This window comes from Marinomonas sp. ef1 (genome assembly GCF_002806845.1).
GTDB classification, from domain to species: Bacteria; Pseudomonadota; Gammaproteobacteria; order Pseudomonadales; family Marinomonadaceae; genus Marinomonas; species Marinomonas polaris.
Genome location: NZ_NHTT01000010.1, coordinates 57,672 through 173,014 on the forward strand (window position 1 = coordinate 57,672; position 115,343 = coordinate 173,014).

At 43.1% G+C, this 115,343-nt stretch carries 106 protein-coding genes and 1 pseudogene (2 of these 107 cut by a window edge); 28 read left to right on the plus strand and 79 right to left on the minus strand.

Features of this window, described 5'->3' with window-relative positions; genetic code table 11:
* Positions 1-1,096: the 5' portion of a bifunctional diaminohydroxyphosphoribosylaminopyrimidine deaminase/5-amino-6-(5-phosphoribosylamino)uracil reductase RibD gene (gene ribD / locus CCS02_RS14875; protein WP_072840748.1), read on the minus strand. 59 nt of this gene lie to the left of the window's left edge; the window shows 1,096 of its 1,155 coding nt (coding positions 1-1,096); the start codon lies at positions 1,094-1,096; the stop codon falls past the left edge of the window.
* A complete protein-coding gene (nrdR, locus tag CCS02_RS14880) occupies positions 1,093-1,605 on the minus strand; it encodes a transcriptional regulator NrdR (protein ID WP_072840749.1) in 513 nt (170 codons plus the stop codon). The genes ribD and nrdR overlap by 4 nt, the downstream gene beginning before the upstream one ends.
* Positions 1,606-1,767: 162 nt before the next feature.
* Here nrdR and CCS02_RS14885 point away from each other — a divergent pair, with 162 nt between their 5' ends.
* Together CCS02_RS14885 and ettA are read left to right on the plus strand one after the other, a co-directional pair.
* Positions 1,768-2,673: a DMT family transporter gene (locus CCS02_RS14885; RefSeq protein ID WP_072840750.1), complete on the plus strand. Its 906-nt coding sequence runs from the start codon at positions 1,768-1,770 to the stop codon at positions 2,671-2,673.
* Positions 2,674-2,828: 155 nt separating this feature from the next.
* Positions 2,829-4,490 (plus strand): energy-dependent translational throttle protein EttA, encoded by a 1,662-nt coding sequence (gene ettA / locus CCS02_RS14890; protein WP_072840751.1) that lies wholly within the window; start codon positions 2,829-2,831, stop codon positions 4,488-4,490.
* A gap of 65 nt (positions 4,491-4,555) precedes the next feature.
* Here the strand turns inward: ettA and CCS02_RS14895 are convergent, their stop codons facing one another.
* The 5 genes from CCS02_RS14895 to CCS02_RS14915 form a co-directional block, all read right to left on the minus strand.
* Positions 4,556-5,122 carry a HEPN domain-containing protein gene (locus CCS02_RS14895; RefSeq protein ID WP_100186748.1) on the minus strand — a complete coding sequence of 189 codons (567 nt, stop codon included), beginning with the start codon at positions 5,120-5,122 and terminating at the stop codon, positions 4,556-4,558.
* 36 nt (positions 5,123-5,158) lie between these two features.
* On the minus strand, positions 5,159-6,280 hold the full coding sequence (locus tag CCS02_RS14900; RefSeq protein ID WP_100636995.1) for a Fic family protein: 1,122 nt from the start codon (positions 6,278-6,280) through the stop codon (positions 5,159-5,161).
* A 286-nt stretch (positions 6,281-6,566) separates the two neighbouring features.
* Positions 6,567-6,725, minus strand: coding sequence for a hypothetical protein (locus CCS02_RS14905; protein WP_198432061.1), 159 nt, complete (start codon positions 6,723-6,725; stop codon positions 6,567-6,569).
* Positions 6,726-6,757: 32 nt separating this feature from the next.
* Positions 6,758-7,162, minus strand: a complete 405-nt coding sequence (locus CCS02_RS14910; RefSeq protein ID WP_100186747.1) for a type II toxin-antitoxin system HicB family antitoxin — start codon at positions 7,160-7,162, stop codon at positions 6,758-6,760.
* Positions 7,163-7,374: 212 nt separating this feature from the next.
* The gene (locus CCS02_RS14915; protein ID WP_100636996.1) at positions 7,375-8,331 is read right to left on the minus strand and encodes a DMT family transporter; all 957 of its coding nucleotides are present in this window, start codon (positions 8,329-8,331) and stop codon (positions 7,375-7,377) included.
* 136 nt (positions 8,332-8,467) lie between these two features.
* Between CCS02_RS14915 and CCS02_RS14920 the strand changes: the two genes are divergently transcribed.
* The gene (locus CCS02_RS14920) at positions 8,468-8,929 is read left to right on the plus strand and encodes an Lrp/AsnC family transcriptional regulator (protein ID WP_072840755.1); all 462 of its coding nucleotides are present in this window, start codon (positions 8,468-8,470) and stop codon (positions 8,927-8,929) included.
* Positions 8,930-9,026: 97 nt separating this feature from the next.
* On the opposite strand, the gene CCS02_RS14925 is transcribed toward CCS02_RS14920, so the two are convergent.
* Positions 9,027-10,640 carry a methyl-accepting chemotaxis protein gene (locus tag CCS02_RS14925; protein ID WP_100636997.1) on the minus strand — a complete coding sequence of 538 codons (1,614 nt, stop codon included), beginning with the start codon at positions 10,638-10,640 and terminating at the stop codon, positions 9,027-9,029.
* A 426-nt stretch (positions 10,641-11,066) separates the two neighbouring features.
* On the opposite strand from CCS02_RS14925, the gene CCS02_RS14930 reads away from it, so the two are divergent.
* Together CCS02_RS14930 and CCS02_RS14935 are read left to right on the plus strand one after the other, a co-directional pair.
* On the plus strand, positions 11,067-12,392 hold the full coding sequence (locus tag CCS02_RS14930; protein WP_100636998.1) for a DUF2868 domain-containing protein: 1,326 nt from the start codon (positions 11,067-11,069) through the stop codon (positions 12,390-12,392).
* Between the two features lie 3 nt (positions 12,393-12,395).
* Complete coding sequence (locus CCS02_RS14935; protein ID WP_100636999.1) at positions 12,396-13,760, plus strand: DUF3482 domain-containing protein; 1,365 nt, start codon at positions 12,396-12,398, stop codon at positions 13,758-13,760.
* Here the strand turns inward: CCS02_RS14935 and CCS02_RS14940 are convergent.
* The 4 genes from CCS02_RS14940 to CCS02_RS14955 all read right to left on the minus strand — a co-directional run bounded on the left by CCS02_RS14940 (position 13,757) and on the right by CCS02_RS14955 (position 18,987).
* Complete coding sequence (locus CCS02_RS14940; RefSeq protein WP_100637000.1) at positions 13,757-14,485, minus strand: 1-acylglycerol-3-phosphate O-acyltransferase; 729 nt, start codon at positions 14,483-14,485, stop codon at positions 13,757-13,759. The genes CCS02_RS14935 and CCS02_RS14940 overlap by 4 nt on opposite strands.
* 63 nt (positions 14,486-14,548) lie before the next feature.
* Entirely contained in the window at positions 14,549-16,855 is a 2,307-nt protein-coding gene (locus CCS02_RS14945) for an EAL domain-containing protein (protein WP_100637001.1), read from the minus strand.
* 115 nt (positions 16,856-16,970) lie between these two features.
* Positions 16,971-17,954: a 23S rRNA (adenine(1618)-N(6))-methyltransferase RlmF gene (gene rlmF / locus CCS02_RS14950; protein WP_100637002.1), complete on the minus strand. Its 984-nt coding sequence runs from the start codon at positions 17,952-17,954 to the stop codon at positions 16,971-16,973.
* Between the two features lie 100 nt (positions 17,955-18,054).
* A complete protein-coding gene (locus CCS02_RS14955; protein WP_072840762.1) occupies positions 18,055-18,987 on the minus strand; it encodes a LysR family transcriptional regulator in 933 nt (310 codons plus the stop codon).
* A 112-nt stretch (positions 18,988-19,099) separates the two neighbouring features.
* Here CCS02_RS14955 and CCS02_RS14960 point away from each other — a divergent pair, with 112 nt between their 5' ends.
* Positions 19,100-20,065 carry a DMT family transporter gene (locus CCS02_RS14960; protein WP_100637003.1) on the plus strand — a complete coding sequence of 322 codons (966 nt, stop codon included), beginning with the start codon at positions 19,100-19,102 and terminating at the stop codon, positions 20,063-20,065.
* Between the two features lie 24 nt (positions 20,066-20,089).
* Here CCS02_RS14960 and CCS02_RS14965 read toward each other — a convergent pair whose 3' ends face one another.
* The 10 genes from CCS02_RS14965 to CCS02_RS15010 form a co-directional block, all read right to left on the minus strand.
* Positions 20,090-20,440: a DUF6164 family protein gene (locus CCS02_RS14965; RefSeq protein ID WP_100637004.1), complete on the minus strand. Its 351-nt coding sequence runs from the start codon at positions 20,438-20,440 to the stop codon at positions 20,090-20,092.
* 86 nt (positions 20,441-20,526) lie between these two features.
* On the minus strand, positions 20,527-22,080 hold the full coding sequence (locus tag CCS02_RS14970; protein WP_100186724.1) for an EAL domain-containing protein: 1,554 nt from the start codon (positions 22,078-22,080) through the stop codon (positions 20,527-20,529).
* 247 nt (positions 22,081-22,327) lie between these two features.
* Complete coding sequence (locus CCS02_RS14975; protein ID WP_084122490.1) at positions 22,328-22,879, minus strand: DUF3833 domain-containing protein; 552 nt, start codon at positions 22,877-22,879, stop codon at positions 22,328-22,330.
* Between the two features lie 58 nt (positions 22,880-22,937).
* Positions 22,938-23,666, minus strand: coding sequence for a hypothetical protein (locus tag CCS02_RS14980; RefSeq protein ID WP_100637005.1), 729 nt, complete (start codon positions 23,664-23,666; stop codon positions 22,938-22,940).
* A 32-nt stretch (positions 23,667-23,698) separates the two neighbouring features.
* Positions 23,699-24,208, minus strand: a complete 510-nt coding sequence (locus CCS02_RS14985) for a DUF2878 domain-containing protein (RefSeq protein ID WP_100637006.1) — start codon at positions 24,206-24,208, stop codon at positions 23,699-23,701.
* A gap of 14 nt (positions 24,209-24,222) precedes the next feature.
* Entirely contained in the window at positions 24,223-25,491 is a 1,269-nt protein-coding gene (locus CCS02_RS14990) for an SAM-dependent methyltransferase (RefSeq protein ID WP_072840768.1), read from the minus strand.
* 45 nt (positions 25,492-25,536) lie between these two features.
* The gene (locus CCS02_RS14995) at positions 25,537-26,328 is read right to left on the minus strand and encodes a DUF1365 domain-containing protein (RefSeq protein ID WP_100186721.1); all 792 of its coding nucleotides are present in this window, start codon (positions 26,326-26,328) and stop codon (positions 25,537-25,539) included.
* The gene (locus CCS02_RS15000; RefSeq protein WP_100637007.1) at positions 26,322-27,572 is read right to left on the minus strand and encodes an NAD(P)/FAD-dependent oxidoreductase; all 1,251 of its coding nucleotides are present in this window, start codon (positions 27,570-27,572) and stop codon (positions 26,322-26,324) included. Before CCS02_RS15000 ends, CCS02_RS14995 begins: the two co-directional genes overlap by 7 nt.
* A 66-nt stretch (positions 27,573-27,638) precedes the next feature.
* Positions 27,639-28,397: an SDR family NAD(P)-dependent oxidoreductase gene (locus tag CCS02_RS15005; RefSeq protein ID WP_100637008.1), complete on the minus strand. Its 759-nt coding sequence runs from the start codon at positions 28,395-28,397 to the stop codon at positions 27,639-27,641.
* A 10-nt stretch (positions 28,398-28,407) separates the two neighbouring features.
* Entirely contained in the window at positions 28,408-28,851 is a 444-nt protein-coding gene (locus CCS02_RS15010) for a nuclear transport factor 2 family protein (protein ID WP_100186794.1), read from the minus strand.
* 266 nt (positions 28,852-29,117) lie between these two features.
* Here CCS02_RS15010 and CCS02_RS15015 point away from each other — a divergent pair, with 266 nt between their 5' ends.
* From CCS02_RS15015 to CCS02_RS15035, 5 genes are all read left to right on the plus strand, one after another.
* Positions 29,118-29,693, plus strand: a complete 576-nt coding sequence (locus tag CCS02_RS15015; protein WP_072840772.1) for an RNA polymerase sigma factor — start codon at positions 29,118-29,120, stop codon at positions 29,691-29,693.
* Between the two features lie 5 nt (positions 29,694-29,698).
* Positions 29,699-30,394 carry a ChrR family anti-sigma-E factor gene (locus CCS02_RS15020; protein WP_100186718.1) on the plus strand — a complete coding sequence of 232 codons (696 nt, stop codon included), beginning with the start codon at positions 29,699-29,701 and terminating at the stop codon, positions 30,392-30,394.
* Between the two features lie 125 nt (positions 30,395-30,519).
* Entirely contained in the window at positions 30,520-30,702 is a 183-nt protein-coding gene (locus tag CCS02_RS15025; RefSeq protein ID WP_072840774.1) for a hypothetical protein, read from the plus strand.
* Positions 30,703-30,889: 187 nt separating this feature from the next.
* Entirely contained in the window at positions 30,890-31,099 is a 210-nt protein-coding gene (locus tag CCS02_RS15030; protein WP_100637009.1) for a hypothetical protein, read from the plus strand.
* 193 nt (positions 31,100-31,292) lie between these two features.
* Positions 31,293-33,023 (plus strand): GNAT family N-acyltransferase, encoded by a 1,731-nt coding sequence (locus CCS02_RS15035; protein WP_198515392.1) that lies wholly within the window; start codon positions 31,293-31,295, stop codon positions 33,021-33,023.
* Between the two features lie 6 nt (positions 33,024-33,029).
* Here the strand turns inward: CCS02_RS15035 and CCS02_RS15040 are convergent, their stop codons facing one another.
* Positions 33,030-33,209 carry a hypothetical protein gene (locus CCS02_RS15040; protein WP_100637010.1) on the minus strand — a complete coding sequence of 60 codons (180 nt, stop codon included), beginning with the start codon at positions 33,207-33,209 and terminating at the stop codon, positions 33,030-33,032.
* Positions 33,210-33,546: 337 nt separating this feature from the next.
* Between CCS02_RS15040 and CCS02_RS15045 the strand changes: the two genes are divergently transcribed.
* From CCS02_RS15045 to betA, 3 genes are all read left to right on the plus strand, one after another.
* Entirely contained in the window at positions 33,547-33,852 is a 306-nt protein-coding gene (locus CCS02_RS15045; RefSeq protein WP_072840777.1) for an isoamylase early set domain-containing protein, read from the plus strand.
* Positions 33,853-34,159: 307 nt separating this feature from the next.
* The gene (betB, locus tag CCS02_RS15050) at positions 34,160-35,617 is read left to right on the plus strand and encodes a betaine-aldehyde dehydrogenase (RefSeq protein WP_100637011.1); all 1,458 of its coding nucleotides are present in this window, start codon (positions 34,160-34,162) and stop codon (positions 35,615-35,617) included.
* Between the two features lie 35 nt (positions 35,618-35,652).
* Complete coding sequence (gene betA / locus CCS02_RS15055; protein WP_100637012.1) at positions 35,653-37,335, plus strand: choline dehydrogenase; 1,683 nt, start codon at positions 35,653-35,655, stop codon at positions 37,333-37,335.
* 118 nt (positions 37,336-37,453) lie between these two features.
* Here the strand turns inward: betA and CCS02_RS15060 are convergent, their stop codons facing one another.
* The 3 genes from CCS02_RS15060 to CCS02_RS15070 all read right to left on the minus strand — a co-directional run bounded on the left by CCS02_RS15060 (position 37,454) and on the right by CCS02_RS15070 (position 41,322).
* Entirely contained in the window at positions 37,454-39,388 is a 1,935-nt protein-coding gene (locus CCS02_RS15060) for a bifunctional 2',3'-cyclic-nucleotide 2'-phosphodiesterase/3'-nucleotidase (protein WP_100637013.1), read from the minus strand.
* 169 nt (positions 39,389-39,557) lie between these two features.
* A complete protein-coding gene (locus tag CCS02_RS15065) occupies positions 39,558-40,325 on the minus strand; it encodes a hypothetical protein (protein WP_100637014.1) in 768 nt (255 codons plus the stop codon).
* A gap of 319 nt (positions 40,326-40,644) precedes the next feature.
* Positions 40,645-41,322, minus strand: coding sequence for a zinc metallopeptidase (locus CCS02_RS15070; RefSeq protein ID WP_100637015.1), 678 nt, complete (start codon positions 41,320-41,322; stop codon positions 40,645-40,647).
* 110 nt (positions 41,323-41,432) lie between these two features.
* Between CCS02_RS15070 and CCS02_RS15075 the strand changes: the two genes are divergently transcribed.
* Positions 41,433-42,011, plus strand: a complete 579-nt coding sequence (locus CCS02_RS15075) for a DNA-J related domain-containing protein (protein WP_100186712.1) — start codon at positions 41,433-41,435, stop codon at positions 42,009-42,011.
* Positions 42,012-42,154: 143 nt separating this feature from the next.
* The gene (mltA, locus tag CCS02_RS15080) at positions 42,155-43,342 is read left to right on the plus strand and encodes a murein transglycosylase A (RefSeq protein ID WP_100186711.1); all 1,188 of its coding nucleotides are present in this window, start codon (positions 42,155-42,157) and stop codon (positions 43,340-43,342) included.
* A 114-nt stretch (positions 43,343-43,456) separates the two neighbouring features.
* Here the strand turns inward: mltA and CCS02_RS15085 are convergent, their stop codons facing one another.
* The 10 genes from CCS02_RS15085 to CCS02_RS15130 all read right to left on the minus strand — a co-directional run bounded on the left by CCS02_RS15085 (position 43,457) and on the right by CCS02_RS15130 (position 52,439).
* Complete coding sequence (locus tag CCS02_RS15085) at positions 43,457-44,392, minus strand: energy transducer TonB (protein WP_100637016.1); 936 nt, start codon at positions 44,390-44,392, stop codon at positions 43,457-43,459.
* On the minus strand, positions 44,389-44,820 hold the full coding sequence (locus tag CCS02_RS15090; RefSeq protein ID WP_072840787.1) for an ExbD/TolR family protein: 432 nt from the start codon (positions 44,818-44,820) through the stop codon (positions 44,389-44,391). Before CCS02_RS15090 ends, CCS02_RS15085 begins: the two co-directional genes overlap by 4 nt.
* On the minus strand, positions 44,817-45,239 hold the full coding sequence (locus tag CCS02_RS15095; RefSeq protein WP_072840788.1) for an ExbD/TolR family protein: 423 nt from the start codon (positions 45,237-45,239) through the stop codon (positions 44,817-44,819). The genes CCS02_RS15090 and CCS02_RS15095 overlap by 4 nt, the downstream gene beginning before the upstream one ends.
* Positions 45,229-45,909: a MotA/TolQ/ExbB proton channel family protein gene (locus CCS02_RS15100; protein WP_100637017.1), complete on the minus strand. Its 681-nt coding sequence runs from the start codon at positions 45,907-45,909 to the stop codon at positions 45,229-45,231. Before CCS02_RS15100 ends, CCS02_RS15095 begins: the two co-directional genes overlap by 11 nt.
* Positions 45,910-46,106: 197 nt before the next feature.
* Entirely contained in the window at positions 46,107-47,060 is a 954-nt protein-coding gene (gene corA, locus CCS02_RS15105) for a magnesium/cobalt transporter CorA (protein ID WP_100186708.1), read from the minus strand.
* Positions 47,061-47,369: 309 nt separating this feature from the next.
* Complete coding sequence (locus CCS02_RS15110) at positions 47,370-48,113, minus strand: amino acid ABC transporter ATP-binding protein (RefSeq protein WP_100186707.1); 744 nt, start codon at positions 48,111-48,113, stop codon at positions 47,370-47,372.
* Between the two features lie 12 nt (positions 48,114-48,125).
* A complete protein-coding gene (locus CCS02_RS15115) occupies positions 48,126-49,244 on the minus strand; it encodes an amino acid ABC transporter permease (protein ID WP_100637018.1) in 1,119 nt (372 codons plus the stop codon).
* A 1-nt stretch (position 49,245) separates the two neighbouring features.
* A complete protein-coding gene (locus CCS02_RS15120; protein ID WP_100637019.1) occupies positions 49,246-50,379 on the minus strand; it encodes an amino acid ABC transporter permease in 1,134 nt (377 codons plus the stop codon).
* 97 nt (positions 50,380-50,476) lie between these two features.
* Positions 50,477-51,496, minus strand: coding sequence for an amino acid ABC transporter substrate-binding protein (locus tag CCS02_RS15125; protein WP_100637020.1), 1,020 nt, complete (start codon positions 51,494-51,496; stop codon positions 50,477-50,479).
* 271 nt (positions 51,497-51,767) lie between these two features.
* Positions 51,768-52,439: a GntR family transcriptional regulator gene (locus tag CCS02_RS15130; protein WP_100637021.1), complete on the minus strand. Its 672-nt coding sequence runs from the start codon at positions 52,437-52,439 to the stop codon at positions 51,768-51,770.
* A 184-nt stretch (positions 52,440-52,623) separates the two neighbouring features.
* Between CCS02_RS15130 and iadA the strand changes: the two genes are divergently transcribed.
* The gene (gene iadA, locus CCS02_RS15135) at positions 52,624-53,793 is read left to right on the plus strand and encodes a beta-aspartyl-peptidase (RefSeq protein WP_232728888.1); all 1,170 of its coding nucleotides are present in this window, start codon (positions 52,624-52,626) and stop codon (positions 53,791-53,793) included.
* 76 nt (positions 53,794-53,869) lie between these two features.
* Here iadA and CCS02_RS15140 read toward each other — a convergent pair whose 3' ends face one another.
* The 8 genes from CCS02_RS15140 to CCS02_RS15175 form a co-directional block, all read right to left on the minus strand.
* Positions 53,870-54,505 (minus strand): DUF305 domain-containing protein, encoded by a 636-nt coding sequence (locus CCS02_RS15140; RefSeq protein ID WP_100637023.1) that lies wholly within the window; start codon positions 54,503-54,505, stop codon positions 53,870-53,872.
* A 105-nt stretch (positions 54,506-54,610) separates the two neighbouring features.
* On the minus strand, positions 54,611-55,012 hold the full coding sequence (locus CCS02_RS15145; protein WP_157808003.1) for a hypothetical protein: 402 nt from the start codon (positions 55,010-55,012) through the stop codon (positions 54,611-54,613).
* 74 nt (positions 55,013-55,086) lie between these two features.
* Positions 55,087-55,311: a hypothetical protein gene (locus tag CCS02_RS15150; protein WP_100186700.1), complete on the minus strand. Its 225-nt coding sequence runs from the start codon at positions 55,309-55,311 to the stop codon at positions 55,087-55,089.
* Positions 55,312-55,461: 150 nt separating this feature from the next.
* Entirely contained in the window at positions 55,462-56,046 is a 585-nt protein-coding gene (locus tag CCS02_RS15155) for a LysE family translocator (protein ID WP_100637025.1), read from the minus strand.
* A 74-nt stretch (positions 56,047-56,120) separates the two neighbouring features.
* A complete protein-coding gene (locus tag CCS02_RS15160; protein ID WP_100637026.1) occupies positions 56,121-56,963 on the minus strand; it encodes an AraC family transcriptional regulator in 843 nt (280 codons plus the stop codon).
* Between the two features lie 80 nt (positions 56,964-57,043).
* Entirely contained in the window at positions 57,044-58,378 is a 1,335-nt protein-coding gene (locus CCS02_RS15165) for an MATE family efflux transporter (RefSeq protein WP_100637027.1), read from the minus strand.
* A 99-nt stretch (positions 58,379-58,477) separates the two neighbouring features.
* Positions 58,478-59,722: a multidrug effflux MFS transporter gene (locus CCS02_RS15170; RefSeq protein ID WP_100637028.1), complete on the minus strand. Its 1,245-nt coding sequence runs from the start codon at positions 59,720-59,722 to the stop codon at positions 58,478-58,480.
* A 63-nt stretch (positions 59,723-59,785) separates the two neighbouring features.
* Positions 59,786-61,144, minus strand: coding sequence for an amidohydrolase family protein (locus CCS02_RS15175; RefSeq protein WP_100637029.1), 1,359 nt, complete (start codon positions 61,142-61,144; stop codon positions 59,786-59,788).
* Between the two features lie 568 nt (positions 61,145-61,712).
* Between CCS02_RS15175 and CCS02_RS15180 the strand changes: the two genes are divergently transcribed.
* Together CCS02_RS15180 and CCS02_RS15185 are read left to right on the plus strand one after the other, a co-directional pair.
* Positions 61,713-62,723, plus strand: a complete 1,011-nt coding sequence (locus CCS02_RS15180) for an ABC transporter substrate-binding protein (RefSeq protein ID WP_100637030.1) — start codon at positions 61,713-61,715, stop codon at positions 62,721-62,723.
* Positions 62,724-62,856: 133 nt separating this feature from the next.
* A complete protein-coding gene (locus CCS02_RS15185; protein ID WP_100186693.1) occupies positions 62,857-63,801 on the plus strand; it encodes a LysR family transcriptional regulator in 945 nt (314 codons plus the stop codon).
* 145 nt (positions 63,802-63,946) lie between these two features.
* On the opposite strand, the gene CCS02_RS15190 is transcribed toward CCS02_RS15185, so the two are convergent.
* From CCS02_RS15190 to chvE, 7 genes are all read right to left on the minus strand, one after another.
* Positions 63,947-65,455, minus strand: a complete 1,509-nt coding sequence (locus CCS02_RS15190; protein WP_100186692.1) for an aldehyde dehydrogenase (NADP(+)) — start codon at positions 65,453-65,455, stop codon at positions 63,947-63,949.
* A gap of 170 nt (positions 65,456-65,625) precedes the next feature.
* Complete coding sequence (gene araD, locus CCS02_RS15195; RefSeq protein WP_072840813.1) at positions 65,626-67,386, minus strand: L-arabinonate dehydratase; 1,761 nt, start codon at positions 67,384-67,386, stop codon at positions 65,626-65,628.
* Positions 67,383-68,153, minus strand: coding sequence for an SDR family NAD(P)-dependent oxidoreductase (locus CCS02_RS15200; RefSeq protein ID WP_100186691.1), 771 nt, complete (start codon positions 68,151-68,153; stop codon positions 67,383-67,385). Before CCS02_RS15200 ends, araD begins: the two co-directional genes overlap by 4 nt.
* Positions 68,150-69,118: an AraD1 family protein gene (gene araD1 / locus CCS02_RS15205; RefSeq protein WP_100186690.1), complete on the minus strand. Its 969-nt coding sequence runs from the start codon at positions 69,116-69,118 to the stop codon at positions 68,150-68,152. The genes CCS02_RS15200 and araD1 overlap by 4 nt, the downstream gene beginning before the upstream one ends.
* Positions 69,119-69,141: 23 nt before the next feature.
* On the minus strand, positions 69,142-70,344 hold the full coding sequence (gene mmsB, locus CCS02_RS15210) for a multiple monosaccharide ABC transporter permease (protein ID WP_100637031.1): 1,203 nt from the start codon (positions 70,342-70,344) through the stop codon (positions 69,142-69,144).
* Between the two features lie 47 nt (positions 70,345-70,391).
* Positions 70,392-71,930 carry a multiple monosaccharide ABC transporter ATP-binding protein gene (gene mmsA, locus CCS02_RS15215; protein WP_072840816.1) on the minus strand — a complete coding sequence of 513 codons (1,539 nt, stop codon included), beginning with the start codon at positions 71,928-71,930 and terminating at the stop codon, positions 70,392-70,394.
* Positions 71,931-72,064: 134 nt separating this feature from the next.
* Complete coding sequence (gene chvE, locus CCS02_RS15220; RefSeq protein WP_072840817.1) at positions 72,065-73,126, minus strand: multiple monosaccharide ABC transporter substrate-binding protein; 1,062 nt, start codon at positions 73,124-73,126, stop codon at positions 72,065-72,067.
* A gap of 290 nt (positions 73,127-73,416) precedes the next feature.
* Here chvE and CCS02_RS15225 point away from each other — a divergent pair, with 290 nt between their 5' ends.
* Entirely contained in the window at positions 73,417-75,003 is a 1,587-nt protein-coding gene (locus CCS02_RS15225; protein WP_100637032.1) for a cation:proton antiporter family protein, read from the plus strand.
* A gap of 92 nt (positions 75,004-75,095) precedes the next feature.
* Here CCS02_RS15225 and CCS02_RS22170 read toward each other — a convergent pair whose 3' ends face one another.
* The 9 genes from CCS02_RS22170 to CCS02_RS15265 all read right to left on the minus strand — a co-directional run bounded on the left by CCS02_RS22170 (position 75,096) and on the right by CCS02_RS15265 (position 88,038).
* Positions 75,096-75,266 (minus strand): DUF6435 family protein, encoded by a 171-nt coding sequence (locus CCS02_RS22170; protein ID WP_012071773.1) that lies wholly within the window; start codon positions 75,264-75,266, stop codon positions 75,096-75,098.
* 146 nt (positions 75,267-75,412) lie between these two features.
* The gene (locus tag CCS02_RS15230) at positions 75,413-76,834 is read right to left on the minus strand and encodes an FAD-dependent oxidoreductase (RefSeq protein WP_100637033.1); all 1,422 of its coding nucleotides are present in this window, start codon (positions 76,832-76,834) and stop codon (positions 75,413-75,415) included.
* Positions 76,835-76,952: 118 nt separating this feature from the next.
* Positions 76,953-81,404 carry a glutamate synthase large subunit gene (gene gltB, locus CCS02_RS15235; RefSeq protein ID WP_100186687.1) on the minus strand — a complete coding sequence of 1,484 codons (4,452 nt, stop codon included), beginning with the start codon at positions 81,402-81,404 and terminating at the stop codon, positions 76,953-76,955.
* A 517-nt stretch (positions 81,405-81,921) separates the two neighbouring features.
* Positions 81,922-83,481 carry an SPOR domain-containing protein gene (locus tag CCS02_RS15240; protein ID WP_100186686.1) on the minus strand — a complete coding sequence of 520 codons (1,560 nt, stop codon included), beginning with the start codon at positions 83,479-83,481 and terminating at the stop codon, positions 81,922-81,924.
* A 32-nt stretch (positions 83,482-83,513) separates the two neighbouring features.
* Complete coding sequence (gene aroB, locus CCS02_RS15245; RefSeq protein WP_100186685.1) at positions 83,514-84,620, minus strand: 3-dehydroquinate synthase; 1,107 nt, start codon at positions 84,618-84,620, stop codon at positions 83,514-83,516.
* A complete protein-coding gene (locus tag CCS02_RS15250; RefSeq protein ID WP_072840823.1) occupies positions 84,620-85,168 on the minus strand; it encodes a shikimate kinase in 549 nt (182 codons plus the stop codon). Before CCS02_RS15250 ends, aroB begins: the two co-directional genes overlap by 1 nt.
* A 42-nt stretch (positions 85,169-85,210) precedes the next feature.
* Entirely contained in the window at positions 85,211-86,392 is a 1,182-nt protein-coding gene (locus tag CCS02_RS15255; protein WP_100637034.1) for a type II and III secretion system protein, read from the minus strand.
* Positions 86,385-87,095 (minus strand): hypothetical protein, encoded by a 711-nt coding sequence (locus CCS02_RS15260; RefSeq protein ID WP_100637035.1) that lies wholly within the window; start codon positions 87,093-87,095, stop codon positions 86,385-86,387. The genes CCS02_RS15255 and CCS02_RS15260 overlap by 8 nt, the downstream gene beginning before the upstream one ends.
* Entirely contained in the window at positions 87,067-88,038 is a 972-nt protein-coding gene (locus tag CCS02_RS15265; RefSeq protein ID WP_100637036.1) for a hypothetical protein, read from the minus strand. The genes CCS02_RS15260 and CCS02_RS15265 overlap by 29 nt, the downstream gene beginning before the upstream one ends.
* A 160-nt stretch (positions 88,039-88,198) precedes the next feature.
* On the opposite strand from CCS02_RS15265, the gene CCS02_RS15270 reads away from it, so the two are divergent.
* Positions 88,199-90,643, plus strand: a complete 2,445-nt coding sequence (locus CCS02_RS15270; RefSeq protein ID WP_100637037.1) for a penicillin-binding protein 1A — start codon at positions 88,199-88,201, stop codon at positions 90,641-90,643.
* 91 nt (positions 90,644-90,734) lie between these two features.
* Here the strand turns inward: CCS02_RS15270 and CCS02_RS15275 are convergent, their stop codons facing one another.
* The 4 genes from CCS02_RS15275 to rpmE all read right to left on the minus strand — a co-directional run bounded on the left by CCS02_RS15275 (position 90,735) and on the right by rpmE (position 93,867).
* Positions 90,735-91,295 (minus strand): TIGR00730 family Rossman fold protein, encoded by a 561-nt coding sequence (locus CCS02_RS15275; RefSeq protein WP_100637038.1) that lies wholly within the window; start codon positions 91,293-91,295, stop codon positions 90,735-90,737.
* Positions 91,296-91,421: 126 nt separating this feature from the next.
* The gene (locus CCS02_RS15280; protein ID WP_072840829.1) at positions 91,422-92,690 is read right to left on the minus strand and encodes a malic enzyme-like NAD(P)-binding protein; all 1,269 of its coding nucleotides are present in this window, start codon (positions 92,688-92,690) and stop codon (positions 91,422-91,424) included.
* A gap of 170 nt (positions 92,691-92,860) precedes the next feature.
* Positions 92,861-93,643, minus strand: a complete 783-nt coding sequence (locus CCS02_RS15285; RefSeq protein ID WP_072840830.1) for a thermonuclease family protein — start codon at positions 93,641-93,643, stop codon at positions 92,861-92,863.
* 8 nt (positions 93,644-93,651) lie between these two features.
* The gene (gene rpmE, locus CCS02_RS15290) at positions 93,652-93,867 is read right to left on the minus strand and encodes a 50S ribosomal protein L31 (RefSeq protein ID WP_072840831.1); all 216 of its coding nucleotides are present in this window, start codon (positions 93,865-93,867) and stop codon (positions 93,652-93,654) included.
* Between the two features lie 266 nt (positions 93,868-94,133).
* On the opposite strand from rpmE, the gene CCS02_RS15295 reads away from it, so the two are divergent.
* The 6 genes from CCS02_RS15295 (at position 94,134) to CCS02_RS15320 (ending at position 100,269) form a co-directional block, all read left to right on the plus strand.
* Positions 94,134-96,365 (plus strand): primosomal protein N', encoded by a 2,232-nt coding sequence (locus tag CCS02_RS15295; protein ID WP_100637039.1) that lies wholly within the window; start codon positions 94,134-94,136, stop codon positions 96,363-96,365.
* 76 nt (positions 96,366-96,441) lie between these two features.
* Positions 96,442-97,062 carry an SPOR domain-containing protein gene (locus CCS02_RS15300; RefSeq protein ID WP_100186677.1) on the plus strand — a complete coding sequence of 207 codons (621 nt, stop codon included), beginning with the start codon at positions 96,442-96,444 and terminating at the stop codon, positions 97,060-97,062.
* A 122-nt stretch (positions 97,063-97,184) separates the two neighbouring features.
* Positions 97,185-97,736, plus strand: coding sequence for an ATP-dependent protease subunit HslV (gene hslV / locus CCS02_RS15305; protein ID WP_072840834.1), 552 nt, complete (start codon positions 97,185-97,187; stop codon positions 97,734-97,736).
* An 88-nt stretch (positions 97,737-97,824) separates the two neighbouring features.
* Positions 97,825-99,147, plus strand: a complete 1,323-nt coding sequence (gene hslU, locus CCS02_RS15310) for an ATP-dependent protease ATPase subunit HslU (protein WP_100637040.1) — start codon at positions 97,825-97,827, stop codon at positions 99,145-99,147.
* Between the two features lie 77 nt (positions 99,148-99,224).
* Positions 99,225-99,608: a gamma-butyrobetaine hydroxylase-like domain-containing protein gene (locus CCS02_RS15315; protein WP_072840836.1), complete on the plus strand. Its 384-nt coding sequence runs from the start codon at positions 99,225-99,227 to the stop codon at positions 99,606-99,608.
* A 37-nt stretch (positions 99,609-99,645) separates the two neighbouring features.
* A complete protein-coding gene (locus tag CCS02_RS15320) occupies positions 99,646-100,269 on the plus strand; it encodes a ubiquinone biosynthesis accessory factor UbiJ (RefSeq protein ID WP_100637041.1) in 624 nt (207 codons plus the stop codon).
* Between the two features lie 79 nt (positions 100,270-100,348).
* Here the strand turns inward: CCS02_RS15320 and CCS02_RS15325 are convergent, their stop codons facing one another.
* The 11 genes and pseudogenes from CCS02_RS15325 to CCS02_RS15370 all read right to left on the minus strand — a co-directional run bounded on the left by CCS02_RS15325 (position 100,349) and on the right by CCS02_RS15370 (position 111,628).
* Positions 100,349-102,973, minus strand: a complete 2,625-nt coding sequence (locus CCS02_RS15325; RefSeq protein WP_232728889.1) for a M16 family metallopeptidase — start codon at positions 102,971-102,973, stop codon at positions 100,349-100,351.
* Positions 102,974-103,107: 134 nt separating this feature from the next.
* On the minus strand, positions 103,108-105,192 hold the full coding sequence (locus CCS02_RS15330) for a peptidase domain-containing ABC transporter (protein ID WP_100637043.1): 2,085 nt from the start codon (positions 105,190-105,192) through the stop codon (positions 103,108-103,110).
* A 4-nt stretch (positions 105,193-105,196) separates the two neighbouring features.
* A complete protein-coding gene (locus CCS02_RS15335; RefSeq protein WP_198515394.1) occupies positions 105,197-106,393 on the minus strand; it encodes a JmjC domain-containing protein in 1,197 nt (398 codons plus the stop codon).
* Positions 106,394-106,975: 582 nt separating this feature from the next.
* Complete coding sequence (locus tag CCS02_RS15340) at positions 106,976-107,227, minus strand: hypothetical protein (protein WP_100186671.1); 252 nt, start codon at positions 107,225-107,227, stop codon at positions 106,976-106,978.
* A gap of 833 nt (positions 107,228-108,060) precedes the next feature.
* Positions 108,061-108,297 carry a hypothetical protein gene (locus CCS02_RS15350; RefSeq protein ID WP_072840843.1) on the minus strand — a complete coding sequence of 79 codons (237 nt, stop codon included), beginning with the start codon at positions 108,295-108,297 and terminating at the stop codon, positions 108,061-108,063.
* A gap of 428 nt (positions 108,298-108,725) precedes the next feature.
* The gene (locus tag CCS02_RS22490; RefSeq protein ID WP_269777504.1) at positions 108,726-108,854 is read right to left on the minus strand and encodes a hypothetical protein; all 129 of its coding nucleotides are present in this window, start codon (positions 108,852-108,854) and stop codon (positions 108,726-108,728) included.
* A 446-nt stretch (positions 108,855-109,300) separates the two neighbouring features.
* Positions 109,301-109,453 carry a hypothetical protein gene (locus CCS02_RS22400; RefSeq protein WP_232617094.1) on the minus strand — a complete coding sequence of 51 codons (153 nt, stop codon included), beginning with the start codon at positions 109,451-109,453 and terminating at the stop codon, positions 109,301-109,303.
* Positions 109,454-109,511: 58 nt separating this feature from the next.
* Positions 109,512-109,607: pseudogene (locus tag CCS02_RS22555) on the minus strand (bacteriocin); the annotation flags it as partial.
* Positions 109,604-110,011, minus strand: a complete 408-nt coding sequence (locus CCS02_RS15360) for a hypothetical protein (RefSeq protein WP_157808004.1) — start codon at positions 110,009-110,011, stop codon at positions 109,604-109,606. The gene CCS02_RS15360 and the pseudogene CCS02_RS22555, both read right to left, overlap by 4 nt.
* 107 nt (positions 110,012-110,118) lie before the next feature.
* On the minus strand, positions 110,119-110,310 hold the full coding sequence (locus tag CCS02_RS22560; RefSeq protein ID WP_100186668.1) for a response regulator transcription factor: 192 nt from the start codon (positions 110,308-110,310) through the stop codon (positions 110,119-110,121).
* 19 nt (positions 110,311-110,329) lie between these two features.
* Positions 110,330-111,628: an HlyD family secretion protein gene (locus CCS02_RS15370; RefSeq protein ID WP_100186667.1), complete on the minus strand. Its 1,299-nt coding sequence runs from the start codon at positions 111,626-111,628 to the stop codon at positions 110,330-110,332.
* 216 nt (positions 111,629-111,844) lie between these two features.
* Between CCS02_RS15370 and CCS02_RS22280 the strand changes: the two genes are divergently transcribed.
* Positions 111,845-112,036, plus strand: a complete 192-nt coding sequence (locus CCS02_RS22280) for a hypothetical protein (protein WP_198432057.1) — start codon at positions 111,845-111,847, stop codon at positions 112,034-112,036.
* Between the two features lie 71 nt (positions 112,037-112,107).
* Here the strand turns inward: CCS02_RS22280 and CCS02_RS15380 are convergent, their stop codons facing one another.
* The 4 genes in view from CCS02_RS15380 to CCS02_RS15395 are tightly spaced (at most 42 nt apart) and all read right to left on the minus strand, a layout consistent with a single transcriptional unit that may run on beyond the window.
* On the minus strand, positions 112,108-113,250 hold the full coding sequence (locus tag CCS02_RS15380) for a murein transglycosylase domain-containing protein (RefSeq protein ID WP_100637047.1): 1,143 nt from the start codon (positions 113,248-113,250) through the stop codon (positions 112,108-112,110).
* A gap of 42 nt (positions 113,251-113,292) precedes the next feature.
* On the minus strand, positions 113,293-113,883 hold the full coding sequence (locus tag CCS02_RS15385; RefSeq protein ID WP_072842457.1) for an LPP20 family lipoprotein: 591 nt from the start codon (positions 113,881-113,883) through the stop codon (positions 113,293-113,295).
* Positions 113,884-113,898: 15 nt separating this feature from the next.
* Complete coding sequence (locus CCS02_RS15390) at positions 113,899-114,945, minus strand: hypothetical protein (protein WP_100186665.1); 1,047 nt, start codon at positions 114,943-114,945, stop codon at positions 113,899-113,901.
* A gap of 14 nt (positions 114,946-114,959) precedes the next feature.
* A protein-coding gene (locus tag CCS02_RS15395) for an LPP20 family lipoprotein (RefSeq protein WP_100637048.1) crosses the window boundary here: on the minus strand, positions 114,960-115,343 show its end. Its footprint extends 564 nt past the window's final position; the window shows 384 of its 948 coding nt (coding positions 565-948); its start codon lies off the right edge, out of view; it ends in the stop codon at positions 114,960-114,962.

Genomic DNA, 115,343 nt, shown 5'->3' on the forward strand with positions numbered 1-115,343 from the left:
GCACATCTTGCCCAACTTGGCGTACCGATTTAAGCGTCAGCTCTACTGCTTCGTCCATCGCCTCTAAAGGCAATTTAAATAACGGACGTGCGCTGGAACCCAATAGTTTCGGTGCCATGTAAACCACTATTTCGTCGATCAGACCCGCTTCTAAAAAACCACCAGCCAATTCTGCGCCAGCTTCTAATAAAATTTCGTTAATGCCTGCATCAGCAAGTTGTTCCATCGCATCCAGCAAGTCGAGTCGACCATCTTCGCCACGTGGTGCAAAACGTACAGTTACGCCTTTTTTAGTGAGCACTTCTAAATGTTCTGCTTCGACCTCTTCTTCTACTGAAAATACCCAAGCTTGATTTGCTGGATAAAGAATTTTTGCTTCTGGAAGGATTGACAAAGCTGTGTCCATTACCACTCGAATCGGCTGACGCACACTTTTCGGATCGGCTTCTTGGTCATTGTTATCTATACGAACTGTCATGCTTGGGTTGTCTGCCAACACCGAGCCAATACCTGTGACAATGGCGTCGCTTTGCGCACGTAAACGTTGCACATCAAGACGCGCCGCAGAATCAGTAATCCATTGGCTTTCGCCAGATTCCATTGCCGTGCGGCCATCCATGCTCATGGCAAGTTTCACTCGCACATAAGGAAGACCTTCACGCATGCGTTTGATAAAACCAGGATTCAGCGCTTCGCAATCAGATTCCAACACAGGACCGATGATTTCAATGCCGGCTTTTTTGATTTTCACCAAACCATTACCTGACACTTCAGGATTTGGATCTTGCATACCGTAAACAACGCGCGCAACGCCCGCTTTAATCAAGGCATCTGCACAAGGCGGAGTTTTGCCTTGATGGCTGCAAGGTTCCAAGGTGACGTAAGCAGTTGCGCCAACCGCATCTTGTTTTGCATCCGCCAATGCATTGACTTCCGCGTGACCTTCTCCGGCTTTTACATGAAAGCCTTGGCCGATGATTTGCTGATCCTTAACCAATACGCAACCAACACGTGGGTTTGGATGAGTTGTGTAGCGGCCTTTTTTCGCTAGTTGAATGGCTTTCGCCATCCAGTATTCGTGGTTATAAACTGTCATACTTGGTCTTCTTTCTTCGATTCTGGGGCGGTTTTTTTCGATTCTGGGATGGTGACGCTGTGGCTTTCTAGGCGGTCTATCGCCTCGCGGAATTCACTGATGTCTTTAAAGCTTCGATAAACGGAAGCAAAGCGAACATAGGCCACTTGATCAAGGCGTTGCAGTTCCTCCATCACAGCTTCGCCAGTCCAACGAGAAGGCAATTCACGCTCACCAGTGGCTTGCATTTTTTCTTTGATTCGAGTGATTGCAGTTTCTACCGCTTCAATGCTGACCGGACGTTTCTCAATGGCTTTAATAATGCCATTGCGCAATTTGTCCTCATCGAATGCTTCTCGGCTACCATCACTTTTGATCAGCTTAGGCATTTGTAATTCAGCCACTTCAAAGGTGGTGAAGCGCTCTTGACAATGGATACAGGTACGACGACGGCGAACTTGTGCGCCTTCAGAAACCAATCGAGAATCCACTACTTTAGTATCTTGAGTTCCACAAAAAGGGCATCGCATGGTGCTTCCAATATCGCTAATTTGGTGTAAGAATGCCTGAGATTAGGCCATCGTTTGATGGGTGAAATCATACCAACCCCGCCATAATATAGCTACCAAGCTACTGTGTGCGCTTTTACCATTCTTCTACATTAGGGAATGGATGAGTTTATAAGGATTTATATGCCGTTCGCAGAATTATCAGGCTTGGTTGCTGCCTTATGTTGGACCATTTCAAGCCTGATGGCGCCAAACTTAATTCAACGTTTTGGCACCATGCGTTTTAATACCTTTCGTATTGTTATCGCTAGTTCCATTCTGTTAGCGATTTGCTTAATCACCCAGCGATTCAATGCAACTTTGTGGCAACATGCCGAGATAGTCATGCTGTCTGGTTTGCTAGGAATTTTCATTGGCGACACTATGCTGTTTACCGCAGTCCATCGCCTTGGCCCTCGACGCACAGGGGTGCTTTTTGCTACCAACGCGCCCATGTCGATTCTATTGGGTTGGTTGTTTTTAGGTGAAAACCTGTCCTTCAATCAACTTTTTGCCTGCGGTCTGGTATTAATTGGCGTGGTGATTGCCATTCTGTTTGGTCGCAAAAACAGTCTTCATGCTTGGGAACAAACTAAAGGCAAATTGAGTATCGGGATTTTGCTTGCTCTTGGCGCAGCGCTTGGTCAGGCCAGTGGTGCTTTGCTTAGCAAGCCAGCTTTAATTGATGGTGCCGATCCGATTGCCGTGTCTGCATTACGCGTTGGTACTGGCGCTTTAGCTCTCGTTCTGGCTTATGGCTTATTTTATCGACACAAACAACCTGCTGACGCGATTCCATTTGGTCAACTTACTCGTGCTGATTTCATGGGCATCGCTACCCTCGCCACCATTGGCATGGTTATCGGCATGAGCGTATTAGTCTGGGGGGTCGGCAATGCTAACGTCGGTATCGTCACCACTTTGTCAGCCGTTGTTCCAGTGCTAATTTTACCAGGTTTGTGGATTACCACAGGCCAACGCCCTGCATTTGGTGCGTGGATTGGTGCCATTTTCGTTGTGGCTGGCGCAGCTTTGATTATTCTGAAATAGCCTTGGCTGTGCTATCCTTTAATACACTCATTTTTCAATCGGCTCTCCATCGATTTGCCTACTTTGTATTTGGCGAACCATGGAGCGTTTTAACGAAACCCTTGCACGATGGCAGTCTTGCACGGGGCTTTAATCATAGGATAAGTTGACTATTTATGGCTCAGTTTGTATACAGCATGAACCGCGTTGGGAAAGTTGTTCCCCCAAAACGCGAGATTCTAAAAGACATTTCTCTTTCATTCTTCCCTGGCGCTAAGATCGGTGTATTGGGTCTTAACGGTTCTGGTAAATCGACACTTCTACGCATCATGGCGGGTGTTGATACCGAGCATAACGGTGAAGCACGTCCAATGCCGGGCCTCAAAATCGGTTACTTGGAGCAAGAACCTCATCTTGATCCAGAAAAGAACGTACGTGGTATTGTTGAAGAAGCCTTCACTGACGTTATCGAAGCGATGGCGCGTTTGGATGCGGTTTACGCTGAATACGCTGAACCTGATGCTGACTTTGATGCGCTAGCAAAAGAACAAGGTCAACTTGAAGCTTTGATCGAAGCCAAAGAAGGTCATAACCTAGAGCGCGCCCTTGAAGTAGCAGCCGATGCTCTACGTCTTCCACACTGGGATGCGAAAGTAGAACACCTTTCTGGTGGTGAGCGTCGCCGTGTTGCGCTATGTCGTCTATTGCTTAACAAACCAGACATGATCCTTCTAGACGAGCCAACAAACCATTTGGATGCTGAATCCGTTGCTTGGTTAGAGCGCTTCTTGAAAGATTACCCAGGTACTGTTGTGGCGATTACCCACGACCGTTACTTCCTAGATAACGCAGCTGGCTGGATTCTAGAGCTTGACCGTGGTCACGGTATTCCATACGAAGGTAACTACTCTTCTTGGTTAGAGCAAAAAGACGCTCGACTTGCTGGCGAAGCAAAACAACAAGCCTCGCATCAAAAAGCCATTAAATCGGAGCTTGAGTGGGTTCGCCAAAACGCCAAAGGTCGTCAGTCTAAATCCAAGGCGCGTTTGGCTCGATTCGAAGAGATGAACTCACAAGAGTTCCAAGATCGTAACGAAACCAACGAATTGTACATTCCACCAGGACCTCGTCTTGGTTCTAAAGTCATCGAAATCGAAGGCGTTAGCAAAAGCTTCGAGCACAAGGTGCTACTAGAAGACTTCAACATGGTGGTACCGCAAGGCGCTATCGTCGGTGTGGTTGGTGGTAACGGTGCAGGTAAATCTACCCTGTTCAAAATGATCGCTGGCACGGAAAAACCGGATACAGGTACAGTGACGTTGGGTGAAACCGTTCAGCTTGCTTACGTCGATCAGATGCGTGAACTCGACGGCGACAAAACCGTTTTCGAAGAAATCGCTGATGGCCAAGACATGATCACGGTAAACAATTACAAAGTTGTGTCTCGTGCTTACATCGGTCGCTTTAACTTCAAAGGGTCTGATCAACAAAAATTGGTTAAGCACTTGTCTGGTGGTGAGCGTAACCGTTTGCACCTTGCGAAATTGCTTAAAGAAGGCGGCAACGTATTGCTACTGGATGAGCCAACCAACGACCTTGACGTAGAAACCTTACGTGCACTGGAAGACGCGCTACTGGCCTTCCCAGGTGCCGCGATTGTTATTTCCCACGACCGTTGGTTCCTAGACCGTATCGCGACACACATCCTAGCGTACGAAGGCGATTCTAAAGCCGTCTTCTTCGAAGGTAACTACGCAGAATACGAAGCCGACTACAAACAACGTACCGGCAACGAAGCAACACCAACGCGTATCAAATACAAACGTATTGATGCTTAATTCTATTTAATAGGATTGGTTGGTAAAGAATAAAAAGCCGCTTTCAGAAATGGGAGCGGTTTTTTTTATTGAGATCTCTGTTTTAACGCTCGTAGGCCAAAATATACATCCGATAATTTTAACCATAAACTTTTCAGACTCTCATATTCAAAAACACCTGTTCGCGAAATCCCACCAATTTCCTTACCCTCCTCCCAAAGAGCATTTCGCGTAGCATCCCAGTGTTCTGTCATAAAGCGATGGTTTTTTGGTACTGGATATCGGCCTTCCCAGATTACATACTCTGACAGCAGTTTTAATAAGAGACTCTCATTTTCAATTAGAACTATTTTTGCCTGTTCAGCCAATTCTTGGATCTTATGACTTTTTTCAAAGTTGATACTTTTTTCTATACATATTGCTTTCAACATTACTTCATAAGACAAACCAAACATCATTAAATAATTATCTAAACAGCCAAGCTCTAATGAAAACTCACTTTTTAAACCTAACCCCTTTATAAATTCACGCTCTTTTGATGAGTTCATTCCATCCCTAATCAAACTTGCAGAAGCATACAATGAAACTGATTTCTGATACCAAAACGATGAACTTTCTTCTCTATATTTATAAGCAGCTTCTAAGGGGTTCATATATACGCACCTTGTTTCAATTTTTAACGAGCTTATCTACACCCGAACTAAGTTCATTAACGGTTCAAAAGAATACAAGGCAGGCCTTCTTCCTGAAGCTTCTTCAAGTGTATCGATTATGCCTTCCTCCAAAAGAGCTCTTGTAAATCTGGCAGCGCTCGCGGCAGGAATCCCACTATGCGTGGTGAATTTATTATTCCGAAAGACAGGATTGGTAAAGACAAAATCCAGTGCTGTGACGCTCCATTTTGAGGATAGAACATCCGAAAACTTCTGTTTCATTTCCCCGTACAATGCTCTTATGTTTTCAGCGATGGCGAGATTTTTTATGGCTTGCTGCTCAATCGCCTCCAGAAAGAATGAACACCATTCTTCCCAGTTTCCGGTTTCTGATACATGCCTCATAATATCAATGTATTGGTCTTTATTTTCTTCAAAATAACCACTTACATAAAAATGAGGCGCAGAGATTGTTTTTGACTGCCACAACATCAAGGTAATTAGCATGCGGCCAATTCGGCCGTTACCATCTTTAAAAGGATGTAGTGCTTCAAATTCGATATGCGCCATGGCGGCTTTTAGTAATGCAGGATCACGACTATTCGTTATATAGTCAAAAAGATTATCTAAACCGTCTTGTAGCTGTTCAGGCCGAATTGGGACAAAAAGGATTTGTCTTTTCCCCCTATCAGCAAGATAGTTTTGTTCAGTCTTAAATTCACCTGGGGATTTTTGTGCACCACGACCAAAAGACAAAAGGCGCTGATGAATTGCTTTAACCAAAGACTGTGAAATAGGATATCCGTCAGCCATTGCACCCTGAGCAGCTTTTAACGCCCGTTGATAAAGAATCGTTTCTATGACTTCCGAACGTACATTTGATGTGTCTGAGGCCTCACTTTCATGATCTGCCTCATACTTTAGAATTTCATCCATTGTACTAACGGTTCCTTCCATCCTAGAAGAGATCACAGCTTCTTGGTTTCTCAGAGGAGCAAGCAATATTTCACTATTGTGCATATTCTTAAGCATCTGATCATAACGAGCAATGGCATCCGTCGCTTTGATAATACCATCAATGAAAGTCACATAATTCAGCTCTGCAGGAGGAAACTTATCGTAGTGGTAATGGACAGCATTCTCTAAATTTAAATTCATATTCAAAACCTCTAACAAAGACACCATACAGTATAGACTCTCACTTTCACAAAAAAATGAGAGTCTATCGATTTTGACATGAATTAATGAAAGACAAAAGTCGTTGTCTCTCACTTTTATAAAAAAATGAGGAACTAATCGGTTTGATATACATAAGTGAGAGACAAGGAACGTATAGCCTCATTTATTACCAAAAGTGAGAGACAAAGCTTTCTACGAGTCCAGATTGACCTGGGTCAGACTAAGCAATCACCTCAACCCCTTTTCTCTCCACGAGACAGCATTTTCAGCGCAGCGCCTCTGGGTTTACTTTCGCCTTGCTTTGACCCTGACGTCTAGTTACAGAACATAAAGCATCAAACTGTCGCATGGTGGTTTTATCAATCGCACCCGCTTTTTTAAGGCCTTTGGCTGTCTTATGAACAGACTTTAAAATATCACTCATGGCTACAACTCCTTCGTTTAGCCAGAAAAAGATTAGGTTAACTGTAGCACTTTCTTAGATGCTTCTGCCAAGAACCCAGAGCGCGATTTGTATTTCGGATTTGCGGCCACCATTTTGTCGATTTTTGTGATCAGCAAATGCGGTAAGGTGACGTTGATTTTTTCACTTTTACCCAGCAATGGTGTGATGTCTATATTCACCACAGCCCATACACCATCGGCGTAGTCTGGGTTGTCTTTATGAGCGGCGATTGGGCTTGCGGTTGGAATGTCTTCACCGTCTTCTAATAAGAGTTCAAGGTGAGAAAAAATCGCTTCTTCGGCCATTTCTAGTGTCTCATCAAGTGTATCGCCAGCAGAGAAACAGCCGGGCACATCTGGCACAGTCACGCCATAACTAACGCCGTTATCGGTATGTAATACAATTGGATATTTCATTGATCGTACCTCTGCTAAAGCCACTAATGAACTTAGTTGAGCTGAGCTTGTTTTCAAAAACTCCAATAGGTTATTTTTTGAACCAAACAAACCATAACTCCAATAACCCTTAAAATAAATAGCTATGACTTCGAGGAAAATAAAAATATCTATAAAGAACAAAACCCCACTTACCATGGGCAAGCGGGGTATTGTGTTGCTAATTAGTGCTGCTACCGTTTCTTTAAAATCCCACTAGCAATAACGACGCCGATGCTGACGAAGATGAGTCCGGCGATGGAGTAGCCTTCTAGATGTTCGCCAAGTACGGGGATGGCGATGAGTGCGGCAAGTACTGGGGTAAAGGCGCCGATGGCGGCCATGTTTTCCGCACCGAGTTTTTGGATGGCGTAGCCGTAGGAAAACCCCGTCATGAGGCCGACAAGTAGACTTTGCACAAGAATTTGGCCAGCCAACATATCCCAAGAGGCATCCGCTAGTCCGCTAGAAGCTAGCCCAGTTGCCCATAAGAAAGCCAGCGCGATCAAGGACACCAAGCCCATCAATGCTGTTGATACCAAAGGCGGTAAGCCTGCAATTCGTAAACTGACGGTATACACAGCCCAAAAGAAGCTAGCGCAAAGCAATAATAAATCGCCTTTCCATGTATTTTCTGGCGCTGTGAGTAGTGACAGGCTGAGTAAAACAAGCACGCCAATACTGACTAAGCTCAAGCCAATCTTGCGTTCACGGCTGACTTTTTCTTGATAGAAAAGTACCGCCAACAAGGTCACAAAGAAAGGAAAGGCCCCAAGAATCAATAAACCTGCGTGAGACGCCGGAGCGTATTTCAAACCTGTCGCACTTAGGTAAAAAAACGGCAAGCCTGCACCACAGACGATACCTAACAAAAGTATCGGGGAAACGGCTTTCACTTGTGCTCTAGCGCGCCATAAGAAAGGAAACAGTAATAATGCTGGCGGAGAAAATCGCAGGATACCCAAATCGAAAGCGGTCAAAGTATTAGTCATGCCGGCTCGCATACTGACCAACCAAGATGCCCAAATCAAGATACTCACAAAAGCAGCTAATAAACCAAGGCGAAAGCCCCAGCCAGTAGCGTATTGTTTGTATTTTGGTGGCTCTTGAACGGACATTGATGATGTGTGTTGTGTGACTGTTTGGGGCATAACCACCTCGCGGGAAATCGATAGCTTTATTATCTGCTCTCATCCGCGAGCATGTCCTTGCTATTTACCCTCAAGAAAGGCTACTTTTTAGCATATAACACTCAATTCAATTCTATAAATTACTAAGTGTGCCAATATGAATAAAACAGACCTGGATATTCTCTCCCATTTGCAATCCGATGGACGTCTTACTAACGTGGCATTGGCGGAGGAAATCCACTTATCGCCCTCGCCTTGTTTACGCCGCGTTAAGCAATTAGAAGACTCTGGTGTGATCGAGGGTTATCACGCTCGCATTGATCGTCAAAAGGCAGGATTTTCCATGACAGTGTTTGTGGAAGTACGTTTGAAAAGCCATGCTGGCGATAAACATATTGTGTTTGAGAATGCGATTTTAGAGATGGAAGACATCATCAGCGCACATCTTGTCTCCGGCATTGCAGATTATCGTCTAGAAGTAGTAGCGGTGGATCTACAAGATTACGAGCGAATCCTAAAAGCCCTTCAGTCTTTGCCTCATGTAAAAGACATTCAAAGCCATTTTGCTATTCGTTCGGTCAAAACCGCCGCACCATTACCATTAAAAAGAATGTCTTAAGCGACTTACCTCAGACTATAAATGAAAAAACCGCTTATCTTTCGATAAACGGTTTAGATTTACGATACACGGTTTAGATTTACGATACACGGTAGAGCTAAACTTTAAAGCTACCGACTTGCTGATCCAGTGTTTCATACAACTTAGTAATGTCTTTGGACTGCTGTTGAATAAGGTCCGATACCGACTGAACAGAGTCCGTTTGGTCTTTCAAAGACACCATATTGCGGTTGATGTCATTGGAAACAATAGATTGCTCTTGAGTCGCCTGCGCTGTCTGGGCAGCCATGTCTTGAACTTTTGCAAATGATGCCTGTATACCATTAAATATTTTAGTTACTTCACCAAAGTTGGTAACCGTAGACTCTGCATTGTCACGACTGTTTTGAATCGCTTTAGAGGATTCCGTTACATTAATTTTTAACTGTTCAATCATGCCTTCAATTTCATTGGTGCTATCTTGAGTACGGGTAGCCAAGGTACGAACTTCATCCGCAACCACCGCAAAACCACGACCTTGCTCACCAGCACGGGCTGCTTCTATCGCTGCGTTCAATGCCAACAAGTTGGTTTGTTCAGCGATATTACGAATCACTTCCAAAACAGAAGCGATACTTTCTGAACTCTTTTGTAGCTCACCAGAACGGCCAAGGGCAACTTCTATATCAGCCACTAGCGTCGTAATAGCATGTTGGGATTTATTAACTGCAGCCATTCCATTTTGCGTCAAACTATTAGAATTCTTCGCTTCGTCTGCGGTATCACGAGCTACCGTCGCCATTTGTTGATTGGACATATCCATTTGATGGCCTGCACTAACTATGGAAGCCGAAGCATTCGCTAGTGCGGTCGTAATTCCAGACGTCTGTTTTGCAACATTATTAAGCTGACCAGTCATTTCACCTAGCGCATCGGATTGTTTATGAATACTACCAATAATACCTCTGAGACGATCGACAAAACCGTTAAATTCATTAGCAAGATCCCCCAATTCATCTTTAGTAGAAAATTCGATACGTTGAGTTAAATCGCCGTCGCCTTCAGAAATTTCACGAATACGCTGTCCTAAATAACGCACTTGGTGAGCCAAGGTTTTAGGTGTTTTATAACTGAACCAAGCGGCAATAAGCAAACCTACAACAACAATAACAATGGCAACTTTTTCAAACGCTTTTTCTTCTTCTATTATGGTTTTTTTAGACATTTCTGCATGCTTATTTACCGCTTCGCCCGCTTTATCGAGGATGCCTCTAAGAGCACTAAAGTCTGCATTAGCTTTTTGCTCAGCAGCTGTAAAAGTGGGAGCATTTTTATCTAATGCAACAAAGGCGTTGGAAGAGTTTAACCAAGTAGTAAAGGCTTTATCAAAGTCACCCAGTGACTTATAAATCTGAGGTTCTGCAGACAAGTACTGGCGGAATAAATTAAAACGATCTTTTACTTGTTGAGCATTTTCAACACGATCCTTTTCTTCGTCATCAAGCTTGCCCACACCAACCACAATACGCTGCTCAGCAAGCTTAGCTTGATAAAGATCTCGGTCCGCATTCAGAATAACTGCAGAAGCCTTTCCATAAGAATCTGCCTGTGCATTAAGAGCACCGCTTAGCTGATTAACGATATACACCATTGAAGCTAAGGCCACAATAAAGGTAATACTCATCACAAGAACGGGCAAAGAGCTTTTTACCCTGATGGAATTAAAACGCATAATTTTGTCTCCTAACAAAAATTACCGTGTCTACGGCATATGATGTGATAGTAGAGTGGCTTAGCACACTGAATCAATCTGCATTAACAATTACCTACATTTATACTGCACTTAATAACTTATAAACACGGTCCTCTTGATCTAGCGCAATAAAACAAAACATGATCTCTAACTGATTGATGAGACTCTATTTTCAAATACAAGTATAAAAATATTCAAGAAACATCTCGTGGCTTTTGCCTTTGTCGACAACATCAAGTAAAACAAAGTGAATAAGAGGATAAGAGGATAAGAGGATAAGAGGATAAGAGGATAAGAGGATAAGAGGATAAGAGGATAAGAGGATAAGAGGATAATGATGTCATTCCAAACATTCGGCATTACAACGAATAAAAGAGTAATAAATGAAAAGAGCAACGCGATAACATGACTTTCCCAACACCCAGTGCCAAACTTGCCCTCGCAGCTTGGCTAGAAACGCATACCAATTTTCGATTGTCTGCTCACGCAAACGATTTGCCTAGTGCTTTAAAAGAACTAGATACCTCACCTAAATCCATTAGCTACTTAGCTCAGTTTACGATGCTAAAGCGCTACTTTAATCGTGCGATTTCAGGTTTGCTGGTCGTATCTTTGTTCTTGGGTTTTATGGCAGTGCCACCAGCTTTTGCAACTGGCCAATCCAATCAAGTGAATATTTTCTGGTTGTTCATTATATTGCTGGGATTTCATGCGCTAAATTTTGCTGTTTGGTTCGTCACCATGACGGCCACTATGAAGCAACACACAGAAAGCAAAGGTATATTGTTAAGCCTGCTGATTTTCCTTAACCGGAAAATAAGTAAGCACTCACATATAAACACAGATGTGAGCTCTGCTTACATACATTGGCAATGCCCTGCTCATTCGAATAAATGGTTAATCAGCGGTATTTCCCACGGCGCGTGGGGCTGCTATTTGCTGGCGGGGTGGGTAATGACTCTGCTTTTGCTACTGACCAATCAAGTCAACTTTGTCTGGGAAACCACTCTATTAAGCGACGATGCTTTTATTCAACTGACGCAAACCTTAAGCATTATTCCTCAGTGGTTTGGTATTTCTCTACCTAATCAATTGGATATTCTCGCCAGCCGCGTCGACCTAATGTCACAAACTGCGGCGACAAGACAACATTGGGCAAATTTTCTACTCGCGAGTATTTTCATTTACGGCGTGTTACCAAGGCTGATTTTTACTTTTATTTGTTTGGCTATGTATCACTTTAAGCGAGCAACACAACCACTCAGCACGCAAGAAAAAATCATTCAAAATCGTTATCGCCAACAGGAAAGCCAGAGTCGAAATATCCTAGATGCGGATCATCACAAAAATTCTGCTTCTGCGATGAATACAAACGGAACGAATAATGAGCCTCTTGCCGACAGCGCACTTTCCCAACATTGGGCTTTATTTGAATGGAGTCATGCTAAACCAGATTATTTAAGCTCCGCTCGTTCAGTATCCCTATTAAACAGTCGAGAAGAACAAGATAGCTTTTTAGCCTCCTCCAGTGATGAGCCTATTTATATTTTGGTCAATGCCGAACAAAGCCCAGATCGTGGCACAAGACGTTTTTTCTCCCGAGTAAGCATGGCGTATCCTTCGTTATTTATGGTGATATCAAGTGATGATAACGCTAGATTCGTTGAGGATTGGCAGCGACTTGCTAGAGAAACACGCCTTCACTTTACACAACTCAAACAAAAGGACTAAACCGTGTCGATTTCCCTTTTGGTCGTTGGCCACGCGAACACAGGTAAAACCTCACTGATCCGTACTTTGTTACGTAGACAAGATTTTGGTGAAGTGAATGACAGAGCAGGAACCACTCGTCACGTGGAAAGTGTGAAGATCAAAATCGGCCATGAGTCGGTGATCACCTTAACCGATACACCAGGGTTTGAAGATTCAATTGGCCTTTGGCAGATTCGTCATTCAGAAGCGTTCCGTTCTTACCAAGGTGCTGACTGGCTACAGCCATTTTGTGAAAGCCAATTTGCACAAGATGAATTTGAACAAGAAGCAAAGATTCTTAAGCAATTAACCAAAGCAGATATCATCTTATACGTGATTGATATTCGTCAAGCACCACTAGGCAAATATCTAGATGAACTGGCGTTATTGGCTAGTGCCAATAAACCGATTATTCCTATTTTGAATTTCAGTGCGTCCCCCAGCGCTCACTTAGAAGCTTGGCGTAAAGTCTTGGCCGAACGTCATTTGCACGCCGTAATAAAATACGACACGGTGGCGTTTTATTTTGAAGACGAAAAACGTTTATATCAAAGTATTCAGAGCCTGATGCCGGAAGACTACGACGCTATCAAGCATCTTATTGCATCCCGAGAAGAAGCCGCTCAATTACGCCGTACAATGGCTACGAATCAATTAGCCGAGTTGATACTAAAAGCTGCCAGTACTCGCATTGAATGCTCAAGCTATCCACCAAAGCCCAGCGAATCCTCCGCTTTCGAAGAGAAAATACGCGCACTGGAAAGTCGATATATCGCAGGATTACTGCGTCTTTATGAGTTCCAAGAAGAAGACTTAAAAGCCACGCCACTGGCGATTAAAAATGACCGCTGGCAGCAAGATATATTCGATACCGATACGTTAAAAGAATGGGGAATAGAAACCAGTACTAGCGCACTCACTGGTGCAGCGATTGGAGCAGGAATTGATGTCATGTCGGCAGGGTTAACATTGGGCACAGCTACGACAATTGGCGCTATTTTAGGTGCTACTTGGAAAACTGGCCAACATTACAAAGACACCTTAAAAAGCAAATTTACCAAACGCTATTATCTATGCCTTGATAAAGCCACGCTGACACTGCTGTGTCTTCGAGGTTTAACGGCTATTCACCATTTACATCAACGTGGACATGCTTCTCAACAAGCTTACGAGCTAGCTAATCAAGCCCAAGACGATGAACTAATTGAGCAGATAAAACCTTATTGGAAACACGCTCAGCAACACCCTGAATGGGAAACTCAAACCTTGCAAGATTCCCATTCAAGTAAATTAGGCTTACAAAAAGTACTAGAAAAAGCACTTAACTCGGATAAGAGATCAGACTAGCTTTGTTGATTATTAAGAAGTTCCTGATCTAAACGCAGTTGTGTCTCACGCATCTGCTTCTCACAAGATTCTAACAGGGTAATGACATCAGTTTCATGTAACCCTGTTGTATCTATTGGTGGCAGCATCTCAACGATCACTTTACCATTATTCCAACGATTCAAATCAATTTGTTCATGAGTGCTACTGCAAACAACGGGCACAACGGGAACACCGGCTTGAACAGCTGCATGAAAAGCGCCTCGTTTAAAGGGTAACCAGCCACGTCCGCGACTGCGTGTACCTTCAGGAAACATCCATATAGATAAACCAGTTTTTTTCATGCTAGCGGCGATCTGATCAATGGTGGCTATCGCTTTTTTACGATTTTCTCGGTTAATCAAGAAATTACCACTGGCCCAATACAAAGCACCAAAGAAAGGAATCCAACGTAAACTGGTTTTACCAACCGTCACCACGCCTTTGGGAACAACCACAGCTAAGGTAAACAAGTCGAAATTATTTTGATGATTCGCCACATAAACGGCTTGGGGGATATTTTTTGCTGATTCAGCAACTCTACCTTCGACCGATAAACCGAACAGAGGACTAACTTGGGCAAATACACGCCCTAAATAATACACACGGTTTTTTGACCATAAAGTAAGCAAACAAAACACAATTCCCAGCAGTGTCACGCCTATAATCAACAAGAATAGCAATGTCATCCGTATCAAAAGCAACATATTGGATTAAACCTAACATTAATAGCGTTTAAAATTAATTGGTCTCTTATGGTAATTTATGGCTTATTGCCTATGAAAAGCTTCACGCCATTTAAAGAATTCTTCTGCAACCAATGGCTTAGAGAAAAAATAGCCCTGTATCTTATCACAATGATATTGTCTTAAAAGTGCCGTTCCCTCAGCATTCTCTGCGCCTTCAGCTGTTACCTGAAAGCCCAAACTATGAGACAGTTCAATGGTAGCCTTAGTAATAAACTCATCGCCTTTATTGGTATCAATAAACTGAATAAAGGCTCGGTCAATTTTCACTTCATTGACTGGTAACTCGCGCAAATACGCCAAGGAAGATTGCCCTGTGCCAAAGTCATCAATGGCTAGGTGAATACCCATTTCTTGTAATGCTTTCAATACATTAATAACTTTCACTCGGTCTTTCATTACCGCACTTTCTGTTACTTCTAATGCAAGCGCACGAGTCGGTAAACGATTCGCTTGCAATGCCTCAGAGACAATAAATGGCAGCTGTTCATCTAACAGGTCATGCGCCGATAAATTCACCGCGACACGTATTTCATGGCCTTGCGCCCACCACTTGCTCAGTTGAGACAAGACAGTATTCAATACCCATTTCGTTAATTGTTGAATACTGCCAGCGTGTTCTAATAAAGAAATAAACTCATCTGGAGGAAGGAAACCAAGCTCAGGGTGAATCCAACGAATTAGTGCTTCTGCTTCATGGCAATCGTCGCCAACTAAACCAACCTTAGGCTGATAAACAACAAATAACTGACCGCCTTCTAATGCAGTTGGTAGGTCTCGAATAATCGTCAGCTGACGACGGTGATTTTCATCCTGACCTACTTCATAAAAAACGCATAACTCGCTTGATTCACGCGCTTCATCGGCAACAATGTCCAAACGGCGCATAGCGCTATTTACACTGTTGGTGGCATGTTCAAATGGGAGCACTGCGATACTAATATCCAAGCGAATACCAGAACCAGCTTCTACTTCAAACTCTTCACTGAACAGACATTTTAAATTGCTACAGTCCTGCTGAGTGATTGGTCGGCCAAAAATCAGCAAAAATTTATCGCCGCTTAATCGAGCCAACATATTAGCATCATGTCCCCACTTTTGAAGCCGTTCAGCTACTTTCGAAAGTAGTGAACTCCCTACATCAAACCCCAACATATTGTTGATGTCTTTAAAGTGACGAATATTAACAAGCACCAAACCGCCTTGTTCTTTTGGCAATTCATCACTTAAATACTGCTCTACCGCGCTCTGATTGAACAAGCCTGTAAGCTGATCATGAGAAGCACGATATGTCATTTCGTCTTCCCTGTTGATAATAGAATCTTGCATTGTTTTCATGGTATGAGATAGAACGCCAAATTCGCCCACCATATCCGGCGCACTAATCTTTTCTTTATTGCCACCCTGGCCAATTTGCTTCGCATAATCCACCAAGCGGCTAATTGGCTGAGTCATATTACGAGCCAGGGCAACACCAAATAACAATGCCAGTGCCAGTGCCCCAGTAAAAATCAATACCAACTGATTACGGGTGTTATTGTAACTCTGCAACCAAGGACCATAAGGCAAATGAATAATACCCCATTGATTTGGCATACCAAGATCTACACCAAGCGATAGATACTTTTCATCATTGGAAAAAGCTGGAGATTTAAGAATATTTTCAATGCTGGCAATATCTTTAAAAAGCGTCTCTTTTTCTTCTAGTGGCAAGGTCGATCCGCCAGAAAGAGTATGTGCATCATCAACTTCATAAACAAAACTGATGTCTAGTCCCGTGACATTTTTAATTTGCTCAGCCAAGGCTTGATCGAGCAGAAAAGCCATGCCCACCCATGCCACCAAGTTGGGGGCTTTAATGGGAACTAAAACCAACTGATAAGCTTGATTATTTAAGGCAATCATAGTGCTAATGGATGAGCCGCCAGAACGACGCGCTGCAAAGACTAGCTCTGCAATGGTATTGCTAATATTCAGTTCTTGAGTAGCGGTAATTAATTCGCCTTGAGGGGAAACGAGAACAGAAATGTCCGCATTAATACGTGCGCCATGGTTTTGTAAAACAGAGCGAATCGTGCCAGTTTCTCGAGTCGCTACGGCCTGTTTAAAACCAAAATCTGAGGTTAAGATTTCAACCCCTTTCGTTAACTGCTCGGCGCGTGCTTCGAGAAACAAATCAAAGACATTGCGTGATACGTCGATGGAATGAACGCCTTGTTTGTAATTATCTTCTTTTAAAGACGACAATACGGCCAATGCAGTTCCTAACTGAACCAGAGCAAGCAACACCAAGACAAACATAATGAGTCGTGCTTGAAAGCTTTTTAACACCTTAAAACCTCTTTAATGCTAATGACCTAGGCTGCTTAACTGAAAACCAAAAAACACAACAATGATCAAGAATAATAGGGCTTATCTTGTTTTTATGCCATATGTCCCAATAACCCTAATTTTGCCAATAATTATCTTTCCAATAATCTATTTGATCGTCAGCAAGGAAACTCCAAGCAACAAATCGACTAATTTTCTGGCCTTGCGCCATTTCAATCGTTTTCACTTGGCGAGCACCAACATCTTTTAATGTCTGATAAATCGCATCTAAATTCCCCTGACGCGCCACCAAAGACGTAAACCAAAAGCAACGGTCAGCGTACCGCACGCTTTCTTTTACCATACGCGAAACAAAACCCGCTTCACCGCCATCACACCATAATTCTGCAGCCGTGCCGCCAAAGTTCAACACTGGCTTTTCAGTTTTATCAGCTTTACCCTTTACCCCACGCCATTTACGTTGAGATTCGTCAATCATCGCCGATTCGCTGGTATGAAACGGCGGATTACATAAGGTCAAATCAAAGCGGTCTTTTTCTTTCCACACACCATCAAAAAGCTTAGCAGGTTGAGTTTGCAAACGCGCATTAATTGCGCCCTTCAAGCACGGATTAGATTTAACAATGGTGTCGCAAGTCGCTACGGCAACTGGATTCACATCGGAACCGATAAACTGCCAGCCATATTCTTGATGACCAATAATCGGATAAACACAGTTCGCCCCAACCCCCACATCCAAGACTTTTATACCTTTTCCGCGAGGAATCACGCCCTGATTACTAGCGGCGAGTAAATCTGCTAAATAATGAATGTAATCCGCTCGACCAGGAATAGGCGGGCAAAGGTAGCCAGGTGGAATATCCCAAAAAGCAACGCCATAGAAATGATTGAGCAAGGCACGATTTAAGGTTTTCACTGCATTGGGATTGGCAAAGTCCACTGACTCATTACCGTATTGATTCAGTTGAATAAAACCAGAAAGTTCAGGGCAAGAATCCGCTAATAGCGCAAAATCGTAACGCGCACGATGCGGGTTACGAGGATGAAGCTCTAATTTATTGGTGCGTTTACTTTTCGTATTCTTGCTTTTTAGGACCACTGCGATGCCATTGTTTTAAACCAAAACGCGAGTATAACCGAATTCCTCAGCTTGGACTAAATGTGCTGGATTTGCTATGAAATCTCACAGAGCATGAATATCATGGTTCTGGATAAGGAATTAAGCCTTTTACCACTCGCTCACAAATGTCTCTAAACCAGATCACACCGGGATCATTTTCTACCGATTTTGGCCAACTTGAATAATAGTGAATAAAAGGAAAATCCATCGGTAGATCTTTGATCACCAAACCAAATTGCTGTTGAAACCGTTCAGGTAACAAACCACTGTTACTCATTAAAAGTGACGTTCTGCCTACCGTTTCCAAAGCAGCCAACATGTAAGGCGTACGAAAGGCAAAATGCCGCTCACGTGCACGCTCACCAAGTAAGGCATCACTAATCACAGGATTAGAACCGCCCAAATTCACTAATACATGAGAGTAAGCCAAATAGTCATCTAAGGTAATGTTATCTTTCATGGCTAATGCATGATTCGCAGACATGACACAGCGAAATTTTTCACGCCCCAGTAGATGTTTCTCAAAGCTATTAGGAAGCTGAATGTAATCACTACACAAGGCAAGATCTAAAGAATGCTCCGCTTGGTTTAGTAAACTGGTTTCAGTAAGCGTACTGGTTTCCAATGAGGCAAAAGGTGCTTCTCGATAAAATTGCTCCGCAATCGCAGGCATATAAGCTTGAGCCTGATAATGGGTGGTTTGCATACGAAAAGTACGATAACTGCTTTGCGGCTGAAATTCAGATTCTGTCCACAACCCTGCCAATTGTTCCAACATGAGCTTTAATGGCGCTTCTAATGCTAATGCTTTTGACGTTGGTACCATGCCTTTTGAGGTACGAATAAACAAAGGATCATCAAAGGCGTCACGTAATCGATTAAGCAATCGACTCATTGCAGATTGACTTAAGTAGAGGCGATCGGCCGCCCGCCCAACGTTACGTTCTTCCAATAAGTATAAGAGCCCAGTCAGGGATTTAAGATCCAAATGTTGTAGCGAGCTAGGAATCATGACCAAATCTCGATTTATGCATAATGATTAGAACTATTATGCATTGGATTTAATAAGGAGGGAAAGCCATTATGAAATTTCTAACTCTCTTCTCTTTAATAAGGCTAAAGCCATGCTAACTTCAAAACAGACTTTTTTGTACGGCCTCTTTTTTAGCTCCGTCACTGTGCTGTTTTGGGGAATGTTGCCCATTGCTCTCAAACTTTCTGGAGGGTTTTCCGATCCTATTACTCTAACTTGGTTGCGCTTTTCAGTGGCTGGTATCATTTTGGGCTTATGGCAATGGCAACGCGGCAAATTAGGCGAGTTCAAATCCCTGTCAAAAAATGACTGGCTGAGACTTTTCGCCGCAGGAACATTTTTGATTGTTAACTACACAAGCTTTGCTTGGAGCTTGAATTTTTTACTCCCTGGTTCAGCACAATTGAGCTTCCAAATCGCACCGCTGTTTCTTGCCTTAGGCGGTTTGTTTTTTCTAAAAGAAAGCATTAACTGGCAACAATGGTTATGTTTTGTAGGAATAGGCTTAGGGATGTTGGTTTTTTTCCACCCTATTTTTGGGCAAGGTAGTCAAGGCTCAATCTGGGTTGGTTTCGCTATTGTTCAGATGTCTGCCGCGGCATGGTCTATGTATGCGTTGCTGCAAAAGTCTTTGTTCAAACATCTAGCACCGTCCAATATATTACTAGCGATTTATATTTATGCTTTAGTCGTTATGCTGCCGTTTTCATCACCAAACGAACTGCTAAAAATGTCTTCTGATGATGCTTGGATTGCCGCATTTTGCTGCCTTAATACACTCATTGCGTATGGTGCTTTCGCACAAGCAATGCGTTATTGGCAAACAGTTCAAGTCAGCGCTTCGATCGCGTTAACGCCTGTGATGGCATTCATATTGACAGAATTCTGTGTGGCTTTTGGTTGGTGGTCAGGCAGCATAAGCTCATCTCATGCAGACTTGCTCAGTTTGTTTGGCATGTTGATAGTTGTCATCAGCGCGATTAACGTGCAACTGATAAGCGCAAGAGTACAGCGTAAAGCCGCGTTACTGACAAAACCACTAAGAGAAGCAGCTTAGTTTGATCTGCAGAGCTTTAGGCGGTTATAGCCATAGCGTAAATGGAATGATTGAAATACCTAAAATAAGCAATACAGCGATTAGAGTAAAAATAGCTTCCGCAGGATTTTGACGAGTGTGTTGTAAATAACCCAATATCCATTGCCCAAAAGTGATGGGACGCATGGTTTTAGCTCGAGCGATTTGATCTTCTAGAATTAACTCTCTCGCTTTTATGGCTTGCTCTTTATCTTTTACCCACAGTCCGGCCATGGAAATTTGCCAACGTCCAGCAGTGGTTTCGTAGAAGGCAATGTCATGATCAAGCAATAATTGGCGAATATCGTCAGCTTCCTCATCAGGAACATATTTAAGCCGAAAAACCAGAGTTGCCATATCGTAAAAACCTTGAGCATAGAAATTAAGCGGTAGAGAGTAAGAGAAGCCAGACAATAATACAATCTTGTATTGTGAATGACTTTTTAAGGAGAGGCGTTTTCTTCAAACCAAGCAATAACTTGTTCTTTTGGTAGAGGTCGACAAAAGTAATAACCTTGTACCCTGTCAACACCAAGCTCTCGAACCGCATTAAGCTGATCTTCATGTTCAACACCTTCGGCGATCAACTCCATATTGAGTTCTTTTGCCAGTTTCGTGACTGAAGTTAGTATCTGACGGGTGAACTGATCATCCTTCAAGCTAGCGATAAAAATTTGATCCAGTTTCAATGTGTCATATGGGAAACGGCGAAGAAAATCTAACCCTGCATAGCCAGTGCCAAAATCATCTACAGACAAACTAACGCCTAGTGCTTTAATATGTTCAAAACGACTCACCATCAAAGGCAACTCTGCAGCGTCTAACACACTGGTTTCTGTTACTTCAAGGCCAAGCCGACCTTTCAATTCAGGATACTCTTCAAGGATTTCGGCCAAATCTGACGCGAAGCCTTCTTTAAGAAGGCTATGCCTATCAACGTTCACTGATATTTTAATGTGCCTTAGTTGCTCAGGATATTCTCTATAAAAGTCCCCAACTTTGCGAATCACCATCCAAGTAAGATGATCGATCAAGCCCAACCGATCCGCCATATCTACAATCACTAATGGCGAGACCTGACCATAACGAAATGAATTCCATCGAATAAGCGCCTCCATTTCATGAAACCCACCCTCTGTTAGTGAAACAATCGGCTGAAAATGCACTTCCATCGTATTGTTTTTAATTGCTCGTTTGATGCAATGACGTAAAGAGCGTCGATAATAAACAAGCACTAAATGCCCGACATAGAACACGAAAGACAACAACACCCAGCACACTATAATAAATGGCAAAAGCGACCATAAATGACGCCAGTATAAACTTGAGGGAAAAAACACAGCTAATGTCATCGACCAATCAGCTAAGGATACTTCTGTATTACCCAATACTCTGGAATCTATGTCATTGCTATTTGAAAAGAGTATCTGCTTACCGAGAGTCAGTTCATAAAAATAATCTGGTAAAAGGATTTGATCGACACTGGCGGCTATCTTATCTGGCGGCGCTAATCCATTTACACCAAGACCATCATCCCTCTGATAAAAAGCAAAAAATGTAGATTCGCCCAACGTATTAGAATTCACTAAAGAGACTGTTTTTCGCCCCATACTCTGCGTAATACGCGACGCAATTGAGTCATATATTTTAATATTTATAGCCCCTAGATTTGTGCAATACACTCTAAATTCTGAATTGAACAAACCAAATTCTTTAAAGATAGGGGAATAAAATGTGGCGCGTCTTAAACGCGTAATATCAGCTTTTTCACAAGACAAACTGCTATCGTTAACAACCTGTTTTAATTCAGTAAAAATAGCATTCATTCGATCCGATAAAGCATTTTTGGCGACATTTGTACGATTATCTAAATCATTCAATAAAGATAAATAAAGCCCTAGAGTAAAAACCGTGAAAATAATAAAAAAGGAAAGGAAAGCATAGAGGAAGACTACTTTTTTCTTTGAAGGCACTAGTGCAGTGATGTTTTTAAACATAAAGCGCCCTCCCTGTTACTTAGTCTAAAAGAAATAAATCATACTATTTTTAGGTCTATTAAAAGACATTCAGATCATTACATAGATATTTAAAAGCGCCAATAAAAAAGACTGCCTAAAGCAGTCTTTTTTATATAACACAGAAAATAAACCTTGTGCTCACTATCTCTATCCAACGAGGTAATAAAGCATCTATAGTATTATGCATTTTTGTACGAACGATCAAATGTAATTAAACGCATCTGTACTACTGAGGCACCTTTTCAATAACGATAGACAAGTAACCAACTTCAACGCCAAATTTTTTCATTATCGATTCGTTAATAACTACACCATCTTTTACCATATACATACGATCATCAACATTCACTTCGATTACATCGCCATCATAGGGGACTTGTAAAACATAATTCATAAATAAGGCATTGCCAGACATTTTAATCTCACCAGAGCCAACAACGTCGTTCGCTGTTGCGGAATATTCACCCTGATCGTTAGGCGTCATAATCCAGGTTCTATGCTGGATTTCACCATCATCAAATACAAATTTTTCAACCAATATGCCAACACCAGCTTTCCAGCGTCCTTCTAACGTGGCATTGAAATAACGAGTCACTTCGCCACTGCGATTTTTCAAAATGCCGTGCGCAGTTAAAGACCCGGAAAAGAAGTGTTGTAAGTCAAACTTGGGCTCATTTTTAGCATACAAAGACACGTCTGACGTAGAACATGCCGTAAGCAATAACAAACACAGTAAAACAGTAAATTTGCCCATAACAGATCGGCACAAATGCTTCATATTGCTTCCTCTAAACTAATGTTGAAAATCGACTACATATAATGATATTGGATATCGACTACATATAATGATATTGGATATCGACTGCTTGATACTTGCCTTGTGCGTCACAGATATTTGCCCGACCAGTAAAGCGCAGTAAACTTTTATCTGCTGGATCATAAGCAACCACAATAGGATCGACCGCCAGTTTTACCAACCAAGAAACTGGGGAAAGAGCGAAACACTGAGCGCCATCCTGAGCTCCCTCTACACATGTGGTTTTACTAAAACGAAATGTAAAGGTCGTTTGTTTACTGGGTACTAGATACTCAATATCCATATTTTTACCTGCCTCTAAGGCGTCCCAGTATTGTTTAATAAAAGCATCAAAACCAGCATCAACTACCATGCCAGCCGCTAATTTCACTGATGCCTTTTCTTCTTTGCCAGCACTATTTTCTTGATAAACAACATCTAACTTTCCGCCAGATTGGGTAACTTCAATCTTTTCACCGTTACGCTCATTTAACTGCGAAAAACTTGGCGTTATCATCGACTGAGAAAAATTTAGCGTTTTATGCCCAAAAACACGGCCATCTGGCTCTGAGTATTCGACACTGTAAGTACCATCAGCGAGTTTTTCGTGAGTTTCTCTATATAACAAAGCACCCGTTTCGACACTGTAGGCACTGCCTACTATTTTAGAAAAAGACGTATCAGCCAAACATACAGAGCTAAATAAGAAGGCACAAAAGGCAGCAATAAAAAACCGCTGCTGCGGTAAAAACTCGAAAGAACGCTTCATTTTCTTATCTATCCTCACTATTTAACCAATGCTCATTTTTGAAATAATGCCCACTTTTCACAAAGCCATACACCCAACGGTAACACCAAAGACCAAATAATCGCTACTATAAAAAGAGTCAAGAACACTGGTTCTGCCAAGCTGATACCGGCTAAATTAGCACCAGCAAAATAACTCATCGTTGGCCCAACTACACCCATTAAAGCACTCAAAACATAACGGGAGCGCAAAAAAGCCAAACTATGAGCAAATAAGGTGCCGACACAAACCCAAAGACAAAGCAGCCAAATCGGCGGCAATTTTGTTTGTCCGAATAAGGTCACGTTCGATGAAAACACCCCGATATGAAATAAAGTACCATCAATGACGACACCTAGTGCTAGGAAGGTAAACAGCAAACGCCATTCTCTACGAGTCTGCATAAAATAGCGATCATGCAAAAAAAGATAAACCAGAGTTGCGACCAATGCCCAAGCGTTGCCAGCAAGCAAGCAGACAAACCAAACGATTTGAAACAAAATGGCATTAATCAAAGGTTTCATGCCATTTACTCCATTTACTTAGTGCCAATCGACAAACGATGATCCGGTTTAGCAAAAACAAACTGCCCAGTACTAATGGCACGTTCTTTAAAGCCTCCTTCACAATAAGCTAGATAAAAATCCCACATACGGCAGAACACATCATCGAATCCCATCTCTGTGACTTCACGACGTGCCGCATGAAAACGTGTACGCCAATCGGCAAGGGTTTTCGCGTAATGCTCAGTAATATCTTCTAATCCGACGATCTGCATATCGGTTTTCGATGCAATTTTATGTGCAATAACTTGGTTAGATGGCAAACAACCACCAGGGAAGATGTAACGCTGAATAAAGTCGACAGAGCTGCGTGCGTAGTCGTAACGCTGATCGGCGATGGTAATGGCTTGAATCACCATAACACCGTGTGGTTTCAAGAGCGCACTGCACTTAGAAAAATAGCTGTCGTAGTATTCGTGGCCGACCGCTTCGATCATTTCAATAGATACGAGTTTGTCGTATTGACCTTGAAGATCTCGATAGTCTTCAAGTAACAAAGTGATTTTGTCTTGCAAGCCTTCGGCTTCCACCCGCGTTTTGGCAAATTCGTATTGTTCTTTGGAAATAGTCGTCGTGGTTACTTGGCAACCATAATGCTTAGCTGCATGAATCGCCATGCCGCCCCAACCCGTTCCAATTTCTAACAGATGATCATCTTCGCTAAGCTGTAGTTTTTGGCAAATACGATCCAGTTTATTCACCGATGCTTCTTCTAAAGAAGAGTTGATCTGAGGATAAACCGCCGAGGAATACATCATGGTAGGATCTAAAAACAAAGAGAAAAAATCGTTACCCAAATCATAATGAGCAGAAATATTATCTTTCGAGCCTTTCTTGGTGTTGGCGTTTAGCTTGTGAACAATCTTGGCACCAATACGGCTCCAAATTGGGCGCTTAGCATCCATTTTATTAATCAGGTTTAAGTTAGCTACCATCAGGCGAATAACACCAACTACATCTGAAGACGACCACCAGCCTTTCATATAAGCTTCGCCAGCACCGATACTGCTGTTTAAAAACACATCGCGGTAAGCATGAATATCGTGAACATGAATATGAGCAATGTATTGAGTATTATCTTTCGCCTCACCAAAAGAATAGGTTTCACCACTCTCTTCCAACGTAAGATGACCCACTTCCAATTTACCCAGCATAGTAAAGACCATTTTGCGGGCTAAATTATCAAACCATGTTGTTGTGCGATTTTTTCTCACTTTTTGATTATCCATACTGACGGAGTTCATACTTTTTAGTCTCCTAATGCGTTTTGCTACTTAATTTACTACTGACTACTTATTACTTTTTTTAGTAGTGGTAGACGATGAATTCGGATGTGAATAAAAAGGTACTTTCTTCATCCAAAGCTTAAGTGCTTGCCAATAAATACCGAATGCCACTTGCATCGTCATGACAGGATAACTAAACAGTACCCTAGCCATGGAGCTTGACGTCAGTGTCATTTGAGTCAGCGATAATGTGGCGTCAAACACACATTGCTTGCCCTCTAACTCTTTGTTCTGCATATGTACCGCTAGCTTCTTATTCGGAACATTGCTGCGCCAATCATAAAAATGTTCCATCGGATGGAAAGGCGACACATGCATTGCCTTATTAAATTGAATACGCTGCATTTGATCGCTTGGATCACATTTTAAAACGTAAGGAATTTTCTCGCGCCAAGGCGTATTCGTCACTTCAAGCAACATAGCCTGAAGTTGCTCATTTTCATCAAAGCAGTAATAAATGGTAATGGGATTAATGATGAAGCCGAAGTAGCGACAATTGGTAAGCATGCGCACAGAACCTGATAAATTCAGCCCCAAACGCTCATTCACTTCAGACAATACAGCCTGTTTGATAGACAGCGAGTCATCCCCGAAGTAATCCTTTCGATAAAATCGAGCGAGAGACCAAGACTTCATCGACCACCAAGGGCTCATCGCCAGTACATCATCCAATTCATCTAAATCGAAATACATCATAAAGACGCGATAACGAAAGGTATGGGAACGCGGCGTAAAACGACGATGACGCACCATGCCATGATAAATAGTGCTGTGCTTAGGAACAAAATCTACCATGAAATACCAAGTCCATTAGCGACACGAACACCGCTCCAACAACCATCTTCGTGGAAACCGTTGCGCCAATAGGCACCACAGAACCATGTTTTGTTTACACCATTAATATCTGACCAACGATCCTGAGCCTTGATGCCTTCTAAGGTAAAGGTAGGATGAGAATACTGAAAACGCCCAACTATTTTGTCTTCTGCGATCATGTCGGTCTGGTTCAAAGTCACCACATAAGTTGTGTCGCTGGAAAAATGCTGCAGAATATTCATGTTATAGCTAAGCGTTGCAGGCTTGGTTCGATCTTCACCTAAATGATAGTTCCAGCTCGACCAGGCCAATTTTTTCTTCGGCAACAGTCGCGTATCGGTATGAAGTACTACATCGTTATTTCGGTAAGGAATCGCACCCAAAATGACTTGCTCGTCTGGGGAAGGGGCTGCCAACAAAGCCAAGGCTTCGTCACTATGACAAGCGAACACCACTTGATCAAAAATCTGTGCTGAGCCATCACCAAAGTGAATGATGACTTTATCTTCAGAGCGATGAACTTGAGTAATATCTGCCCCAAGCTGGATTCTGTCTTTGAACTTTTCTACCAAAGGCTGTAAATACGCCGACGAACCACCTTCGATTACTCGCCATTGCGGGCGATCATTAACGCTCAATAAGCCATGATTTTTAAAGAAGCGAACGAAGAACACCAAAGGAAATTCCATCATTTCATCCAGTGTTGATGACCAAATAGCGCTCCCCATAGGAATCAAGTAATGGCTCGCAAAGCGGCTACCGTAACCCTTTTCCTTTAGATATTCGCCAAGCGTCACGCCTTCTTTTAACTGGCCGCTTTCTAGGTCCAAAATGGCTTCTTTATTAAAACGTAGGATGTCTTTTAACATGCCAATAAAAGAGAAGTTCAATAGGTTTCGACGCTGAGCAAACAAGGTGTTTAAGTTGTTTCCACCATACTCTAAGCCACTACGCTGACAGCTGACGCTAAAGCTCATTTCTGTTGCTTTAGATTTCACACCTAACTCATCCATCAAGCGAATAAAATTCGGATACGTCCAGTCATTAAAGACAATGAAACCAGTATCAATTGCCCGAGTACTTCCGGCTTCTTCAACTTGCACGGTCGCAGTATGACCGCCGATCCGCTCTGCGGATTCAAACACCGTCACATCATGTTGCTGCTGTAAAAGATAAGCGCTGGTTAGACCGGAAATCCCTGATCCAATAATGGCAATTTTCACTCATTGTCCCCTTAAAAACATATTTTGTTATTACCAGCCGAACTGGTGTTTTTAGATTTGAAATCGTTATTTAGTTTTTGGCGCCAACATCGATAACCATAATTTTGGGAAATGTCTTCCTGCCCACAACATGGCCGTTAGCCGTTTTGGAAAGGCGTACTCAAATGGACGAGACTCTAGTGCACTGAACATGCGTTTTGCAGCATCATCCGGTGACATTAGAAACGGCATAGAAAAGGTGTTTTTCTGCGTCAAAGGCGTATCAACAAAACCCGGCAATAAACAGGTGACATCGACATTGAATTGCTTCAAATCCATGCGCAAAGAAGATAAGAAATATCGAATAGCGGCTTTACTTGCACCATAGGCTTCAGCTTGCGGAAAAGCAGCCTGTACTGCTTGAGAACTCACACCAATCAAATGCGGACGTAAGGATTTCTTCAGCAATGGCAAACACACTTCGACACTATTCACCAAACCAATAAAGTTAACCGACATAATACGATCCATCATTTTCCAATCTGGATCAGTGTCCGTCATATCCAAATACTCACAGGTACCTGCGTTTAATACCGCACAGTCTAAATGGGCAGAATATGAACTCAGTGTATCTCGGACGGAATCCATTTGACTGTCATCCGTTATATCAAAAGGAATAAATGTTAAATGTTGGTGTTTGTCTATTAGAGGCTCTAGCTCGCCTTGCTTGCGCGCACTGGCTAATACCCTCCAACCGTCATCTAAATAACGTTTGGTCAACGCAAGGCCAATACCTGAACTCGCTCCGGTTATCCAAACGACTTTTCTATCCACTACCTGACCCATGAGACTCTCCTTAGTTCGCTAGGCGCTTTTTTAAACCTTTCACCACAGCACCCAACAAAGGCACATGTTCATAAATCAACTGGCCAAGGTCATAAACATCTTCATGGAAATAAATACGCTCGTTAAATTGCACCTGACTAATACCACGCACCGTAATGGTTTTATTGCCGAGTTTTGGGTGTTTAAAATGCATATTCCATTTTATGTACGCTGTATTCTCGGACACAATTTGGTCCAAGTATTCAAAACGGCCACTGTGAACGTTGACACACATCTCAGACAAATAAGCATGTAAGTTTTCTGCACCACGTAATTCATGGACAGGATCTTTAAACAATACATCTTCTGTATATACGTCATCTATTTTGTCGAGCTTTGGATGCTTTACATCAAGATAAAACGCTTTAAAACGCTCTATTAACAAAGAATTGGGATCCATTTTAGAGTCCGTCATGCCCATCACTTACCTTAGCCATCTTGATCTGGAGAATTAATCGAAATCGATTCATTTCATTTATTCCCATTAAACGTGTTTAAGCAAATTATGGATCACTCTTTTTAAAATAGATGGTCTGAAAAGTAAGATTTTTCATCCCCCTCTATTCTTACCTATTTAAAAGTACAAATGTTTTTACTATTAAAAAAGACGAATGTGATCCATCCTTCTACTCATCACGTATATTTGAGAACGACATGTCAGCCTTCCTTTTGGAGCAATAAATGGAACGCGCAATACAAATAGAACCAGATGAACAACGCGTAGCAGATATGCTTGCTATTGCGGAGCACAGAGATCAAGCGGCGCTCGTTCGCCTGTTTGATCACTATGTTCCGAAATTGAGAGCCTTCTGTCTCGCGGCACAACCTGGCGCCAACTTAATGGCCGATGACATTGCTCAAGAAGTTATGATTCGCATCTGGAATAAGGCACATACTTACAAGCCTGAATCCGCGTCTCTCAACACTTGGGTTTTTACTCTAGCAAGAAACGCACGTATTGATTATTTGCGTAAGAACAGTCGCCATCAATCAGATATTGATCCTGAGTATCTTTGGCAAAATGTGGTCGACGAAAATGCTGACCCATTTAAAGACGCACAACAAAAAAGAGATCAGGAACGGATTCAACAAGGCTTAGATAAATTGCCAGCGGATCAAAAACAGGTTTTGGCCAAAGTCTATTTAGAAGGCAAAACCCACAAAGAAGCGGCAGAAGAGTTATCTCTTCCTCTCGGAACGATAAAGTCTCGAGTTCGCCTTGCTTTGCACAAACTCACTATTTACGTTAAGAGGTAGTATCGATGATTAACTACCATCCATCGATTGAAATACTGACCGACTATGCTGCCGGCTCATTACCATTAGCGCATTCTTTATGTGTATCTACACATCTAGAGCGTTGTCATGAATGCCAACAGCAAATCCGCAAGTTGGAAATGCTTGGTTCACACCTATTTGATCAAACTAAAACCGACAGCCGTCAGCTTAGCAATTTAAAAGACAGCTTTTTCGAAAAGATAAACGCACAAGCTGAGCAAGAAAGAGACAGCCTGAAGATAGAAGAAGAGCCAGCATCGATTGATTGGGATAACTACGCTATTCCGAAAAGCCTGCGCCAATTTATTAAGAAAAGTTACGATGACCTAAATTGGATGCGCTTATCGCCGTCGTTTAAGATCGCCACTCTTTATAATGAAGAAGGCGGCGCACAAATTGCTCTGACCAGAGTAAAAGCTGGCGCTCACATGCCAACTCACACTCACACCGGCGATGAAATCACCTTAGTTTTAGAAGGTGCTTTTTCTGATGAAAGCGGTGTTTATCGCCAAGGAGATTTTATCAACCGTGATGCGAGCCACAAACATAAGCCAATAGTCACCAAAGATGCGGAATGTATCTGCTTAACCGTGTTAGATGCACCGATTGAATTTACTGGCTGGTTAACGCGACTATTGAACCCCATTATTCGTCGATACCATCCTCATTCAAGTAGATAAAACTACGTGACATTGGTCTCACAGCTAAAGATAGCCACACGATTGCAGACGTTAGCCAATAACAAGCAAATTTTGTGAAAATCTGGTATAGTCCTTGTTCAATCTAAAAACAAGGACTATTTATCATGGCAACTAAGAAGAAACAGCCGGCTGCTTCGGAGACTTCGGAATCTATTGAAAAGCAAATGCAAGAGTTTCTAGCTCGCGGTGGACTCATAGATAAAATCGATTCAGGAGTTAGTGGACAATCTCAGCTAACAGGATCACGTCACATTTCCCTAGGAAATAGCAAAACGAAAGCACAATAAGCTTTAGGGATACTTTACTGATTGTAAATATCCCTCGCTATTTTCGTTTGTACGCCAACTCTATAGACGCTGTTTTAGAATTACCTTTAAACGCAAATAGGTTGGCGAATCAAATAGTTATCTATTATTTCCCTATTTATACATAAAACCTAAAATAACAATTTAACCTCATAGATAGAGGAACATTATGCTTACCGAATCTGATCGCGCTTTTTTCCGTCCTAAATGGCGTAGAGTAGTAGTAACTTTATTTTGTGTTGCATGGGCTATTCTTGAATGGGTATCGAATGAACCTATCTGGGCCATGGTTGCAGCAGGTATCACGCTATATTGTTTGTGGAACTTCTTTTATAAGTTTGAAGAAGAAACAGATGAAGACAACCCCCCTATCAGTTAACCGATAAACACAAACACGCCGTCGATTTAACCTATTCTACTATTTTTAAACAAAGCATTGACGAACAAAACAGTCGCGAAAGGCTTTTATTAACGAGTCATATATTCGCCACATAAACGTCACGACGCTGTCATATTGACGCTCTACTCTCATCAATAAGATATATAAAAACTTATTAGAGCGGAGCGCCACTGTGATACAAGTCGAGCAAATGATTGCCAGTAAATCTCCTAAGTTTTTCGACAAAAGCCCATTTATCACTCGCCCAACGTTAAGCGTTTTAAAACGCTTATTCCACGAAAATGAAGTAAACCAATTCCTGGAAAAAAACCACGGCTGTGTTGGCTTCGAATTTATTGATCGTATACTGGATCACTTCAACTTTAGCTATCAAGTGAGTCAAGTAGATCGTCGAAACATTCCCGCAAGTGGACGTGTGATGATCATCGCCAATCACCCTCTTGGTGCCTTAGATGGCCTCGCTTTACTCCGATTAATTGGTGAAATTCGCCCAGACGTAAAAATCGTCGCCAATGATTTATTAATGGGATTTGACGGTTTAAAGCAGCTCGTTCTTCCCGTCGATAATCTCGGCGGAAAAACCGGACGCCAACAACTAAAAGCCATAATGAGCTGCTTGCATAATGAAGAAGCCGTGATTATTTTCCCTGCTGGGGAAGTGTCTCGCATGTCGCCAAGCGGCGTAAAAGATCAGCATTGGAATCAGAACTATCTAAAACTCGCACAAAAAACCAACAGCCCGTTATTGCCGGTTCACATCGGTGGCCGTAATTCTATGCTGTTTTATACCAGTTCTATTTTGTATCGTCCGCTATCAACTTTGCAGCTCGCCAACGAGATGTTCCGCCAGCGCAATCGTAAAATCCCCATGCAAGTTGGCCAAGCCATTCCGATTCAAGAGGTAGCACAACTGCCTTTAAGCGATAAAGAGAAAAATAAACTGGTGAAACGCCATTTGTACCGCATCGCCAAAGGCAAAAAACCGCTGCTTAAAACTGAAAAGACCGTTGAACATCCGCAAAATAGACAGATGATCAAACAAGAGCTCAAAATAGCCGAGCACCTTGGTAGCACCAAAGACAACAAACAAATTTACCTGTTTGATTACGATCCAATGTCGGTGACTATGAAAGAGATTGGGCGTTTGCGCGAAATCGCCTTTCGTAAAGTGGGTGAAGGCACTGGTGAACGCTCTGATTTAGACAAGTTCGATCAATACTATCGCCATTTGATCTTATGGGATGAAGAAGAGCTAGAAATCGTTGGCGCTTATCGCATAGGTGAAGTTGCACGTTACATGAAGTCAGACACACCAAATCGTATCTACAGCGCCGAACTGTTCCAATACTCTTGCGATATGGAACCTTATTTCGAACAAGGTATTGAACTAGGACGTAGCTTTATCCAACCTAAGTATTGGGGCAAGCGCAGCTTAGATTATTTGTGGTACGGAATTGGCGCCTATTTAGATAGACACCCTGAAATTCGCTACATGTTTGGTCCTGTGAGTCTAAGCAACAGCTACCCACAAGTGGCGAAAGATTTTATTGTCTCCTTTTACAAGCTCTACTATGCCGACAAAGAACATTTGGCGCGTTCGTTCACGCCTTATCAAGTCAATACAGAACACTCTGACATCATTTCAGCCATGTTCAGCGGTGATAACTATGAAGAAGACTTTAGAATATTAAAGGAACAGCTCAGCCACTTTGGCGCCAGCGTACCAACGCTGTTCAAACAGTACAGTGAATTGTGCGACACGGGCGGAGTTCGCTTCTTAGACTTTGGTGTCGATGCCGACTTTGGCTACTGCGTGGACGGTTTAGTCCTAATAGACCTAAATACAGTCAAAGAAGCGAAAAACAAACGTTACCGAGGTCACAACGCTGGCAATCAACCCTAACTCTAACTATCGCGAATCATGGTGATGTCCACGATAGTGGCGACTATGGGCATGATGACCATGAGCGTGATGTCCATGTAAATGGTCGTCTTCTTGTTGACCAGATCGTTTGAAGAAAACAAGATAAACAATCTTAATGATCAGCATTACACTTAATAGGATAAGAACGACTGTTTGAATTTCCATAAAAACACCTCGTTATTTTTGTTGGTGTTATTTGAGTATAGGACATGAAAACTGTCTAAAATGTGAATTTACTGTTTAAAACGCATACAGTTTTGTAAGCCCTGAAATAGCGCATCTAACATCATGTTAGACACTAAAATGGATCGGGGCAGATAAAACCCAAAGCAAGCAATCAAGATTTTTGTTTAAGAATTAATCAGTTATAAAATATGGCGTAAGCTTTGCTTTACGAATAAAAGAGCTTATTCAAAAATCGTTTAAAAAACACGTTTCATCTACCCTCGGGCTTTTGCAGTAGCCTTACAAATTTGTCTATCGTTAGACCATGGAGCTGGAAATGATTGAGAAAACCTATTTAAAAACCAAACCTGAATGCAAAGTGAAATTCGCCTTACCTGCTGAAGCGATTGGTGATGCAAAAAGCGTCGCTGTCGTTGGTGACTTCAATAATTGGGACTGCACAGCCAACCCAATGAAAAAACAGAAGTCTGGCGATTTTGTGTCGACGCTTAACTTGGGTATCGAAACCTCGTACCAATTTCGTTATGTTCTGGATGGCTCTGAATGGCTAAATGATGACATGGCAGACGCCTACGTTCCAAGCCCAATAAGCTACGACACAAACGGCGTCATCAGCCTGTAATAACGCTTCGTAACGTTTATAGCATTTCAATCATAGCGTCTCGCTTTTAGACTTTAAGCCGAGACGTTTTGCCTCTCTCTGCCTTGCTTTGAGGGATGTCTTATGCCCAATATTCCCACATTCAATCAGTAATACTCTTCGTACCATAACGTCATCTTTTTGCCCCAAAACCACTAATTCACGGATTCGAGCTGCAATTTATAGCCAAAATATGTACAATTGTTTTTATTAAACGCGCGTTTAATAAAAACTCAAATACCTCAATGACTCGAAACAGAGCATTGAAACAGACATAAAGAGGCACATCATGGCACATCAGCAGCAATACATTCATGGCCGCTACCATGCATCCACCAGCGGTGAACACTTTGAGACAATCAACCCTGCGACAGGCGAAGTGATTGCAACAGTAGAACACGCAGGACAAGCTGAACTAGATGCTGCTGTAGAGTCTGCAAAACAAGGTCAAAAAGTGTGGGCCGCAATGAGCCCTGTTGAACGCGGACGCATCCTTAAAAAAGCCGCTGAGCTATTGCGTGAAAACAATGAAGAACTTGCACGTCTCGAAGTATTGGACACAGGCAAGCCACTTCAAGAAGCCATTTGCGTAGACATTCAAACGGGCGCTGACGTGATCGAATATTACGCAGGCCTAACCGATAAAATCCAAGGCGATTACCAAGACCTTGGCAATGGCAACTTCTTCTACACTCGTCGCGAGCCACTTGGTATTTGCGCTGGCATCGGCGCATGGAACTACCCTATTCAAATCGCTATGTGGAAATCTGGTCCTGCGCTGGCTGCGGGTAACGCGATGATCTTCAAACCATCAGAAGAAACACCACTTACTGCGCTTAAACTGGCTGAAATATACACCCAAGCAGGCTTGCCTGATGGTGTTTTCAACGTCATTCAAGGGGACGGTCGTACAGGTCAAATGATCACCAACCACCCAGACATCGACAAAGTCTCTTTCACTGGTGAAGTGGGAACAGGCAAAAAAGTCATGGCCGCTTCTGCACAATCTTTGAAGCAGGTAACCATGGAACTTGGTGGTAAATCACCAATGATCATCTTCCCAGACATGCCTGTCGATCAGGCTGTTTCTGCGGCGATGCTAGCCAACTTCTACACGCAAGGCGAAGTTTGCACTAACGGTACTCGTGTATTCGTTCACGCTGACATGATGGACGCTTTCACCAAAGAACTAAAACAACGTACTGAAGCCATGATTATTGGCGATCCAATGGATATGAACACGCAAGTTGGCGCGTTGATTTCCAAAGATCACATGCAAAAAGTCTTGGGCTACATTCAAGCGGCCAAAGACGCTGGTGCGACCTTGTTATGCGGCGGTTACCAAGTTACTGAAAACGGCTTAGACAAAGGTGCCTTTGTTGCTCCAACTGTTTTCACTGATTGCACCGACGACATGCCACAAGTACGTGATGAAATCTTCGGTCCAGTAATGTCTGTGCTTAGCTTCACCGACGAAGATGAAGTGATTGCTCGCGCTAACGATACCAAGCTTGGCTTAGCCGCTGGCGTCTTCACCAAAGACTTCGCTCGTGCCCATCGTGTCATTGGTCAAATGCAGGCCGGTATTTGCTGGATCAACGCATGGGGTTCTTCTCCAGCTGAAATGCCTGTGGGCGGTTACAAAGAGTCTGGTATTGGTCGTGAAAACGGCATCGAAACTTTGTACCACTACACACAAACGAAGAGCATCTTTGTTGATCTAAACGACATTCAAAGCCCTTACTAAGCGAAGCGCTTAACTCTTAATAGATGAGAACAGTCATGGCTAATGAAACGTACGATTACATTATCGTCGGTGCTGGCTCCGCAGGGTGTGTGCTAGCAGACCGGCTGACAGAAAGTGGCGAACACAAGGTGTTGTTATTGGAAATGGGCGGCTCAGATAAAAGCGTCTTTATCCAAATGCCGACCGCCTTATCTTACCCAATGAACACGACAAAATACGCGTGGCAATTCCACACGGACAAAGAGCCCGGTCTTGATGGCCGTGAAATGCATTGTCCACGCGGCAAAGTATTAGGCGGTTCATCGTCTATTAACGGCATGGTTTATGTGCGTGGTCACGCTTGTGATTTCGACCAGTGGGAAGAAAACGGCGCCAAAGGTTGGAACTACCAAACTTGCCTACCTTACTTTAAAAAAGCCGAAACATGGAAAGGCGGCGCGGACTTATACCGTGGCGGCGACGGTCCATTGTCGACCAACAACGGCAACGACATGACCTACAACCCGCTTTACCAAGCCTTTATCGATGCGGGTAAACAAGCAGGCTACGGCAAAACCGACGACTACAATGGCTACCGCCAAGAAGGCTTTGGTCCAATGCACATGACGGTGAAAAATGGCGTACGCGCTTCAACGTCGAACGCCTATTTACGTCGTGCCATGGCGCGCCCTAACCTAACGGTAAAAACGGGCGTGCTTAGCCACAAAGTCCTCTTTGAAAATGAAAAGGCCGATGGCAAAAAAGCGGTTGGCATTGAGTTCAGTAAAAACGGCCAAACTCAACAAGCCACTGCTAGTAAAGAAGTGATTCTGTCGGCAGGTTCCGTTGGTTCACCACAGTTGTTGCAACTGTCTGGTGTCGGTCCAAAAGACGTCTTGGAAAAAGCCGGCGTTCCTCTGGTTCACGAACTGCCTGGTGTCGGTGAAAACCTGCAAGACCATCTAGAAGTCTACTTCCAGTACTACTGCAAACAACCTGTGACGCTAAACAGTAAGCTTGGCTTGATCAGCAAAGGTTTGATCGGTACGCGCTGGATGTTGTTTAAAACCGGACTAGGAGCGACCAACCACTTTGAATCTTGTGGTTTTATTCGCTCTCGTGCAGGTCTTAAATGGCCAAACATTCAATATCACTTCTTGCCAGCAGCCATGCGTTACGATGGTCAAGCAGCGGTTGAAGGTCATGGTTTCCAAGTACACGTTGGCCCAAATAAGCCAGAAAGTCGTGGCAAATTGTGGATCGAATCCGCTAATCCAGCGGCGAAACCGCGCATCTTGTTTAACTACATTTCGACCGAACAAGACAAGCAAGACTGGCGCGACACGATTCGCCTAACTCGCGAAGTGCTTCAACAATCTGCGCTAGACGATTACCGTGGTGATGAAATTCAACCGGGTATAAATATCCAGAGCGATGAAGAAATCGACCAATGGGTAAAAGAAAACGTGGAAAGTGCTTATCATCCATCTTGTACTTGTAAGATGGGCGACGACAACGACCCAATGGCCGTGCTCAACGAGCAATGCCAAGTGCGAGGTCTCGAAAACCTACGCGTGGTGGATTCGTCTATTTTCCCGACCATCACCAACGGCAACTTGAATGCGCCAACTATCATGGTGGCAGAAAAAGCCGCCGACATGATTCTTGGCAAAGCAGCCTTACCGAGCCTAGAAGCACCCGTTTGGATTCACCCAGAGTTTGAAACCAAACAGCGTTAATGAAAGACAAATAAACTCATAAAAAAACACCTGCTAAGTTATTTAGCAGGTGTTTTTTCGTTTATAAGCTTTGTGCTATTTCAATGGCCGTTATTGCAACTAAGCTATTTCATCTGAGCTATTTAATTTGAAAGACAGCAAAACCATTTTCATCTAAAGACTGATACGTCATATTTTTAGCTGCGGCTTCTTTTGCTTTTGGCGAGCTTGTAAACAAGACTTTTGCTTTACCAAAACCGGTGAACGACCAATTGCCGTCAGCGGCAGGATTAATGGTCTTTTGGCTCAATAAGTAATTTGCTACCACATCACGGTTCTTATCTGGCGCATCGATCACAATAGTCTCGCCATTAAGATTTGGGAAATGCCCGCCGCCACCAGCGCGATAATTATTGGTTGCGACCAAGAACTCATCTTTCGCTCTTAATGGTTCGCCATTAAACATTGCCTTAGTAATACGGTGTGCGTCTTTATTGACCACTTCACCATCCGCATTGTAACGAGCAGGTTGTGTCACATCGATACGATAAGAAATCCCGTCGATCACATCAAAGTTATAGGTTGGGAAAGACTGGTTAACCAATTCTTGTGGCTTAGCAGACGTCGCATCGATTTGATTAAACTGCCCCGCCGTCGCTTCTAACCACTCAACCACTTGTTCGCCAGTCAGCTTCACGACTTTTAGATCGTTCGGATAGATGTACAAATCACTGACGTTTTTAAGCGCAATGTCACCCTTTGGTACATCGGTATAATACTCTGGACCACCGCGACCACCAGCCTTGAACGGCGCTGCGGCAGACAAGATTGGCAAGCCTTCATAAGACGTACCACGAACAATATTCTCTACGTACCAAATCTGCGCATTGTTCACGATCTGAATGGATGGATCATCTTGCACGAGTGCAAAGAAGCTATTGATGTCAGCTGTGGATTCACCCACTTTACGACGCATATAGGCCAGAGTACCTTCATGCTCGGTTTTTACAGCGTCATTAATACTCGCATCGGCTTCTACCAAAGCCACCGTAGTTCGACCTTCACGGCGAGAAATAGCACGTACTTCGGCTTTGCCCTCGGCGACTTTCCAACCATTGTCAGCAGGCTCAAGTTTCAAATCAATCACCCCAAGGTGAGAGCCCCAAAAACCTGGCATAGTCGCAGGCTTACCAAATACCGTGCCTTTCTCCCCATCTACGCCTTCGAAAGCATCTAATGCTTTGTCGCCAGGAAAGATGCGATGAGAGTGGCCAAACAAAATCGCATCGATACCGTCAACCTTCGCCAAATGATAAGAAACGTTTTCCTCACCCTTCATATAAGGTGAGTTCATCATGCCACTGTGTGGAATCGCGATAATCACATCCGCACCTTTGGCTTTCATTTCAGGAACGTATTTATTGGCTGTTTCGATAATATCTTTGGCAATGACTTTATGAGTTAAATTGTCCTTATCCCACGTCATAATTTGTGGCGGCACAAAACCAATGTAACCTATTTTGACCGTTTGTTTTTTACCGTCAGAATCGACGAAGGTTTTGTCTTTAATGATATAAGGCTGGAAGTAAGGCTGGTCGTTAGACGCATCGTTGTCGCCATCGTCCACATACACGTTGGAGTTAACGTAAGGGAAATTAGCGCCACTTAAACTCTTCATTAAAAAATCTAAGCCGTAGTTAAACTCGTGGTTACCGATATTACCCACATCGTAATCCAACAAGTTCATCGCTTTAAATGCAGGATGCGTCTCACCAAAGCGCAGCACACGACCTTTGGCAACATAATCGCCCAACGGCGTGCCCTGTAATAAGTCACCGTTATCGACCAACACAGAGTTTTTCATTTCCGCACGCGCAGCCTTAATCAAAGTCGCCACACGAGACAACCCCACCGCATCACTTTGCTTATCGCCGTAGTAATCGTAATCCACCAAATTCATGTGAATATCCGTGGTTTCCATGACCCGCAAGTCAATGGTAGAAGCCTGCGCCATCGCAGCAAACAACAAAGAAGAGGCGAAAATCGACGCACCCTTAGGAACAAAAAACGTCATGAAAATACTCCATTCATACAATCATCTTGCGTATCAAAAAATACTAACCAAAAAGTCAGTTTTCATAGTAAGGCGATTTTATGCGAAGTTCATGCCTTTTTTGTGACAGGTGTTTAGTAAGGGATCAGATCCATTAACTCAGCTAAGAAAGGGATATACTTAACACTCATTAACCCTCTGCTTTATTATCGCTCTGCGATAACATTCTTAATACATGAATTAACTTTGTTCCAAAAGCCACATCAGTCTTAGAGTAGTATTCAATAAATATTGAATCTAAATAAGTGTTTCCGTTTTCATCTATGATCCAAAGACCACCGCCACTGCAACCTTTGGGATGTACTGGCTTATTTGATGACCAATTTTTTCCATATGTCATGCAGGTATGAATCTCAGATAATCGATTATGCCGAAAAAAGGTTTCTTTATTCTTAACGACTTCACCCGCATATGAATATTGAAAAGAATTAAATTCATTCTTTATTAGACTTTTTACTTGCTTATTTTTAGAAGAAGGAAAGCCAAAAACGAATACAAAGAAACTAGTATCCAAAAACTCCCAAGGACATATGATTTTTTCAGAAACAAAATTCAAATCATATTTGGATACAAAGTTTTCACTTAACTCAACCACAGCAATATCATATAAATCTATTCCGTCAGATGGATTAGCTTCAGTTACAGTATATTTACCTTCGATTTCTACAATGCCAGAACTTGTCCCGATAAAGAATTCACTAACATTATTACCTCGGTCTTTGATAGCGTGGGCTGCAGTTATTAAATGAACCACTCCTCCTATAGAAACGATTAAAGCTGTAGCCACCAAATCAGGCCTCCCCCTATGATCAATATAAAATATTGGATAAGTGCATCTACTACAGATATTTTGAACTGCTGCTTTCATAGAAGAAATAACATACTGATTAGGGCCCAAAAATAACTCCTTAATAATATTTAATTAGAGCGTACTCGAAAGTATAGAGCCTGAAATATATAGAATATCCCCCTAAATACTCATTAATTGATACTAAAATGCTTATTTACTTTCTACCAGTAAAAAGCGGATAACTGTAATTATAGCGAGAACCAAACGGCGTTTTGATGAGGTAGGCGGTAGTTTCGAAGAGAAACGCCGTTTGGTTCGAGTCTTGTGAGGACGTGAGATGTCGGCATGAAGGCGTGACTTACATCAACACGTCGGATTACGGTCGTGCCTCCCTCATCCGACCTACGAGGCGGAGGCAAAAAAGAAGTTATCGCTTAAACCAACGCCAAACAAACAAGACTTTAATCAAAGCAGCGGCCACGTAGGTCATGGCACAGGCGGTGAGGATTCTCTTCACTTTGGGTAGATCTTCCTGTGGGATGTAGTTGCCTTCTTTCAAAATAGGTAGTGCTTTGTTAAAGCTAGCGTCCCATTCTTCCGGCAGTATCGCGACTTGTACCAGCACGGCTAATAAACCTGACATGCCAACCACCAGCGCATGTAGCGCCACGGCGTAAGGCAAATGCAGCAGCACAGAAATCAGCGGCCAACCGACTAATAAACCTGCTGTAATCTTTCTCGCGCCATGAGCAAAAGGTAAATAACGTGAGCTTAAATGAGAGATTTTTTGTTTCTTCTCATGAGCAATGGCATGCCCTACTTCGTGAGCAGCAACAGCGACGGCGGTTAAGGATCGACCATTAAGCACGCTTGGGCTCAGACGAACCGCATGTTGCCCAAAGTCGAAATGGTCATGACCTTCTTGAGTTTGCTCTACTTTTACATCTGTTAGCTCAAAGCGTTTTACTAAATGAGTTGCTAGTTCGCCGCCCGTTCCCGGCAAGTCTTTACGGTCGGTGGCGTAGCGTTTAAGAGTAAACTTTACCCATAAATTTGGCCCAACTAGCAATAACAAAGCAATGGCAATACCAACAATCCATAACATAACGTTGTCTTTCTACTATCCAAGTTAACAAAAAATATCCGGCTCAACTTTGACCCTTTTTAGGTTCATCACATACACTGTAATAAATACCTAAAGTATACGAGCTAGATATGAAAAATCCTTTAGTTGGTCCGATTCTCGCGATCCTCAAAAACCACCCAAATGGTATGAGTGAGTTTGACATACTAAAAGCGTTAAAAGATCAGCTACCAGAATTTAGCAAGCTTGCCGACGATGCCAACTTGCAGCTATTTCGCCAGCATTTTCTTATCATGAATGCTTTGTATCAATTACAAAGCAGCCTTTGGCAAGAAGAAAACCTGATGTTAAACATCAGTGCACTTCGAATCCATCTACTTAGCGCATCAGAGATCCAATTGTCTGCTAGTACCAGTTTAAACGACAGCGTAGACGCAAAGTTAGCCGCTTACTACCTAGACTGGGAAGAATACGAAAAAACCGATGAGGATGAAGTCTCTCGCCTTCTCAATAGCTTCTACAAAGGCATTAGTTTACCTGGTAACCGAGACTCTGCACTTAAAACCCTACAAATCGACAGTAGCAACCCAACCAAAGCAACGATAAAACAACAGTATCGCAAGCTGGCCCAAAAACATCATCCAGACAGAGGCGGCGATCAAGATGCGTTCATTGGACTCAGGCAAGCCTATGAATACTTGATGTTCTAACATCTGATGCTGGCAAAGTGTAAAACTCCTCTGCAATCATTGCTTTCGATTCTATAAAAACTCAAGATGAACCTCGCTCTTTATTTGTGGTCAAAACTCGACCTTTTATTATTTTACCGATTCATTTTATAGAAACAGGGCTTATGATTTTTTCTTCTTTTTTACGACACCTTTTACCGCCTAAAACACATCACCGTTTCCTAATTCGTCCACTTTGCCTCATTTCTTTTACCCTGCTTAGCAGCTGCAGTGTTAACGAGATCGATAGTTCCAATGACTTCGAAAACAATGGCCGAGACATAGCAGCACTGAAACGTGAGACGCTATATTTAAAAGAAAGCCTGCCACCGGGCTTACCAATGCCTGACGCGAGTTTCGAAAGTGGTTTACAGCAACAACTAAAGTACTTGAACCGCATTGGCGATAAAGATTTCGTCCTTGAAAATACGCAAACCAGCGTTGCCGATTTGAAAATCGTCGCGGAAGAAATTAACAACTGGCTGCAAAATCCAGCACAACAGCCGCAGCTAATAGCCCATCAATTGGCGGGACAAGACCAAAGAGGCAACGTGCAAATCACGGGCTATTATGTGCCTGTGTTACCAGTTCGACACTTACCAGATGAAGTGTATCGCTATCCACTTTACCGCAAACCGGTACAAAGAAATGCCGAAGGAAAATACCCTTCTCGCGAAGAAATAGATTTTGAAAATGCTCTCGCAGGGCAGGGATTAGAAATTGCCTATACCTCCAGTTTAGTCGATAATTTTTTCTTGCACGTGCAAGGTTCTGGCGTAGTCGAGTATGAGAATGGCGAGCGCAAACTCTTATCTTGGGGCGGTGTAAACGGCCATGCTTATCGCAGCTTAGGAAAAGAACTTATTGAGAGGGGTGAGATTGATCGAGCCAATATTTCAGCACAAAGCATTCGCCAATGGCTAAGTGATCACCCAGAACGTAATCGTGAAATTCTATCCACTAACCCGAGTTATTTGTTTTTTAGCGAAGGTCCACAAAGCCCAGTTGGTGCCGCTAACGTGCCATTAACGCCTTTGTATTCAGCTGCAGTTGATCCAAAAGTGATTCCGCTTGGCTCGATTCTATTGGCTCAAGTTCCGAAGCTAGACACCTATGGCAATTTAGTCGGCCATGAATTCCGCCTGCTATTAGCACAAGATAAAGGTGGTGCGATTAAAGGACCGGGGCATATTGACTGGTACCAAGGCATAGGAGAAGAAGCACACTTTCATGCAGGTCAGCTAAAGCATTTTGGCAAGGTTTGGTTACTGCTACCGCAAAACCCGACCCCAAAGATACTCATCGCTCAATAAGTTTATTCTTTAAAAAGTAGTCTCACTTTGAAAATAGAAAAGCAAAAACGCCGCACTTTAATTACTAAAGTGCGGCGTTTTTTTATCATTCAAACCTATGACCTGACTAACTCATCACATAAGGTCACTTAACTTAAAGGAAACCGGTAAGTTAATCCGCAGCTCGGTTTCCGACATGTCCTTTGAGAATTTAGGCAAAGGTGTCGAGCGCTTGATCATATCTAATACCGCATCATCTAAACGTTTATGACCTGAACTTTCTGTGATTTTCACATCAGATACTGAACCATCCGCGTGAGCAACAAAAGACAAGGAAACAACGCCCTCTTCATTGCGACGACGGGATGCTCTTGGATAACGTTTATTCTGGGCCAATACCGATTTTAACTGTGTAAAATAGTTTGCCTTAGCACCTGGATTACCACCACTTGTTGCCGAGTTCGAACTTCCTGTTGTTGCCTTCTGGTTAGCCATTGATTGCGGTGCAACCTGCTTAGGAGCTGCTTTTACTACAGGCTCTTCTTTTTTCGGCTTTGGCTCTGGCTTTGGCTCTGGCTCTGGCTTGGGCTTGGGTTTCGGCTTAGGTTCGGGCTTAGGCTCTGGTTTTTTTACTTCAATTGGCGATTCCTGCTTAACTTCAACCGGTTCTGGCTCTTTAATAATTTCAGGTTCAACCACAGGTTCTGGTTCAATAATAGGTTCTGGCTCTGGCTCTGGCTCTGGCTCTGGCTCTGGCTCTGGCTCTGGCTCTGGCTCTGGCTCTGGCTCTGGCTCAACTTCTGCTTCTGGTTCAACTTCCGGTTCAACCTCCTCTTGAACCTCTTCAATCGGCTCCTCTACCGTTTCTTCAACTTCTTTCACTTCTTCTTGAGCAGCTGTGGTTTGTGCTGCAGCACCAAGATCACCAACCATACCAAGATCAAACTCAATACCCTGAGAGCCCGCAGACTGACTACCTACTGTTGGAGCATAAAATACTGCATAGAAGGCACCAGCATGAACAGAAATAGCCAGACCACCAGCAATAATCCAATGACGCTTGGGAATCATTTGTTTCCTCGCTCTAGCTGTGTTGCCAAGCTAACCTTAGTAAGCCCCGCTAAACGCACCTGATTAAACACCGGACGTAGCTTTTCTAGTGAAATGGCACCATCGGCTTTGATTTGTACCCAGAAAGCGTCTTTATTAGGAGCTGAGGTAAATTGTTGCTCTAGATATGCTTGAACATCCTCTACCGCAAACAATTTATCATCGACATAAAGGCTGTCATCCGCACCCAAAACAATTTCAATATTTGGGTCGGTTGCTGCACGGTTATCATTGATAGATTGAGGAGGAATCACTGCAATCGGATCCGCTTTTTGAATTTGCCCAGCAACCATAAAAAACACCAACATCAGAAACACCACGTTAATCAGTGGCACCATGTTGTCATCGCTGCTGGCGTTTCTCGCGGCGTATTTTTCGCCTATTTTCATTTCGTCTCCGGCATAGCAAAAGCATTCGCAATAGATACGGTTTTTGCACCATTTAGTTTTAAGCGATCTGCAAGATGCATCAAGGTCTGTAACGTGACGCCATCTTCCGCTTTGATGATAAAAACACCCTCGTTATGATCTGTTACGAGCGTTTGAAAACGAGATTGATCGGAGAAACTAACTGCTTGACCGTCAACCCAAACCTGATCATCATTTTGCTTCAAGGTCAAAATAAGGTTGTCTTTTTCCTGTGGCGGATTTTGAACATCGGATGCCACCGATAAAGGTGTATCTACAATGCGCCAAGGCACAAAACTTGAAGTCAACATGAAGAACAACAGCAAGATAAATACCACATCAATCAATGGTGTTAAGCTGATTGCATTCTTACGTTTAGGTTGGGACAGATTAAGCGGCATGTAACAACTCTTCGTCGGCCTTTTTAACTAATTTTTTAGCCTGTTTACTGGTAAATACTTGAGTAACTGCATCGTTCATATTATGAGCAATACGTTCTACTTTACGTTCTAGCCAACTGTGCAATGTCACTACCGGAATCGCTACAGCCAAACCAACAGCCGTTGTCAGTAATGCCTGCCAAATACCGCCAGATAACACCGACGGATCAACTTGATTTCCCGCACCTTCCATTTGCTGGAAAGCTGTGATCATACCTAATACCGTACCTAGCAAACCTAACAACGGACTCAAGGTCGCAATAATTTCTAAAGGACGAAGATAAGAGCGCAGCTGGTTTAGCTGGTTCATCGCACGACGTTCAACTTCTTCACGAATCAAATCTGCTTGGGTATTTGTCGCTAATAAAGCGCGCATTGTGTAACCCACTAAAGCATCAATAGGACGCTTTTCATCTAGTATCTCAAGCGCTTTTTCGCCATTTTCTTCATTGCGCCATTGATCTAAGGCTAAATTACTTGTTTTAAGGCTCTCTGCACGAAGTGAGGAAAACTGCCATAGCTTTAACAAGACAATTGTCAGAGCAACGACAGAAAATACCATCAGTATCCAAACGACAGGCCCACCGACCTGCAAAAAGTCGACAATTTTCTGCTGAACTGAATCTTCCACAATCTTCTCCAATGAATAAAAAACATCAGTCAAATAATAGTCATTCTCAACCGCATTTTCAATAAATAAATGTTCAAATAGAAAGATATGGAGAATTGATAAGGCGCAGTAACAATAAATACTTACAGGAAAGGCTGCATAATCATGCCAAGGTCAGCATGATCATGCAGTTTTACAGACACTAAAATATAGGCGGCTTATAACCAACCTCGGTGTTTAAAATACCAATAAGGCGCAAACGCAGAAAATACCATCAACCCCAGCGCTGCAGGATAGCCAAAACTTAAATCCAGCTCTGGCATGATTTTAAAGTTCATCCCGTAAATACTGGCAACTAATGTCGGCGGTAAAAACACTACAGATGCAATAGAGAAAATCTTGATGATTTTGTTCTGTTCAATGTTAATAAAACCTTGAGTCGAATCCATCAAGAAGTTAATTTTATCAAACAAGAATGTCGTATGTGACATCAAGGTTTCAACGTCACGCATAACTTCACGCAGCGTTTCTGAATAATCTTGTCTATTAGGCAAGTGTCGCAACAGAAATGAGATATTGCGCTGTGTGTCCATCAGACACAGGCGAATCTTCCCGTTACTGTCTTCTAAGCGCGCCAGTTTTTCGATAATGACATCCAGTTCCGACTCATTATCTTCAAGCACTAGATGACTTACCTCTTCTAATTGTCGGTGTAAATCTTCTAAAGCATCTGCATGATTCTCAACTTTATTTTCAAGTAATGTGACTAAAAGATGAGCTGGCGAATCAACAGCAATTTGCCCCCGACGCGCACGCATTCGTAATAATCTAAAGTCTGCTAGTTCTGTTTCACGAATGGTGATTAGCCTGTCCTGCTGCAAGATACAGGCAACAGTTGAGGTTTTATGGCGCCCTTCTGTTTGATTTAAAAACAAAGAGTGGACATGGATACCCGCTTGGTCAACAAAACAACGTGCGGACGCTTCTATCTCTTCGACATCATCAGATTCAGGAAGATCGGTTCTCAACAACGCCTTAAGCTGTAATCGATCGTCGTCATCAGGTTCCGCGGCGTCAATCCAATTCGCCTCTTTTTGAAGGGTGGTAAGATTCTCATCTTCTTTGGAAACTTCTTGAATCAACCCGTTTCTGATTTTAAAAAATTTTAGCATGCTACTTCCTCGATATACTCGGTACCTTATTTCAGCCTAATCATGTTATTTGGCACGACTCGTAACCCACAAAATAAATGTGGTGGATGTATTTTTGGTGATGTATTGGAAACCATTACACGATGTTACGATGGCCACCATTATACCTAGGTTATATCTCACGTCTGTGACAAATCACTAAGCAAAAAAAAGAGGCAATACAGACTAAGCTGAATTGCCCCAAAAAAGACCTTTTCCCTGGGAGGAGATGGTCTACTTCTTATCGAGTTGGATAAGAAACTTTAAAGTTCATTGCTAAAACCAAAAAAATCAATGCGCTAGAATTTGATCCAAGAAAACTTTGGCCCGCTCTGTTTTTGGCTTCACGAAAAATTCTTCTGGCGGCGATATCTCAATCACACTGCCCGCTTCCATGAAGACAATTCGATCCGCAAATTCTTTAGCAAAACCCATTTCGTGAGTTACACAAATCATTGTCATACCGTCTTTCGACAATGAGCGCATAATTTCCAGCACTTCAGAAATCATTTCAGGATCAAGTGCTGAGGTTGGTTCATCAAATAGCATAATGTCAGGAGACATAGTTAGCGCTCTGGCGATGGCAACACGCTGCTGCTGACCACCTGACAGTTGGCCTGGATACTTCTGCTCTTGATCACCGATTTTCACTTTATTAAGTAAATCACGCGCGACTTCATTCGCCTGTGCCACTGACATACCCAACACATGACGTAAACCAAAAGTACAGTTATCTAGCACCGTCATATGGGGGAAAAGATTAAAGTGCTGAAACACCATCCCCGTATGACGACGAATTTTCTCAATGTCTTTAACATTGTCACGGATGGTGATATCGCAAATAGTGATATCTCCTTCGTCGTGTTGCTCTAAATTATTAAGGCAACGAATCAAGGTGGATTTCCCTGAACCAGAAGGTCCACAAATTACGATGGTTTCGCCTTTGGCTACTGCTAAATCGATATCGCGCAGCGCATGATATTTACCGTACCATTTATTAACTTGATCCAGCTTTACTACTGTTTGTTCAGACATAATGCATTCCAATTAATGTTTTGTGCGTTTGATACGTCGCTCTAGATGCGCGCCGTACTGTGCAATAGAAAAACAAGCGATGAAGAAAAACGCCGAAATAACGATTGGACCTTCTGCATGAAGACCAAGCCATTCCGCGTTATGAAAAGTCGCATTAATTGCGCCCATCACTTCTAATAAACCAAGAATCATCACCAAGGTGGTTTCTTTAAATAAACCAATGAAGTTAGTAATTAGCGCAGGGACTGAATTACGTAATGCTTGCGGCATAACTACATACGCCATAGTTTTCCAGTAGCCACAGCCCATCGCATAGGATGCTTCAATTTGACCTTTTGGCACTGCTTGGATCGCACCACGAATGATCTCTGCTTTGTACACAGCCGAAACGAAAATCAGCACGAACAAGACTCGGAACAATACGTCAATAGACACACCACTTGGCAAGAAAAGCTGCAACACTAAAGACGCCATGAACAAGAAGGTAATCACAGGTACAGAACGAATAATCTCGATGTAGCCGGTGCAAGCCCAACGTAAGATAGGCAACTGTGAACGTCGGCCCAAGGCTAAAAGAATGGCCACAGGCAATGATAAACACATGGCAATAATGCCCAAGAAGAAGGTCAGCGTCAGGCCACCCAACGCACTGGTTGAAATGTCTTCAAAGATGAAGCCACCTTTTAGCAACAACCAAAGCACTACAGGCAAAACGAGGATATAAACCACGATCCATTTTTGTGGGATTCGTTGGCTAAACAATAAAGGAAAGGCAAAAAGCCCCACAGCAAATGCCGAATTCACTCGCCATTGCTCAGACTCAGGAAAAGGTCCGTAGATGTAATAATCCATGTATTGTCGGATCGGAATCCAACACGCAGCGCCCGGAGCACAATCCGCACGGCTTGTTCCACTAAAGGTGGCAGAGAAAAACAGCCATTCTAAAGCTTTTGGCAACAGTAAACACAAGAGTGCAATAATGGCCAAAGTGACTAAACTGTCTAACCAAGTATTGAAAAGGTTACGTTTTATCCACACAACAACTCGGCTAAAGCTTAAAGGAGTCGATTTTTTTGCTCTCGCTTCAATCGGCTTACCGGTTATTTTTTCGATGCTCGCTTGATGATTCATCTTATCGCCCTTTCAACTGCATAGCTTTGTTGAAACGTCCCATAATGGCCGCCAGTATCAGGTTCAAAACCCCATAACTCACCATCACGATCACGATGCACTCAATGGCTTGGCCTGTAATGTTTAAACTACTGCCACCCATGGTGCCCATAATGTCCATAAAGCCAACCACCGAACCCAATGCAGCGGCTTTTAATACGTTGATATAAATAGACGTCATTGGTGGAATAATAGAATGCAGTGCTTGCGGAATAATCACCTTATTCATCACCACATTATGTTTAACGCCAAGCGCTAAACCGGCTTCCATTTGCCCTTTTGAAATAGCCAAAATACTGCCTCGAATGACTTCTGAACCATACGCCGCAGAGTAAGTACTCACTGCGATGATAAGCATTATGAATTCAGGAGGAAGCGTCCAACCATGTTTGAAGTTGAAGCCAACTAATTTAGGTGCGGTAAAGCTAATAACGGGCGTAAATACGAGGCTTGCCAACACCACCAAAACGACGGTCATCAGCAGCACAGAGACAATACGTCGTCCAGTTGTAGAGACTCTTTTTTTGGCCCAAAAGCACAATGCAATCCATAACACAGCAAAGACTAAAGATGCCAGCAGACCGTAATTCCATTCAACGCTAGGAATGGATAAACCGCGATTTGAAAGAAACGACACATCACCAAAATTAAACGCCTGACGCACACTCGGCAACATCAACGACAAGGTATACCAAACTGAAATATGTACCAAAATAGGTACGTTACGAACATATTCAACAAGGCAAAGAGACACTTTAGACAATAAGAAATTCTGCGACAAACGCATAATCGCCAAACACAAAGCCAGCACAGTCGTTAGCAAGATAGCCACAACGGCAAACGCAACCGTATTGACCATGCCCGCTGCCCACGCCATTAAATGCGTAGAGGTTTTTGGATCATAGTGTATCAAGCTATAGCTAATATCGTAGCCAGCACGCTGAAAGAGAAAATCAAAGCCGCTAGTCAAACCCGCATCGCGCATATTGGTCGCAGCATTTAGGGCAAGATAGGTAATCCCAAAACAAATGACTGCAAAAAATACGAGCTGTATCAGAGTGTCTCGAACTTTTCGGTTATATAAAAAAGAATGCATAAACAACTGCCATAGATGATGCTTACAAGTGGAGCTTTAAAACGCTAATGACAATGAAAAGCCAGCTTACCTAAGGGCAAACTGGCTCAAATTATGATTAACGGAACGGGTAGGCGTATAACAGACCGCCTTTGGTATAAAGGTTATTTAAGCCGCGATCAAACTTAAGCGCGGAATCCTTACCTAAGTTACGGTCAAAGATTTCGCCGTAGTTGCCTACTGCTTTAATGGCGTTGTAAGCCCATTTATCATCCAAGCCAAAGTTCTTACCTAAACTACCTTCAGTGCCAAGTAAGCGCATAACATCAGGTTTTGTGCTTTTTAGTCTTTCATCGACATTACTTTGAGTAATGCCCTGCTCTTCTGCTTCAATCAATGCCATTGCTGTCCAAGTGACGACTTGACGCCATTCATCATTGCCTTGTTTGACATAAGCACCAAGTGGCTCTTTAGAAATACGCTCAGGTAAAATGACGTTTGCTGATGGATCTGGCATACCTTGGCGATCAGCCGCCAGTGCTGAAGCATCATTGGTCACTGCATCACAACGATTCGCTAGATAAGCAGCGGTAGATTCTGCGCTACCCTCTACGATGAGTGCTTTATAACTTAAACCACGCGACTCAAAGTAGTCGTTAATGTTTTTCTCGCTCGTCGTACCTGGGTAAGTACAAATAGTCGCGCCGTCTAATTCTTCAATCGAGTTCACACCCAATTCTTTTTTAACCATCAAGGCTTGGCCGTCATAGAACCAAGGTGTAGTGACATCAACACCATTCAAGCCATCACGCGTTGCGGTGAAAGTGGTAGAACGCGCCAACATATCAATTTCGTCTGTCACTAAAGCCGTCAAACGGTTACGCGAGTTCATTGTAATGAACTCAACTTTAGAGGCATCGCCAAATACAGCCGCAGCAACAGCCTTACAAAGCTCAACATCCAATCCAGTCCAATTACCTTTTGTATCAGGTGTTGAAAAACCCGCTTTACCAGGATGGATACCGCACTTCATAACACCACGTGCTTTTACTTCTTCTAGCTTGTCCGCTGCGTAAACAGAAGCACTAGCGGATAAAACCCCAGCACCAATGATCGCAGTCGCAATTAGTTTTTTCATTGTTGTAATCCTATATTGAGTTCCGATGTGACAAACAAAGAATACTTTGGATACATATCAAGAGTCAATAATGAATAAATGGATACATAAATTCAAGCTAATTACAGAATTTAGAACACACTTGACTCAAAATAAGATAAGGGTAAACCCAAATAAGGAGTATAGGCACAAGAAGTTTGGTAGATGAATAACAATGCCTTCCTAAAGAAAATCCCTAAGAAGACTATTGAAAAGGCCATCGAGAAAATACATGCAGTTGATACTGGAAGGTTTAAAGTGAAGCGGTTTGACGACGTTTTAATTGCTGTGATTTTAACTGTTCGGCCAGTGCATAAGCACTCATCATGATATGACTTTCCAGCGCGTAACAAGCACCTTCTATGTCTTGGCGTTCACATCGATCTATCAATTCATCGTGTTCGCGCAATGAGCGCGGCGTATTACGGTGACTCAAAATAAAAGACTTTAAGCGCGCGTAATGGCGATGATGTAGGTCTTTAATCACATTTTGCATCAACGGACGATTGGCGGGTTTATATAAGACTTCATGGAATAGATAATTCAATGGCGTCCACTCTTCTGGCGCGCATTTCTTCAGACTTTCATTGATTTCACGGGCTTTTGCAATGTCTTCCGCGCCCATTAAAGGAATCGATAACTCTAGCAATTTCACTTCAATTAAAGCTCTAAGCTCACATTTTTCAAGAAAGCTCTCAGGCGATATTGTCGTAACGGTTGCTCGACCTGTATCGCGAATTTCAACCAGCTCTTCTCCAGCTAGTATCTGCAAGGCTTCACGCACTGGCGTGCGGCTAACTTGATAAGTACTGGCAATATCCACTTGCGAAAGAGCCATGCCTTCAGGATAAGTACCATCCAAGATCTTAGCTCGTATGTCTTCCGTAACCGACAGTACTGCTTTTTGTTTGTTATTTTCGCTCATGAAAGCCTATCTAATTGAGTTTAATGAGGTTTCTAAATAAAACCGCATAAAATATGCACAAGATTTTAACATAGAGTCATCATATCTGCGACTGTAGACGATAGAAATACAACGATAGAAACTTGATTAATGTATTCATTTAATATAAAAACACCAATAAAATGTATCCATTATGGTTTTATATATGTTCACTCTCGTCAAAAATGCAAATGTGTATGCACCAGAAGCACTTGGTATCAAAGATATTTTGATCGCTGCGGGCAAAATTTTAAAGATAGAAAGCAATTTAGATATCACAGGCATCGCTGATATCTATATTGTTGATGCACAAGGACAAACTCTCATCCCTGGTTTTGTCGATGGTCATGTGCACTTGATTGGTGGCGGTGGTGAAGGCGGCTATCACACCCGTACACCCGAAGTGTTACTCAGTCATTTAACACGAGCAGGCATTACCACGGTTGTTGGTTTATTGGGAACAGACAGTGCAACGCGCCACAATGAAAGCCTATACGCTAAAGCAAAAGCCCTGACAACTGAAGGTGTAAGCGCCTATATGTTTACTGGGGGCTACAAGGTTCCAACCGAAACAATTACTCAATCAATTCAGCGAGATATTGTTTTTATCGACAGAGTCATTGGCTTAAAAACCGCCCTTTCCGACCATCGATCTTCACAACCAACAATCGAAGAACTATCTCGCATGGCTTCAGAAGCCCGTGTTGCGGGTCTTATTTCTGGAAAGTGTGGTCGCGTGGTCGTACATCTTGGCAATTCCCAGAAAGGCTTTGGCCCGCTGTTTGAGGTAGTAGAACAATCTGACATTCCAGTTTCTCAGTTCATCCCGACTCACGTCAATCGCACCGAATTACTGGCAGATCAAGGTATGGAATGGTTGAAGCAAGGTGGTTTTGTTGATTTGACCGCTGGCATCAACCCAGACAAAGGTGCGACAGGCAGCGTTAAAGCATCCACGTTCCTCACTCGCTGCAAAGCACAAAACATTGATACTAGCCGAGTTTGTATTAGCTCTGATGGCAATGGCTCTGTGCCAATATTCAATGAAAAACGCGAGCTGATTGGTCTAAAAGTAGCGGGATTTGGCTCTTTACTCTATCAGCTAAAAGAAATGATTCAGGTCGAAAATATGTCGATCACTGACGCGGTAATTCCTTTCACTCAAGCACCAGCTCAATGCCTTGGGTTAGCCAGTGAAAAAGGGGAAATATCGTTAGGAAAGGACGCTGACTTTTTGATCCTTGATGAAAACCTCGACATACAACACACCTTTGCTAAAGGCGTTTGTCACGTAAAAGATGGCGTAACACAAATAAAAGGCACATTTGAGGACTAAGAATTCCTCAAAAATAACCCCTCCCAATAGCATTATCGGGAGGGGTTATGGGAGTGATTATTTATCAAGGAGGCGCTTAGTACTGCTGCATGAAGGCGATTTCACGATTTTGGTCGCTAATAACTGCTTTGGCCATTTTTATAAGCGCTGGATCATGACTAAACTCTAGAAGTACATTTGCCATGGCAACAGCCGCTTCATGGTGTGGGATCATGCCCGCTACAAAGTCACGATTCACATCACCACTTGCTGATAATTGATTCATATCCAAAATCATTTTTGCATTAATAGCTGCATACGCTGCTTTAATTTTCTCAGCGTCAGCGGATGGTCTCGCTTTCCCATGGCTTGCAAGCCAATCTCGCATAAATGCAATCTCGCTCGATTGCGCCGCCACAATATTAACCGCCAAAGGTTTTAACTTGTCAGAAATTTGCGCTGATGCAAGCAACTGCGTCGCCATATCAATCGCACCTTGGTGATGAGGAATCATACCAACCACAAAGTCGTAATCAACATCACCGGTCAGTTCCGTTGAATGTATATCCATCATCATTTGCTGGTTGCCTTGCATAAACTGAGAAGCATGCTCCGAATGATCCATTTGATGATGGTCCATATCGTCCGTTGATGACGAAGCAGTACAGCCAGCAATCGCCAAACTCACAGTTAGCATCGCTGCAGCAGAAAAATATTTTTTAAAAAGTGTCATGGTTTTATCTCACGTTATTGAGTATTTACAAACAGCTCAGACGTTATTCATCATTATGAATAGCGCTAAGATCATCAGTGATATTGGGTGCTGTTAAATAAACAGCTAACTCGCAATTAACGAAGATAAACGGGGAGGAGGAGTGATCAGTTCTAATAAATTATGTCGCCATTTTTCAATCAACGACAAAGCTGGCCAGTAAATAACCGTAATGGCCAATAGTAACAATAAAGGTGGTAAAACAGCCAAAGCGCAATGATCAACACAATCAGAGTAACTCATGTTTTTAGCATGATCATGCGAAGCAGAAGCAAGGTTCATATCAGACATTGACGACTGAGATAATGACAACTGAGACATTGACGCAATGTTCTGATGCGCCGCGTGCGAAGAATTCGTATAGGACAAAGATGCATAAGAAGTCGCCTGTGTCGAAGCGGATAAAAACAGCCACAACCCAGACAAACAACACATCATAATCCAAACGATTCGCGGCACCTTCAACACATCATCAAACCTATTAAAAACATCTGAGCAGCATACTCCTCAAATTCGAAATCGACAAACATCGCTACAACGAATTACTCCCCTTGAACACGACTCTTTTTGACGGCCTCTACTTTTGAAAAAGCACTCAACTCTTTGATCAAAGTAAACACATTACCTTTGCCAACTTCCGCTTCGAAGCTATCTTGCATGATGCCAAGATCTTTGCGTAAATCATGAGACAGCGCGCTGAGTTTTCTGCGCGTTTTGTAGCGCTCAAAACAACTAGAAAAATGCTTAAGTAACGCAATAATGATCATATCAACCTCGTTTGCCGAATTAGATGTATGTGAGCGAACAATACTAAGCACATTAATAGCAATCAAACAGACGCAGACAGATCATTAAAAAGACACACAGACAACAATACAGGCGATCTGTATGGTATTTTCTTAGATATTCTGTGTGTTTTACGGATTAACAATAAATCGATAGGCAACATAGAATAGCAACAGCGCCATAATACGGTTAACCCATGCCATTATCTTGGGGTTCATCGCGGCTTTTTTAAGACAGAAACCGGCTATTAAATAAACGCTCGGCGCCCCGCAAGCCATTACAGCCAGCCCAAATGACCATACAGCGATTTGCCAGCCATTTATGTGCTCTCGAGGAAATTGCACAGTGACAATAGGCACGATTGCGACTAAAGCTTTAGGATTACAAAGCTGTAATATCAGCCCTGTTTTAAAACTCACCTCTGTATTTTTAGCCTTCATCGTTGCAGACTGAAAGCTCGCTTGCAGGATTTTCCCACCAAGATAGGCGATATAAATTCCTCCCAATATGGCAATAAGCGATTGGTATTCTTTGGGAATGATTTCGCCACCTACATAGCCAATAAGTAAGAACAAGATCAACATAGCAAGCCCTACGCCCACACAATACAGAAAAGCGCGCCAACCCTGACCGTTCACACCAGCAAAAAGCGCCAGCATATTCGCAGGGCCAGGACTGTACATAACACCAAAGGCGTAGATGAGTATTTCGAACATAGGAATCCCTCAAATGGATATTTGATTAAAAGAAGTAATAGTAAAAAGAGTTAAATATCGAGCGAGTGTTGCTGCTAGGTACGCAGCAATGTACGCCTAAATTGGTAAGGGGTGAGCCCAAACATGGGCTTGAATCGACGGTTAAAGTAACTCAGATCTGTGAAGCCAAAAGTAAACGCCACATCGGCCAATGGCATCCCCAGTTCAAGCGCTTCTTTAGCACGATTAATACGATAATTTTGCCAATATTGATGAGGCGTCATACCGAAATAATCACGGAAGCAACGCAACAAATGATACTTAGACATATGCGCCAATTGGCTTAACTCATCGAGAGACACTTCTTCCCCTACATGAGCATGTAAATAGTCGCGTACTCGCTCAAAGACAGGATCTTTCGTGCGACGTTTGGACTTAACTAGACTAACAGAGCGCTGAATTCCCTTTTGGCGCGCTAAATATTCCGCAAATTCAAACAACGCAGACGTGTATTCCAATGCAGACGTTGACGAACTTTCCACTAAAGCCGCCAAACGTAAAATATGCGTTTTTAGCACAGTATCGTTTTGCACTGGATGTTCGATACGAAAGTCTTGCGCGCGATGAACGCCTGCGCTTTCAAGCATAGGACTTAATTGGTCAGGATGAACATAAAGCATTTTGTAGTGAAGCGGGTCGTCAGCACCGGAATGACCATCGTGAGCATCTTCAGGATTAAACACAATCACATTGCCAGCATGACTCTTGTGATGTTCGCCCAAAGCAAAGAAGTCTTGGCGACCCGATAAAGTTACGCCGAAAGAGAACTCCTCATGGGCATGAGTACCATAAGAAAAATCGCTCATAGAGGCTTCCAGCAACATGATCTCATCAAGGACTGCACTTTTAGCAAACTGAAAACGATTTTCTGTCGACATCACACCCTCTCGGAACTAGCCCAATCCATAACAATAGACTAACCAATGACAAACAGAAAAGATTGGACGATATTGCGGAATTAGATCTTATTCAGCTTTTTCTCGACCTGCTCAAGCGCTCTTCGATACATGTACCAAGCACAAATACCGGCAAGTATATTGCCAATCAGGACACCGAAGAAAAGTCCTTTGAGTCCAGCAAGTTCCGAGCCAACCCACAAGCAAGGTAAGAAGAAAGCAAACAATCGTAAGGCGGATATCGTCAACGCAGTATAGGATTTCCCCAAGGCGTTAGAGATAGACACCATTAACATGCATATACCAAGTAAACCAAGGCTCACCGGCACTATCATCAAATGCCAATGTAAGATCGTCGAGACTTCTTCGTCGCTGGTCATCAAGTTTGCCAACACGCCCGAGATGAAAAAAGTAATCACTGCGATCACCAACTGAAACGACAATACAAAGCGACACGCCAAACGCACCACGTAACGCACATCGTCCAAACGGTCTTCGCCCAACAATCGCCCGACCATTGGTGGCATGGACATAGTCAGCGCCAACACGGCAACAATAGAGAAAAATTCAAAACGCGAGCCCAATGCCCAAGACGCCACCGCGGCCGTGCCAAACCCTGCGATAAGTTTAGTCGCCAACATAGAAGAAACTGGCGGTAGCAACTGGCTGATCATCGCAGGCCCCATAATATGACCTATAGACCCCAAGCTTTTAGCGATGTTTAGATCTTGCCAATCAAAGGTAATCCAATGTTTACGAGCCACTTTAGGTGCAACAATCAAGGTACCCAAGCCAAACGCCAACGTGGTCGCCATAGCAGCACCGTTCAAGCCAAGATCAAAAGTGAAGATGAAAATAGGATCCAGCACCAAGTTCAGCACACTGGTAACAATCATCATAATACCAGGCAGCAAGGTATTGCCGTTGGAACGACAAATGCTGTAGTAAAAATAGATTAACGCCCCTACCCAAGCACTAAGCAGCCAATGAGGCCAATATGAATCAATAATAGGATAGACAGAATCTGGCGCACTCAATAACGCCAAAATAGGATGACGTAACAACCAAATGATCACGCTAAAGAAAGCAATCCCCACGCTTCCCATCATCAGCACCAAACCGCCTAATTGCTTGGCATAACGCTTGTCCCCTGCGCCTAAGGCACGAGAAATAATCGCCGTTGTCGCAATGCCTAAGCCCACTTGCAGACCAATCACAATCATCTGAATCGGCAAGGTAAACCCCTGCGCAGCCAAAGGCAAAAGACCTAACTGCCCGATAAAAGCACTGTCCACCAGCTGAAAACTCATCAACGACAAAACACCAAACATCATTGGCCATGTCATGGAAAAAAGTTGCTTAGCTAAGGAAGGAGATGAAGGTACTTGGGAGGACATAGGTGTGCTCATACTAAAAACTGAGCCTATATTCTAACCTACTTTACTGACAACTGAATGACACTCGCCTTCACCAAACAAACGATGCGATGAAAAATCTCATTCTTCAGCATAACGCTGGCTGTACTTGTATCCATACCACAGCATGAATAAAGCAATGAGGGAAAAGATAACAAAACCGCTTGCTAACGGTATGACGGTGAAGTTGTAAAACTGCCCTGCTATTGTCGACAGAACAATCGCGATCATGCTCGATAAAGACGAAATCAACGACGCGCCCAGTCCAGCCATGCTCCCCAACGGCTCCATTGCCATGGCATTAACATTACCAAACACCATGCCAAAGCAGGAAAACATCACCATACCCAAGGCCATAAAGAGCGCAAAAGGCGGTACGCCATCGAAGAACAAAGCAGCGAGCAGCAGAATAAAGGCGGTCGATAACAACACGCTCAAAGCACCAATAACACAGCGCAACATTCCTACTCGCAGGACAATTTTACCGTTCGAAAAATTGATAATAGAAGAACCAATCGCCAACATGGCAAAGAACAAAGGAAAACGATCTCCCGTGTTATACACATCCTGAAAAATCGATTGTGCAGTACTAATGTGCAGCATCAAACCACCAAAAATACAGCCCAACAAAACGGTGAACGCCATCACATCACGACGACGTAATATCACTCGAACATCGGCAATTAAGCGCTTTCGATTAAGCGGGATGCGATTTTCTTTCAATAGAGTTTCTGGCTGACGCAGTAATAACCAACCACCAGCAATCGCCGCTTGCGCGATCAGCAAAGCAAAAATCCAACGCCAATCCGCTACTTTTAACACCAACTGCCCAACACTTGGAGCCAACAAGGGCACCAAGATAAACACCATCATCACAAACGACATAATGCGCGCCATTGCCGCGCCTTTGTACATGTCTCGAATTAAGGCTCGAGAGGCTATTTTTGGCCCAGCGACACCAAAACCTTGGATCATACGACCCAGCAAAAACACCTCGATAGACGACGCTGACAAAGCAACCACGGAACCGATAATATAAATACTAATGCCGAGCAGAATACTCTTCTTGCGACCAATCGCATCAGACAAAGGACCAAAAAGAATCTCGCCAAACACCATACCCAGAATCATCGCCGACACGATCCACTGGGTTTTCTGATAATCCACAATCGCTAAAGACTCAGCAATATTGGGAAAAGCCGGCAACATGGCGTCCATACTCAACGCCGTGAGAGACATCATCAAAGCGAACAGCGCCACTAATTCTCTCTCTGGCAAACGCTTTACCTGAGTTTCAATGGTCTGCTGTGAATTTAAAAGTGACATCACTTTCCTTAGCGATTAGCAAAATGGATCAGTAGTTTACTCGTCTCTTTCAATATCTCGCAATCAATTAACAGGCGATTTCGCTAACAATTCCAGCACAGCCGCTTTTACGTCCTGTATTAATTCGGCTTCATCCACACCCAGCACTTGGCCATTTTCAACCACTTGCTTACCATTAACAAAACTGTGTTTAATCAGCGCCGGTTCACCACATAAGATCGGCGCTTCTAATGGGCTGTGTACGCCAGAAAAACGCGGTGCATCAAGAGAGTACAAGACTAAATCAGCAGCATAGCCTTCTGTTATTTGCCCCGTTTTCAGCCCAAAAAGATCGGCGCCGTTTTGGGTCCCCCATTTAAGCACCTGCGCTACATTCGTGGCTGCTGGCCCGCCCTGAATACGATGCAGCAGCCAAGCTAAATTCAACTCTTGCAGCATAGAAGCATTCTCACTGGACGCGGAACCATCCACACCAAGGGTAATTGACATGCCCGCCTTTTCCATCGCCAGAATCGGGGCTATGCCACTGCCAAGTCGACAATTTGACGTAGGGCAATGGGCAATTCGAGTCTTGGTTTGCGCCAGCAATTCAATGGCATGAGCATCCGCTTGCACCGAGTGAGCGAACCACACATCCTCACCTAACCAATCACAATGGGCGGCGTAATCAATCGCGCTCATGCCGAAATTTTGTTGCGCCATTTGTTCATCGAAAGACACTTCCAATAGATGCGAATGACGCAGCAATTTACGCGCTTTTGCCCATTGAGCATAACTACGTAAATCTTCGGCTGGCGAGGTGTGAACCAAACTGGTAGGCGCGACGACCAAGCGTCGCATGCTGAATGGGCTAGCGTCATGATAACGCCTGTAGGAAGCATCAAGTCGATCCAGTGACAAATCCAATGATTCGGGCACGATGCCACTGTCTTGCATGCCTTTATGACTGCCTTGCACCGTTGCGCCACCACGACATAAAACTAAGCGAATACCTAAATCTTCCGCCGCACGCCAAACGGCGTCTTCCAACTCAGGCGAGGTGCTCGCATGGTACAAATAATGGTGGTCCGCGCAGGTTGTTACGCCAGAACGCAGCTGTTCATAAAGACCTAACTTCGCCGCGACATACATTAAATCTGGCGTAATTTGTGGCCAAAAACGATAGGGAACACTGGCAAGCCATTCCCCTAGCCCTTGGTTCAAACCCGCTGGAATGCCTTTTAGTATCGACTGAGCAAGGTGATGGTGAGTATTCACAAAACCGGGATAAACCACACAATGAGACGCGTCTATTAACTCGTCGTCAGGCTCGCGATTTAGTGTAGGAGCAATGGCTGAAATTACGCCATCTTTGGTACGAATATCTTGAGGAAGCTCATAACCAAAAACCGCTTTGGCTTGGCGGATTAAATACTGGGGCATAACACTCTCCTTTTTTAGGAAAGAGCAATGTCCAGGCCGCAAGGCTTAACCGCTTCTACTCTTTATTTCACATACAATTTAACTAGATCAACAAGCAAACCCTATACCAGTCTGCACAACGCCAATGAGCACACAGCAAGCACGAACCAATCATCATATTTCGCATGCTATTAATCATATTTATGGTGCGACGAGACCGCAACACGCCCAATTCAAGTGCATGACCAAGAACGTAAAGCCACAAAATTGCTGAATTTATAGACAAATATATTTGGCCTGCTTGTTGCTTAGTTATAAATAGCGCAAATAGTTTGCGTGACGCAATGAGTAGAAGCGGTCAAATTTGGTGTCGAGTTCCAACAAACCAAGTTCGGGCATTGCTCACTGCCTTGTCGACAACCCAAAGAGGATGTCGAAAGGGAAGTGACAGCCGTTTCAATCTAACTCGACTGTGTACCCAGTCCTCTCGCTCTTTCCTCATCTGGTTTTCTTTGTGGTTGTTTCAGTGACTGAGTTTGGCTTGCTTAAAAAAGAAAAGCCGAATCTATGATGAAGCATGGAGAAAACAATGAACAACCAACTAAAAACATCCCTATTTTGTAATCTATGTCTAGCTGGGGCCATGGCATTTACAGCTTTAAATGGCAGTACCGTGTTCGCAGCTGATGAAGTGAAGTTTCAGCTTGATTGGCTACCGGGTGGTGATAAAGCGCCGATTTATGTGGGCATCAAAAAAGGCTTTTTCAAAGACGCCGATTTAGACGTAACTGTTGCCAGTGGCCGAGGCTCCACCGACGCCATTAGCAAACTCGCCACCGGCAATGCCGATTTAGGTTTGTCCGACTTGGTCGCACTGTTAATGGCAAAAGCTCAAAACAATGTGCCTGTTTCTGCGATTTATTCGGTTTTCAGTAAAGCTCCCCATGCTTTCTTTGTGCCTTCTAACTCAGATATTAAGAATGTCAAAGACGTCGCAGGAAAACGTATTGCAACCTCACCTTATACTTCTTCAAATGTCTTCTTACCTTTGCTGTTAGACGTGAATGGCGTTGATCCAAGCAGCATAAAATTGATGAAAGCAGACGCTGGCGCCTTAAACCCAATGTTACTTTCCGGTAACACCGACGTGGTTATTTCGTGGGTAACTGACACGGTGATTTATCAACTACAAGCTAAAAGTGCAGGCCAAACCTTGCGAGTACTACCTTGGTACGATGCCGGATTAGAGTTTTACTCCACTTCTATCATTGCATCTGATCGCTTTCTCAATAAACATCCAGACACAACCAAACGCTTTGTTGCAGCCTATCAAAAAGCCATTGAATATACTTGGGAGCATCCAGAAGAAAGCGGGCGGATCGTTCATGACATGGTGCCAGAAGTCGATGCAAGCACTGCGACAGACACTATTAACTCAATCAAATCCTTAGTTTATAACGCAGTCAGCGATAAAGATGGCTACGGCGCATTTACCAAAGAACGACTCGCCACCACATGGAAATGGACAGCCAAAGCGCAGAACATTTCTGTCGACAGTTTTGATCCAGAGTCAGCTATAAATCGTCAATTTATTCCTTAATTAATACCATAATTTCATGAAATAGAAGACGTTTAAAAGGCCCATTTATTTGGGCTTTTTTATTGATTTTAAAAACATTTCGTATCATTTTACGCTAATATAGCCTGATTAAATAATAACAACAGAGGTCGATATGGACATAGGTCTGGCCAAGCATTTAAAACTCAATCAGTTGCGCTTGATTTCGGTCATTTCAGAGCATGGTCAACTTGGCATCGCTGCGGATGAAATGGCGATGACACAGCCTGCCGCGTCACGTATGCTGAGTGAAATTGAACAAACTATTGGGACACGTTTATTTATTCGCCATGCCAAAGGCATGGAGCCAACACTGGTAGGTCAAGCTGTTGCACGTCGTGCGCACAATCTTCTGGTTGAGCTGCGAGATCTTGCCCGTGAAGTAGGCGAACTAAAAGAAGGCGGCGGCGGAACCACGGCCATCGGTGCAGTAACAGGCGCCGCAGTCGGCTTTGTAATTCCCGCTATCCAGCAATTGCGAGCCATCGCCCCAAAAGCCGAGATTGACATCAATGTTGATACCAGTGATATTTTGGTGCGGGATTTAATTGCCGGACATAATGACTTTGTCCTCGCGCGAATTCCCAAACAATACGATGCCAACGAGTTTGAAATTTACCCAGCTCGTACAGAATCCGTCACGCTAATGGTTCGCAAAGATCACCCATTGGCCAGTTTAGATACCGTCAAAATTCGCGACTTAGCGCACTTTGAATGGGTCATGCAATCTCACCGAGCACCAATACGTGAAGCGGTCGAAGCGGCCTTCATGGAAGAACGTGCCGAGCTGCCATTAAGCATCACCAACAGTACGTCTTTACTAGCCTTAATTGCCATTCTTGTGTCTTCCAACGCCATAGCGCCTATGGCCAGAGAAGTGAGTGACTTGTTGGTTGGTCATAAAGTGAAAGCCGATCTAAAAGCACTCAAACTAGACCGTAAAATTGTCATGAGCCCTTATTATTTATTGCAAATGCGCGGCCGCCAGTTATCCCCTCTTGCCAACCAGCTCAAGCGTTTGGTGCTTGCCGAACTGGAACAGAAACCTACCAACGCGTAAATAACTCGTTGTTAATCTTCTCGAAATAAACCACAAAAAAACTGAAAAAAAAGCGAGTCGGTTGCTTTCAAAACCGAACTCGCTTAACAACCCGCCTGGGCTTTCTTTCAATAAAAATCGATAAATTTCATTCAACACATAAGAACTAGCCAGCTAGATCTTTTGGTAACAATGCTTTTGGAATATTTTGGTAACAAACAGGACGCAAGAAACGACGAATCGACAAGGTGCCGACTGAGGTTGCACCAAAGTTTGTCGACGCTGGATAAGGGCCGCCATGCACCATGGTATCGTTCACTTCAACACCAGTCGGGAAACCATTTGCTAGCAAACGCCCTGCTTTACGTTCCAATACAGGTAGGAGTTTCTGACACGCTGCATAATCGCCTTCATCAAGGTGAATGGTACACGTCAGCTGACCTTCCAAATGACGAGCAAGCTCGACCATTTGCTCAACACTATCTGCTAAAACAACCAAGCCAAGAGGACCAAACACTTCGTGATGCAATGTTGGATGATCCAACCACGCTTGACCTGCTACCGTGAACAAGTTTGGTCGTGCGGTACGATCTTCTGTATCTGCCGAACGCACAACGGCCTGAATACCGGTTTTCTCAATCGCCGCCACACCAGAACGATAAGCATCCGCAATACCATCAGTAAGCATGGTTTGTGCTGCGACTTCGGATAGAGCTGCACTCGCTGCAGCTATCATGGCTTTTGAGTCTGCGTTATCCAGCATCACCGCAATACCTGGGTTGGTACAAAACTGTCCAGCACCCATGGTTAATGAGCCTGCCCAACCTTTGCCCAATTCTTCAGCACGATTTTTAACAGCTTCTGGCATCACAAACATTGGGTTCACAGAACCCAGTTCACCAAAGAAAGGAATCGGCTCTGGACGTGCCGCACACAAGTCAAACAAGGCACGACCACCAGCCAAGCTGCCAGTAAAACCAACCGCTTTAATTAACGGATGCTGAACTAGAGCTTGACCAACTTGACGGTTACCGCCTTGGATCAAGGAAAAAACGCCCGCTGGCATCTTGCAACGTTTTATCGCGGCCTCAACCGCTTGCGCCACAAGCTCGCCCGTTCCCGGATGAGCAGAATGTCCTTTCACCACAACAGGACAACCTGCCGCTAGAGCCGCTGCGGTATCGCCACCAGCTGTTGAAAACGCCAATGGAAAGTTAGACGCACCAAACACAGCAACTGGGCCGATAGGACGTTGTACCATGTACATATCTGGACGTGGCAATGGTGCGCGATCTGGCAAGGCTTCATCAAACCGACGATCTAAGTATTCACCTGATAAAATACGCTCAGCGAACAAACGAAGTTGCCCTGTTGTACGACCGCGTTCGCCTTGCAAGCGTGCTGCTGGCAAACCGGTTTCTTGTACGCCGACTTCAGTAATTTGATCGCCTAGCACATCGATTTCGTCAGCAATGGCATTTAGAAAAGCCGCGCGATCCTCACGAGAGGAATAGCCAAACTCCTCAAACGCTGCTTCGGCTGCTTCTACCGCTGCATCCACATCAGACACGCGACCAACAGCAAATTCATGAGAAGGTCCTGTAGCAGGCGTTGAAGAAAATGTTGCGTCGCCCTTTACCCATTTACCGGCAATAAAATGCTGTCCCGTTAACATACTCACTCCTCTCTTTAATAAATGAAATTCAACACATTAAGTTAAGCTCTGAAGTAGCCTAGTGATGGCAAGCATCAAGCCCAAGGATGGGCGTTACGCCCCTCGCGGACAGGGATGTCCGTTGGGGCGGTGCTGCCATAACAAGGCAGGGTCAGACTTAAAAACTTAATTTAATGACTATCTTTTGGCACCGCAGCGCCTCGACAACCTTTTAAGAAGTCAAAATCGGCACCCGTATCAGCACCTTGTACGTGATCATGGAATAGTTTGATGTAACCACTTTTTGGTGGTTCCAAATGACTTTTCCAGTTTGCTAAACGTGTTGCCATTTCTTCATCGGAAATGTCCACATGAAGGCGGCGGTTTTCTACGTCTAGTTCAATCATGTCGCCATTTTGAATGACGGCCAATGGTCCACCAGCAGCAGCTTCTGGCGTAGTATGCAAAACCACGGTTCCATAAGCCGTTCCCGACATACGAGCATCAGAAATGCGTACCATGTCTTTAATGCCTTTGCGCAACACTTTTGGCGGCAAGCCCATGTTGCCAACTTCCGCCATACCTGGATAACCCTTTGGACCACAGTTCTTTAGCACCATGACACAGTTTTCATCGATATCCAAAGCTTCGTCATTGATCTTGGCTTTGTAGTCGTTAATGTCTTCAAAAACTACCGCTCTACCACGATGTTGCAATAAATGTGGTGACGCTGCAGAAGGTTTCAATACTGCACCTTGTGGCGCAAGATTGCCTTTCAATACAACAATACCGCCTTTTTGTGTCAGTGCTTTTTCAACTGGCAAAATAACGTCTGGGTTCCAGTTGCGAACCTCTTTCACTTCGTCCCAAATTGATTCACCGGACACAGTAATCGCGTCTTTATGCAGCTTGCCCGCTTCAGCCAAATGCTTGATTACGACTGGCAAACCACCTGCGTAGAAGAATTCTTCCATCAGGTATTTGCCTGACGGCATCAGGTTCACAATAGTGGCGATTTCTTGGCCTAATTTATCCCAATCATCTAGGGTTAAATCCACACCAACACGACCAGCAATAGCCAATAAGTGAATTACGGCATTGGTAGAACCACCAATCGCGCCATTGACACGAATCGCATTTTCAAAAGCTTGGCGAGTCAAAATATCAGACGGTTTCAAATCGTCTTTAACCATATCAACAATGCGACGACCCGTAAGATGCGCCATGACTCGACGACGGCTGTCTACCGCTGGAATCGCTGCGTTACCCGATAACGCCATACCCAAAGCTTCAGCCATAGACGCCATGGTGCTGGCGGTACCCATGGTGTTACAAGAACCTGCAGAGCGAGACATAGATTGCTCTGCCTCAAGGAAGTCTTCTTGGGTCATCTTGCCAGCTTTAATGTCTTCCGACATTTGCCACAGCGCCGTGCCAGATCCCACACGCTCGCCTCTGAAGTAGCCATTCAACATCGGGCCACCAGACACAACAATCGCTGGAATATCGACGCTACACGCACCCATAAGCAGCGCCGGTGTGGTTTTGTCACAACCTGCTAACAAGACAACACCATCGAGAGGATTCGCTCGTAAAGCTTCTTCGACGTCCATCGCCGCCATGTTGCGATACATCATCGCGGTAGGACGCAGTGAGCTCTCACCCACAGAGAACACAGGGAACTCTAGTGGCAAACCACCCGCTTCATAAATACCGTGTTTTACTCGATCAGCAAGATCACGAAGATGGGCGTTGCAAGGTGTAAGCTGCGACCAAGTATTACAAATGCCAATCACTGGACGACCATCAAATAAGTCCGCCGGCAAGCCTTGGTTTTTCATCCAGCTGCGGTGGTAAATATGATCACGTGAGGTACCGCCAAACCATTCGGTTGAACGTAATTTGCGGGGCCATGTTTTCGGTACGAACGTGCCTTTCTCAGAATCACTCATACCCAACCTCCATCAACGATAAAGTTTTGCGCCGAGCACATTGCCGCCGCATCGGACCCTAAAAACAGCGCCATATTGGCGATATGTTCAGGTAGCACCTTGCCTGTTAGGCATTGGCTTTGTTTAATTTTTTCTTCTGCCGCGTCATCAACCCACATGCGCAGTTGTTTTTCTGTCATCACCCAGCCAGGCACCAAGGTATTCACACGAATACCAGAGCCACCTAAATCACGAGCAAGGGATCGAGTTAAGCCATGAGTTGCCGCTTTGCTCGTGCCGTAAGTTGGATAACCTGCTGTCGCCATCATCCATCCCACAGAACCAAAATTGATAATCGAACCACCACCCAGTTTTCGCATCATCGGTGCAACTACTTGCGCGGCAAACATAGCATGTTTGATGTTCACCCCAACCAGTTCGTCAAAACGCTCTTCAGTCAGCGACTCCAACGAATGGCGCACATCGTTAGCTGCGTTATTCATCAACACAGAAATAGGCCCAAACGTCTCTGCGGCTGCACGGATTTTGCTTTGATAATCTTGAATATCAGTGATATCACACACTTCAAAGCGCACTTCAAAACCGTCTTTTTTAAGACGTTTGGCGAGCGCCGTGCCGGCTTTTTCATCCAAATCCACAAAGGCCGTTTTCGCGCCTTGCTTGGCATACGCTTCGACAATAGCAGCACCGATACCGGTTGCACCGCCAGAGATAAAGACCGAGCGATCTTTTAAATCTGGATAAACGGCGCTCTTTGTTTTATTCATAACGGCGCTACCTCGGTATCGAGTTCATCCGCTTTCGCCAAGGCATTGCGTAATGGCAGACCAAACGTAGGAGAGGAAATTTCAAAGACATCGCCTTCTTGTGCCTGAATACCATCGGCAAAAGACAAGGTTGCTGTGCCAAACATATGCACATGCAGATCGCCTGGCTGGCGGAAGATCGAATATTTGAAATGATGATGTTCTAAGTTTTTGAAGGTGTGCGACATATTGTCTTCACCTGATAAAAAGCCTTTTTCCCAAAGTGTTTTCTCACCGCGTTCAATGCGCGAATGACCATCGATGTGCATTGGCAATTCACCCACCAGCAACTCAGGACCAAACGCCGCTGGACGTAATTTCGAATGAGCTAGATACAAATAGTTTTGGCGCTCTGTTATGTGATCCGAAAATTCATTCGCCAAGGTGTAACCAAGACGATGTACTTTGCCGTCTTCGCCCACCAAGTAAAAGCCAGCGATCTCCGGCTCTTCACCACCATCCAAAGCAAAGGATGGTGAAGGTAAGGCATCGCCTGGTGCGATCACGCCAGCGCCATTGCCTTTATAAAACCATTCTGGCTGAACGCCTTCTTGACCGTCTTTCGGTTTGCCACCTTCAACGCCCATTTGGAAAATCTTCATCGAGTCCGTCAGTTCTTCGCTTTTCGCATGCATGGCATTACGAGTCGCGGCAGAACCTAGGTGCGTTAAACCTGTACCAGTCAAATACATATGTGCTGGATCAGGATGACGAACAGGGCAATCTAGCTGGTTGTTCTTAGCAAGCTCTGCCAAATTAACCGACTCGCCCAAACCATGTTTTTCAATAATAGACTTCAGCGGCACGCCATTTTTAACGGCTTCTTTTGCGAGTTCGTAAACACTCGATGCGTGAAGAACAAGGTGCGCTTCATTGCCTTCGCGACAGACCACACCACCTTGTTTAATTTGAGATAAAAACAACATAAATCGCTCCTTAACCCGCGTTCTTAACGCGCTTTTTGTTTGTTGTAGACGTCGAAGATAACCGCAGCGAGCAATACCAAGCCCTTGATAACCTGCTGCCAATCAATCCCTATACCTAATATCGACATCCCGTTATTCATGACACCCATGATGAAGGCACCAATCACCGCACCGATGATTTTACCAACGCCGCCTGACATGGAGGCTCCACCGATAAACACGGCAGCAATAACATCTAATTCAAAACCAAAACCCGCTTTCGGCGTGGCAGTATTCAAACGTGCCGCGAAGATCAACCCAGCCAAGGCCGCCAACATGCCCATATTGGCGAAGGTCAAAAAGGTCAAACGTTCGGTATTGATACCTGACAATTTGGCAGCTTTTTCATTACCACCCAAAGCATAAATACGACGACCGATGGTGGTGCTGTTAGTCAAAAAGGTATAAATCGCAATCAGCACCGCCATCGACATCAGCACATTCGGCAAGCCTCGATAAGTACTTAATAAGTAAGACAAATAGATGATCGCAGCAGCAACTAATACGTTTTTAACGATGAAGAAAGAAAATGGTTCATCTTGAATACCGTACTTCAGTGCACGAGAGCGAGTACGAGCAGCCAAGAACAATATTGCACTCGCCGCTAAGATACCAAGCACAAGCGCAGTAACATTCGGACGACCAATACCAAACACGTCAGGAATAAATCCGGTACTCAACAATTGGAAGCTTTTTGGGAAAGGCCCTACAGACTGACCTTCAAGCAATGCCAAGGTCAAACCACGGAACACCAACATGCCTGCCAAGGTGACGATAAAAGCTGGTATTTTCCAGTAGGCAATCCAGTAGCCTTGCAAACCACCGATAATCAAACCAACGACAAGACACACAGGCACGACAAGAATGGTCGGTAAGTCATAATTGACTGACATAACCGCCGCCAACGCACCAATGAAACCCGCCACTGAGCCGACCGATAAATCGATATGGCCGGCGACAATCACCAGCAACATACCAATAGCCATAATGATGATATAGCTGTTCTGTAAAAATAAGTTGGTTAAGTTAACCGGACGCATTAAGGTGCCGTCGGTCAAAAATTGAAACATGCCCATGATGACAACAAGCGCGATCAACATACCGTAATCACGCATATGTGATTTCAGGTAGCTGGTAACAGACGGTGCCGCTTGTACCACAGTAGAGGTTTCTTTTGTTGTAGCCATTTTTATTGCTCCCGCTATTATTATTCTCGCCGTTATTATTGCTATCGCTAGGCTTTTACTATCATTGACATGATTTTTTCTTGGCTTGCATTGGCTTTGTCTAACTCGCCAACAAAACGCCCTTCATTCATCACGTAAATACGATCACACATGCCAAGCAACTCTGGCATCTCTGAAGAAATCATCACCACGCCTTTGCCATCATCAGCAAGCTGGTTGATGATGTTATAAATTTCAAACTTAGCGCCCACATCAATACCGCGGGTTGGCTCGTCTAGAATCAAAACGTCTGGCTGCGAATATAGCCACTTACTCAACACCACTTTTTGTTGATTACCGCCCGATAAGTTCATCACTTTTTGAAACACACTTGGTGTTCGAATGTTTAGTGCTTTGCGATAGTCTTCTGACACTTGGCGTTCGATGTTTTCATCGATTACACCATGGGAAGACACTCGGTTAAGATTCGCCAACGTGGTGTTGGTCTGAATGGTTTCTTCTAGAATCAAACCCAATTCTTTACGGTCTTCGGTCACGTACGCCAAGCCACTTTTTATGGCTTTTGGCACAGTAGACAAATCGGCGATTTCACCGCGCAAACGCACTTCACCTTGAATGTTTTTACCGTAGCTTTTACCAAACAAACTCATCGCTAACTCGGTGCGACCTGAACCCATTAAGCCTGCGATACCAACCACTTCTCCGGCGTGTACATTGAACTCAATGTTATGAATCATTTGGCGATCTATTGCATCGGGATGCCATACATTCCAGCCACTGACTTCCATCATGGTTTTTCCTAGATGGCCTTCCCGCGCTGGATTGTTTCTTTGTGGATAACGGTCAGCCATATCACGGCCAACCATGTCGCGAATAATGTCTTCTTCACTGATATTTTGCGCATGACAATCCAGTGTAGATACAGAAGCGCCATCACGAATAACGGTGATGCTGTCTGCCACACGGCTGATTTCGTTCAACTTGTGGGTAATCAAGATAGAAGAGATACCTTGTGCTTTAAACTCCAATAACAAATCAAGCAACTTGGCGCTGTCGTTCTCTTGCAGTGCGGACGTTGGTTCGTCCAAAATTAATAATTTCACATCTTTAGCAAGGGCCTTGGCTATCTCAACGAGTTGCTGTTTGCCCACACCTAATTGACCCACTAAGGTCGATGGCGACTCTTTTAAGCCAACTTTTGCTAATAACGTTTGAGTACGAGAATAGGTTTTCGGCCAATTAATCACGCCACCTTCGACATTCTCGTTACCTAAAAATAGATTCTCAGCGATGGATAGAAGCGGCACTAACGCTAACTCTTGATGAATAATAATGATGCCTTTTTCTTCGCTGTCCGTGATGCCGGAAAACGCGACAGTTTCATCATTAAAAAGAATATCGCCTTGATAACTTCCATGTGGATAAACCCCACTCAACACCTTCATGAGAGTTGATTTACCCGCGCCATTTTCACCCACTAAAGCGTGAATCTCGCCAGCACGAACTTTAAGGTTCACCGAGTCGAGGGCTTTTACTCCAGGAAACGTCTTGGTAATGCTGCGCATTTCCAAAATAATATTTTCCATAAAACATCCCGTTAGCAGACGCGCTCTTGCCGTATCGACACACGGTCAACAACGCCTCCGCTGGTTTATTATTGTTGAATTAGGATAAATAAACAGTTTTTAACAAAGAATTGGCAAGCGCAGTGGTCGTGCGCTTATTCGACCTGAGACTTCGTATAGTAGCCGCTACCTAGCAACACATCTTGCCAGTTGGATTTATCAACTGTTACAGGCTCAAGCAAATAACTAGGAATCACCTTGATGCCGTTGTCATAGGTTTTAGTATCATTGATTTCAGGCTTCGCACCATTTAATACAGCTTGAACCATGCCTACCGTTACGTTGGCTAATTCACGCGTGTCTTTAAATATGGTGGAATATTGTTCACCTGCGATGATGGATTTCACTGATGGCACTTCTGCATCTTGACCCGTTACAATCGGCATTTTCATATTGCCAGAACCGTAACCTACACCTTTAAGTGACGACAAAATACCAATAGAAATACCATCATAAGGCGACAACACACCGTCTATGTGTTTCTTGGTGTAATGAGCAGACAACAAGTTATCCATACGTGCTTGAGCGGTCGCACCGTCCCAACGCAAGGTACCAACTTTGTCCATGCCCATTTGGCCAGAAACGACACTCACCTTGCCAGAATCGATCATCGGCTGAAGCACAGACATTGCACCGTTATAGAAGAAATAAGCGTTGTTATCGTCTGGAGAACCACCGAACAACTCGACGTTGTAAGGACCTTTACCACGTTTTTCCATGCCGCTTACCAAGGACTTGGCTTGCAACACGCCGACTTTGAAGTTATCAAATGTCGCGTAGTAGCTCACATAAGGGCTGTTTTTAATCAAACGGTCATAGGAGATAACTTTAATACCCGCAGCATCGGCGTTTTCCAATGCGTTAGATAGAGTCGTACCATCAATCGCGGCGATGACTAATACATCGACACCTTTTACGATCATGTTTTCAATCTGGGAAAGCTGATTTGGAATTTCATCTTCTGCGTACTGTAGATCAACTTTGTAACCAGCATCTTTGAAGAGTTTTACCATGGAGTCACCATCGGTGATCCAGCGAGCGGAAGACTTAGTTGGCATGGCAATACCAACATAACCATTCGCAGCCAAAGCACTAACGGAACTCAGCGCAGTGGCACCTAGTACTAAACCAGCAATGGTATTCTTTAGATAGTTCATTAGCTTCTCCTGTTACGGCCAAGCGAGCACCGTAAGGAACAAGCTTCAGGTGGCCATAGATTTTTTATGATTATTTTTTCGAGCCAATCAGGTCTTGAAAAACCTGTTATGCAGAGTAGGCAAAATGAACATACCAATCAAATAGAATAAATGTTGCTCTTCATATCATTTTTGATATGTTAATTTATTATGCGAGAACGAATATTTTGCAGCATTACGTGCTGCGCGGCTTAGACAAATTCCGTATGATAAAACTCCCCTTTACACATTCTTTAATTTAGAAGGAATCTATGGAATTCATTTGGATCTTATTCGCATTTGTATGCGGACTGGCCGTCAAGGTGATCAATTTACCGCCATTAATTGGTTTCTTATTAGCTGGTTTTTTACTTAACTATGCTGGTTTGGAACCAAGCAATACATTGGACTCCCTCGCCAATATTGGCATCACACTAATGCTGTTTAGTATCGGCTTAAAATTACATGTTAAAGACCTTCTAAAACGTGAAGTTTGGGCATCAACGCTAAGTCATATAGGAATAAGCACCATCCTATTTGCCGGGATTGCTTTGCTGCTTGGTACATTAAGCCTTCCATATTTTGGTGTGCTTGATTTTAAAACCGCCGCGCTTATCGGTTTCGCACTCAGTTTTTCCAGTACCGTTTGTATAATGAAACTGCTAGAAGAAAGTAGCGAACTAAAAACTCGCCATGGACAGTTATCTCTTGGCATTTTAGTTATGCAAGATATTGTAGCCGTAGTTTTTCTTGTGGCTGCTACCGGTAAAGTGCCTTCTATCTGGGCGCTGGGGTTATTTGGCTTGCTACTGATTCGTCCGATTATCAACAAAATCGTCGACAAAGCTGGTCACGGGGAAATGCTGCCATTAACAGGTCTTTTTCTTGCGCTAGGTGGCTATGAACTGTTTTACCTTGTTGGTGTAAAGGGCGACTTAGGCGCACTAATCTTCGGTATTTTATTAGCGTCACACCCCAAAGCCGCAGAAATGAATAAGTCGCTAATGAATTTCAAGGACTTGTTTTTAATTGGTTTTTTCTTGTCCATCGGCTTCACCGCATTACCCACATTAAGCATTGTCGGCATGAGCCTAATCATTACTTTAGTGATTCTGGTGAAGTTCGCACTCTTCTTCGTATTAATGACAAAAATGAAACTGCGCGGCCGAACTTCATTTTTATCATCGATAATTCTTTCTAACTACAGTGAATTTGGCTTAATTGTCGTTGCACTGAGTGTGGCAAACGGCTGGTTAGAAAAAGAATGGCTTGTCGTATTAGCATTGGCAGTGTCTTTCTCCTTCGTGATCACAAGCGTGCTTTATCGCAACGTTCACCGTATGTACCGGAAAAACAAAGACATCATTCGCCGTTTTGAAAGTGCAGATTGTTTATCCGAAGATATCTTCGTACAACCTGTAAACAGTGACATTCTCGTGGTGGGCTTAGGTCGAGTTGGACGCGGGGCATTTGACTCTTTAAAAGGTTTGGTGGGTGACACCGTCGCTGGAATGGATGCGGATCGTAATCGTATTAACCAAATGCAAGCGGCTAAAGAAAATGTATTCTACGGCGACGGTGAAGATGCGGATTTGTGGGAACGTTTGGACACGTCTCGAATTGAGCTCGTTTTGTTGGCATTGCCTGCCACAGAAGACACGACCAATGTAGCCATACAGCTGCGTAAAGCCAACTACACTGGACAAATCGCTGCTATTGCTCGCTATCAAGATGAAAGAGAAATCCTCATCAACAGCGGCATAGACAACGTCTTCAACTTCTACACAGAAGCCGGTACAGGTTTCGCTGAAGAAAGTTTGGCACTTATTCGACCACTAGAAAGCGCCGTAGCTGCCTAGCTATTTCAAAGCTGGGCTATTATAAAGCTCTAGAAGATAAAACTAAAAACGCGGTGCCGTTAACATGGCTCCGCGTTTTTTATTGACTCTATTTATGCAGACCTAGCTTCGTCTATCTTGGCTTTCACCGCTTCGGCTTTTTCCGTCAGTTCTGAATAGAGTCGGATGTCACCGCCGCGTTGGGCTTGCATGGCTTTTTCTAGTAACTCGCCATATTCTTTATCGAGCTTTTTAATCGGATCGGACTTTAGAAAAGAAAACATAATTAGCCTATGGTTATGAGTTTATAGAGTTAATACGACGCAGACTGAGATTTAGATCGTTTTGACTAACAAATTACCTAAACAAAAACGCCAATCAGATTTCTCTGATTGGCGCTTTATGAGTTACGTATAAACAGCAATCGTACTTAAACGTCTAGGAAATCCATAATCCCTTCAGCCGCTTTACGACCTTCATCAATAGCCGTTACTACTAGGTCTGAACCACGCACCATGTCGCCACCAGCAAAGATTTTCTCATTAGTAGTTTGGAACATGAATTTGCCGTTCTTCGGAGCGATAACACGACCACGAGCGTCTGTTTCGATACCAAATTTTTCGAACCAAGGCGCAGGGCTTGCTTGGAATCCAAAGGCAATTAATACGGTGTCTGCAGGAATGATCTGCTCGCTACCTTCAACAATCTCAGCGGTACGACGGCCGTTTTCGTCAGGCGCGCCCATTTGAGTCTCAACAACCTTGATGCCTTCCACTTTGCCGTTACCAATGATTTCCACTGGCTGACGGTTGAAAAGGAACTGTACGCCCTCTTCTTTCGCGTTTTGCACTTCTTTACGAGAACCCGGCATGTTTTCTTGGTCACGACGGTAAGCACAAGTAACACTTTTCGCGCCTTGACGAATCGCAGTACGGTTACAGTCCATCGCTGTATCACCACCACCCAAGACAACCACTTGCTTGCCTTTTAGGTTCACGTAATCAGCAGCATCTTCTTCGAAGTCTAGGCAATGGTTAACGTTAGAAATCAGGTAATCCAAGGCATCGTGAACACCCGGAAGATCTTCACCTGGGAAGCCGCCTTTCATGTATTTATAAGTACCCATGCCTAAAAACACTGCATCGTACTCTGCCAATACGTGTTCGAATGGCACGTCATCACCAACAGAAGTTCCGAGAACAAACTCAACGCCCATCTCTTCAAAAATTTCACGACGACGTGTCATGACGCTTTTTTCCAGTTTGAATTCTGGAATACCAAACGTCAGCAAGCCACCGATTTCTGGGTACTTATCAAATACCACAGGCTTGATACCGTTACGCACCAAAACATCTGCACAAGCAAGACCTGCAGGACCCGCACCAACGATAGCAACCGTTTTGTTAACCGGTACTACGTTAGACATATCAGGACGCCAGCCCAAAGCAAAAGCCGTATCTGTGATGTATTTTTCAACAGAACCGATCGTCACCGCACCAAAGCCACCTTCGCCAAGCGTACAAGCGCCTTCACAAAGACGATCTTGTGGACAAACGCGACCACAGACTTCTGGCAAAGAGTTGGTTTGATGACTCAACTCAGCCGCTTCTAAAATGCTACCTTCACTCACCAGCCTCAGCCAGTTTGGAATGTAGTTATGTACTGGGCATTTCCACTCACAATAAGGGTTTCCGCACTCTAGACAGCGGTGTGCTTGATCTTTCGCACCCACTTCTTCGAATGGTTTATAAATTTCGACGAATTGCGCCTTACGAGTAATTAAAGGCTTTTTCTTAGGATCCTTACGGTCCACTTCGACGAATTGAAATACGTTGTTCAAGCGCTCAGACATAAGCTGCTATCTCCTCGGCCGCCTGTAAACAGACAGCGCTTCTCTCAAATGGGTCAGACTGATTCGTTCACAGCGCTTAGTTTGTTTCATTACAAACCAAGCGCCATAACAGCGTGTTTTATTCCGGACGTTGACGAGTGTTTGCCAATAGCGCGCCTAAACTCGCGGCTTTTGGTTTGACTAGCCAGAACTTACCAATGTAGTCATAGAAGTTTTCTAAGATCTCATGGCCCCATTCGCTGTCAGTTTCTCGGACGTATTCTTCGATCACAGAACGAAGGTGTGAACGATACTCTTCCGTCAATTCCGTACCGATACGGTGAATTTCCACCAATTCGTGGTTGTACTTATCTACGAAGGTACGGTCTAAATCGAGTACGTAAGCGAAACCGCCAGTCATACCCGCACCAAAGTTGTAACCCGTATTACCAAGCACAGTTACCATGCCGCCAGTCATGTATTCACAGCAGTGATCGCCTGCACCTTCGATAACCGTATGAGCACCTGAGTTACGTACAGCAAAACGCTCACCTGCCGTACCTGCAGCAAACAACTTACCGCCCGTCGCGCCATACAAACAAGTGTTACCGATAATGGCAGAATCTTGTGATTTGAAAACAGATCCTTTTGGAGAACGAATAACCAATTTGCCGCCTGTCATGCCTTTACCAACATAATCGTTAGCATCGCCTTCTAGGTACATGTTCAAACCACCCGCGTTCCATACACCGAAACTTTGACCTGCCGTACCAGTCAACTTCAATGTTAATGGGACATCAGACATGCCTTGGTTACCGTAACGTTTGGCAATCTCACCAGACAAACGAGCACCGATAGAACGGTCGCAGTTGGTCACTTCAAAAGTAAACTCTCCACCTTCTTTTTCTTCAATCACGTCTTTAACTGTGTCCCACATTTTCAAAGCCAATAGGCCTTTATCATGTGGTGGGTTAAATGGTGAATTGCAGTATTGTGCTTTGTTCGCTGGAATCGCATCGTTTTTCAAGATCGGTGAAAGATCTAAATTACGTTGCTTATCCGTTTCACCCGGCAAGATAGCTAATAGGTCTGTACGACCAATCAAATCTTGCAGGCTGGCAACACCCAGTTTCGCTAACCATAGACGCGTATCTTCTGCCATAAAGCGGAAGAAGTTTTTGATCATTTCTACCGTACCGATGAAGTGCTCATCACGTAGCATTTGATCCTGAGTTGCCACACCAGTCGCACAGTTATTCAAGTGACAAATACGCAAGAACTTACAACCCATGGCAACCATTGGCGTGGTACCAAAACCAAAGCTTTCAGCACCAAGAATCGCCGCTTTCACCACATCCAAACCAGTTTTTAGACCACCGTCGGTTTGCAGACGAATTTTGCCGCGAAGATCGTTAGAACGAAGTGCTTGTTGCGCTTCCGCTAAACCTAACTCCCAAGGCGAACCCGCATGGCGAATAGAGGTAATAGGCGATGCAGCAGTACCACCGTCATAGCCAGAGATGGTGATCAAATCCGCGTAAGCTTTCGCAACACCCGCGGCAATCGTCCCAACGCCCGGTTCAGAAACCAGTTTCACCGACACCAAAGCGTCTGGGTTAACTTGTTTCAAATCGAAAATCAGCTGCGCCAAATCTTCGATAGAATAAATATCGTGATGTGGTGGCGGCGAAATCAAGGTAACACCTGGAACTGCATAACGTAGACGAGCGATTAAGCCGTTTACTTTACCGCCAGGCAGCTGGCCACCTTCACCCGGTTTTGCACCTTGTGCGACTTTAATCTGTAGCACTTCAGCGTTAACCAAATATTCTGGTGTGACACCAAAGCGGCCAGACGCGATTTGCTTGATCTTAGAGCGACGCTCAGTACCGTGACGAGCTGGATCTTCACCACCCTCACCAGAGTTAGATCGACAGCCTAATTCGTTCATCGCTTGAGCTAGAGCCTCGTGTGCCTCTGGAGACAAAGCACCCAATGACATACCCGCTGAGTCGAAACGAGGTAGAATCTCTTCAATAGATTCCACTGTGTCTAACGGAATGGCTTTCGCTTTGTCAGACAAAGTAAACAAGTCACGCAACATAGACGCTGGACGGTTGTTCACTAGCTCTGTGTATTTGGTGAAATCTTCAAAGCGACCACTGCCCACTGCAGTTTGCAAATTGCGAACTACGTCTGGGTTAAACGCATGGTATTCCGCTTCATGGACGTATTTTAGGTAACCGCCCTGTTGAATAGGTTTACGCAATTTCCACGCATTGCTTGCGATGGATTCTTGATCCTTTTGGAAATCTTCAAAGCGTGCGCCTTTAATACGGCTTGGAACACCTTTGAAACATAGATCGACTACTTTCGTGTCCAAACCAACTGCTTCAAATAACTGCGCACCACGGTATGAGGCAATCGTCGAAATGCCCATCTTAGAGATAATTTTCATCAGGCCTTTGTTAATACCTTTACGGTATTTAACGTGGCAAGCAATTGGGTCACCCAAGACTTCGCCTTTATCAATCATGTCGTTGATTAAACGATAAGAAAGATACGGATAAACCGCTGTTGCACCAAAGCCTAATAGTACAGCAAATTGATGAGGATCACGGGCAAAGCCGGTGTCAGCGATGATGTTGGAATCACAACGCAAACCTTGCTTAGACAAATAATGATGCACCGCACCTACCGCCATAGGCGAAGGAATAGGCAAATGGCCTTTTGCTATATCACGGTCAGTCAATACAACAATCACGGCACCATTACGTACCACTTCTTCCGCTTTCAATCGCAAGTTTTTAATCGCTTGCTCAAGAGAAACTTCTTCTGGGTTGTAATTGGTATTTAGACGAACCAAACGGAAACGATGATCATCTAACGCTAACAAACGGCTGTATTTACGTGGTGACAATACAGGCGATGACAAGATAATACGGTTTGCGTGTTTTGGCGTTTCTTCAAATAAGTTACGTTCCACACCAATACAAGTTTCCAACGACATGACAACAGATTCACGTAATGGATCTATTGGTGGATTAGTTACCTGTGCAAACTTCTGACGGAAATAATCTGTCACTGGGCGAGTCTGGCTAGACATAACCGCCATCGGCGTGTCATCACCCATAGAACCTACTGCCTCATGACCGCTTTCTGCCAATGGACGGAAAATTTGCTCGCGTTCTTCAAAAGACACTTGGAACATCTTCTGATAGGTCAGCATTTCTTCTTTGGTGAAAGGTTCAAACTCTAGAGAAGATTCTTCCAACAAAGATTCGATGCGAATCGCTTCCTGCTTCAACCATTTTTTGTATGGGTGCATGGATTTAAGGCGATTATCGATGTCATCCGTGTGCAGCACTTTGCCGTTTTGCGTATCAATTACCAACATTTGGCCAGGACCTACACGGCCTTTTGACACAACATCTTCTGACTTGTAGCCGTAAGTACCGACTTCAGAAGCAAGCGTAATAAAGCCGTTTTTAGTAATGACCCAACGAGCAGGACGCAAACCGTTACGATCAAGCATACAAATAGCATGACGTCCGTCGGTCATTACCAAACCAGCTGGGCCGTCCCAAGGATCCATGTGCATAGAGTTGTACTGGTAGAAAGCACGCAACTCTGGATCCATGTTTTCAACGTTTTGCCACGCTGGTGGAATGATCAAACGCGCAGCGCGGAAAATATCCACGCCACCAGTTACCAAAACTTCCAACATGTTATCCATGGAAGAAGAGTCAGAACCCGTTAAGTTAACAATAGGCTGAAGGTCTTGTAGTTCAGGAATCAAAGGCGTGCGTAGCTTGCTGCTACGAGCCAATGCCCAGTTACGGTTACCTTCGATGGTATTGATCTCACCGTTGTGAGCAAGCATGCGGAACGGTTGTGCCAAAGGCCACTTAGGAAGCGTATTAGTAGAGAAACGTTGGTGGAAAACACAAATCGCTGTTTGCATTTTTTCGTTGCCCAAATCTTTATAAAAGAAAGGCAAGTCCACTGGCATCATCAAACCTTTGTATGCCAATACTTTGTCAGACAAAGAACAGATGTAGAAGTTTTCGTATTGCGCTAACGCGATTTCAGTTTGGCGACGAGCGACAAACAAACGTGTTGCGAAAGTACGGGCATCCATACGGTTGCTATCAACAAATACTTGCTCGATACGAGGCAAGCAATCCATCGCGATAACACCAAGGCAAGACGCATCGATTGGCACTTCACGCCAACCCACTACATTCAAACCCTCATCAGTCAATTTTTTCGTCAAAGTTTCACGTTGCTCACTTGCAAGCGCGTCATCTTGATCAAGAAACACCATGCCGATGCCATAAAGGTCAGACAAGGTGTGATTAAATAAAGCGTGTGCTTCACCACGTAAAAATAGATCCGGCTTTTGGATAAGAAGACCACAGCCGTCACCTGTTTTGCCATCAGCGGCGATGCCGCCACGGTGTGTCATACATGTCAAAGACTCAATGGCTGTCTTAAGTAATTCATGGCTAGTATTGCCTTCCATGTGAGCAATTAAGCCAAAGCCACAGTTGTCTTTGAACTCGCCAGGACGATAAAGGCCTGCATTCATACACCAACTCCCACAGTTGAAACGTAAAAAATAAAATTAGATATAAATTCGATTATCAAGTGGCTGGGCTAAAAAGCGAAAGCGTGAAAGAACTCGCTTCGAGAATGACTATCATCTACCCAAAATACCACCGAAATGGATGATCATACTACTCTGCCGAAGAGCACTACTCAAACGAGCATAGGCCTGACTTATGTTATTTTGGCGCTTTTTATAGGAGTTTTAGCGGCAAATAGCGAGGACTTAGAGAATTATCTATGGCTGGAGTTTTTCCAAACAGAAAATTCCACTGTTCATTCATGTTTTTCAGGGAATTACAGTGATTTTTACTAAATTGAGAGGTTTGCTATACAAAAGCCTCACAAAAAGAGGATTTGATGGCATTTTATACGCGTTGAATCAGAAGAAAACTCGGTATTGTCGAGATAAAACATAAACTGCAAACGTAAAATAGCATGAGATGCTTTGCACAAAGTCACGAACGAAGCTAAAGACTAGACAAAGGTCTCAGCAGATATCACTGGGCTTTCTTAATATCATCCTGAATACCACGAGCACTTCGCGCCCAAGGATTAAGGTCACGAATATCTTTAGGAAGAGATTCCGCTGCAGCTATCGCTTCGCTACGATTACGATAAGAACCATAAACCACGACAAACCAATCCTTGCCATTATGTTTTGACTTAAAATAACCAAAGGCATCCACACCGCCTTGATCACGAATAAAGTCCTGCACGGTTCCTTTATTGTGTGTTCCTAATAGCTGTAAGGTATAACGGTTTGGATTCTGGGATAGCCACCATTCCGTCTTATCAAAACGGTCTTGTGAGACTTTTAGGTTGGTTTGTTCATTTTTAGTTGGCACCATTTCAGTTGGTGCATCAACAGTAGGAGCGGCTTGCGCTAAAGGCGCCTCTGCACGAATAGGTGCAGTAGAAATAGCTGGGGTCATCATAGATGTAGCATTCGGCTGCTCAGTAGATGGAGCATTAGACATACTTATCGCAGGCAATGAAGAAGTACCAGCTGGGATAGGTGGAAGTATAATTTCACCTTCTTGGCCGATCTTACGCTGCATGGCATCAATGCGCGCAATCGTCTCCGCTGAGGATTGCCCCTGCCGTGAACTTAAAGGAATAACATTACTGGTTCTATCGGCCGTCGATGTCGAAGGCTTATCAGACTGTTTATCAGAGAATAATACCGCAACTAAAATGCCAAGCATAACCACGGAAAGCAGCGCCATATGCGCCAAAGGGAATCCCACAGCCAGATTAAAACGCATGGCAGATTTTGCAGGTTTATTACCATTGCCCATCATGGTCTGAGCAAGCTGGTTAATTCGACCGGGGTAACCACCAGACTCTTGATAAATTTGTTTCACTTGCTTGTCATTAAACGGCAAATTAATTCCACCGCCAACCGCGCGTACACGATGCAATAAGTAAGCACGTGTTTGCTCTAATGAATAAGGCGCTAAGGTAAATGAATGACTTAGTTGTTCATAACGAGAGCGCTGATAAGCATCAAGGTTACGTGATAAAGAGTATTCGCTGAACAACACAATATGAGGAACGGTTTGATTTTCAGTCGCCAATGACATCATGTCTAACAGCATGCTCACCGCATCTGTGTTTAGCTCTTGGGCATTATCAATTAACACCAATGCCGCTTGGCCTTTCTCATCTAAATCATGAGAAAACTTAAGCAAAGGGCCGAAGGTGGTTTCATTCGGAGGTTGTGTGAAATGACTAGCAAAACCAGCATATATAGCTTGTAGCAATTGCCCTGCCGTCATCAGCATAGTCGCTTTAACGTGACTAACAACAGTGGTGTCATCTTGATGACGAGCAAATTCCATCAAAAAACGACTTTTGCCACTGCCTTGTGGCCCTTGAACCACAGACAGTAAACTACTGTAGCGACTCAAATGCTCAAGCAAAGCCAGTTGCTGATTACCTTCTTCAGACGCAAAATAAAGCGATGCATCCTTCGAGCCAAAAGGATCCCTCAGCGTTGCTTTTGGGGGCTGATTAAGCGCATCCTCTAGATCAAACTGAAAGTCTGGCTTAGACATAGTCGTCCTTCAACATTAAATAACTAACAAGATTAAGCAAGGCTAGCTTGTTTACTCGCTTCAAGTGCATCCAAAAGACAGGAATTAAAGTCTTCCATCGGAAAATCCGATGTTACGATCGCATCACCCAATGCACCAAGCAGAACCAAACGCAAGCTTCCATCCAATACTTTTTTATCTAACGCCATGCGTTCAACAAAGCACTCGACCGTCATCTCGGCAGGCGGTAAGACTGGTAAATTTGCCGCTTGAAATAGCGCTACGGAACGACAGATATCTTGTTCCGTTAAATTCCCCATACGCCAAGAAAGATCAATCGCTAACATACTACCAGCAGCAACAGCTTCACCGTGCAACCAATTGCCGTAGCCCATTTCTGTTTCAATCGCATGACCAAACGTATGGCCTAGGTTTAAAATAGCACGAATGCCACCTTCTCTCTCGTCTTGTGCAACCACATTGGCTTTAGCCAAACAAGAACGATAAATAGCATCGCTAATTTTATCGCTATCCAACGTCATTAACTGAGGCATCTCTTGCTCTAACCAATCAAAAAATGGCACATCGCAAATCAAACCGTATTTGATGACTTCCGCCATGCCTGCTGACAGTTCACGCTGCGGCAAGCTCAACAAGGTTTCAGTATCGATAATCACAGCTTGAGGCTGATAAAACGCACCTATCATGTTTTTTCCAAGCGGATGATTCACACCTGTTTTTCCGCCGACAGAAGAATCAACTTGAGACAATAAAGTCGTTGGCACTTGAATAAAAGGCACACCTCGCTGATACGTCGCGGCTGCAAACCCAGCCATATCACCAACTACACCACCGCCCAAAGCGATAACGGTAGTAGTTCGATTATGCTTTGCTTCCAATAAAGCAGACATGATCATGCCGTAAGTTTCTAGCGTTTTATATACCTCACCATCAGGCAAAATACAGGTATCAACTTTATAATCTACTGATAGCATTGACACAATGGGTTCTAGATATAAAGGCGCAATGGTCTCATTGGTTACTATCATGACTTGTTTGCCATGAATCGCATCATCAAAAAGGGCTTTCTGCTGACGAATACCGCTACCAATAAAAATAGGGTAGCTACGATCGCCAAGGTCAACGGTTAACGTGCGCATTAGGATACAGTTATCTCCATTTTAAGATGGCGCTTGATTGCATCTAGCACCTTATTAGCGACAGAACGAGGGTGACGAGAATCTGTTTCAATAACTAAAGTAGCTACTTCTCTATATAGAGGATCACGTACTTCAAATAATTTTTTTAACGTTGCTCGCGGATCACCAGTTTGTAAAAGAGGTCGATGAGTACTTTTTGAGGTGCGATATAATTGTTGAGCAACAGAAGCGTACAAATACACCACTAGCGCATTTTCTCGAAGAATATCTCTATTTTCTTCGCGCATCACGATGCCGCCACCGGTTGCTAACACACAATCACCAGTGTCCGATTCTGCTATTGAGGCCAGCGCTTGAGTTTCACGCTTACGAAAACCGTCTTCACCTTCCCGTTCAAAAATCCAAGGAATGTCTGCGCCGGCATTGTCTTCTATGACTTTATCGAGATCATAAAATTCTTTGCCCATCGATTGAGAAATCAAACGGCCTATCGTCGTTTTTCCTGCGCCCATCGGGCCTACTAAAATAATATTGGGGGCTTTTATCATTGTATTCAATTACGTCGGAATTAAGCAGATTTAGACTGCGGCCTAGTTGACTGACATTTGTAGCAGCTTTGGTGTAATAAATACAAGTAATTCAACCTTTTCTTGCTGTTCTGATTGTCTTTTAAACAACTCACCTAACCAAGGAATGTCACTAAAGAAAGGAACCCGACTCTCGGATTCGAAACGCTCTTCTCGAAAAACCCCACCTAAAACAAGCGTTTCTTGGTTTTTCACTACAACCTGTGTTTTTAAACGATTGGTTTTTAAGCTAGGTACACCATTAACCAAGTCCCCCACAGAATCTTGATGAATCGTTAACGATAGTAAAATGTGCCCGCCGTCTTTTACAAAAGGAGTCACCTCCAACATGAGTGCCGCTTGGCGAAACTCAATACTCACCTTATCATCGCTAACCGTTTGATATGGGACCTCGGTTCCCGATTCAATTCGAGCAGGCAGCCCTTCGGAAGTGACAATTTTGGGCTTTGAAACTACATTAGCTAAGCCCTCGCTTTCCATCATATCCAAAGTAAGTGCCAATAAGCTAGAACCACCGATACTGGAAAAATCCAAATTCGTCGTTGGCGTCAACGCGCCTAAATCAACTGCACCTCCGATAGAGGATCGGACACCATCAGATAACTTAGCTTGCCAGTTCACCCCAAACTGCGATTGAGCTGTTCGACTTACTTGAGCAATTTGCGCACTGATTTCAATTTGTTTTAATGGTGTATCTAACCAATCAAGTGTTTCCTGAACCCCTTCTAAAGAAGCACAAGAATGGGCAATGATCGAATTAGTTCGATCATCCACAACTAAAGAAATAGATGGGTGCAAGGTTCGTAAATGTACACCAACATCTTTTGCTTTAGCATGTTTCAACACCCAATAAGATCTCTGACACACAACGGATGTACGTTCGATGCTTTCTGCTAAAGGTGTTTTTGCGGGCATCAGCACCGCCACACGCCCTTGCCACTCAAGCTGAATATGTGGCGGCTGTGCAATTGCCTCCATCACATCTTTCCAGCTTGCATCTTTGATCGAAAGTGTTAATACATCATCAATTTCAGGACTAATCACCACGCTTTCATTCATTTGCGACGCTAGCCAAGGCAATACCTCTTGTAGCGAACGAGATTCAAAATAGACATCCATTGCCAATAAGGTACGTGGCATCATCAGAAAAAATACCAATAGCCATTGAAGCCGCAGCTTATTCATCCTGAGCTCCCTTTTTACGCACAACTAATGCCTGCTCAGAACCATCTTTTGCCATCAAGGTTACTCGATCAAAAGATACATCATTCACGGTTAAACCTGCATCTGGCAACCAACTGCCCTCACTAACCCAATGACGAGCATTTTTGTATACAACTAACGCTGATGTGTTATCGCCTATTCGCATAGTCGACAATAGCTGCCAATCTTTTTGCTCAAAACGATTCATATATAACTTAGTGGGTAACCAATCATGGTACTCCCGATTCGCCTTAGGAATCTTAATCGCAAACAACAAGTGTCCTTGCCAATATCCATTGCTTTCTCTTTGCCAAGATGCGGCAAGCAAACCTAAAGCAAACTGTGTTTCAATTTTTTCCAGCACTATTTGCCACTCGATAAGAGAAGCTGAGCCATTGATAGACCATTGCGTTGGCACTCCATTTTTAGTGTCTTCCACTCTATGTTGTAGCCAAGACTCGTCAAGCAAGCGCATGTCGTGTAATTGATTCGCTTGTTGCTGCGTTTTTTTCCAATCATTCTCAGCTAGGGCTTTCAACTTAGATTGTCGATTTAAATCATCTTGAGCCTGTGATAAAAATGGATACCAAACGGCAACTTGCAAGAGAAGCAAAAGCAGCACCACGGAACCGTTGATATTTTTTAATAACACACCGTTAGTTTTTAAATACTTCGATAGAAACATCCACCACCTCCTTCTGATTCGTTGGAGAAGCAAAGCGATGCGGCTGTTGCTCGACTTCCCAGCGCCAGTCTGGGTTTTGTTGATGCCACGCCTCCAGTAAAAGTTCCAAATCTTGTGCAGGCAATGTCATTTGGAGAGAAGCTCGTTGCGCTTCACTTTCAAAATATCCGAGTCGAGCAGACATGGGCAAAGCCTGAACCAAGTTCAATACTGACGCAGAAAATTCATTGGAGTCATCAATCAACGACCATGCCGATTGAGTTGCTTGTATTTTTTGACGTGCAATCAACGCTTGTGCCGATTCTTGATGTAAGAAGAAAAAATAAACAGAAGCCACACTGTGAACCAGAAGGCTAAAAACGACTAAAGACCAACAAAGCCGTCGAGCTTTTAAACGTTTGCTTTTTTCTGGCTGATACACTGACAAAGCACGCTGTGAACAAGATGACCAAGACCTATTACGCGAATGAATTACTTCCCATTGCCCTATCGGCATAAGTAAACAAGATTGTGCAATCGACTGAAATGGCAAACACAGTTGTTGCGCCCACTCACTTGAGCAAGCAAAAGTCGTAAGTTGAGACTGCTGCTCTGGCAGTAACTCGTATTGATAACTAAACAGCAAACTATCGGGTGGTGAAAATGTCGTTTCTACGGCATAACTCAATGCAGCCAAAGGTAGTAACAATGAAGGTATAAGGTGATCAATCCTATGCTGTGACACAGATAACCAAGCATCAGGTACTAATATAATGATTCGACAGGCATCAATCGAGCGGTCTAGCGTTAAGCTCCGCTGAATCAGTTCTAACTGTGAGGAATTGGGTAGAGGTTCGTTATTTAATAAAGAGAAATCCACCAAGTTGGCGGTTTTACTAGAGTCATAAAATGTACATTCTTGAGCGGAGTAAACGGCTATAGAATAGGCATGCATGAGCTTCATCATTCATCCTTGAAATAGTAAGCAACAGAGTATTGTTTTCGGTTTGGCTTCCATGCCAAATATTTACCAAGATAACACGATTTGATGCAAAGTTAACCGCCTATTCTGTGGCCATCTTAGGTATAATGCCATTTTCTCACTCTGTATTAATTGAATTTATATGGCTAAGACACTCAAAATACTTTTTTTTCTCGGTCTGTTTGGAACACTTTGCGCGGTTGGCGTTACCTATGCGGTTTATTACAACGTAAAAGACCGTATTCCAACTGTCGCTGAACTAAAAGACATCGAGTTAAGAATCCCACTGCGTATCTACACCGCCGACAATAAATTAATTGGTGAGTTTGGAGAGCAGCGCCGTTCCCCTATCAATTATGCAGAAATCCCTCAAGATCTAGAGCATGCAATTTTAGCTGCAGAAGACACCAATTTTTATCACCATCCTGGCGTTGACATTCTGGGCTTAGGCCGAGCCGTTGTACAGTTAATTACTACTGGGCAAAAACAAGGTGGCGGCAGTACTATCACCATGCAGGTAGCACGTAACTACTTCCTCTCATTTGAACAAACCTACACCCGTAAATTCACAGAAATCTTTATTGCCCTAAAGATGGAACGAGAGTTATCTAAACACGAAATTCTTGAGCTGTACGTCAACAAAATCTACTTGGGTAATCGTGCCTATGGTTTCGAAGCAGCGGCTCAAGTCTATTATGGAAAAAATCTCGCTGAGCTTAATCTTGCGCAACTAGCTATGATTGCTGGCCTACCAAAAGCGCCCTCTCGCTTTAACCCAGTCGTAAACCCTTCTCGTGCACTAATTCGTCGTAACTGGATTCTGCAACGTATGTTATCGCTCGGCATGATTGATAAAAGCGCATACCAAAATGCTGTTGAAGCGCCAATCACTGCTAAGAACCATGGTGTCATGCCAGATATCGAAGCTGGCTACATCGCCGAGATGGTTCGCTCTGAGCTATACAGCACATTTGGAGACGATCTTTATAGTACTGGCATGACAGTCTATACGACCATTGATTCTGAACGCCAAAAAGCCGCGAACGAAGCTGTTTTCAATGGCGTTTTAGATTACGACATGCGTCATGGTTACCGAGGTTCTATTGAGACTCGTGTTGACTTGATTGACGCACCATTAGAAGAACAAGAAAAAGCCCTACAAGACATAGAGCGTTTCAAAAATTGGCAAACAGCATTGGTTATCTCAACGACAGAAACCACCGCTGATGTACGTTTAGCTAATGGCGAACGTGCCACATTGCCATGGGACGCAGTTAAATGGGCAAGACCTTATATTAATGAGGACTCCCAAGGCGCTTCACCTTCCACCGTTGCGGATGTTTTGGTACCTGGCGATATTGTTCGTTTGCGCCCAGACAACCAGAAAAAATGGCTACTCGCGCAAAAGCCTGAAGTACAAAGCGCACTCATTTCTTTGAACAGTAAAGATGGTGCAATCCAAGCTTTGGTGGGTGGTTTTAACTTCTACGAAAACAAATTTAACCGAGTTACTCAATCTAAACGTCAACCGGGCTCCAACTTTAAACCCTTCGTTTACGCGAGTGCACTAGACCGAGGTTATACTGCAGCCAGTATTATCAATGATGCTCCGGTTGTCTTTAACGATACCAATCTAGCGTCTGCATGGCGACCAACTAATGACGGAGGCAAGTTCTATGGCCCAACCCGTTTACGTCAGGCACTTTACCGATCACAAAATATCGTCTCCGTTCGTTTGCTTGACGAGATGGGTATTCGACCAACACTGGATTTTCTACGCCGTTTTGGGTTTGATCCAAACGAGTTGCCACACAACCTGTCTCTATCTTTAGGTAGCGCAAACTTATCACCACTGCAAATCGCAACTGGCTACGCCGTTTTTTCGAATGGCGGATACCAAGTACAACCTTATTTAATAGACAAAGTCATAGACAGAAATAACAAAACTCTATTCCAAGCCAACCCTGTGACAGTCTGCGTAACGTGCACTCCGTTAGAAAAAACGACGGATGGCGAACAACAAATGGGACTATTTAATACAACTGAAGGCATTCGTAGCTTGCCAATTGCACCGCAAGTGCTCGATCCAGAAGTGAATTACATAACTTACGATATGATGCGAGATGTTATTAAATACGGTACCGGTCGACGAGCACGAGTACTTCAGCGAGATGATCTCGCGGGGAAAACAGGTACAACAAACGATGGCCGTGATGCTTGGTTCTCGGGCTTCAACGGTAATCTAGTAACGTCTGTTTGGAGCGGCTTTGATAATTCATCACCTCTAGGACGTGGCGAATGGGGTGGCTCGGTTTCATTGCCGCCTTGGATTGATTACATGCGTGAAGCGCTAAAAGATACACCTCCTGATTTCGTGGCTAAACCGTCTTCTTTGGTAACAGTTAGAATCGATCCGAATACAGGTGAACGTGCGTTACCGGGACAATCTAATGCGATTTTTGAGATATTCAGAAAAGACCATGTGCCACCACAGCGCGATTTGAGCTTACCTACATTTAACAACAATATTGGTAACGAAGCGCAAGAAGAGAAACAAGAAAATAACGTGTTAGAAAACTTATTCTGATCTGGGCTTCTATTATTCTAACCAAAAACGCCAGCTTGAACGCTGGCGTTTTTATTACAGCAGTCAAATCCAAAGCCCTACCAAAAAGTAGCTAACTCCACTTAGGTTTAGGCGCTTGATAAGCTTGAAAAGCCGACACAAGTGTTTCCGGCGTGTTAACTTTGATGATCATATCTATATAAGACTGCTTCACAAAACCTGCCTGCTGCATACTTTCTACCATATTAAATAATGAATCGTAAAAACCATTTATATTATAAAAAGCACAAGGTTTACCATGTAGGCCGAGTTGTCCCCAAGTCCACACTTCAAACATTTCCTCTAGCGTCCCTACACCACCAGGAAGCGCCACAAAGGCATCGGCCAATTCACTCATCTTAGCCTTACGTTCATGCATATCGGCAACCACATACAGCTCGGTTAAACCTGTGTGAGCAATTTCCTTGGACTCAAGATGGGCCGGAATGACGCCAATTACGTTTCCACCAGCCAGCAAAGCAGCGTTCGCGATTACGCCCATTAAGCCGACGTTTCCGCCACCGTAAACAATGTCGATCCCTTGCTTGGCAAGATACACGCCCAAGGCTTTAACTCCATTGGCGTATTCAGGAGAATTTCCCTCAGCAGAACCACAATATATTGCTACTTTCATACTAACGCTCCTTGCTTCTATTTAACTAACGTCAATTTAGTCTTCAAAAAATAAGCCATCAAATGATCCACATAAAAAAGGCGACTCCTTATTCAGGAGTCGCCTTTTTAGCAAGATACTATTCGATTAAGCACCGAAATGATCAAGATTCTCAAGTGGGTAAAAATCTGGGTATGGAAGCATAGCCACACCAGAATCAACGGCTGCACGAGCAACGGCTGCAGAAACAACGTTAAGCAAACGAGTATCCATTGGTTTTGGCAAAATGTACTCTTTACCAAAGCTCAAAGGTATACCGCCATAAGCTGCAACAACATCTGCAGGCGCTTCTTCTTTTGCAAGATCTTTAAGTGCATGAACTGCAGCCAACTTCATTTCTTCGTTGATCTTAGTCGCACGAACGTCTAAAGCACCTCGGAAGATGAAAGGGAAGCCAAGTACATTGTTTACTTGATTAGGGTAATCAGAACGGCCTGTCGCCATGATCAAATCATCACGAGTTGCACGTGCAAGCTCTGGATTGATCTCTGGATCAGGGTTCGAACAAGCAAAAACAATTGGATTAGCCGCCATTTTAGCAAGTTGATCAGCAGACAATAGATCTGGACCAGATACGCCGATAAACACATCTGCGCCTTCCATTGCATCATCAAGCGTGCGCTTGTCAGTATCAATCGCAAACATTGCTTTGAATTGATTCAAATCAGTACGGCCAGAGTGAATAACACCGTTACGGTCAAGAACGAAGATGTTTTCGCGCTGTGCACCACAAGCAATGATCAGCTTCATACAAGCTGTCGCTGCTGCACCAGCACCTAGACAAACGATTTTAGCATCAGCAATGTCTTTACCTTGAAGCTCAAGCGCATTCAAAAGGCCAGCTGCTGTCACAATCGCAGTACCATGTTGGTCGTCATGGAAAACAGGGATAGAACAACGTTCAATCAACTGACGTTCGATTTCAAAACACTCTGGTGCTTTGATGTCTTCTAAGTTGATGCCGCCGTAAGTGTTTGCAATACGAGCAACGGTATCAATGAATGCTTGTGGGCTTTCAGATTCAACTTCCACATCAACAGAGTTAATGCCAGCAAAACGCTTAAACAATAAACCTTTACCTTCCATTACTGGCTTACTTGCCAATGGACCTAGATTACCCAATCCAAGAATCGCCGTACCATCAGAAATAACAGCTACTAAGTTGCCTTTACCAGTGTAACGGTATGCAGCTTCTGGGTCTTTTGCGATTTCACGACAAGGCTCAGCCACACCTGGGCTGTAAGCTAGAGAAAGGTCACGAGCGGTCGCTGTTGGTTTAGTAATAGTTACGCTCAGTTTTCCTGGAACTGGATACTCATGGTAGTCCAGTGCAGCTTGCTTTATATCTTCTGCCATTATGATGTTTCCGTCTATTTGGTGTAATTAATTAGTTTTATCATAGCCAAACTGGGCCTTGTTCCCAAGCCTACAAAAGCTTCGAAAGTGGCACCTTATAATTTTGTGTCGTCAGAATAATCGATCTACTCAATACTTTAAAGCGTAAAACCATAGGAATATTCTATCAATCACTGATCGAGAGAAGCTTTGATTTCAAGCAAGTCATTGGGATGTCTTACAGAAAGTACCCAAGACTTAAAGTCTGAATGGCGACTTTTCCTTTGATGTTGCCAACCACGCACTTCAATTTCCTTACCCTCAAGATAAAATACTTTTTGAGAAGGCCAATAATCTGTGACGTAAGATGGCAAATTGATTACTAGATCCTGATCGGTTTCTAGCCACCAACCTCCTCGGTTCTGAGTAATTGAAGTGATGTTGACACGAGAGATTGCAAATCCAGCTTTTGGCTGCCATTGCAAATTTTGCTGCCATAATCCCTTATGCGCATTGCGAGCTGCGTTTTCAGCCGCCTCAAAACAGTCTTGATAGGCTAAGTTTGGAGGGACAGCAATACGATAACCAAGTCCTTCGGATAGTAACTGACTCGTCAGTGAAATACGATCTTTATCGAAAAGGTAGTACAAATAACGACCGTATCTGTCTTGATCATTTTTAGCTCTTTGTAGGTAGACAAATTGATCGAGGCGGGAGCGAACGAAATCTGTCGCAGCTACAGCATAAGGCTCATGATTGCCTTTTTTGTGGTCAAGTTCTGGTGTATCTATACCCACCAGCCGAACTTTTCGGCCATCGGTAAGATGTATGGTGTCACCATCAACCACTCGTTTGATCTGAGCTTTTTCAAGTTCGCCTGTTGCCGTACAGGCTTCATTGGCTTGAACAGCAAGGGACAAAAACAAAAAAGGCGCCAAGAGAACTTGGCGCCTTTTTAAAGCGATCACTATCATGCCACCAATTACTTAGTAGTACGACGTGCTCCGAAACGTTTGTTGAAGCGATCAACACGACCACCAGTATCAACCATTTTCTGTTGACCTGTGTAGAATGGGTGACAGTTGCTGCATACGTCGACGTGAAGGTCGCTACCTAAAGTAGAATTTAGGTTTAGAGTATTACCACAAGTACAAGTTGCAGTAACCGCAGAGTAATTTGGGTGGATATCTTTTTTCATCGTATTTACCTTTAGGTTTGGTGTGCCGCCACTTGATCGATATTAATGGGCTATTGCCGCGTCAAGCACCGCACGTTTCGTTGTACAGACATTGTACAGTGGAGCCAAGAGTCGCGTATTTTAGGGATCTATTGCCAAATCAGCAACCTTTTTTCATGCTTTTCTCATAAAATTGTGACTCGCACCGACCCACTACTCTGACGTACACTTAAGAAATGATCAAGACATCCTATTTTTGCTTTACTAAACAAGGTCTAACCTAACGCATGTCCGAGGCGCTTCTTACTCCTTATTCTTTCATCAAAGTCGCTTTGCCTGTGCCAATGCGCACACTGTTTGACTATAAAGTCCCCAAAGCGATTGCCCTAAGACACGAGCTGAAACCTGGAATGCGTGTCAAAGTTCCTTTTGGTAAAAGTAGTCGTCTTGGAGTGATTGTCGCACTAAGCGAAACCAGTGACTGGGATCCAGAGCAAGTCAAACCACTGACATCAATGCACGATCAAAGCCCAGTGATTACCGAAGAGCTGATGGCATTATGTGAATGGGCCGCACGTTACTATCATCATCCGATTGGCGATGTCATCTTTCATGCTTTGCCTGTTCTGCTGCGCAAAGGTGAAAGTGCTGAATTCCGTACGGAAAACTGGTGGCTAACCACACCTGAAGGGCAATCACTGCCTCTAGAACAACTTAGCCGGGCACCACGCCAACAAGATTTTTTAAAAGCCGTACAACAGCACCCCAATGGTTTAAGCCAACATGCTGCATCTGTGTTAGATCTTGCTCCAGCGGCAGGAAAAAGTCTGGAAGAAAAAGGTTTATTACGCCGAGAGCCACGCTCCTTCAACAAAGGAGGTGAAAAGCACGCACACCAAACTCAAGTACCTCCGACACTCAATCCTGAACAAATGCGCGCCACCGAACATTTATTGGATTATCGACATCAATTTAACGTCGCTTTGTTAGACGGTGTGACAGGCAGTGGCAAAACCGAAGTATTTTTGCGCGTCATGGAACGCCTGATCGAAGAAGGTAAACAAATTCTAGTGATGGTGCCGGAAATTGGCCTGACACCTCAAACGCTGAAACGTTTTGAAATTCGCTTCAATACAGACATCGTCTTAATGCATTCCAGCATGAGCGACCGAGAACGCCTGGATGCTTGGCTATTGGCTGCAAGCGGCCATGCCAAAATCATTATCGGTACAAGATCTGCGGCTTTTATCCCCGCACCAAACCTTGGCATGATAGTGATTGACGAAGAACACGATACATCTTACAAACAACATGAAGGTTTCCGTTACCACGCTCGTGATCTTGCCGTTAAACGCGCTCAAGCGCTGAACATTCCTGTTCTACTCGCCTCGGCTACACCGTCTTATGAAAGCCTAACTAACGCTCTGCAAAAACGCTTCGCTTGGCTCAAGCTGCGTCAACGAGCCGGCAACGCGCACATTCCCGAAATGGAAAGAGTGGACCTGCGAGGCAAGACTCTCATTCATGGTTTTAGCGAACATGCTCTTGCCAGTATGAAACTGTGTTTAGAACGCAAAGAACAAGTCTTGGTGTTCCTAAACCGCCGTGGCTACGCGCCAACCTTAATGTGTCACCAGTGTGGCTGGATTGCCGCCTGTGATCATTGCGACGTCAACCTAACCGTTCACAAACGCGCTAACAAACTGCACTGTCACCACTGCGACACGCAAAAGGCATTGATTCATACTTGCCCTGAATGTGAGTCTGAAGAGCTATTTACCGTCGGTGAAGGTACAGAGCAAATTGAAACCCAACTGAGTACACTTTTTAAAGAAGTACCTATTTTACGCATAGACCGTGATAGCACTCAGCGAAAATCTGCTATGGCAAAGCTGACTCAAAAAATCCATGAGCATGATCAGGCGATTCTAATCGGTACACAAATGCTGGCGAAAGGCCATCATTTTCCTAACGTTACACTCGTCATTATCATGGACGCTGACGCGGGTCTGTTCTCTTCCGATTTTCGCGGCATGGAGCGCACCGCTCAGCTCATCACTCAAGTCGCAGGTCGTGCTGGTCGTGCCAAGAAACCGGGGCACGTATTACTACAAACCTATCATCCCGACCATGCGGCTATCGAATGTTTATGCAATCTCGGTTACGAACACTTTGCTATTGATGGTTTGGCCGAACGTAAATCTCTTTCGCTTCCGCCCTTTTATCATCAAGTCATCATTCGCGCCGAATCGGGTAATGAACAAGAAGCCATGCAGCTCTTATCCGCCATGAGAAATGATCTTGAGCCCTACTTTGCCAAAGACGTTTATCTGGTTGGTCCGTATGCTGCCATCATTGTTCGCAAAGCAGGACAGCATCGCGCTCTGATTTCGATCAAAGCCGCTCAGCGTGGGCCTTTGCATCAAGCGACGCAAATGATGACCGAATGGTTAGAACAATCCACAAAACAACATAGAATTCGTTTTGCAATTGACGTCGATCCACTGGAAACTTACTGATCTTGCACGCATAATGTGCGCAACTCACACTCTGTTTATTTATTTACGCTAAAGCTAAAAGCAAAAAGCCCAAATTATGTTTAATCCCGTTCAAATTGCAGCAAAAGGAAGTCGCCCAAAGAAAGGGGCAACACGTCGAACACCGCCACCGCCGAAACGCAAAACTGCGTGGTGGTTATGGCTTCTGGTCCCCGCTATCCTCGTGGCTTTTATTTACGGGTTAACGCAACTAAATCAAGTCGCTCCCAAACCAAAACCGATAGTAATAGAAAAACCCAAAGCCGCAGCACCTAAACCCAAGCCAACAGCTGCACAGGTAAAAGAGAAAGCGCCTATACCAGTGCCAGTAGCACCGAAAAAAGACACCTTTGAGTTTTACCAAATATTGCAGAATAGCGAAGTAGATACCAGTCATGTAGACGCTTATCAGTCGACACCTCGTGGCGAGCAAGATTTTTATTACATGCTGCAAGCGGCCTCATTCCGTAGCCCAGAAGATGCCGACCGCATGCGCGCAAAACTGATTATATCAGGCATGGTAGAAGCCAGTGTTCGCAAAACTATCGGCCAAGGCGAACAACCTTGGTATCGTGTTGTACTTGGTCCTTATGAGTCACGCTCAAAAATGAACCGAGCAGAAGACAAACTCGTTTCAATGGAAATATCGCCCTACTCTTATAAAGTCAAAAAAGAGTAATAGCCTTTTCTACCGTCTCGTATAGATTGCATACAGAAAGTGAAAGCTTCCACTGTATGCAATCATCGCTTGAAATCCTATCGCTTGCCCCCATTTCGTTAGAATCGAAACTGGAGTAGACCATGACAACGATTCTTACTGTACGCAAAGGCAACCAAGTCGTCGTAGGCGGCGATGGACAAGTATCTTTAGGCAACACTGTGATGAAAGGCAACGCTCGTAAAGTACGTCGTCTATATCGTGGTGAAGTGATTGCTGGCTTCGCTGGCGGTACAGCGGATGCTTTTACCCTATTCGAACGCTTCGAAGGTCAGCTAGAAAAACACCAAGGCCATCTAGTGCGTGCCGCGGTGGATCTTGCCAAAGACTGGCGTTCAGACCGGGCATTACGCAAGCTAGAAGCTATGCTCATTGTCGCCAACAAAGATAGTACCCTCATCATTACCGGCACTGGCGATGTGGTCGAGCCACAACACGGCGCATTAGCCATTGGCTCAGGTGGCAACTTCGCAGAAGCGGCGGCTCGCGCCTTGATTGACAACACTGACTTATCCGCCAAAGAAATCGTTGAGAAAAGCCTCAACATCGCTGCTGATATTTGTGTGTTCACTAATCACAGCTTAACTATCGAAGAAATCACTATAGATGCACAGCTTGAAGATAAGTCTAAGTAACATTCTATCAATATAGAAAAGCAGACTTTCAAGCGACACAACCATCATTCAAGAACACATCATTCAAGAACATAGAAGAGAATTGATAATGAGCAGCATGACCCCAAGAGAGACGGTTAACGCCTTAGACAACCACATTATTGGTCAGCAAAAAGCAAAGCGTGCGGTCGCTATCGCACTGCGTAATCGCTGGCGTCGCATGCAACTTCCTGAAGAAATGCGTGCGGAAGTCACCCCTAAAAATATTTTGATGATAGGGCCAACCGGTGTTGGTAAAACCGAAATAGCGCGTCGTTTGGCCAAGCTATCCAACGCGCCTTTCATCAAGATCGAAGCGACTAAATTCACCGAAGTTGGCTATGTTGGTCGCGATGTTGAGTCGATCATCCGTGATTTGGTAGAAATGGCTATCAAGATGTTTCGTGAACAAGAAACCGCAAAACTGCGTCACAAAGCCGAAGACGCTGCGGAAGACCGCATTCTAGATGTGCTATTACCACCAGCTCGTGGCGGCGATCCGGAACTAGAAGACAACAGCACGCGCCAAACTTTTCGTAAGAAATTACGCGAAGGTCAGTTGGATGACAAAGAAATCGATATTGACGTTGCCGATTCGCCAATGGGTGTAGAAATCATGACACCGCCAGGCATGGAAGAAATGACCAGCCAACTGCAAAACATGTTTTCTAGCTTTGGTTCACAAAAAACCAAAAAGCGTAAAATGAAAGTCAAAGAAGCATTACGACAAGTTCGTGACGAAGAAGCCGCAAAACTAGTCAATGAAGAAGAGCTAAAAGCCCGAGCTGTTGAAGCAGTTGAGCAAAACGGCATCGTGTTCTTAGATGAAATCGATAAAGTAGCGAAAAGCTCTGAACGCTCTGGCGGCGAAGTATCCCGCGAAGGCGTGCAGCGCGATTTATTGCCTTTGGTCGAAGGTTGTACGGTCAGCACCAAATACGGCATGATCAAAACCGATCACATCCTATTTATCGCCTCTGGTGCATTCCACTTGTCTAAGCCATCGGATTTGATTCCTGAGCTACAAGGTCGCTTACCAATTCGTGTTGAGCTAGATGCGCTAACCGTAGACGATTTTAAACGTATCTTGGTAGAGCCAAGCATGTCTTTAACCAAGCAATATGTGGCGCTCGCTAAAACAGAGCACATCAACTTGAACTTCACTGAAGAAGGCATTCAACGCATTGCAGAGATCGCTTTTCAAGTGAACGAGCGCACAGAAAACATCGGTGCGCGTCGATTACATACGGTACTTGAGCGCCTGCTTGAGGAAGTGTCTTATTCCGCCAGCGACATGCCGAATGATCAAACTGTCGACATTACCGCTGAATACGTTGATGAACAGCTTGGAGAAATCGCTGAAAACGAAGACTTGAGCCAATACATTTTGTAATTGACTCATCCTTCTTACAAAAAAAGCTCTTCTAAAAAATAGCCCCTTTATTGAAGGGGCTTTTATAGGAAAAAACCATGGCAACGCCAGCGCCTACGACTATTAATTACCACAAGCAATCCCGTGAATTGGCGCTCACTTTCGCCGATGGCCAAGCATTTCGTCTCAGTGCAGAGTTCTTACGAATTCATTCGCCTTCTGCCGAAGTGCGCGGTCACGGTATGCAAATGCCAATTTTGCAATACGGCAAAAAACACGTTGCCATCAATAATATCGAAGGCGCGGGCAATTATGCGCTGAAGATTTCCTTCGATGATGGTCACGATACTGGCCTCTATACTTGGGAATATCTCTACAATATTGGCAAAAATCACGACGAACTATGGCAAATGTACCTAGATCGCCTTGAAAAAGAAGGCCAGACGCGTGACACTTCTGTGATTCAAATTCACCAGCTTTAGCTTTAACCGCATTCAAGCAATCATCGGGAAGATTTTTATGGGCTCACTCAGTTTATCGGCGCTCAGCGCTATTGAAAATGCAATCAATCTCGCCCTAAAACAAGACACACCTTCCCAAGATCGCCTAAGCAAATTAGCAGGGCAACAAGTTTTTCTTTATGTGGAAGACTTCTCCTTTATTTTACAGATTCATATTCTCGAACAAGGCGTGATGCTGAATCGCCCAGAAAGCCTAGACGAGATTGAACTAGATCCACGATTAGACACTCTTGTGCAAGGCCCAAGCGCAGCGTACCGAAAATTACTTGAAGGCGATGGTTTCTTTGATGGCGATTTACGCATTCAAGGTAATGCTCAAGCCTTAATGACTCTGCATAAAGTGATGGAAAATTTTGAATTTGATTGGGAAGGGTTACTTGCTGATCACATTGGCGACTTATCCGCAGCCGCCTTGGCGCGCCTACTTCGCGCTCAATGGTCTTGGAGCAAAGAATTCGCTACTAATGCCAGAATGCAGATGGTTCATCACCTACAAACCGACAGTCAGTTACTGCCAAGCAAAATTGAATTCGACAACTTCGTCGATGAAATGGAACGCTTCGGCACCTTGATTGATCGTGCTGAAGCCAAGTTAAAACTGGCTGAGCGTAGCCGTATTTAGAAAAATATAAATCAAAGTCAGAATGTCTAACGATTCTGACTTTGATGATACGTTAGTTTAAAAATGAGCCTTTTTATTACTAAGGTGTAGCGATAAATTCAACCATCTCATTCGCTTTAAAATAACGCCTAGCAGCCGCATTAACTTTCTCTAGACTTGCCTCAGCATACGCCTTGTTACGAACAGCCCATGTCTCCATTTTCGTTCCTTCAGCCAGTTGTTTCGGCAGTAATCCAAGAATCTTTTTATCGTCGTTTAAAGCACGACGTCGCTTGCCCAGAATGGTCGACTTAGCGAGATCCAACTCGTATTGGGAAATACCAAACTCTGCTATACGATTCACCTCTTCTTTAACGATATCCGCTAACCGCACACCTTGACCTGCGGAAAAGTCTCCTCGAATACTAACGAAAGCATGGTCACCTTGAGTTGGCACTCGTATAGACGAACGAATGTCATAGGTAAGCTGCTCTTGCTCACGCAGGCGTTTGCCCAAGCGTGAGGCTAACGGGTTTCGACCGAGTATGTGTTCAACGATAAATAGCTCCACATTCTCCTCTGTATCAGTATTAGCAGAAAAGTAGATCCGCCCTTGGTAATAGCCGCCAGTTTTCCCGGCTCGAACCTCTTGCCTAACGGGGGATTGATGACGATGTTTAGCTATGACCAACTGATAAGGAGAAGGACTCATCCAGCTGCCAAATAAAGTTTCCAACGTTTCTTTAGTTTGCTCAGAATCAAAGTTTCCACTTAGAGCGACCTCTCCGTACTGAGCACCATAGTAGTCTTGATGAAATTGTTGAACATCTTCCATAGTCACTTTTTTTAGAAGCTGCTGCATGTCATTGGACTCAATATTACGTCGAATATCGTACTGCGGATAATCCTGTTCTGTGTAGCGTTGCAAAGCTCTATTTGCAACATTAGAAGGTTGGTATACTGGGGTCATTAAAGCTTGCATTTGCTGCCTTTTAACCAAATCAAACTCGCTCTTAGGAAAGGCTGGCTCTCTTAATACCTCAGAGATTAAGTGTAATACTTCAGTTACATTTTCTTTTGGACTCGCAAAGTTCACACTGAGCATTCCTTGCTTAGGCATGATTTGAAAGCCTGCACCTAACTGGTTCACTTTATCCACTAACTCTTGATAGCTACGCTTTTGCGTGCCTCTTATAATTAAAGTACCTGCTAGATCTGATAATGCTTGGGTACCCTTTAAGTTTTCTATATTACCAAAGCGTAGGTTTAAATGTCCTCGAACCAGATCTTCACTTTCAGGCAACGAACGCAAAGCTACTTTCATTCCATTACTCAGTTCACCACGCTGAATACTTGTTTCTATGGTTCGAATGTAAGCATTAAACTCTGCGACATCCGGTATCTCTACCTCCGCCATTATTTTCTCGCTAGCAGAAGCTGTTAAGTCTGCTTTTACTAGTGCTACATCTCTGTCATTTCTCGATAATTCTTGAGTTTTATCCGAAAAACTATCTAGCTCTTCTGCCAATGTTGTTAGCAACATGCCTACAACAGGTACTTTATCCGCAAATAGTTTTTCAATATCAGTCTGAACTTGCGATGGTACTAACTTTTCCACCTGATCATGGCGCTGAAAATGGAGCAACCAATTATCCTGTGCGACCGCTTCAGAGAGTACGTCAGATAAACTGGCAGTATCATTCAAAATTAAATCTTTAAGTGGGCGCCTGCTTGTCTGAATACGGGCTAACTCTTCCGCTAATATTGGCTCCTCTTGCAGCCGTTTTATCTCGACCATCAGTTCTTGCTGAATAACCTGCATTGACTGGCCTTGCCCTAATACTGCCCCAATTATAACTTGCCCGCCTTGTCGAAAAAGTTGGGGGATGACAAAAACAGATTGGGCCTTTCCTGATGTCACAAGCGAATGATAAAGCCGTCCATGAGGCTCACCCGCTAACATTTCAGCGAGTATAATTACCGCATCATTACGATTATCCTGACTAGGCGGTAACTCATACCCTAAAGCCAATATGTTAATCTCTCCTTGCTGAACCTGAATGGTACTTCCAGTATTTTTCGGGGACATATATTCGATGCGATTAATGACATGGAAAGAAGGCTTAATCTTCGCGAATAGATCATTCACGGATGAAAGTGCTTGGCCCACTTCAAAGCCACCAGTCAACACAAGTACGGCATTATTAGGTTGGTAATAATGGTCATGAAATTGACGTAAATCTTTAAGTGTTACGTTACTCAATTCATCATAACTACCCATAACAGAGCGACCATAGAACTTTCCATCCCACGCCTCTGCCAGCAGCTGCTGACTAAACATCGCTAATGAGTCATTTTGTGCTCGGGTAATCTCTTGACGAACTACCTCTAATTCAGCACTCATGTCCGATTCCGAAAATACAGGCGCAACCATGCGCTCCGCCTCCAGTTCTAACAAAAAATCTAACTTCCTCTGGTCTGCACTGAACATAGCTGAATAACGAGTTCGATCAAAACTGGTCGTTGCATTGAACTGAATACCTTGCTCTTGCAAACCTGCCAGAAGCTGCGGCCCTGTGCGCTGCGTTGTACCCTTAAACATCATGTGCTCAAGAAAATGCGCCGTACCAGAAGCGCCTTCAGGGTCAGCTAAACTGCCTGTCAAATACACAAGGTCGGCATGAATAACTTTCTGATCTGCATCAGGGGCTAACAAAATGCTCATGCCATTTTTTAACCGGTACTCGTAAATTCCATCCCAACTTCTGATCAGTTCGGGTGAGGCTTTTGTTTGAGAAAAAACAAAAACGAATAAAACAAACACTATATACCGCAACATTAGCTTATCCTTATTAGCCATTATGCAACTTCGTCTGCATCTAGACGAATGTCTTCTGTTATCTTTCCTTGCTCGAGATGAATAATCCGAGAAACCATGGCAACCGTTTCTCTACGGTGGGCAATAACGACTCGTGTCATGGACAATGACTGTAAGTTACTCACAACATGCTGTTCGCCATGTAAATCTAAATGGCTGGTCGCCTCATCCAATGCCAAAATACTAGGTTGCTTATACAACGCTCTTGCTAATAACAGCCGCTGCTTTTGTCCACCGGATAAACCACTCCCCATTTCAGCTACCAAAGTCTGATAACCCATTGGCATGTTAATAATGGTTTTATGTATATTGGCCTGCTGTGCAGCGGCTTCAATACGCTCTTGGGTTGCGCCAACTTCGAAGCAAGCTATATTTTCAGCAAGAGAACCAGCCATTAGCTGATCATCCTGCATCACTACACCAACCATATTCCTTAGAGCTGTTGGTCCCAGCTGACGAATAGAAGTACCACCAATACGAATGTCGCCCTCAATTGGCTCTAACAGCCCTAACATAAGTTTGAATAACGTAGACTTGCCACAGCCAGATCGGCCGATTAAGGCAACCGCATCGCCAGCTTCAATTGTGAAGGATAGGTCTTTGATTACCCAATGCTCGCCATCAGCATATCGAAAAGACACATTTTTAAACTCGATACGTGGCTCTATCCGACTAAGGTCCGTTTCGATAGCAATATTAGGCTCAGGCGTTTCAAGAGCAATCTCTGCTAAGCGCTCCCCATGCAAAGATAGCATTTTGATTTCAATCCCAAGATCGATCAGCTTGCTTGCGCGAGTAGTAAATTGACTTTTGTAAGCAAGGAACGCCAACAACATCCCTAACGTTAGGGTGTTACCTAAAACCGCAACCCCACCGACGTATAGAAGCAACATTCCCTCTAAACCAAAAATCAACGTATTGCAGCCACCAAATACCAACAACATTTTTTGGGTTCTAAGATCTCGATTCTGCACATCGGTCAGTAAGTTTTGCCAAGTAGCCAATCGTAAGGGTGTTGAATTGAAGAGTTTCAGAGGCTGGACAGCACGAATAGTTTCTAAAAAATACGCATTTTCTCTTGTCGCTAAAACGATACGTTCTTCCATAGCATTTCGTAAGGGTACATAAAAAGCCCAACGAAGAAGCACATATAACGCAACCGCAGTCAGAACGATAACAGTCAACATTTTACTATAGAGTGTCATCAGTGTAAGCGTGATCAAGGCAACCATTGCATCAAGCAAGATAGTCACAGCACCATTTGTAATAACGGCACGAATAGCATCTAAGGATTGAAAGCGGGCCGTAATATCACCCAAATGCCGTTTTTCAAAAAAAGACCAAGGTAGTCTCAATAAATGGTGAAAGAAATTGCTGGTCCATTGCAGAGTCAGCTGTTGGTTTAGCCTGAGCCCCATCCATCCCCTTGCCATACGCAAGACAAAGTCAATCACCAACAAAAGGCAACCACCGATGACAACTAACAACAATAAATCATAATCAGCCGAAACCAAGGCATGATCAACAACCCATTGCATAACTTGTGGCGATAACAGAGCAACAACTTCTAAAGCCAAAGCAAGCATAAGGATATTTACCAGAGCCCGTTTTAAACCAAGAACATGTCCAGTTAATTCGCGAAGTCGTAAACGAGGCTTCTTTTCTGCAGACTGGAATCTTGAATTTGGCGTCAGTTCTAAAGCAACCCCAGTAAAGCAACGAGAGACCTCGTCCATTGTTAATGTTCTTCGTCCCGCTGCAGGGTCCAGAATCGTCACCTTCTGCGCCCCTACCTTTTCTAGTACAACAAAATGATTCAAGCTCCAATGGAGGATGCAAGGCAGACGAAGTTGCTTCAACTCATCTAATTCCAACCGAACTGGGCGACTAGAAAAATCTAATGACTGCGCATAATGAAGGATTTGTGGAAGACTGGTACCTTTAACTGAGATAGAAAAGCGTCGCCGTAGGGTTGGAAGATCTAAATGCGAGCCATAAGCACTGGCAATCATAACAAGACAAGCAAGTCCGCATTCATGGCTTTCTGATTGAAGAATAGCTTTCATTTTATCAAACCATGTTTAGGGTAGCATTATTCTTTTCCGAACCAATAACCACACCGTCAGAAACTGAAATCAACTCTAGTACATCATTCAATGCAAGTTGAAATAATAACTCGTGAAGTTTATTTTTAGGATATTTTGAGAAGATAGATAGAACATCGCTGACGGTACAAGTCTGATTCCTATTTATATAGTTAATAAGCTTCTGACTAATCTCATCTAAGTTTATTTTGTTACCATTAACTATCAAAAAGTTATTAGAAAACGGATATAGTAAATTCACATTAAGTCTAATTCTTTGAGTCATTTCCAATTGACTTATCTTCCCATTAGCAAGAGTACCAAGTGATATTGGCGAATCAACTCGATGCTGTCCTATATAATCTTCCATAAACTGTTCATAAGTCGCCTCATCAGACATTAATAAGGCAAACTCTTTTCCGAATCGATCTAATGATTTTTTACTTTCTTGAAAACCATGTAAATTATGACGACCATCGATAATATTGGGAGCTTTTCGTATAAGCCAATTAATATAGTCAAAACCCGTTGGCGCGAAGGTTCCAACAGCCAAATGAAACGTTTCTTCTCCCATGGGAATCGGATTATGCCACCAACCACGCGGTACATATAGAATATCGCCCTCTTCAAGCACGACATCTAAATAAACCTTTTCCGGCTCCTCAGCATCGGGCATATCTTTCGTTTGCTGCATATACAAAGGAAGTTCGAAGGTTGGCTCTTTTAAAATCCAACGTTTACGGCCTTTTAACTGAACCGCAAAAACGTCACGAGTATCCCAATGACAACGATAAGAAGGCTTAGCACTAAATGCAGCATAACCACTGGTAATGACCTGTGCTTGAGCGAAACTAGCTATTTGTCGGGAAATATTGCTAACAAAGGGTTCATTACGGATACGATTATAAACTAGGGTTGCACCTTTACGCATATAATCATAAATAATAGGTTTTATATAACGACACTCAACTCGCCCTACATTTAAATAGGATTCCAGATATTCAAACTTTGGTACCTCATGACCATTCATTAGTTTAAAGCTAGGATCGGATGCGTCTGCCCGCTCATATATTTCACTAATATCTTTCCAAGACAACTCAATATCAGATACGATATTTTTAAAAAGAAAAGGTTTTTTATAAATATGATTAGAAAAAAACTCATCCTTATATGTGTCAAACAAAATCAAACTCCTTTTGAAATTAATAAGAAAATCATGCTAATTATAGTTTATCCTATCAAACAATAATCAAAACCATCCACTGCGTTTCCTAATGCATCTGCTCTAATAGCTACAGACAAAGCAATTCAAAGAGCACTTGATGAAAACAAAAAACCTCCACCAAAAGTAGTTTCAGACGTAAAAACACCTTCTTAAGTTGGATCACCACCTTGTATTAAAGTAGTAATATCATATCCTTTTACACCAACTATACTACTGCCGATTTAGATATATTCTTACTAAACTGTGACAAGGACCTTAATCCTATATTAAAAAAACAAAACACTCACCCGCTAGTAAAATCTAATATCTCGATAGAAACCTCTATTATAGATACACCATATCACTACCTCAAAAAATAAATATATAAAGTTCGTAAAAACATCATTTAAAATCACTAAAATACATCTTAAAAATCAAACTTTATATTTATTATGATAAAATAATAACTATAAAACGCCTTATAAAAACTTATTGATAGGTTTTTATATACAAATGATTAATCAGACATTTTTATAAAATCATATTTGATTTTTAATATTTTTATTTATCCGAGCAATAGTTGGAGCCATCACTATAGTAATCATATAAAGCAGCGCCAGCTCCATATGCTGCACCACCTATGGCTCCCCAAGCACCTCCTTTACCGGCATTTTTGACACCTCCTTTCAAGCCACCCCATACAGTAGCACCAACAGCCCCCCATGCTGTAGCTGACTCTCTTATCTCTTTGTTGGTTTCAGTAGCAGTTCCGCCAGAAACACATTCAAGTTCAAATATACTAATTTCTCTCATATAATACCTCCTATACCTCCTATACCTCAAAACTATATCTCTTTATATTTAGACCTATAGCATTTATAAAATAGCATTATAAATGCAAGCTCATATATATTAATTCTAGCTTCTAATTGTAACTCTCTCTCTCCTACATGTTGATAATATGAAAAAAAAACACCATTATAAATCAACCAAAAAACCAAAAAACCAACCACTAAAAAATCAATTATTTTCTCTTTTTCTCTCAAAAAAACCTCCAAAAAATCAACCTTTATAGGTTATTTTATTGCAACTAAATACAGTAGGAAAATTAAGTACTCATATTCCTTAGAGTATCTTTCTGTATAAACAGTTCTATTTTCATACCTGGAAGAGGCGAACGATATTCACCATAAAAACCATCTATTGATCTTCTATTTTCACTAAAATTTCATAGAAACCATCCTCTTCACCTTATACATAAGCATTACTATAAACGGGATAGTATATGTTTTATGGCATATGGACTACTGGCAAAAATAATTACACAACTTTTCTGCATACAATATTTATAGTAAGAGCACGCAGAGTACAAAGATAATATTTCTTGGCCATACTCTATAAAGTCAACTTGATAAGATGCTAAATATAAACCTGCTTGTAACTTTCTATCTTAAGGAATAAAACTCGCTATTAGCGAATTAATTGCTACCTGTTGATCTGATTTAAAATCAAAACTCGCCACCTTACCATTAAAAACCACCTATACTATTTTCTTAGTTCCTTACATTTTTCATCGATACCTTTCAATAATACTAATTTCTGACTAATAAAATAAATCTATTTTTTTAAATAAATACAAAATCATGCTAATTATAGTTTGTATTATCAGAGCAATAATCAGAGCAATACATAGAGTCCAAAACATTTCCCGCTACCGTACCACCAGTAGAAGAAAGCACGGAAGTTCTAAGAGAACTAGCCCCACCTCCTGACAAAGCTCTAACGGAAAAAGATGTAATAAAGCCATTCTTTTTTATCTCTTGACCTTGAATTGCATTAGTTCTGATATAATCCAAAGCACTAGACACACCATCTACAGCCATTTTTACAGGAATCGTAATAATGGACCAACACCTCCGAAAATACACCCCAACTCAGCTATATTAAGCTCTCTCATTTACCCCCCCTATCAAGAAAAACATTTATAAAAAGTCTAAAAAATCAATAATAAAACCCCCTAAAAATCCACTAATCACACCCACCAAAACAATTCTTAAAAGAACCTTTAACATCGATTTGAAAAAAACTATTTTTTTATTTTCAAGGATACCTTTCAAAGATAAAACCTATATATTTTACGAAAAATCATGAATCCAAATTATAAACTATATATTATTACTAATATAAAAATGAGAACCATATAGATGTAGGGCGGTTAATTATTATCCCTCTACAACAACACCTATTGCAGCAAAAATAGGAACAAACCTTCACTTACAAATTCTAACACCTCAATACTAATTCTTCTCGTTTAAAACCTTCCTAAAAAATCAAAAAAACTACCAGCATATAAAATAACACTTAAAATAATTCCACCTATAACACCACCGATGATTGCCTTAAAAAAGAACTTAAAAAACTCATAAATTTTATTTTTCAAATCCATAACCTTTAAACTATAATAATATTCATCAGCTCGTTAATAAATATTATTAGCCCACTTAAAAAGTGTGCATTAAAACTATGAATCTATTCTTTAAAAATATATAAATTTTTCAATCATTAAAGTAGGACGCATATAAAAACCTAAAAAATAAATTAAAAAATTAAAAAATTATTTTAAAACAACATCTTTCATAATGGGTTCAACAGAATATAAAAACAAAAAACCTCACTTCAGCTCACTTTCATACTTATAAAACTCCCTATAAATAATTATAGAAATCAACATGCTTTGAGTTGATATAATTGAATCATTTGACTCTCCTAAATATAAAAAATACAATGAAGAAGCCGCTGAAAAGACTATGAAAAAACCAAAAAAATATATTACAAGTCTTATAAACATCATTAACCCTCATAAATACTAGGGAAAATTATTTAAAATCAATAACCTGTTCCATCCGCATAATTCGTACCACTTATTGCCTCAGTGGAATAAAATCCACCCAAACCAGCTCCAATGGCACCTCCTAAATATTTCCCTGCGTAACGACCTGCAACAACTCCCGCAATGGCGCCTGGTGGTCCAAAAAACACTTCCTACCACACCACCAACATACCCACCGACAACACTGCCTGTCGCTGAACCTACAGTTCCTCCCACTGCTCCAGCAACTCCAACAACGCTAGCGCTAGCCGCACTATCTCCACCGCTTACTAACGAAAGTTCATTAATACTTAAAGTTCTCATTTTTCGCCTATTTTAAAAAAAGAACACAACCAAAAATAAAAAATAAAAACACTAACAACAACAAGCTCAACTCCTACAAAAAAACTTAAGAGCCTCCTCCCATCATATAAAAAGTGCTCCCATAGAACCCATATACCCAAAAACAATAAAAATAATATAAAAATAAACGCAGGAATTTTTTTACCAGAACGGCTTATCCCTTCATCAAAATTAGACGCCACCCTTCCTATAATAAAAGAGAAGGAAATCAAAAATAAAGAGAACGATACTGAAATAACCACCTCAAAAATAAAAATGAGATGGAAGGATCTAAAAATAGAATAATAATCCAAAAAAGAAAAAACCAAAGCCACCCCAGTGAGCCAACCCGAGACTTTAACAATTAAAGAGTTAAACATAATCATAAATAAAACCAAAACCAAAATAAAACACAGCATTAATTCTATATTTAAAAAATACCACTAAAATCATATTCATATAATCCTACAAATGTAGGGGATCTAAAGTATCATTATTTTAAAGATTCACAGTAATAAACTGATACCAGCTGCTGTCTAGATGAAACTTGCTTCTTTCGAAGTAGTGAGGAAACATGATCTCTCACTGTGAAATGACTGATACTTAACTCAGAGGCAATTTGTTTATTACTCTTTCCCTCAGCTAAAATCTGTAGAACTTCCTGTTCCCTATTTGTTAGATTCATTACTTTCTCACTGATACATTCAAATTTTTCTTACTACTGAATAAATAGGATCGAGTATCCATTCATAGATTCTTCGTGTGTCCTGTTTAATATCGGCTTCAAGTTGCATCCCAGGGAGTAATGACTGAGAGTTGCCATGAATTTTTATGTATTGGGAGTTTATCGCCACAGTTACTTTATAAAAGTTCTGCCCTTGATCCTGAGAAATTCCATTATTCTGTAGAATGCTAGCAATGTGAGTGGGCAGCTCTTGGAGTGAATATGGACTACTGGCAATATTCATAATACGGCCTTGTGCTATTCCAAATTTCTGATATGGGTACGCCGCATAACGCAGCGAAACATTTTGATTAAGTTCAATAAATCCGACTTGGCTAGGAGTGATATATAAATGGGCTTGCAGCTGGCTGTTTTGAGGTACCAAACTTGTCATTAACGTATTAATCGCGACTTGCTGACCAACTTGGATATTTAAGCCGGTAATGCTTCCACTAAAAGGTGCTGGTATAATTTGCTTTGATCGCACATCGTTTTCAGCAATGTCCTGCTGCAATAAAGCTAGCCTTTGATCAGCATCGGTAATCTGACGTTGATATTGCTCTTCTTGATCTTGCAGTTCAGCCATTAGAACCAAGCGATCATTTTCTAGCTTGCCTTGATTTCGTATAAGGGTTTGTTTCTGGCTAGCTAATACCAGCAGCTCCGCCTCTGCATTTTGTAGTTCGAAATCCGCAACATGCCCTTGATCATGTAATACTCGTAAACGGCTGAAACTCTTTTCAGCTAACATCACCCTTCGCTCTAGTAAATCAATCTCAGCTTCAAACTGCGATTTTTCCAATCTCATCGAAGAAAGCCGAAGAGCGAGTATTTTTTTCTGGCGAGCAAACCTGGCTTTGGCCTGCTCTTTGTCTTGTTGTATTAAAGACTCTCGTAGTGCCAACGTTTCCGCTAAAAGGTTTTGTAATTCACCAACACTAGAAAAGCGTTCATCAGATACTGTAAATAAGGGGTCGCCAACCTTAACCTGCTGATTTTCTTGAACCTTCACAGCTAATACCTGCCCCTGTATTGGTGCAAGGACTCTAAGCACTCCATAATTCGGGACTAAAATACCGGGAGCACTCGCTTTCTGAGTGTGAGTACCAAATAACGTAAACGCTATGACTAGAATCACTAGCAATAGAGCGACGAATGCGATCCAGATGTAGTTGGCAGGCTGATGAATAAGCACTTGCCCCATATGAGAGCGATGCTTTTCATTCAGTACTTCTTGCCTGAATAGAGAAGGGGTTGATTGATTATTTGTTTTATCCATAAATACTATTTACTAATGACATCCTATCAATTGCGATAGTCTTACATAAATAAAATGATAATAGAACCCATTACCATTTAAGGTGGCCGTATAGATCTGATAGAGCTGACGTTAGGCACGCTTGTACAAGAATCAAGCAACGCGTATTGAAAATGGTTAAAAGGCGATAATTTCTTTAGTTGCAGCTTGCTCTTTCAGGGCAATGCTCAAACCTTAATGACAAAGAATAAAGTCATAAGAAACTTTGAGTTTGATTGGGAAGGATTGCTCGCAGATCACATTGGCGACTTATCTGCAGCCGCCTTGGCTCGCCGACTTCGCGCTCAATGGTCTTGGGGCAAAGAACTAGACAACTTCGTCGATGAAATGGAACGCTTCGGCACCTTGATTGATCGTGCTGAAGATTAGTTAAAATAATTATCAAATAAAACATGATTTGCTCGTCAACTTCATAACGTTAACGAGCAAATCATTAAACGTTAGCTTTGATCCGCAACCTGATACTGCGCTAATGCTTTTGTTACCTTTTTCAGATATACCCTAGTTTCGTTGTAAGGTAAATCGATTACTAGACGTTGGTAAACCTCATCTGATGACAAAGTATTAATTACATCGATGGCAGGATTCATTACCTTACGACGCTGTGGATGAAACACACTCGCAACGTTTCCTGCTCCTGTATTGTAAGCCGCGATAATACAATACAATCGACTTTTCTCATCTTTAATATCTTTAAGATATCGAGTATCAAGTAAATGAAGATAACCCGCCCCAAAGCCTATATTGTCCTTAGGTTGAAATAGCAAGGAAGCTTCTGGACTAAGGTCTTTATTATTAAGCGCTTGGTTCACATCAAGCCCCGCAGAACTCGGTACTATTTGCATTAAACCAAATGCAGGGATAGGAGACTGAGCAAGTGGATTAAAACTAGATTCTGTCTGTGCAATAGCCAGAATAAGGTTTTTATCTACATCGTATTTTTCACTCATCGTAACTGCAGAGGGAATATATGGTGATGCCCGTTTAAAAAAAACATTCTCAGGCAAACCAATGCGCACTCGATTTATACGTTTGCTTGTGGCACTTTCTTGAAATTCTGACTTAGTCTTGCTCTTTTCTATTGGATTGGATATAGGAGAAATAATAGCGACATCTGTTTCTTTGGTTTCATTTTTCGTAAGACTATCAAGTGAACTATTATCACTTATGCTGTCTAGCAAAGAGCTGGATGCTTGAGTAATTTTTACTTGAGACAAAACTGGGTCATTTGCTAACGCTTGATTAACCGAGGTATTTTGTAGCGCTAGTAATGCTTTCTCAACATTTGGAGACTCATCACCAAGTGACTCAACAATGATTTCATTGTTTTCGTAATCCAAGACAGTTCGCTGCTCAAGATCATCACTGTAAACAACATACTGGTGCTGTCCGGAGAGTTCTGTTTTATCTCCCCACTTACCTGTTACCTTATTTTTAAACGCCATGTAACGGGCTTGGTATTGCTCTTTAAAGTCTTTATAACCTGCCTGACGGCTTGCTTTCCACTCTTCATAGCTACTTGCTCCAGCAGAAAAGGAACTAAAGCACAGACAAAATAATACTAATTTAGAAAATTTTTTCATGTTAGGCACCAAAAAAAGGGGCTACGAATAGCCCCTTATATTTTACTTACCGCTCAATTCTTTACGGATTTGTTCAAGTGTTTTATCACTCTCATCCTTTAAAAACTGGCGATATAACTCAGGAGAATCGTCATTTAACGCGGTATTAACTAGGGCATCTATGTTTTCACCATAGGCTGCTTTATTCAGCCCAACCAATACATACATATTGCCTTCTGGACTTGTTTGAGTGCGATAAATACGAGACTTAGTTAACGTCATTGTTGCTAATGTTTTCTGAATTCGTTCAGAAATATCAGCGTTTGTATTACCTTCTTCTGTCTGACTATCAGTTGTAAGCCTAGATAAACGAGTGTTTACTTCTGAAGAAAAATATCCCGCTAAACGAGAGCGAGCTTCTGTCGTCGCAACATCAGTCATCATTCCAGGTCCAGAAGATAACTTTCTAGAGTAGCCAACAGCTTGAACTTCAAGTTCATCTACTGGTTGATTACAAACCCAACTCGGTGCTGTATTACTAGGGCTATCAGGATATTTACATTCCTCATAACTAAGCTTTGTAGATTGGATAGAAGAACACCCAACTAGAGCAACAATAGAAAAAGTCAAAACACTTACTGTTAGTAAATTCATCATTGTATCCCTATCTTAAAAGCTCGGCACTTTTACGCATGAGCCAAAAACTTCATATTCGCCAACGTCACATTTACCATGATCAAGTTTCGCGATGTCTCCGATTTTCAACTCATTAATCAACTCTTTATCATCGACGTATACATAAGCACCTTGAGCATCGATACCTTCAGCAATGATTTCACCTTCACCTAACAAAGATTTTTCAATACGCACTTCATTGGTAATTGGGGTTATGTGGCTTTTCTTACGGTAAAATTTAACTGCAGCGCCTTTCATTGCTCCAGACTTTTTAGCAATCGTGACACGGAAAAGAGATTTTGAAGCATCTGTATTGTCTCTACGTTCAACAACATAAGCTTCTGGAGCCAAGTCATTCAATGTCTCACCAGAACCAGATTTAACAGCATCACTCAATGCGTTAGCCATTAATCCATTTGCTGAAGCTTCAGTAATTGGACAATTAGATCGATTGGTATCAGTAGAAAAACTAGATGAACCTTCATATTCGTACGTATTAATTAGCTCCATTGATGGAATTTTATACGCGCGGACATACAGTTGCGCTTTGCTAGAGAAAGAGCACGATGCATCAGTTTTATGATTTTTGCCTTTTTTATCAGTCCAATAGCTCGCTTCACTGAACTTCGAACCGTATTTAACACTCGCAATCTTTGTCATGATCACAATATCAGCAACTGCTGGACCAGAAGTACGGAATTTCCCAGATGTTTCAGCAGCTAGCAACTCATCTTTCAATTTAGCGGCTAATGTGCGATCTACTACGGTATTACCCGACTTTAAAAGACGCTGAGATATATCATCATAAACTTCGTTAGCGAATACTTTATCGTAGCTGCTAGCATACTCTACAGGAGAGAGAATGATTTTATAGCCATGGCCGCTCATTTGAGCTTTTAGCTCTTCCGGTGTGGGAGCCATTATTGCGTGCTCTGCAGGAACTGGCGTAGTATCTTTTGGCTTTAAATTACCTCCAATACAGCCAGTAAGCAGAGTTGTGCTAACAAGTGCAGCGGCTAATAAGATATTTTTTTTGAACATGACTAAGACTCTATTTATTTAGTTTCCATACCGAAGATCTTCCAAAGACCTTCACCCTTTATTTTCTGTACTGCCATTGAAAGAGTGGCTTTTTTTCCGACATCCAAGCCGGACACAGAAGATGCACTTATGCTCCAGTGATCAGAAGAAATATCACCGGAGTTATCAGTTAAAGTGCCAGAGAAGTCCATTTTGACTATGCTCTCGCCGAATAATACTTTTGAACTAAACTTGGTGTCATAATTAATGACAAGATCACATTTTTTGCAGCCACCGACTCTTAATTCTTGGGATAAAAGCTCTGCTGTTATGGCTCGATTAATAACTGTCTGGTCACCTTTTATAATCACAGATGGCTTATTTTTAGAGATCGCATTACTAAGTTGCTGAGAAAATTG

What these genes read in the sequence shown, in the direction of transcription:
- nrdR (WP_072840749.1), bottom strand. Translation starts at nt 1,605, where the DNA reads ATGCGATGCCCTTTTTGTGGAACTCAAGATACTAAAGTAGTGGATTCT.
- CCS02_RS14885 (WP_072840750.1), top strand. Translation starts at nt 1,768, where the DNA reads ATGCCGTTCGCAGAATTATCAGGCTTGGTTGCTGCCTTATGTTGGACC.
- ettA (WP_072840751.1), top strand. Translation starts at nt 2,829, where the DNA reads ATGGCTCAGTTTGTATACAGCATGAACCGCGTTGGGAAAGTTGTTCCC.
- CCS02_RS14895 (WP_100186748.1), bottom strand. Translation starts at nt 5,122, where the DNA reads ATGAACCCCTTAGAAGCTGCTTATAAATATAGAGAAGAAAGTTCATCG.
- CCS02_RS14900 (WP_100636995.1), bottom strand. Translation starts at nt 6,280, where the DNA reads ATGAATTTAAATTTAGAGAATGCTGTCCATTACCACTACGATAAGTTT.
- CCS02_RS14905 (WP_198432061.1), bottom strand. Translation starts at nt 6,725, where the DNA reads ATGAGTGATATTTTAAAGTCTGTTCATAAGACAGCCAAAGGCCTTAAA.
- CCS02_RS14910 (WP_100186747.1), bottom strand. Translation starts at nt 7,162, where the DNA reads ATGAAATATCCAATTGTATTACATACCGATAACGGCGTTAGTTATGGC.
- CCS02_RS14915 (WP_100636996.1), bottom strand. Translation starts at nt 8,331, where the DNA reads ATGCCCCAAACAGTCACACAACACACATCATCAATGTCCGTTCAAGAG.
- CCS02_RS14920 (WP_072840755.1), top strand. Translation starts at nt 8,468, where the DNA reads ATGAATAAAACAGACCTGGATATTCTCTCCCATTTGCAATCCGATGGA.
- CCS02_RS14925 (WP_100636997.1), bottom strand. Translation starts at nt 10,640, where the DNA reads ATGCGTTTTAATTCCATCAGGGTAAAAAGCTCTTTGCCCGTTCTTGTG.
- CCS02_RS14930 (WP_100636998.1), top strand. Translation starts at nt 11,067, where the DNA reads ATGACTTTCCCAACACCCAGTGCCAAACTTGCCCTCGCAGCTTGGCTA.
- CCS02_RS14940 (WP_100637000.1), bottom strand. Translation starts at nt 14,485, where the DNA reads ATGTTGCTTTTGATACGGATGACATTGCTATTCTTGTTGATTATAGGC.
- CCS02_RS14955 (WP_072840762.1), bottom strand. Translation starts at nt 18,987, where the DNA reads ATGATTCCTAGCTCGCTACAACATTTGGATCTTAAATCCCTGACTGGG.
- CCS02_RS14960 (WP_100637003.1), top strand. Translation starts at nt 19,100, where the DNA reads ATGCTAACTTCAAAACAGACTTTTTTGTACGGCCTCTTTTTTAGCTCC.
- CCS02_RS14965 (WP_100637004.1), bottom strand. Translation starts at nt 20,440, where the DNA reads ATGGCAACTCTGGTTTTTCGGCTTAAATATGTTCCTGATGAGGAAGCT.
- CCS02_RS14970 (WP_100186724.1), bottom strand. Translation starts at nt 22,080, where the DNA reads ATGTTTAAAAACATCACTGCACTAGTGCCTTCAAAGAAAAAAGTAGTC.
- CCS02_RS14975 (WP_084122490.1), bottom strand. Translation starts at nt 22,879, where the DNA reads ATGAAGCATTTGTGCCGATCTGTTATGGGCAAATTTACTGTTTTACTG.
- CCS02_RS14980 (WP_100637005.1), bottom strand. Translation starts at nt 23,666, where the DNA reads ATGAAGCGTTCTTTCGAGTTTTTACCGCAGCAGCGGTTTTTTATTGCT.
- CCS02_RS14985 (WP_100637006.1), bottom strand. Translation starts at nt 24,208, where the DNA reads ATGAAACCTTTGATTAATGCCATTTTGTTTCAAATCGTTTGGTTTGTC.
- CCS02_RS14990 (WP_072840768.1), bottom strand. Translation starts at nt 25,491, where the DNA reads ATGAACTCCGTCAGTATGGATAATCAAAAAGTGAGAAAAAATCGCACA.
- CCS02_RS14995 (WP_100186721.1), bottom strand. Translation starts at nt 26,328, where the DNA reads ATGGTAGATTTTGTTCCTAAGCACAGCACTATTTATCATGGCATGGTG.
- CCS02_RS15005 (WP_100637008.1), bottom strand. Translation starts at nt 28,397, where the DNA reads ATGGGTCAGGTAGTGGATAGAAAAGTCGTTTGGATAACCGGAGCGAGT.
- CCS02_RS15010 (WP_100186794.1), bottom strand. Translation starts at nt 28,851, where the DNA reads ATGACGGACTCTAAAATGGATCCCAATTCTTTGTTAATAGAGCGTTTT.
- CCS02_RS15015 (WP_072840772.1), top strand. Translation starts at nt 29,118, where the DNA reads ATGGAACGCGCAATACAAATAGAACCAGATGAACAACGCGTAGCAGAT.
- CCS02_RS15020 (WP_100186718.1), top strand. Translation starts at nt 29,699, where the DNA reads ATGATTAACTACCATCCATCGATTGAAATACTGACCGACTATGCTGCC.
- CCS02_RS15025 (WP_072840774.1), top strand. Translation starts at nt 30,520, where the DNA reads ATGGCAACTAAGAAGAAACAGCCGGCTGCTTCGGAGACTTCGGAATCT.
- CCS02_RS15030 (WP_100637009.1), top strand. Translation starts at nt 30,890, where the DNA reads ATGCTTACCGAATCTGATCGCGCTTTTTTCCGTCCTAAATGGCGTAGA.
- CCS02_RS15040 (WP_100637010.1), bottom strand. Translation starts at nt 33,209, where the DNA reads ATGGAAATTCAAACAGTCGTTCTTATCCTATTAAGTGTAATGCTGATC.
- CCS02_RS15045 (WP_072840777.1), top strand. Translation starts at nt 33,547, where the DNA reads ATGATTGAGAAAACCTATTTAAAAACCAAACCTGAATGCAAAGTGAAA.
- betB (WP_100637011.1), top strand. Translation starts at nt 34,160, where the DNA reads ATGGCACATCAGCAGCAATACATTCATGGCCGCTACCATGCATCCACC.
- betA (WP_100637012.1), top strand. Translation starts at nt 35,653, where the DNA reads ATGGCTAATGAAACGTACGATTACATTATCGTCGGTGCTGGCTCCGCA.
- CCS02_RS15060 (WP_100637013.1), bottom strand. Translation starts at nt 39,388, where the DNA reads ATGACGTTTTTTGTTCCTAAGGGTGCGTCGATTTTCGCCTCTTCTTTG.
- CCS02_RS15070 (WP_100637015.1), bottom strand. Translation starts at nt 41,322, where the DNA reads ATGTTATGGATTGTTGGTATTGCCATTGCTTTGTTATTGCTAGTTGGG.
- CCS02_RS15075 (WP_100186712.1), top strand. Translation starts at nt 41,433, where the DNA reads ATGAAAAATCCTTTAGTTGGTCCGATTCTCGCGATCCTCAAAAACCAC.
- mltA (WP_100186711.1), top strand. Translation starts at nt 42,155, where the DNA reads ATGATTTTTTCTTCTTTTTTACGACACCTTTTACCGCCTAAAACACAT.
- CCS02_RS15085 (WP_100637016.1), bottom strand. Translation starts at nt 44,392, where the DNA reads ATGATTCCCAAGCGTCATTGGATTATTGCTGGTGGTCTGGCTATTTCT.
- CCS02_RS15090 (WP_072840787.1), bottom strand. Translation starts at nt 44,820, where the DNA reads ATGAAAATAGGCGAAAAATACGCCGCGAGAAACGCCAGCAGCGATGAC.
- CCS02_RS15095 (WP_072840788.1), bottom strand. Translation starts at nt 45,239, where the DNA reads ATGCCGCTTAATCTGTCCCAACCTAAACGTAAGAATGCAATCAGCTTA.
- corA (WP_100186708.1), bottom strand. Translation starts at nt 47,060, where the DNA reads ATGCTAAAATTTTTTAAAATCAGAAACGGGTTGATTCAAGAAGTTTCC.
- CCS02_RS15110 (WP_100186707.1), bottom strand. Translation starts at nt 48,113, where the DNA reads ATGTCTGAACAAACAGTAGTAAAGCTGGATCAAGTTAATAAATGGTAC.
- CCS02_RS15115 (WP_100637018.1), bottom strand. Translation starts at nt 49,244, where the DNA reads ATGAATCATCAAGCGAGCATCGAAAAAATAACCGGTAAGCCGATTGAA.
- CCS02_RS15120 (WP_100637019.1), bottom strand. Translation starts at nt 50,379, where the DNA reads ATGCATTCTTTTTTATATAACCGAAAAGTTCGAGACACTCTGATACAG.
- CCS02_RS15125 (WP_100637020.1), bottom strand. Translation starts at nt 51,496, where the DNA reads ATGAAAAAACTAATTGCGACTGCGATCATTGGTGCTGGGGTTTTATCC.
- CCS02_RS15130 (WP_100637021.1), bottom strand. Translation starts at nt 52,439, where the DNA reads ATGAGCGAAAATAACAAACAAAAAGCAGTACTGTCGGTTACGGAAGAC.
- iadA (WP_232728888.1), top strand. Translation starts at nt 52,624, where the DNA reads ATGTTCACTCTCGTCAAAAATGCAAATGTGTATGCACCAGAAGCACTT.
- CCS02_RS15140 (WP_100637023.1), bottom strand. Translation starts at nt 54,505, where the DNA reads ATGACACTTTTTAAAAAATATTTTTCTGCTGCAGCGATGCTAACTGTG.
- CCS02_RS15150 (WP_100186700.1), bottom strand. Translation starts at nt 55,311, where the DNA reads ATGATCATTATTGCGTTACTTAAGCATTTTTCTAGTTGTTTTGAGCGC.
- CCS02_RS15155 (WP_100637025.1), bottom strand. Translation starts at nt 56,046, where the DNA reads ATGTTCGAAATACTCATCTACGCCTTTGGTGTTATGTACAGTCCTGGC.
- CCS02_RS15160 (WP_100637026.1), bottom strand. Translation starts at nt 56,963, where the DNA reads ATGTCGACAGAAAATCGTTTTCAGTTTGCTAAAAGTGCAGTCCTTGAT.
- CCS02_RS15165 (WP_100637027.1), bottom strand. Translation starts at nt 58,378, where the DNA reads ATGTCCTCCCAAGTACCTTCATCTCCTTCCTTAGCTAAGCAACTTTTT.
- CCS02_RS15170 (WP_100637028.1), bottom strand. Translation starts at nt 59,722, where the DNA reads ATGTCACTTTTAAATTCACAGCAGACCATTGAAACTCAGGTAAAGCGT.
- CCS02_RS15175 (WP_100637029.1), bottom strand. Translation starts at nt 61,144, where the DNA reads ATGCCCCAGTATTTAATCCGCCAAGCCAAAGCGGTTTTTGGTTATGAG.
- CCS02_RS15180 (WP_100637030.1), top strand. Translation starts at nt 61,713, where the DNA reads ATGAACAACCAACTAAAAACATCCCTATTTTGTAATCTATGTCTAGCT.
- CCS02_RS15185 (WP_100186693.1), top strand. Translation starts at nt 62,857, where the DNA reads ATGGACATAGGTCTGGCCAAGCATTTAAAACTCAATCAGTTGCGCTTG.
- CCS02_RS15190 (WP_100186692.1), bottom strand. Translation starts at nt 65,455, where the DNA reads ATGTTAACGGGACAGCATTTTATTGCCGGTAAATGGGTAAAGGGCGAC.
- araD (WP_072840813.1), bottom strand. Translation starts at nt 67,386, where the DNA reads ATGAGTGATTCTGAGAAAGGCACGTTCGTACCGAAAACATGGCCCCGC.
- CCS02_RS15200 (WP_100186691.1), bottom strand. Translation starts at nt 68,153, where the DNA reads ATGAATAAAACAAAGAGCGCCGTTTATCCAGATTTAAAAGATCGCTCG.
- araD1 (WP_100186690.1), bottom strand. Translation starts at nt 69,118, where the DNA reads ATGTTGTTTTTATCTCAAATTAAACAAGGTGGTGTGGTCTGTCGCGAA.
- mmsB (WP_100637031.1), bottom strand. Translation starts at nt 70,344, where the DNA reads ATGGCTACAACAAAAGAAACCTCTACTGTGGTACAAGCGGCACCGTCT.
- mmsA (WP_072840816.1), bottom strand. Translation starts at nt 71,930, where the DNA reads ATGGAAAATATTATTTTGGAAATGCGCAGCATTACCAAGACGTTTCCT.
- chvE (WP_072840817.1), bottom strand. Translation starts at nt 73,126, where the DNA reads ATGAACTATCTAAAGAATACCATTGCTGGTTTAGTACTAGGTGCCACT.
- CCS02_RS15225 (WP_100637032.1), top strand. Translation starts at nt 73,417, where the DNA reads ATGGAATTCATTTGGATCTTATTCGCATTTGTATGCGGACTGGCCGTC.
- CCS02_RS22170 (WP_012071773.1), bottom strand. Translation starts at nt 75,266, where the DNA reads ATGTTTTCTTTTCTAAAGTCCGATCCGATTAAAAAGCTCGATAAAGAA.
- CCS02_RS15230 (WP_100637033.1), bottom strand. Translation starts at nt 76,834, where the DNA reads ATGTCTGAGCGCTTGAACAACGTATTTCAATTCGTCGAAGTGGACCGT.
- gltB (WP_100186687.1), bottom strand. Translation starts at nt 81,404, where the DNA reads ATGAATGCAGGCCTTTATCGTCCTGGCGAGTTCAAAGACAACTGTGGC.
- CCS02_RS15240 (WP_100186686.1), bottom strand. Translation starts at nt 83,481, where the DNA reads ATGTCTAAGCCAGACTTTCAGTTTGATCTAGAGGATGCGCTTAATCAG.
- aroB (WP_100186685.1), bottom strand. Translation starts at nt 84,620, where the DNA reads ATGCGCACGTTAACCGTTGACCTTGGCGATCGTAGCTACCCTATTTTT.
- CCS02_RS15250 (WP_072840823.1), bottom strand. Translation starts at nt 85,168, where the DNA reads ATGATAAAAGCCCCCAATATTATTTTAGTAGGCCCGATGGGCGCAGGA.
- CCS02_RS15255 (WP_100637034.1), bottom strand. Translation starts at nt 86,392, where the DNA reads ATGAATAAGCTGCGGCTTCAATGGCTATTGGTATTTTTTCTGATGATG.
- CCS02_RS15260 (WP_100637035.1), bottom strand. Translation starts at nt 87,095, where the DNA reads ATGTTTCTATCGAAGTATTTAAAAACTAACGGTGTGTTATTAAAAAAT.
- CCS02_RS15265 (WP_100637036.1), bottom strand. Translation starts at nt 88,038, where the DNA reads ATGAAGCTCATGCATGCCTATTCTATAGCCGTTTACTCCGCTCAAGAA.
- CCS02_RS15270 (WP_100637037.1), top strand. Translation starts at nt 88,199, where the DNA reads ATGGCTAAGACACTCAAAATACTTTTTTTTCTCGGTCTGTTTGGAACA.
- CCS02_RS15275 (WP_100637038.1), bottom strand. Translation starts at nt 91,295, where the DNA reads ATGAAAGTAGCAATATATTGTGGTTCTGCTGAGGGAAATTCTCCTGAA.
- CCS02_RS15280 (WP_072840829.1), bottom strand. Translation starts at nt 92,690, where the DNA reads ATGGCAGAAGATATAAAGCAAGCTGCACTGGACTACCATGAGTATCCA.
- CCS02_RS15285 (WP_072840830.1), bottom strand. Translation starts at nt 93,643, where the DNA reads ATGATAGTGATCGCTTTAAAAAGGCGCCAAGTTCTCTTGGCGCCTTTT.
- rpmE (WP_072840831.1), bottom strand. Translation starts at nt 93,867, where the DNA reads ATGAAAAAAGATATCCACCCAAATTACTCTGCGGTTACTGCAACTTGT.
- CCS02_RS15295 (WP_100637039.1), top strand. Translation starts at nt 94,134, where the DNA reads ATGTCCGAGGCGCTTCTTACTCCTTATTCTTTCATCAAAGTCGCTTTG.
- CCS02_RS15300 (WP_100186677.1), top strand. Translation starts at nt 96,442, where the DNA reads ATGTTTAATCCCGTTCAAATTGCAGCAAAAGGAAGTCGCCCAAAGAAA.
- hslV (WP_072840834.1), top strand. Translation starts at nt 97,185, where the DNA reads ATGACAACGATTCTTACTGTACGCAAAGGCAACCAAGTCGTCGTAGGC.
- hslU (WP_100637040.1), top strand. Translation starts at nt 97,825, where the DNA reads ATGAGCAGCATGACCCCAAGAGAGACGGTTAACGCCTTAGACAACCAC.
- CCS02_RS15315 (WP_072840836.1), top strand. Translation starts at nt 99,225, where the DNA reads ATGGCAACGCCAGCGCCTACGACTATTAATTACCACAAGCAATCCCGT.
- CCS02_RS15320 (WP_100637041.1), top strand. Translation starts at nt 99,646, where the DNA reads ATGGGCTCACTCAGTTTATCGGCGCTCAGCGCTATTGAAAATGCAATC.
- CCS02_RS15325 (WP_232728889.1), bottom strand. Translation starts at nt 102,973, where the DNA reads ATGAGCATTTTGTTAGCCCCTGATGCAGATCAGAAAGTTATTCATGCC.
- CCS02_RS15330 (WP_100637043.1), bottom strand. Translation starts at nt 105,192, where the DNA reads ATGAAAGCTATTCTTCAATCAGAAAGCCATGAATGCGGACTTGCTTGT.
- CCS02_RS15340 (WP_100186671.1), bottom strand. Translation starts at nt 107,227, where the DNA reads ATGAGAGAAATTAGTATATTTGAACTTGAATGTGTTTCTGGCGGAACT.
- CCS02_RS15350 (WP_072840843.1), bottom strand. Translation starts at nt 108,297, where the DNA reads ATGGCTGTAGATGGTGTGTCTAGTGCTTTGGATTATATCAGAACTAAT.
- CCS02_RS15360 (WP_157808004.1), bottom strand. Translation starts at nt 110,011, where the DNA reads ATGATTATGTTTAACTCTTTAATTGTTAAAGTCTCGGGTTGGCTCACT.
- CCS02_RS22560 (WP_100186668.1), bottom strand. Translation starts at nt 110,310, where the DNA reads ATGAATCTAACAAATAGGGAACAGGAAGTTCTACAGATTTTAGCTGAG.
- CCS02_RS15370 (WP_100186667.1), bottom strand. Translation starts at nt 111,628, where the DNA reads ATGGATAAAACAAATAATCAATCAACCCCTTCTCTATTCAGGCAAGAA.
- CCS02_RS22280 (WP_198432057.1), top strand. Translation starts at nt 111,845, where the DNA reads ATGACAAAGAATAAAGTCATAAGAAACTTTGAGTTTGATTGGGAAGGA.
- CCS02_RS15380 (WP_100637047.1), bottom strand. Translation starts at nt 113,250, where the DNA reads ATGAAAAAATTTTCTAAATTAGTATTATTTTGTCTGTGCTTTAGTTCC.
- CCS02_RS15385 (WP_072842457.1), bottom strand. Translation starts at nt 113,883, where the DNA reads ATGAATTTACTAACAGTAAGTGTTTTGACTTTTTCTATTGTTGCTCTA.
- CCS02_RS15390 (WP_100186665.1), bottom strand. Translation starts at nt 114,945, where the DNA reads ATGTTCAAAAAAAATATCTTATTAGCCGCTGCACTTGTTAGCACAACT.